The sequence below is a fragment of the Pseudomonas sp. 300 genome (assembly GCF_055803035.1).
Genome location: NZ_JAVLRV010000002.1, coordinates 306,083 through 418,347, shown reverse-complemented (window position 1 = coordinate 418,347; position 112,265 = coordinate 306,083). Strand labels below are relative to the sequence as shown.

Genomic DNA, 112,265 nt, shown 5'->3' with positions numbered 1-112,265 from the left:
AATTCGCATTCGTCGCAGCCGCTGCCGCGGTCATGCTCACATCTTCTCTTGCGACCCATGCGGATGAAACGCCTCGGTACACCCGCTACGTCGCCCAAGGTGGCGACTGGGGAGCCCCGATCACCAGCGCAATGGCGCGCCATGTACTGGCTAACAAACAGCGCCGCTTCAGCAGGACGGCTGTATTGGGAAAACATGGGACGCAGCCCTCTTTCCTCAGCCGCACAGAAGACCAGCGAAATTTCCCTGCCAGTGGCGGTGACGGTGTTTCCTGATGATGCTTACTGCCCCCCGCAAACCTGGGCCCGACGCGCCTACAGCGACCTGATCTACTTCCATCAAGCTGAAAAAGGCGGTCACTTTGCAGCCTGGGAACAGCCGCAACTCTTTATTGAAGAACTCCGCACAGCGTTCAAGCCTTTGCGTTAACGGTGTCGGTCAATCGTGAGAGGATGCGTGCGGCCTGGAGCGGACTGGTGTCCCTCTGCCCAATGATCCAGTTTGTTTACCAAGGAGGGAGCGTACTTATGAAACCCGTCAGGATTCGAACCCTGGAAAGCGCTGATGCTGAGGCATTGCTGACATTTGAACTGGACAATCGCGAGTGGTTTGAGCGCCACATCGACGCGCGCGATGCTGCTTTTTACTCGGTACGAGGCGTCACCGAGCACATCACGGCTTATTTGTCTGGTTATGCCGCCGGAAACTGGCATCCCTTTGTCATCGAAGATTCAGGCGGAAAAATAGTCGGGCGAGCGAACCTGAAAGACATCGACACGTCCCAGCGGTCGGCAGAAGTCGGCTATCGGATTGCACAAAGTGCTTGCGGACAAGGACTAGCCACACAGGCGGTGAGGCACCTGGTCCAGGAGGCGCGCTTGCGTTGGAACCTTAAACAACTGGTTGCCAACGTGTACGCTGAAAATATCGGCTCGGCAAAAGTACTCAAACGCTGTGGCTTCTTGATTGAGCATCCATCCGGGCAAGAAGGGACAGGCAAGGAATATCGATTTGGCCTGTCGATTTAGACGAGGGGAAAAACAGCTATCGTTCATTCGCGGACAAAAAAAGCCCCGCCACCGAATGCGGTGCGGGGCAAAAAATTGGTTGGTTGCGGCCAACCAAAGGAGCTCTGTAGAAAATGTTTACGACCGGGGTCAGATGCAATCCTGCGCGGCGCGTTCAAAACTCGAAGGCAACACGTTCGAAGCCAGCAAGTGCCGCTCGTAGATGAACACCTTGCCGCCATTACCGGCCTTGTAGGCTTCCAGCACGTTGTCCGCCGAAACTTTGCTCGGCACCACGATGCGGTAGCTGCGCTGGGTTTGCGAGACAGTCGGGCTCAACGCTTGGCTCTGCAATTTCGGTACGACGCATTCAGCGTACTGAGCCGGGGTCTTGCGGGTCTGCAAGGTCAGGGTCGGGTCGTTCGGCGCGGAGGCACATCCGGCGAGCAACAAAGCGCCAATCGCCATGGCAGGCACAAATAAAAGACGCATCGGTCTCATCCTGAAAGGTTCGTTCATCACGTCACGCAGATTTCGTGAATGGTGTGTCGTTGGAAGTGATTTTCCGGGTATTGCCATCAAAGTAGAACTTGTGTTTCTTGATGGTCACTATTACCTCTAGCAATAGTTGCGCGCCGCGCAAACGGATACACACTCAATCACCACTGAAAAAGATGGATGAGGATCTCTCCTTGAGAACTTTTGACTTGATCCGCGACGCTGTTTTGCCCGATTTCCGTGACCGGGTCGCCGAGTACCTGATCCAGTACGAAACCGTACTGCTGGGCGAAAACGCGTTCGATCCGGAGTTGGCGCAGGCCACCGCCAATCAACTGCGCGGTTACTTGCGCGGGTTGAATACCACACGGGTGTTGGGCATGGCGGACTGGGAGGAGCTGGATCGGCGGGTGGTGAATACCTGGCTTTCAGCGACCGAGAATGACAACTAAGGTCTTGCGATCGGCAAAGCAGCCCACAAAGCAAAAAAGCAGTTTGCGTCATGACCGAGGATTCAAAAATAAACGGGCCAGCAGGGATTATGAGAGAAATCCCTCGCCGACGAACGAATGGCTGTTACCGGCCCAGGCTGTGTAAAAACGATTTTCAATCGGTACGGCTGTGCTTGGGCACGGGATGCCGTTAACCCGGCACGTTGCAGATTTCGGCGGCTTTGGGAGATGGCCAGCGCGGTTGCAGCGACCCAATGGCAGCCATGCTTCTTTGCTTACTCTATTCGGTGAGAAACCAGTGCCCCGTGGTCGAATGCTCTGCTGACTCATTGAGCAAACTCAACACTTCCAGGGGATCGCCGGCGATGTCACCGTAGATGCGGTTGAGCATTGGGCCAGGCGATGCGTTCACTTGAAAGCACGGAAAGTCTGCGTTGAAAAAAACACGTGCGCCATAAGGGTTTCCGCTTACCCCTGCCAGGTTCTCAACGCGCGAACGTAAATACTCGCTTTCTGCGGCCTCAATCTTATGAGCCAGTTCAACATCCATGTTCGTCGTCCTTTTTGAAGACTTCCAAGTGAGGCAAAGCCTCACCGGGTCGAATCCGGTCGCTTAAGACTTTGGTATCTGGTTAGTCAGGTGCAATGCAAATAATCAAGCTTGCAGCATGTCGGGATAGACGGTGGTGCTGGAGCCAAAGCAGATCGACCCCCAGCACCTACGGCCCGGCTCGCCCGGAAGGGCCGCTCAGGATTACTTCAGTTTCGCCAGCATGGCCACGGCGACTGCCTTGGCCGACTGTGGGTTCTGCCCGGAAATGACTTCGCGGTCTTCGATCACATTCTCGCTCCATGGCTTGGCTTCGGAGAAGTTAGCACCGGCGGCCGTCAGGCCATCCTGCGGGAACAGTTTCATATGGCCGCCGCCGAGGAAACCTTTGGCCTGCTCCTCTTCCGCGTCGGTGAAGGCGGTGACTTTGTAGCCCTTGTAAATCCAATTGGCTGGCGCTGCCGGCTGTTTGCCCGATTCCAGCGCGGAGACAAAACCGTGCGCGTCCGGGATCGCCGACAACATGGCTATGGTGCCATGGCAAGTGAAGCCGGTGATCTTGCCTTTTTCATGGAAGTTGGTCAGCAGTTGGCCCAGTTGCTTGTCCTTCAGCAGATCTTGCATCGGGATATGGCCGCCAGGCACGAATACGGCATCGAACTTGTCGTAGCCGATTTTCTGAACCTGCGCGAAGCTGATTGCCGGCGAGTCGCTCTTCGAGGTCAGCTTCAGCGTGGCCAGCAGCGCGAGACTTTCCTGACGGGCCTTTTCATCGCCGCCCCAAAAGCTCACATCATTGGATTTCTGGTCCGCGGTTGGCGCCTTGCCGCTAGGGGTGGCAAATACGACGGTTTGACCCGCCGCGACGAAGGTCTGCACCGGTTGCATTAATTCGTTCAGGAAGAAACCTGTCTGCATAACCTTGCCGTCTTTCAGGTCCAGTTGAGCCTGATCCGACAGTACGACCAATACCGTGCCGGCGTTGGCATAGTTAGCGGCAGCGGCTAACAGGGCGGCAATAATGGTTTTTTTCATGCGATTCTCCAGTAGGGATGGTTTGACGGAGCCATCTTATTACTAGAGAAGACAGCGATAGAGCCCCTGAATTGAATTTCACTTATTACATTGAGTAATCAATAGTTGGGGCTTACCGAGCGCGTATCGACGCTCGTGAGAGGGCCGTTTTTTCTATCAGCGCCGCGATGTCCTTCGCACCAAAACAGCGAAATTTAACGCTGCCGGCGTCGGTGTCCAGACGGACGATCTTCGTGACAAACCCACCTTCAACGCTGACTTTCCGGACCAACTCCAGTGGCAGTTCAATATCCAGGGTCCCCTCCTGAACGACGCGATTCAGAGCATTGGCGCTCAAGCGAACCACGGCGTGGGTCACTTCCACCTTCCCGCCAACCCAAAGTCCTCCGTATGCGTGCCTGAAGGCCTCAAGCACATCGGCCACCGCGTCCACATCACCATTCTCGGCTTCGGCGTATAGATCGCTCACGGTGTCGTAATTCACACTGGCGTCGGTGACCAGAAAATTGGCCAGCTTGGACTTCAAAATCTCTTCGACCATCTCGGTGTCTCCCTGATATGAGTAGCAGTCCTGTTAATCAGACACCTGCTGTGCACTGGCGCTGAGTGCATGAGGCAATAATGTTACGCGCCGAATGGAGAATCCCACAAAAGCAAAATTGCCATGTGTTTCGCTCGTTAGTTCATACGTCGCAGTTCTCACTGCCCGTTCTTGTCTGTCTGGAGTTTTCTCGATGCCCTCGCCCAAATCCCTGCCCGCTGCGTTGTTGGGGCTGGCATTTGCCTGTCCGGCCATGGCCGAGGCCGAAGGCCTGGAGCTGGGACAAGTGCTGATCCAGGCTGAGGAGCGCAGCGGCGAAAACCCATCGGTCGAGGACGCCAAGTCCCGGCTTGCCCAGGTGCCCGGCGGCACCAATGTGGTCGACCTGCGCCGTCCCCTGCAGGGCCGCGTGGCCAGCAACCAGGATGTGCTGGCTTATCAACCGGGGGTCTATGCCCAGTCTGCGGGCAATGAAGGGGTGAAAATTTCGATCCGTGGCTCGGGAATCAACCGTGCACCGGGCGCCCACGCCTCGGGGCTGTACGCTATGCTCGACGGTCTGCCGCTGAGCGGTCCGGGCGGCACACCCTACGAACTGCTGGAACCGCTGTGGCTCGACCATGTGGAAGTGCTGCGCGGCGCCAACGGTTTCGACAGGGGCGCACTGGCCTTGGGCGGCGCCATCAATTACATCAGCCACACCGGCTACGACGCACCGCTGTTGCAGGTGCGCTACGCCATGGGCAGCCACGGCTATCAGCAGCGCCAGGTCAGCTCCGGGCAAGTGCTGGGCGACTTCGATTATTACGTGTCCACGACCGATGCCCGCGCAGACGGCTACCAGGACCACACGGCCAGCGAAAGCCAGGGCGTGATCGCCAACTTCGGCTATCGCTTCAACCCGAACCTGGAAACACGCTTCTACCTGCGCTATCGCCAGACCGACAACGACCTCGCCGGGCGGGTGACCAAGCACGCCATCGAGCACGACCCACGGGCGGCCAACCCCGCCTACGTGACGCGGGACGACCGCCGGGAGCAGCCGGGAAGTACCTTTTTCGGCAACAAGACCACCTACTACATCGATGACGATTCGAGTATCCAGACGGGCCTTGTCTACCACGACTATCCGATGGACTTGCGCGAAGGCCCCAACCGCTTGAAGGTGGCGTACACGGATGTCAGCGGCACCTTCGACTACAAGCGTCGCGAAACCCTCTGGGGTCTGGAAAGCCACAGCACGCTGGGCCTGCGCGTGACCAAGCACTTGCCCAATGCCGGCGCCAGCGAATCGGTGCGCATCCCCACCGGCAACACCGCCGGCTATGCGCCGGGTACGCCCATTCGCAACTTCACCTACCAGGGTTCCGACACCGTTTTGCATGTGGGCAATGATCTGGAGATCGCCGACGACCTGTGGCTGACCACCGGCCTCGCGGCCATCTACACCCGCCGCGAAAGCGCCGTGACCTTCCCGCAAGGTGGCGGCAAAACCAGCCTCAACGACTGGGACTACGCACCACGCGTGGGCCTGCGCTACCAGCTGACGCCGGACTTGCAGCTGTTCGGCAATCTCAGCCGTTCGGTCGAAGCGCCGCACCCCTGGTCGCTGATCTACAGCTCCAACATTCGCTTCCCGGCAGGCAACGGTGCCGCAGAAGGCGCCCAGCGCGATCCGGTCGAGCTGCAAAACCAGACCGCGACCACCCTCGAAATCGGTGGCCGCGGCGACAGCGCGATGGGGCAATGGAGCCTGGCCTGGTACTACGCGCAGGTGCAGCACGAATTGCTCTCGGTGTTGCCGGATGCCAATGCCGTCACGCCTTACGAACTCAACGCCAGCCCGACCGTGCATCAGGGTGTGGAGGCCAGCTTGCAGAGCACTCTGTGGTCACCCGATGATGGCGGTCAACTGAGCTTGCGCCAGAGCTACACCTTCAGCGACTTCCACTACCGCGACGACGATCGCTTCGGCGACAACCGCCTGCCAGGCCTGCCGATGCACTACTACCAGGGCGAACTGCGCTACGACTGGCCCCAAGGTTTCTTCGCCGCGCTCAATACGCAGTGGGTGTCCAAAGTTGCGGTGGATTACGCCAACAGCTACTACGCCGATCCTTATGCAATTTTCGGCGCGACCGTGGGCTACAACGCGCCCAAGGACGACTGGCAAACCTGGCTGGACCTGCGCAACCTGACCGGCAAGCGTTACGCCGCCACCGTGACACCGGGCTACGACGACAAAGGTCTGGACGCGGCACGGTCCACGCCGGGTGAGGGTCTGGCGGCGTATGTCGGGGTGTCGTGGAGTTGGCGCTAGCCCTCAGGGTTGCTCAGTATTTCCACTACCGGCCTCGAGTCACTCGTTTATGAGGCCTCCAATCCCATGCCAAACTGATTAACCCCTGAGCGCCGCTTCAATCGCCGCCACATCAATCTTGCCCATCTGCATCATTGCGTCGAATGCGCGCTTGGCCACCGCGCGATCCGGATGGGTGATCGCTGTCGTCAGCACCCGCGGGGTGATCTGCCACGACACGCCCCACTTGTCCTGGCACCAGCCGCAGACGTTCTCCCGGCCGCCGTTTCCGACAATCGCGTTCCACAACCGGTCCGTTTCGGCCTGGTCGTCGGTCGCTACCTGGAACGAGAACGCCTCGTTGTGCTTGATCCCCGGCCCGCCATTCAGACCGAGACACGGGAGGCCCATCACCGTGAACTCGACCGTCAGGACGTCGCCCTGCTTGCCCGCCGGATAGTCGCCGGGGGCGTGGTGGACAGCGTTCACCGCGCTGTCCGGGAATGTTTCGGCGTAGAACGTCGCGGCATCCAGTGCGGTACCGTCATACCAAAGGCATATCGTGTTTTTGCTGACCATTTCGGTTCTCCAGAAGTGGGGCTGACCTTTCATTCTCGCTGCGCAGTCAGCCGGGACGAATGTGGCAGTTTTTTCTGCTCGACATCTTCGAACGTGCCTGTGCGCACATCACCGCTGCGCACGTAGCGGGTGATCAGGCGCATTTCCTAACGTTAGTCGAACGAGACGCCGGAAAATCGACAGGGCGATGTCCGGATGACGGGCGCTGCGTGAGCCGTTTCACCAGGCCGCCTCGCAGACTTTTGCCACGCCTGAACCGGTCACCCTGAGCATCGGCGCCAACCTGTTCGACGAGCCGCAGCGTGCACGTTAATGCGCAATGGGTTGGCTTTGCTGAACCAGGTAAATGCCAAGGACCGGACGGGCGCGGTCGGTTGTCCTTAGTCTTCTAAACGTCCCGCGCCCTCACGGTCGCGTTCGTATCGTCTACTGAGCGCAAATGCTGGCAGCCAGGACTCGCGACGGACAATCCAGCTTTCGTAGGTGGGCGTCAGTTGGTCCGGGGTATCCAGCGAGCCAAGGTTCACTTCGACTTCGTCGTCGGTGCGGGCGAAAACCGACGAGCCGCAGCGCGGACAGAAGAACCGCCCGGCGTAGTCGCGTGTTTCGCCGGTGATCGTCACCGCGCTCTCGGGGAATATCGCGCAGGCGTTAAACAGCGCGCCATGATGTTTGCGACAGTCGAGACAATGACAGAGGCCGACCCGGTATGGCCGCCCTGATGCCTCGATTCGCACGTTGCCGCACAGGCAACCGCCGGTGAAAGGGTCCATGGTGCGCCTCCTCTGAAATCGTGCGATGGGAAGGCTTATCACGATAGCAGCCACCACCGGTCGCGACGAACTTGCTCCACAGACGCTTTTTATTTAATTTCTTATCTACAGATTCAAATTGAGGTATTGAACATGGCCGTTGCTCTCCAGCAACAAGCCTTTACCAAAAGCCAGTGCGTAACCGGACTGCGCGCTGCTGTCGGCATCCTCGATAAATGGCGTGCCTCCAGCGATCAGGCCTGCCGAATCCTGCGCATTTCCCGCAGCACCTATACCCGAGCCCGCCAACGCGATCCCGACTGGGCCGTGACGCTGGATGCGGATCAGATGCAGCGCATCAGTTTTGTGCTCAACATCCACGCGGCGCTGCGCCTGGTGTTCGATAACCCGGAAAACGTCTACGGCTTCCCGTCGATGGCCAACGACAACGATTTCTTCAACGGCCGCTCCCCGCTCGAGATCATGGCTCAGGGCGATATGATTTCCTTGTATGAGACCTTCCGGCGCATCGACGTGCTGCGAGGCGCGCAATGGTGAAGCTGAGCGAGCTGGCAGCACTTGCCGGCGAGCCATTGCAGGCCTATCGACTGGTCAACTCCAAGTTCCCACCGGTCGCGTTGTTTGATGACGTGGCGGACGCGGACGAGTTTGAAGTGCTGTATCAGATCCAGGAACTCACCAACCCGAGGCTGAAAAATGAAGTGGGTCGCCTTGAGCTGATTCGCCGCAGTGAAATCCCGTTCGGCATTCCCGGCTGCTCTTATGCGACGGCGCCGTTCACCCACGTCAACCCGGCAGGTTCGCGGTTCAGCGATGGCAGCTTCGGGGTGTTGTATCTGGCAGACACCCTGGAAACGGCGCTGGCTGAAGTGAAGCATCATCAGAGCCTGTATTGGTCGAACGTCCCGAGCCTCAACTACGAGCGGTTTGTTTTCCGCGGGTTGTCCTGCTCTTTTGTAGAGGCCGGGATGAAAGATGCGACGTCCATTTCGATGACGGATCCTGTTTATGATCCCGACGATTACACCGACTCCCGTCGTTTGGGGAAATGGGTCAAAGAGGCTGGCTGTCCCGGGCTTCGTTATAACTCGGTGCGGATGCACGGCCGTTATTGCTGGGCATTGATGACGCCGAAACCGGTTTTATCGGTGATTCAGGCGGCGCATTACGAGATGGTCTGGAATGGGCAGCTGACGAGCGTCAGTCAGATTCGTGAGGCTTGATTGCGTTGTACCGAAGGTGCGTCCCAAAGGTTCAAACTCTGCTTGTGCGCGCTCTCCCATCCATCCATTGCTGACGTCGATAGTCACCATCAATTCAATGAAGTTCTCTTAAAAACTCCGGGGCGTAACATCGCCTCCATACCCAACAACGACACCCCGGAGCACACCCTCATGAAACGCCAACTCTTGCTCAGCATCGCTTTCTCGGTTTTTGCAGTTAACGCTTTTGCCGCTTCTTCTGCTCACCCGGTTGTCGCTGAAGGCGGCTCGGATCGTCTGATTGAAAGTCGTGTGGCTGAGGGTGGCTCGGATCGTCTGATCGAGAACCGCGTTGCCGAAGGTGGTTCCGACCGTCTGATCGAAAACCGCGTTGCCGAAGGTGGCTCCGACCGTCTGATCGAAAACCGCGTTGCCGAAGGTGGTTCCGACCGTCTGATCGAAAACCGCGTTGCCGAAGGTGGTTCCGACCGTCTGATCGAAAGCCGCGCGGTATGAATGAATAGCTTTATCGCGGTACTCAACGAGAAGCCCGGCCTGATCAGCCGGGCTTTTTTCTGCGTCACGTAAATGAGTCAGTCGAGCTATTTAAAGGTTGCCCTCTACCCCGCCAAAGAGGGCAACCACCTGGCTTATGTGTGATGAATTTCCCGATCCTTGGTTTCCGGCAGGAAGAACGTACCGAGTATGGCCGTCATTACCGCGATGACGATCGGATACCACAGCCCGTAGTAGATATCCCCCGTGGCCGCGACCATGGCAAATGCCACGGTCGGCAGGAAGCCGCCGAACCAGCCGTTGCCGATGTGGTACGGCAGCGACATCGAGGTGTAGCGGATACGCGCCGGGAACAGTTCCACCAGCCAGGCGGCGATGGGGCCGTAGACCATGGTCACGTAGATCACCAGGATGGTCAGAAGCAGCAGCACCATCGGGTAATTGGTCTTGGCCGGGTCAGCCTTCTCAGGGTAGCCGGCGTCCTTGAGCGCGGTGCCAAGGGTGGCGGTGAAGGCGTCGTTGCGGGTCTTGAAGTCGGCGGCCGGCATGCCGGTGCCCTCGAAGCTCGAGATCACCTTGTCGCCGATGCGCACTTGCGCGACGGTACCCGGTTCGGCTTTCTCGTTCTTGTAGGGGATTGCCCGTTTCGCCAGCACCGTCTTGGCGAGGTCGCAGGAACTGGTGAATTTGGCTTTGCCCACCGGGTCGAACTGGAACGAGCACTGGTCAGGATCAGCCACCACCGTGACCGGATTTTTCGCCTGGGCCGTGAACACGTCGGGGTTACCGTACTGGGTCAATGCATGGAAGATCGGGAAGTAGGTCACCGCCGCCAGAATACAACCGGCCATGATGATGCCCTTGCGGCCGATGCGGTCGGACAGGCTGCCGAATATCACGAAAAACGGCGTGCCGATCAGCAGCGAGCCGGCGATCAGCAGGTTGGCAGTCTGCGGATCGATCTTGAGCATTTGCAGGAGGAAGAACAGCGCGTAGAACTGCCCGGTGTACCAGACAACAGCTTGGCCGGCAGTACCCCCCAGCAGCGCCATGATCACGATTTTCAGGTTGTCCCAACGGGCGAAGGATTCGGTCAGCGGAGCTTTGGACGCCTTGCCTTCGGCCTTCATTTTCAGGAACACCGGCGACTCGCTGAGTTGCAGGCGGATGTATACCGAGACGATCAGCAACAGGATCGACAGCAGAAACGGAATCCGCCAGCCCCAGGCCTCGAAGGCTTCAGTACCAAGAATCGTGCGGCAGGCAAGGATCACCAGCAGCGACATGAACAGACCGAGGGTCGCGGTGGTTTGAATCCACGAGGTGAAATAACCACGCCGGCCCTTCGGCGCGTGCTCCGCGACGTAGGTCGCTGCCCCGCCGTACTCACCGCCCAGCGCCAGGCCTTGCAATAGGCGCAGTGTGATCAGAATGATCGGCGCCGCCACACCGATGGTCGCGTAGCCGGGCAGAAAACCGACGATGGCGGTGGAGATACCCATGATGACAATGGTGATCAGGAAGGTGTGCTTGCGCCCGATCATGTCGCCCAGTCGGCCGAACACAATCGCGCCGAAAGGCCGCACGGCAAACCCCGCCGCGAACGCGAGCAGCGCGAAGATGAAGGCGGTTGTCTCGTTGACGCCGGCAAAAAAATGCTTGGCGATGATCGCGGCGAGGGAGCCATAAAGGTAGAAGTCGTACCATTCGAACACGGTGCCCAAGGACGAAGCGAAGATGACCTTGCGCTCCTCCCTGGTGATTCCGTGGTTGGGCGCGTTGCCCGTGGTGGTGTTATCGATTACGGCCATCAGTCTTCTCCGTCTTGCTCTTGTTTTAGGCCGGAGCACCTCACTACCATCGTCGCACCCAGGCCCTGGGGCTGAAGTTATCGGACTACGGATTGGGCAAAGCCTGGCAACAGGCTGACCGCCTCACATCACTGCAAGGATCCCTGAAGCATAATCACCTTCGCGCAGATATCCACTCGCCATGATGTTTCGGATCGTCTGATCGAGAATCGCGTCGCCGAAGGCGGTTCCGACCGCCTGATCGAAAGCCGCGCCGCATGAATGAATAGCCCTACCGCGGCACTCGACAAAAAGCCCGGCCTCACCCGCCGGGCTTTTTCGTGCACAAATAAATCAGCGCCCCTTAATGCCACTGGCACACCTGTGATACATAACACCTGATTGCGAGTCCGTATCCAATGAGGTTTGCCCATGTTTTGCTCCCCACGTCTGCTGCTGACCTGCGCCCTGTCCGGTTTGCTCGCTTGCGGCGCGCAAGCCGGCATGCCCTCCCCGGCGCCGGCCAGTTTGCAACCGCTGCTGATGGCGATGAACGAACGCCTGAGCATGGGTGATCTGGTTGCGCTGACCAAATGGGACAGCGGCAAACCGATCCTCGACAGTGCGCGGGAAGCGCAAGTCATTGCCAACGCCAGGAAGATGGCCGTGGATCGAAAATTGAACCCGGACGAAATCGCCGAGTTGATCGCCGCGCAGGTTGAGGCCAACAAGCTGGTGCAATATGGACTGCTCGCTCAATGGCAAGCGGCGGGCAAGGCGCCTGACACGCCACGGCCAGACCTCGCCAAACAGATCCGGCCACGGCTGGATGAGTTGCAAAATCGCCTGTTGCAGCACTACGCCGATTTCGCGCCCTATCGCAAAGACCCGAACTGCGCTCAGTGGCTGGCCAAAGCGCGGTCCGCGCTGATCAAGGATCAGTTGCATGGTCAGGCACTGATTCGTGCCACCGGGGATTTGTGCATAACGGAGTGATGGGCTACCGAGGCTGAAACGTCTGCAAGTACGCCAACACATCCTCGATCTTCTCCGGATCGCTGAGCCCCCAGAAAATCATCCGGGTGCCGGGCACCACTTTCTTCGGCGCTTCGAGGTAAGCCGTCAGCGTCTCGCGGGTCCAGACAATACCGGCGGATTTCATCGCGTCGGAGTACTGATAGTCCGCCACGCTACCCGAAGTACGGCCGAAAATGCCGTTGAGTTGCGGGCCGAAGCCACCCCGCGCCGATTCCCCGACTTGATGACAGCCACCGCAGATCCGCGTGAACAGTTTCGCCCCGGCGTCAACATCGCCAGCCGCAACGGCGGGCGCGCAGAAGAACACTGCGTTGAACACCACGGCGACTGCAAGGGCTACGGTTTTCATCATGTTCGGTTCCGGATCAGTGGGTGATGACGCGAACGCAGACTAACTGAAAGGACCGGTTTTGATCACCAAAACTTGCGCCATCCAACAGTAGGCTAAGCTTGGATCAGCTCATTGCTCACGATGCTCGATTCTGCAGGGTTTTTGGTTGTTCTGGAGAGCGTCTGCAACAGCTATCTCAGACAGGCCCAACCCTTTCACGCAGGATTGACGTGATGACCGAGCCCCTCCTCAGTTTTGACGCGCTCAAGCGCGCTGCCGCCGCTGGTGAAATCGATACCGTATTGGTCTGCATGGTCGACATGCAGGGACGCCTGGTCGGCAAGCGGTTTCAGGTCGAGTTTTTCATCGACAGTGGCCACGAAGAAACCCACTGCTGCAATTACCTGCTGGCCGACGACATCGACATGGAACCGGTGCCAGGTTACGCCGCGGCCAGTTGGAGCAAAGGCTATGGCGACTTCGTCCTCAAGCCTGACATGTCCACGCTGCGCCGCGTGCCCTGGCTGGAATGCACGGCACTGGTGCTCTGCGATGTGCTCGATCATCACCATCGAAAGGATTTGCCGCACAGCCCGCGGGCGATTCTGAAAAGGCAGGTCGAGCGCCTGCGCGAACGCGGCTACACCGGCATGTTCGCCTCGGAACTCGAGTTCTATCTGTTTGATGAGAGCTACGAGGCGATCCACAAGCGCAATTATCAAAAACCGAAAACCGCCGGCCATTACATCGAGGATTACAACATCCTGCAGACCACCCGCGAGGAGCCGGTGCTGCGGGCGATTCGCAAGCATCTGCAAGCGTCCGGCATTCCCGTGGAAAACTCCAAGGGTGAATGGGGCCCCGGCCAGGAAGAAATCAACATTCGTTATGCCGATGCCATGACCATGGCCGACCATCACGTCATCATCAAACACGCCTGCAAAGAGATCGCGCAGTTGCAAGGCAAGGCGATCACGTTCATGGCCAAGTGGCGCTATGACACCGCCGGTTCCAGCAGCCATATCCATAATTCGCTGTGGGACAAGAACGCCAAAAAGCCACTGTTCTTCGACGCGAAAGCCGAGTTCGGCATGTCGAAACTGATGCGCGCCTGGGTCGCCGGGCAGCTCAAGTACGCCAACGACATCACCTGTTTTCTTGCGCCCTACATCAATTCATACAAGCGCTTCCAGGCCGGCACCTTCGCACCGACGCGGGCAGTGTGGAGCCGGGACAATCGTACCGCCGGCTTTCGTTTGTGCGCCGAAGGCAGTAAATCCATCCGCATCGAATGCCGCATCGGCGGCGCCGACCTCAACCCTTATCTGGCCTTCGCCGCGCTGATCGCGGCGGGCCTGGCCGGTGTCGACGAGAAGCTCGAGCTCGCGGCGCCGTTCGAGGGCGACGCCTACCTCGACGAACAGTTGCCGGAAGTCTCGAAAACCCTGCGCGATGCCTGCACAGCACTCAAAGGGTCGAGCATGTTGCGCGAGGCGTTCGGGGATGAAGTGGTCGAGCACTACGTGCACACCGCCGAGTGGGAGCAGAAAGAGTACGACCGGCGAATCACCGACTGGGAACTGCAGCGCGGCTTCGAGCGCTATTGAGCACACCATGACTGCGAAGATTCAGCTTACTTCTCCGGTCGATGGCCGGGTGTACGTCGAGCGCCAACAAACAGATACGGTCCGGCTCCTTCAGGCGCTTGAGGCGGCTGCAACTGCCCAGGCACAATGGAAGCGCCGACCACTGAGCGAGCGCGCAACTTTTTGCAGTGCCGCCGTGGACGCGATGCTCGCCATGAAAGATGAAATCGTGCCGGAGCTGGCCTGGCAAATGGGTCGACCGGTGCGTTTTGGCGCTGGCGAACTGCGCGGTTTCGAAGAGCGAGCCCGGCACATGATCGCTATTGCGCCTGAAGCGCTTGCAGCCGTTGAGCCCGCACCGGTCGCGGGTTTTCGGCGTTACATCACTCGCGAGCCGCTCGGTACGGTGCTCGTGATCGCCCCGTGGAATTACCCCTATCTGACCGCCGTCAACACGATTATTCCCGCGTTGATGGCGGGCAACAGCGTCATCCTCAAGCATGCATCGCAAACCCTGCTGGTCGGCGAGCGTTTCGCTGAAGCTTTTCGCCGAGCCAATCTGCCTGAAGGGTTGTTCCAGAACCTGCTGCTCAGTCATGCCAGTACCGCAGTAGCCATCGTCACCGGAGACATACAACAGGTGAACTTCACTGGCTCGGTGGACGCTGGCCTGCAAGTCCAACAAGCAGCCAGCACAGATTTCATCGGCATGGGCCTGGAGCTCGGCGGCAAAGACCCGGCCTACGTTCGCGCCGACGCCAACCTCGAACACGCCGTGGAAAACCTGGTGGACGGCAGCTTCTTCAACTCAGGGCAAAGCTGCTGCGCGGTCGAGCGCATCTATGTGGACGAGAAAATCTATCCCGCCTTCGTCGAGCGCTTCGCCGATTTGACTCGCCAGTACGTGTTGGGCAACCCGCTGGACGAAGCCACCACGCTGGGTCCGATGGTCTCGCCGGCCGCCGCTGATTTTGTTCGCGGACAGATTGCCGACGCGCTGGCCGAGGGCGCCAGAGCGTTGATCGATCCGAAAACTTTTCCCGCCGATGCACCGGGCAGCGCTTACCTGGCGCCTCAAGTGCTGGTGGATGTGAACCATCGCATGTCAGTGATGCGCGACGAAAGCTTTGGCCCGGTGGTCGGCATCATGCCCGTGACTGGCGACGACGAAGCCATCGCCTTGATGAACGACAGTGAGTTCGGACTCAGCGCCTCCCTGTGGACCCAAGATCTCGCCGCCGCCGAACGTCTCGGCAACGAGATCGCCACGGGCACCGTATTCATGAACCGCTGCGATTACCTCGACCCGGCGCTGGCCTGGACCGGGGTCAAGCACAGCGGACGCGGCGTCACGCTGTCGCGTCTGGGTTACGAGCACCTGACCCGCGCCAAATCCTTTCATCTGCGCCACGAGGTGTAGGCCATGAAACTGACTGGAAACTGGAACTACCCCACCAGCATTCGCTTCGGTGTCGGGCGTATTGCCGAGCTGGCCGAGGTCTGCCGCAGTCAGGGCATCCAGCGCCCGTTGCTGGTCACCGACAGCGGCCTGGGGCGCGCGCCGATCACCACGGCGGCGATAGATGCCTTGCGCGCCGCGGGCCTTGGCGTCGCGCTGTTCTGTGACCTCAAGCCCAATCCGGTCGAAGCCAACCTGGCCGGTGGGCTCGAAGCCTGGCGCGCCGGCCAGCACGATGGCGTGGTTGCCTTCGGCGGTGGCAGCGGCCTGGACATGGGCAAACTCATCGCGTTCATGAGCGGGCAGACCCGACCCGTTTGGGATTTCGAAGACATCGGCGACTACTGGACCCGCGCCGACGACAGCCGCATCGCCCCGGTCATTGCGGTGCCGACCACGGCGGGAACCGGTTCCGAGGTCGGCCGCGCGGCGGTGATCATCGATGAACGCACGCACACCAAACGCATCATCTTCCACCCGAAAATGATGCCGCGGGTGGTCATCAGCGACCCGGTACTTACCGTCGGTATGCCAGCAAAAGTGACTGCCGGCACCGGCATGGATGCGTTTGCCCATTGCCTGGAGGCGTATTGCGCCCCCGGTTTTCACCCGCTGGCCGACGGCATTGCGGTGGAAGGCATGCGCCTGGTGGCCAATGCCCTGGTGCGCGCCGTGCACACCCCTTCGGACCTTGAGGCGCGGGCGCAAATGCTCGCCGCTGCAGCGATGGGTGCCACTGCATTTCAGAAAGGCCTGGGCGGCATGCACGCACTCTCGCATCCGGTGGGCGCGCTGTACGACACCCATCACGGCATGACCAACGCCACGTTCATGCCGTATGTGTTGCAGTTCAATCGCCCGGCCATCGAGGAACGCATCATTCGTCTCGCGGCTTATCTGCGGCTGCCCTCCCCCGGCTTCGACAGTTTTCTGGCCTTCGTTCTCAAGCTGCGCAAAGACATCGGCGTGCCGCATACGCTGGTTGAGTTGGGCGTGGATGACCAGCAGGCCGACCTGATTGCGGACATGGCGATTGTCGATCCCTCGGCCAGCGGCAATCCCCTGCCATTGACCAGGATTGGGGTGGCGAGCATTTTCGACGCGGCTTATCACGGCCGCGTTTAGATGGGTAAAAGGAGCAGTACGACAAGGTGTTGAAGACCAGCCCATTGCGCAAACGCCAATGGATTGAATCAAAACCTGATGGGGTACACAGCATGAACCCAGCAAGCCAGCCCGGCACCGACGCGCACGACGATGACGTCAAGGTGCTGCACAGCATGGGCTATGCCCAGCAATTGTCGCGACGAATGGGGGTTTTCTCCAACTTCGCGATTTCCTTTTCGATCATCTGCATCCTCTCCGGCGGTATCAATTCACTGGCCCAGGGCACCTCGGGCGCTGGGGGTGCGGCGATCGGCATCGGCTGGCCCATCGGCTGCCTGATCTCCGGGGTGTTCGCCCTGGCCATGGCGCAGATTGCCTCGGCCTACCCCACCGCTGGCGGTCTCTATCACTGGGGTTCGATTCTCGGTAACCGCTTCACCGGCTGGCTGACGGCCTGGTTCAATCTGCTGGGACTGGTCACGGTGCTCGGCGCGATCAATGTCGGCACCTATTACTTCTTTTTCGGTGCCTTCGGACCGGCGCTGGGCATGGAAGACACCACCACGGTGAGGGTGATTTTCCTGGCGATCCTGACCGGCATCCAGGCCTTGTGTAACCATCTGGGCATCGGCCTGACCGCGAAACTCACCGACTTCTCGGGCTACCTGATTTTCGCCACGGCGCTCGCGCTGACGGTTGTCTGCCTGATCTCGGCCCCGAGTTATGAGTTCGCCCGTTTGTGGACCTTCGGCAACTATTCCGGTGAAGCCGGTGGCAGTGTCTGGCCACAGGTGTCGAACAGTTGGGTATTCATGCTCGGCCTGCTGTTGCCGATCTACACCATCACCGGTTATGACGCTTCGGCGCACACCTCCGAAGAAACCCGCAATGCGGCCATGTCGGTGCCGCGCGGCATGGTCATGTCGGTGATCTGGTCGTTGCTGTTCGGTTGGGTGATGCTGAGTTCGTTCGTGCTGATGCTGCCGAGCATGGACGAAGCGGCGAAACAAGGCTGGAACGTATTCTTCTGGGCCATGAATGCCCAGGTGAACCCCACCCTGAAACTGGCTCTATACGTGGCGATTTTCATCTCGCAGTTTCTCTGCGGCCTGGCGACCGTCACCTCCGTGTCGCGCATGATCTTCGCGTTTTCCCGTGACGGCGGCCTGCCCTGCTCGAAAGCGCTGGCCTCGGTCTCGTCGAAATATCGCAGCCCGGTGGCCGCCATCTGGACCGGCGCGACCTTGGCCGTGTTGTTCGACTGGGGCTCGTCGGTCATCTCGATCGGGGCAACGCCGGTCTACACCATCGTGGTCTCGTGCACGGTGATTTTCCTGTTCTTCTCTTTCATCATTCCCATCGTGCTGGGCCTGTTCACTTATGGAACTGCGAAGTGGCCGACCATGGGGCCGTGGAACATGGGGCGCGGGTTGTTCTCCTTATTCGCTGTGCTCTCGGTGCTCTCGATGGTGGTGATCTTCGTCATCGGCATTCAGCCACCGAATGATTGGGCGCTGTACATCACCATCGGCTTCCTGGTGCTGACGGCCATCGTCTGGTTCGGTTTCGAAGCGCGGCGTTTTCAGGGGCCGCCGACGGGCGACTTGATCATCAGGCGCCAGGCGGAAATCGCTGCGACTGAGGCGGCGTTGAACAAACAGGGGTGAAGCCTTTTCCTGTGGGAACAAGCTCGCTCCAGGAGGTTTCTGGTGCTCGATTTGTATCGGCGTGTATTTTTGCGCGGTGATCTTACACCGCGTTACACAAGCGCCGGATCAGGACACATCCGCGCTACATGGAAGTGAAAAAGTGGGCCACATCGGACGCTAAGACACGCTCCGATGACACCGACGTAGAAGAGCCCACCCCTCTCAGCAGGAACCGCCATGATCAATCAAATCGACACCGTGCTTTACACCGGCAAGACCCACACAACCGGGGGCCGTAATGGCGAGTCGCGAAGTGACGACGGCCGTCTGGACATCAAGCTTTCAGCCCCCGGCTCTTCCGGCAGTGGCACCAACCCCGAACAACTGCTGGCTGCTGGCTGGTCGGCCTGCTTCATCGGCGCCATGGGCAAGGCAGCCATCGCGTTGAAAGTGACCTTGCCGACTGACGTGTCGGTCGATACCGAAGTGGACCTGGGCAAGACCGAAAACGCCTTTTTCCTGCAGGCGCGCCTCAACGTCAGCCTTCCCGGCCTGGACCCTGCTGTCGCACGGTCAGTGGTGGATGCCGCGCACCAGACCTGCCCGTACTCGAAAGCGACCCGTGACAACATCGACGTCGTGATCAACCTGGTTTAACCGGAGCGACATCTGCCCAGGATTGTGGGCTCATCCAAAAATCTGTAATAGCCCGGCTTGCCGGCGATGGCGGTTTTACCGATGCCATCGCCAGCAAGCCGGCGCCTACCGATCGTGGGCTGTCCGGGATTGTGGGTTCAGGATTCATGTGAAATCCGTCAACAGTGTTTGTCCAGTCAACCAATACATGTGGCTTTTCTCGGCAAAGCCGCTCATTGCGCGCTATCCGGCCAACGCGACGTTGCCTGGGGGCTTCAGTCGCCGACATTCGCTAACGCCTCGGTCTGGGTTCTGCCCAACCCGAGTGGCCGCAATCGCGCTTTCACCCTGGATCAACTGGTTGGCGCGTATCGACAACTCTATCGGGCCCAACTTGGTGTTAAATAGCAGGCTGTCGCGTAATGCAGTGCAACGAGAACGGATATGAGAACCCCTTTTGAGAAAAGTGATGCCCCTGAGCCAACGCCCCGGTGTGATGGAAACATTCACTCCGTCACCCCTCAGCAGCCGGTGGTAAGCGCATGATCGAAGTCACTGAAGTGTCCATTGCCGAACTGCGCGCGGCGCTCGAATCCGGCCAGACCACCGCGGTCGAACTGGTCCAGGCTTACCTGGCCCGGATCGATGCCTACGACGGATCAGACACCTCCACCGCGCTCAACGCAGTGGTGGTGCACAATCCCGAGGCACTGAATGAAGCGCGGGCGTCCGATGCCCGTCGAGCCAAAGGTGAAACGCTGGGGCCGCTCGATGGCATTCCCTACACCGCGAAAGACAGTTATCTGGTCAAAGGGCTGACCGCCGCCTCTGGCAGTCCCGCGTTCGCCCACCTGATTGCCTATCGCGATGCGTTCACCATCGAACGGCTTCGCGCCACGGGTGCGATCTGCCTGGGCAAAACCAACATGCCGCCGATGGCGAACGGCGGCATGCAGCGCGGGGTCTATGGCCGTGCCGAAAGCCCGTACAACGCTGACTACCTCACCGCCCCTTTCGCCTCGGGTTCGTCGAACGGCGCCGGGACGGCGACCGCCGCCAGTTTCGCGGCCTTCGGCCTCGCGGAAGAAACCTGGTCGAGCGGTCGCGGGCCGGCCTCGAACAACGGCTTGTGCGCGTACACGCCGTCGCGCGGGGTGATTTCGGTGCGCGGCAACTGGCCGCTGACGCCGACCATGGATGTCGTCGTGCCCTTCGCCAGAACCATGGCCGACCTGCTCGAAGTGCTTGACGTGGTGGTGGCGGAAGATCCCGACACCCGTGGCGATCTGTGGCGTCTGCAACCCTGGGTGCCGATCCCGAGCGTCGCCTCGGTGCGCCCTGCCTCCTACGCCGAACTTGCCGCGAACGCCGAAGCACTCGCCGGAAAACGCCTCGGCGTGCCGCGCATGTACATCAACGCCGATCCCGACGCAGGCACGAGCGACGCACCGGGAATCGGTGGGCCGACGGGGCAGCGCATCCACACGCGTCCATCGGTGATCGGCCTCTGGGAAGAAGCCCGCAAGGCACTTGAAGCAGCGGGTGCCGAAGTGATTGAAGTCGACTTCCCGCTGGTCACAAATTGCGAAGGTGATCGTCCGGGTGCGCCGACGGTGTTTACCCGGGGCCTGGTGTCGAAAGAGTTCCTGCATCATGAGTTGTGGGACCTGACGGCCTGGGCATTCAATGATTTCCTGCAGGCCAACGGCGACCCGACATTGAACCGTCTGGTCGATGTCGATGGGCCGCTGATATTCCCCCACGACCCTGGAACCCTGCCCAACCGCGAAGGCGACCTGGTCGCGGGCATGGACGAATACGTGCGGATGGCCGAGCGCGGCATCACGCCGTGGGACCAGATCACCACACTGCCTGATGGCTTGCGCGGACTGGAAAAAACCCGTCGCATCGACCTCGAAGACTGGATGGATCGGCTCGGGCTCGACGCGGTGCTGTTCCCGACAGTGGCCGACGTTGCGCCGGCGAATGCCGATGTCGACCCGGCCGCTGCGGACATCGCCTGGAGCAACGGCATCTGGGTGGCCAACGGCAACCTCGCCATCCGGCATTTGGGGGTGCCTACAGTCACTGTGCCGATGGGCGTGATGCCGGACATCGGCATGCCCGTCGGGCTGACGTTTGCCGGCCGCGCCTACGACGACTCGACGCTGCTTCGCTTCGCGTCGGCGTTTGAGTCGACGGGGAGCAAGCGCATAATCCCGCCTCGAACCCCAGCGTTGTCGGCTGCTAAAAAGTAGCTAAAAAGTAGAACGGACGGGATTGGGGCTTACGCTCCAATCCCGCTCTGCTCATCAAGTCGCAGGCGCCACCGACCCGTGGTAATCCTCCCCGGCGACCGCACGCAAGTAAGCCTCGTCGCCCTGCTTGCGCAACGCCCGCCACTCCTGCCAATCAATGATTCCCTGGCGATCCATCTCATCAGCCTGTCGCAGCAGTTCCTCATGATAAGCATCCGGACACTCCCGGCGCAGCGAGCTGTTTTCGAACGCACGGTGCCAGGCATCCAGGGCGCACAGTTTGCGCGCCTGGGCCGTCGTCAGCAGGTTTCTGAATGAATTCATGGCGGCGTCATCCGAAGTCATTTCTGAATGGGGCCGCGGTAAACAGCGCCGGTTCAGCACGCCCGACCGAAGGCAACGGGCGGCGGCTCAGCGTCAGTAGACCGGACCTGACCATTGAGCGTTTGCGGGCGAAAAATCTCGAACTCGCCGGTACCCGTCGCATCCAATGTGTAGGCCAACAGAGGGACACGACATGAACAATGATGACCGTGATAACGCACTCGACTCGCAGGCACCGTCAAACGCTCCTCCGACTGATTCGTCGGGCAAACCGGTGAATGTGGTCGAACGGGATTTACAGGACAGAGACCGTGAAGCCGAAACGGTCGATGAAACCCTTACTCCGTCCTCTACCCGGACCAAAGAGCAGGACGCCGAAACGCTCAAGCAAAAAACAGACGCGATAGAACGCAAGGTCGCCGACGGCAACTAGCCACGGCACCTCACTCGGACTTCTGCGGTTTCACAGGGCAAGGCGTTGGTCGAAATTTTCTTCCTTGAGAATATCGAACAACGCCTGCGCCGCCGCCGACAACTCCACCCCAGGTTTGGTCAACACCCCGATCGCCCGCTCCACCACCGGGTCGCGCAAGGTCATACACCGCGCGCCCAACTCGCGCATCTGCCCGACACACAGCGCCGGCACCGCGCTCACCCCCAGGCCGCTGGCGACCATTCTCCCGACTGTCGCCAACTGATGGCTTTCAAACTCCACCGGCAACTTCATCCCTCGCGCCTGCAAATGCTCTTCCAGCATCACCCGCACCGTCGACGGTCGCTGCAAGGTAATGAAAGGCTCTTCAAGCAACGTCTGCCAATCAATGTCTTGGCGTTCTGCAAAAGGCGAATCTAACGGCACGACCGCCACAAACCGGTCCCGGTACAACGGCGTGAATTGCAGCGATGAGCTTTGTGTCGGTTCAAACGCTACGCCCAACTCGACCTGCCGATCCCGCACCATTTCCAGCACCTGCTCATTGATCACGTCATTCACCGTGACGTTAACCTTGGGATAGCGCGCGCGAAAAGTTTTCAGGATCGACGGCAACAGGTTGCCGGCAAACGACGGCATCGCCGCGAGCGTCACGCGCCCGCGCTGCAGCGTGAAACGCTGGCGCAGTTCGTCTTCGGTGTTATCCCAGTCCGCGATCAGGCGCCGGGCCAACGGCACAAGGGATTCACCCTCGGCGGTCAACGCCACGTTTCGTGTATTGCGGGTGAACAGGCGTCCGCCAAGGCCTTCTTCCAGGGCCTTGATGGTCAGGCTCAGCGCCGATTGCGACAGGTGCAACCGTTCACAGGCCACGGCAAAGCTCAAACTCTGGGCCACGGCCAGAAAGGCGCGGATCTGCTTGACTGTCATGACCGGTGTCTCCAACGTAGTACGAGCACTTGATTGGTGAGTTTTATCTATCAATCAACCTTAAAAATCAACTTAACAAATCAATCACCCGGCGAGACACTTCATCCCATACGGCTAGCCAGCCGCCCACAAAGAATAAAAGAGGTGCATATGGCAGGTTTCGACAAGCGCGTGAGTTCCTACGAGGAAGCTCTGGCAGGTCTTGAAGACGGCATGACCGTGATCGCCGGCGGCTTCGGCCTGTGCGGCATTCCGGAAAACCTGATCGCCGAGATCAAACGCAAAGGCACCCGCGACCTCACCGTGGTTTCCAACAACTGCGGCGTCGACGGTTTCGGCCTCGGCGTGCTGCTGGAAGACCGGCAGATCAAAAAAGTAGTGGCCTCCTACGTTGGCGAGAACAAACTGTTCGAAGACCAACTGCTGAAAGGCGAAATCGAAGTCGTCCTGACCCCGCAAGGCACCCTCGCTGAAAAAATGCGTGCGGGCGGCGCCGGCATCCCGGCCTTCTTCACCGCCACCGGCGTTGGCACCCCGGTCGCCGAAGGCAAGGAAGTGCGCGAATTTCACGGTCGCAAGTACCTGATGGAAGAATCCATCACCGGTGACTTCGCCATCGTCAAAGGCTGGAAAGCCGACCACTTCGGCAACGTCATCTACCGCCACACCGCCCAGAACTTCAACCCGCTGGCGGCCACCGCCGGCAAGATCACCGTGGTCGAAGTCGAAGAAATCGTCGAACCCGGCGAGCTGGACCCGGCGCAGATCCACACCCCTGGCATCTACGTCGACCGGGTCATTTGCGGCACGTTCGAGAAGCGCATCGAACAGCGCACCGTGCGTAAGTGATCCCCTGCCCCCGGACCGAATGAAGGAATAACAACAATGGCACTTTCTCGCGAACAAATGGCTCAACGCGTCGCCCGCGAAATGCAGGACGGCTTTTACGTAAACCTGGGCATCGGCATTCCGACCCTGGTCGCCAACTACATTCCCGAAGGCATGGAAGTCATGCTGCAGTCGGAAAACGGCCTGCTCGGCATGGGACCTTTTCCTACTGAAGAAACCATCGATGCCGACATGATCAACGCCGGCAAACAAACCGTGACCGCGCGTACCGGCGCGTCGATCTTTTCCTCGGCCGAGTCCTTCGCGATGATTCGCGGTGGTCATGTCGACCTGACCGTCCTTGGCGCCTTTGAAGTCGACGTGCAAGGCAACATCGCCTCGTGGATGATCCCCGGCAAGCTGGTCAAAGGCATGGGCGGCGCCATGGACCTGGTGGCCGGCGCAGACAACATCATCGTCATCATGACCCACGCATCCAAGGACGGTGAGTCCAAACTCCTGTCCCAATGCAGCCTGCCGCTGACCGGCGCCGGTTGCATCAAGCGAGTGTTGACGGACCTGGCTTATCTTGAAATCGAAAACGGCGCGTTCATTCTCAAGGAACGTGCACCCGGCGTCAGTGTTGAAGAAATCGTCGCCAAGACCGCCGGCAAACTGATCGTGCCTGATCACGTGCCGGAAATGCAGTTCGCTGCCCAGTGAGGAATCATTCCATGCAAGAAGTCGTCATTGTCGCCGCCACCCGTACTGCCATCGGCAGCTTCCAGGGCTCGTTGGCCAATGTGTCCGCCGTAGACCTCGGCGCTGCGGTGATCCGTCAGTTGCTGGCGCAAACCGGCCTGAACCCGGCTGAAGTCGATGAAGTGATCATGGGCCAGGTATTGACCGCCGGCGCCGGGCAAAACCCTGCGCGTCAGTCCGCGATCAAGGCTGGCTTGCCGTTCACCGTGCCGGCCATGACCCTGAACAAGGTCTGCGGTTCGGGCCTCAAGGCCTTGCACCTGGCGACCCAGGCGATTCGTTGCGGCGATGCCGACGTGATCATTGCCGGCGGCCAGGAAAACATGAGCCTGTCCAACTACGTCATGCCCGGTGCACGCACCGGTCTGCGCATGGGTCACGCACAAATCGTCGACACCATGATCAGCGACGGCCTGTGGGATGCGTTCAACGATTACCACATGGGCATCACCGCCGAGAACCTGGCTGAGAAGTACAGCCTGACCCGCGAGCAACAAGACGCCTTCGCGGCGGCCTCACAACAGAAAGCCACGGCCGCCATCGAAGCCGGGCGTTTTGTCGATGAAATCACTCCGATCCTGATTCCGCAGCGCAAGGGCGACCCGCTGTCCTTCGCCACCGACGAGCAGCCACGCGCCGGCACCACCGCCGAATCGTTGGGCAAACTGAAACCGGCTTTCAAGAAAGACGGTTCGGTGACCGCCGGTAACGCCTCTTCGCTGAACGACGGCGCCGCCGCCGTGATCCTGATGAGCGCGGAAAAAGCCAAGGCTTTGGGCCTGCCGGTACTGGCTACAATCGCTGCCTACGCCAACGCGGGCGTCGACCCGGCGATCATGGGCATCGGCCCGGTCTCGGCCACGCGCCGTTGCCTGAGCAAGGCCGGTTGGTCCATCGACCAACTGGACCTGATCGAAGCCAACGAAGCCTTTGCCGCGCAATCCCTGGCGGTGGCCAAGGACCTGGAATGGGACTTGGACAAGGTCAACGTCAACGGTGGCGCCATCGCCCTCGGTCACCCGATCGGTGCGTCGGGCTGCCGTGTGCTGGTGACTCTGCTGCACGAAATGATCAAGCGTGACGCCAAAAAAGGCCTCGCCACCCTGTGCATCGGTGGTGGTCAGGGCGTGGCACTGGCGATCGCACGAGCTTAAAGCGTTCAACAGACGGCGCGGGGACCCACGAAGATCCGCGCAGTCTGGCAACACCCCCCGCTTTAGCGAGGGAGCATGTCTGTAGGAGCCAGCAAGACGGCTCCTACAGATTTGCGTTCATCGCCACAAACCGGTTTTGTGCCCGGCTTTCAACCGAACTTCACCAGGTTCAATACCGGCAAAGGTCCACCCGGAAACTGCGCCAGTCGTGCGCCGACGCTCAATTCCCCAAGGTCGATCCCGAAGAAGCCCAATCGCTCAATCAACGCGCCTACCTGAGCTTTCGCCTCGGCATCATCGCCCGACACAAACAGCACCCGCTGACCACCCTCCGCCGTCGGATCACTCTCCAACAAGCGCGCCGCCAAGTGATTGAACGCCTTGACGACCCGCGCCCCTGGTACCCATTCGGCGAACACTTCGCTGGACGTACGACCCTGCAAATCCACAGCCTTGAACGATGGTGCCTCGATCGAGTTGTTGGCGTCGATCACGATCCGCCCGGCAAAATCCGGTAAACCGGCCAATGCTGTCGGCAACCTGGACCAGTTGACCGCGACCAGAACGATCGGCTGGGCCGCCGCTTCTTCACGGGTGCCGGCACGCGCCGTCGGGCCGAGTTCCGCTACCAGGGCGGCCAGGGTCTGCGGGCCTCGACTGTTGGCGATGACGACTTCGATGCCCTGTCGGGACAAGGCTCTGGCAAACGCTGAGCCAATGGCGCCAGCGCCGATGATACCGATAGTACTCATGGTGATTCACTCCAAGGGGTTGTCGTTGGCGTGAATACTGCGCTTGCCATTAGCCCTTGATTAGCTGGTAATGACTTGAATGATTTTCAAGTATTCATAGCAGGTGCCAGCCGTGGAAACCCTCGCCAACCTCGAATCTTTTGTACGCAGCGCTGAAACAGGCAGTTTTTCCGCCGCCGCACGGTTGCTGGCGCTGACACCCGCTGCGGTCAGCCGCAACGTGGCGATGCTTGAACGCAATATCGGTGTGCGGTTGTTTCAGCGTTCGACCCGCAAGCTGTCGCTCACTGAAGCCGGTGAGGGTTTTCTGGCCAGCATCGGCGGCAATCTGGAGGCGCTGCAAGAGGCGATCAGTGCCGTAAGCAGTGACCGCGGGGAACCGGCGGGTGTGCTCAAGGTCAGCCTGGCGCCGACGTTTGGCATCGGTCATGTGTTGCCGTTGTTGCCGCAGTTCCTGGCCCGTTATCCGTTGATCCGGCCGGAGTGGCACTTCGAAAACCGCCAGGTGGACTTGATTGCCGAAGGCTATGACGCGGCCATCGGCGGCGGCTTTGAATTGACCCCGCGGGTCATCTCGCGGACGCTGGCGGCGGCGGATATCGTCGCGGTGGCCTCACCGGCCTACCTGGAGGGACGTACGCTGCCGCGCACGCCGGCCGACCTGACCGGACACACCGGCATTGTGATGCGCGGCATTCGCACCGGGCGGATTCGTCAGTGGGTGATGCATGATCGAGCGGGCCATGAAGAGCGCGCCGTTCTGAACGAAAACATGGTGCTCAACGATCCGGCTGCCATGCGTGAAGCCGCAATCCTCGGCCTGGGTGTGACGCTGCTGGTGTTGCCCGATGTCGTCACGCACATCCAGCGCGGTGAACTGGTGCGTCTGTTACCGGACTGGCAGGCCGATGCCGGGCCGATCTCGCTGTATTACCCAAGCCGGACACTGATGCCGGCCAAGACCCGGGTGTTCATTGATTTTGTGGTTGAGGCGTTTCAGCGCTAGACCGCGTTATCGTTCATCGCGGGCTTGCCCGCGATGAGGCCAGACCAGTCACCCGAAAAACTGAAAGATCAACCAGCTATTCGCCCCACTGATTACCGTAAACAACCCCCAAGCCAACACCCGAGTCGGCAACCGATTCACAAACGGCCCCATCAATTTCTGGTCATTGGTCATCCGGATCAGCGGATACAGCGCAAACGGCAACTGCAAACTCAACACCACCTGACTCAACACCAGCAGCTTGCCAATCGCATCGTCACCCATCAGCCACACGCCGACAAACGCCGGGATCAGCGCCAGCCCTCGCGTAATCAACCGCCGCTGCCAGCAGGGAATCCGCAGATTGAGATAACCCTCCATGATCACTTGCCCGGCGATGGTGCCGGTAAACGTCGAGCTCTGACCGGACGCCAGCAACGCGACACCGAACAGCACACTGGCCAACGCACCGCCCACCAGTGGATCAAGCAAGTGATAGGCGTCCTGGATGTCCACCACGTCGGTGTGCCCGGTCTTGTGGAACGCCGCCGCTGCAAGGATCAGGATCGCCGCGTTGACCAGCAGCGCCAGCGCCAGGGAACCGATGGTGTCGATGCGCGCCAGCTTCACCGCGTCCTGCTTGCTGGCCAGGTCCTTGCCGATCATCCGGGTCTGCACGATCGAGGTGTGCAGGTACAAGTTATGCGGCATCACCGTAGCCCCGAGAATCCCGATAGCCAGGTACAGCGGCGCCGCATCGCCGATGGCCGACAGTGACGGCGTGAATCCCCGTGCGACGTCCGGCCAATAGGGCTTGATCAACAACAACTCAACGAAAAAACACACACCGATGGTGCTCACCAGCACCAGCATGATCGCTTCCAGTCGGCGGAAGCCACGGTTCTGCAGGGCCAGCACCAGCAGCGTGTCGAATGCCGTGAGGGCAATGCCGACGCTGAGCGAACAGCCCAGCAGCAGATGGAACGCCAGCGCGCAGCCGAGCACTTCGGCGAGGTCGGTGGCGATGATCGAGATTTCCGCCAGCACCCATTGGGTGCGCGCGGTCCGCGTGCTGTAGCGCTCGCGGGACAACTGCGCCAGATCGCGCCCGGTGGCGATGCCCAGACGCGAGCACAAACACTGCACCACCATCCCCGCCAGACTCGCCAGCAACACCACAAATAACAGGCTGTAACCAAACCGCGAACCGGCCTCGATGGCGGTGGCCCAGTTGCCCGGGTCCATGTAGCCGATGGACACCAACAAGCCCGGGCCGGCGAAACGCAGGACCCGTTTGAAAAATGACGCGCGAGGGTCAACGGCAACGCTGCCCGCCACTTCCGGCGGACAAAAAGGCGCAGTGGCGACTTTGGGCAAACTGAATTTCACGCAAACATTCCAAAAACCGGACGGGAGGGGCAGCTTAGACGTTTCGCGCTTTTGGGTGTACAGACAAACGCAAAAGACCGCCGCCCTTGCTGTTGCTGTTGCCGTTGCTTTTGTGGTCTTCAGGGTTGTGCAGTACCCAGCAACTGCTGCCGCAACTCGGGATTGCTGGTGCGCGGGTCGAGCCAGATATCAAAAAACGCCCGGGCGAACGCCGGGTCTTTTATCTCGTACCGCAACTGCTGGCCGACAAAAAAGCGAGCGCCCTGCCCCGGCAAGTAAACCCCGGTGATTCGGGTGCCGGCCTGGACATCGACAAACGCCTGCTGCATCTGCGCCTCCCATCCCGCGAGTTGCCCGGTACTGACCGACGTGCCCGACAATCGTTTGATTTCATCGACGCTGGCCTGCACCAGATCGTCCCGGGAAATCCTGCGCTGATAGATCAGCTCCAGGGCAAACGGCTGGTCGCTCGCCAACGGCTGCGTGGCGCTCCAGAGTCGGGCGTTGTAGACATCGAAACCGAACATCCGGAACTCGCCGGTGCCAATGATCTGGGCACCGGGTAGCGAGTCCTGCCAATTGGCCAACGCTTGGCTGCCCAGTAATGCCAACAGCCACAGGCTATGACGCAGGGGTGATCGTGCTCGGGTCATGATCGGCTCCATTGCGCGCGAATGATTGATGAAACTTATACGCAAAATGTGTGACTGTACAAGTCTTGAGCTTTGTATACAAAAACCAACAATCCCTAGAGCAATCCATCTTCGGCAATGCTAACGTTGCCGCCTCACACAGGTCGGAGGCGCCTTCGTGCTGCTGCTCAAACTGCTGGTCATTCCCGGGTTTCTTTTACTGATCTCCCTCGCGGGCAAACGCTGGGGCCCGAGCGTTGCCGGTTGGCTGTCGGGGTTGCCAGTGGTGGTCGGACCGATTCTGTTCTTCCTCGCTATCGAACAAGGTGAAGTGTTTGCCGCGCAATCGGCGACCGCCGCGTTATCCGCGATGTTCGCGATGATTGCCTTTTGCGTGACCTACGCCCAGGTTGCCCAACGGGCGGGATGGCCGTGGGCGCTGACGGTTTCGCTGCTGGTCTGGGCGACGGCGGCGGTTGCACTGTCGGTGATCCCGCCCTCCCTGGTGTTCTCGGTAATCGCCGCCGCGACCGCGTTGCTGGCGGCGCCGTACCTGTTCCCCCATGTGCAGCCGATCATCTCGGGGCCGGCGCCGAAGTCCGACAAATTGTTGCTGCGCATGATTGCCGGCGCCCTGCTGACCCTGGCGGTCACTTGGCTGGCCAGCACCGTCGGTGAACGCTGGAGCGGCTTGCTCGCGGTGTTCCCGGTGCTGGGCAGCGTGATGGCTGTGTTTTCCCAGCAAACCCGCGGTCCAGCGTTTACCGCAGCGTTGTTGCGGGCCACGGCGACCGGGATGTATTCGTTTAGCGCGTTTTGCCTGGTCCTGGCGCTGACTTTGCCGAGCATGGGTCTCAAGGCCTTTGGCCTGGGCGTCGCGGTGTCCGTAGCCATGCTCGGCATCACCAAACGCCTGTTGGCCAAACCTGTAGCAACGCCCACAACACGTTCAACTTTATCGAACAAGTAGAACAACAACCCTGTACGTCAATCGAACAGGTTTCGCCCACCATTAGCCTCAGTTCCAGACCCACCACTGACTGAGGCCTCCACCATGAAATTCTTTTTCCACCCTTCGCCCAACCCGATGAAAGTCGCCCTGCTGCTTGAAGAACTGCAAACGCCGTACGAATTGATCGGCGTCGACACCTTCAAGGGCGAGCAACACCAGCCAGCCTTTCTGGCGATCAACCCGAACGCCAAAGTGCCGACGCTGATCGATGGCGACGCCACTGTGTTTGACTCCCAGGCGATCCTGCTGCACCTCGCACAAAAACATCAGCGCTTCCTGCCGACCTCCATTGCCGGCCAGGCCGAACTGCTGTCGTGGCTGATGTTCATCGCCACCGGCCTGTCGCCATTCTCTGGTCAGGCGGTGCACTTCCTGCATCACGCCCCGGAAGACCTGCCCTACGCGAAAAACCGTTACCTCAAGGAAGTCGAGCGTCATTACCGCGTGCTCGATCAGCGCCTGTCCGACCATCAATACCTGGCCGGCGACACTTACAGCATCGCCGACATGGCGCTGTGGGGCTGGGCCAATTACGCGCCGTACATCCTCGGCGAGAACGGTTTGGCGGCGTACCCGAACGTCAAGCGCCTGTTCGATGAAGTCAGCGCCCGCCCGGCCGCCCAGCGTGCCCGGGGTCTTAAAGAGAAACTGGAGCTGAAAGCCGAATTCGACGAAGAAACCCGGCGCAATCTGTTTCCGCAAAACCAGGCGCAGTAAGCCACTGCGACCTGCAGCCCCCTGTGGTGAGGGCTCGCCTCGCCACAGGGACGCAGACGTGACCTGAACGGTACTCCCCCGCCCGACCGTCCGTTAGCCCACGCTGGAATGCATCACGACCTCCATGGGATGATCGCCCCCCCACCGCGAGACCACCCTGGAGATTTTGAATGTCACTGTTGAGTAAAAAAGCCGTTGTCCTGCTGCTGGCAATGGCTGCCAGCCTGGGGGCTTTGAATGCACAGGCGGCCAAAGAGACAGCGCCAGCACAGAGCGTCTCGATGCTGGACGGAAAATTCAAATTCACCCTGCCGAAGGGCTTTGTTGCCAATCCGCTTCCGGCGGACGCGACCGGTGCGAGTGGCACCCTGTACACCAACGAAACCACGAAAACCGTGGTGATCGCCGCTGAAAACACCATCCCCGGCGGCGTCAACGCCAAGGACAACGACGGTGAGTTCCTCGACGCCACGGCGTCCGACTTCGCCACCCACCAAGCCAAGGCATTGCCGGATTTCACCAAGCTCAGCGAAAAAAGCATCACGCAGAAAGGCACCGGGCTGGGACTGCGACAGATCGACAGCATCGCCACCCAGGGCGGCGGCAAAACCCTCGACACCACGCTGATGGCCGCCTCGGGCAAGCGTATGGCGCTGATTCAGGTGATTTCCCGCCTCAGCGACAATGCCGGCCACGAAGCGCTGGTCAAGCAGATCGTTTCCGGCAAATAAGGCTCAGGGGTTGAGACGCTGCAACCAGGCGCTCAAGTCCTGCATCTCTGTGCCGCTGATGCTGTGACCGACGCCTGGGTAGGCGTGAAAGTCAGGCTTGAGTGACAGACGCTGCAACAGGCTGTCCGCCTCGGTGCCGTCGTTGAACGGAAGGCGTTTGTCCGCCGTGCCATGCCCGATGAAAATCGGCAGTTTCTGACGTTGTTCATCGGGTTTGAGCTCGGACTTGAGCACGGGCAGAATCCGCCCGCTCAACGCGGCAATTCCACCCACGGCCTCGGGATGACGTAGCGCGACCTCGTAAGACATGATCGCGCCCTGGCTGAAGCCCACCAGGAAAACCTTGTTCGGTTCTGTGTGATATTTCTTCGCAGCCTGTGCGACGAAATCCAGCAACACCTGGCCGCTGGCCTTCAGATCATCCGTCTCGCCGTTGTAGGCGCCTTCACCTTTCTTGCGAAACCACTGATAGCTGCCCTCCTCCATGACCATCGGCGCGCGCACCGACAGGTAGTTGTAGCGGGCCGGCAGCTCATCCTTGATGTCGAACAGGTCGTGTTCGTTACTGCCGTAGCCGTGGAGGAAAATCACCAGAGGCTGATTGACGGATTCGGGGTTGGCCTGCTCCAGGTATTTGAGCGGCAGATCGGTGTGTAGCGGGGTTTGAGCGTGGACGGCGGTGGACGCCAGGAGTGTCAGCAGAGCGAGAAACTTCAACATAAACCTTCCTTCACAGAGCGCAGGATTCGGGGCAGAGCCTAACACTGTGAAGCCAGCCGGGGGATTTTCGGTGCTGCTGATGCCGTCATCGCGGGCAAGCCCGCTCCCACATTTGAAACGCATTCTCCTGTGGGAGCGGGCTTGCCCGCGATGAGGCCTTATGAAGCGCCAAATATATCTCGGTTAGTCGTTGATCAGTTTGCCAACCCGGATCGGCTCGCGCCCCGCGACTTTCGCCTGCCACGTCCCAGGTTGCGTATAGCGTCCACGATCAATGGCAAACAACACGCCGCTGGTGCCAGCGCGCACGGTGGTCACCCGGTCGTTCAACGGGTCGACCACTTCAAACAGCGCATCACCCTTCTCGACCCATTCACCGGCTTCGCGCAGAAAACTGACCACGCCGTGATGGGGCGCGAACAGGTATTCCGTGCCTTCGAAAGGCATGCCTTCACAACATTCACTCGGTGCTGCCGGCCAGGTGCCTTTGATGAAACCCTGCTCGGCGAGGAACCCGAGAATGGCTTCGCAGTTGGCCTGGGCCTGATCGACCCGGGTATCGCCCATGCTGCCCAGCTCCAGCGTTGTCGCCAGGTTGGCCGGTGGAATCGCCGCCCCGGGGAACGCCCTCGCCAGGCGCAACCACGGTGAGGAACAGGATTCATCAAAAGAACTGCCGCCGGAATCTTCACACAACAACGCGACGCCCGCCTTCAGCCGAGCCGCCAGGGACTTCCATTGCGACCAGTGTTGCGGCAATGCATAAATATGAATAGCCGCTTCGAAATCGCAATGCAGATCGAGGGTGATGTCGGCATCGCAAGCGTGGCGCAGCAGCAAGCGGTGCATGGCTTCCAGTTGCGACTTGGGTGCAGGCAAACCGTCGAGAACCTGAGCCATGGTCTGACGAATCAACGCAATGTTGGCTTGGGCATCGGCGCCCAACTGATCGCCGATCAGCTCACCCACCGGCGCGCTGAGTTCGACGAACGAGCGATTGAAATTTTTGCCGCTGCCCAGTTCGAAACGGCCCATATGGCTGCCTTGCAGGTGCTGATCCAGACCGATGGGATTGGCCACCGGCACCAGTTCGATCACGCCTTGCAACTGGCCTTGAGCTTCGAGTTCGGCCAGGCGTTTTTTCAGCTCCCACGCCGTGCGCATGCCCGGCAGTTCGTCCGCGTGCAGGCTGGCCTGAATGTAAACCTTGCGTGTGCCCGCGCCATAACGAAACACGCTGAGGGTGCGCTCGGTGCCCAGGTGGCTCCAGGGCAATGGGTGGTCGATGCGTTGCATAGAAACTCCTGTCGAAACCGACGCTCAGGATCACGAAACCTGCAGGCGCTGGCAAGCCAGCGCCCGCAATGGAAATGTGTTGGCCGGGTAAATCACGGCACAAAAAAAAGTGGCAACCGCATTCACGGTTGCCACTTTCTTGTACGGTTGAATTACTCGCCGTAAACATCAAAAGCGAAGTACTTGTCCTGTACTTGCTTGTACTTGCCGTTGGCGCGAATTTCAGTGATGGCGGTGTTGAATTTGTCCGCCAGCTCTTTATCACCCTTGCGCACAGCGATACCGGCACCGCCGCCGAAGTACTTGGCGTCTTCGTAAGTCGGGCCGACAAAAGCAAAACCTTTGCCCGCGTCGGTTTTCAGGAAACCGTCGTCGAGGTTGACCGAGTCGGCCAGCATCGCGTCGAGGCGGCCGGAGACCATGTCCAGGTTGGCTTCCTGCTGGGAGCCGTAACGCACCAGGATAATGCCGGCCGGTTGCAGCACTTCAGTGGCGAAGCGGTCGTGGGTACTGGCGCGAAGTACACCGACTTTCTTGCCCTTGAGCTCGGTCAGCGGGTCTTTCACGTCGGTGCCTTCCTTCATCACGAAGCGCGCCGGGGTGTGGTAGTACTTGATGGTGAAATCGACGTTTTTCTTGCGGTCATCGGTGATGGTCATGGACGACAGGATTGCATCGATCTTCTTGACCTTCAGCGCCGGGATCAGGCCGTCGAACTCTTGCTCGACCCAGGTACATTTCACTTTCATCTGCTCGCACAGCGCGTCGCCGATATCGACGTCGAAACCGGTGAGTTTGCCGTCGGGGGTTTTCATCGAGAATGGCGGGTAACCGGCTTCGATACCGATGCGGATCGGCTTGGCGTCTTCGGCCACAGCGGTCAGGGACAACATCGACAGTGCCAGGGCACCGAACATCACTAGCTTCTTCATTTATAACTCCTGTGGGCGGAGGCTTTTATTGGCAGCGTTCGATTGGTAGCTTTCGGTCAGAGCTTTTTTATTGGAAAAGACCGAAGTGGCGGGCAGTCTAGAGCGGCTTCAGGCCTGTAAATTGTGCATAGGCGACAAATATTTATAAGAAAGGCGAGCTAAATGAACGATGAGATTCGCACGTTGAACCTGATCCAGCACCACCCCGCCGAAGGTCCTGGCGCGATTGCCGATTGGGCTGCCTCCCGAGGATTGACGCTGAACGTCTTGCGCGCCGACCTTGGTCAACTGCCGCCAGTGAGCGCGGAACCGGTGATTTTATTGGGAGGTCCTTATGAGTCCAACGCCGGCCCCACGTGGCTGGAGGCCGAACGCCAGTGGCTGGCGCGCAGCCTGGACCAGGGCGCGGCGGTGTTTGCGATTTGTCTGGGGGCGCAGTTGTTGGCGCTGAGTCTGGGTGGGAATGTGCGGCGAATGGACCGGACAGAAACCGGCTGGATACCCGTGCGCTTTGTCGATGGTCAGGTTTTGAAGGTGCTGGAATGGCATGAAGACGCCATCGACCTGCCGCCCGGCGCGCAGCTGCTGGCCAGCAGCGATCAATGCCAGCAGCAGATGTATCGCGCAGGGCCTGCGCGGGTGGGTTTGCAGTTTCACCCCGAATGGAATGCCGAGTCGGTGGCGACGCTCAATGCGCACTTTGCCGAGGAATCGCCGCTGCCACGGGGAGAACCGGACAGCGCCGCCCACGCCGCCGTTTTTGGCTGGTTGCAGGCGACGCTGGATGACTGGTGGGCGGTATCCGGCAATTGACCAAAGATCTGTAGGAGCCGGCCGCAGCAAGCCGGCTCCTACCGTCAGCATTCGCAGCCGATGGCGGCTGGCCGTTGCACCTCAGTGCTCAACTCAAACCCTTCATCCAGCCACCCGGTCACCCCGCCGATCATTTCCTTGACCGGGTAGCCCAGCGCCGCCAGCTTCACTGCGGCCTTGTTGGCACCGTTGCAATGCGGCCCGGCGCAATAGACCACGAACAGCGTGGACTTCGCCCACGTGGCCAACCCTTCAGCGGTCAGCAGTCGTCCCGGAAGATTGATCGCGCCCGGCACATGACCGCGCTCGAACGCCTGCGGACCGCGCACGTCCACCAGCACAAAATCCACGTCACCGGCCTGCTGGCTCGCGTTGACGTCGGAACAATCGGTTTCAAAGGTCAGACGGTTGCTGAAATGCATCAGGGCAATGGCCGATGGGGCGGCGGGAATCTTGCGGACCAGGCTGGTCATGAGCGGTACTCCAACGGTGTGGTTGTGGTGGGCGTGAGAAGACTTTATCCGCCACGCGCTTGCGGCTAAAGTGGCGCAGAAGACACTCACCGGGAACTTTCCGCCAAATGCAGCCCAACCCAGGATTAGTCGCGATTCTGGCCTACGACGGCCTCTGCACCTTCGAATTCGGCATCGCCGTGGAGATCTTCGGCCTGGCGCGCCCGGAGTTCGATTTCCCGTGGTACGAACACCGGATCGTCGCCGTGGATCAGGGCCCGATGCGCGCCACGGGTGGCATTCAGGTGCTGGCCGATGGCGGCATGGAACTGCTCGGCGACGCCCGAACCATCATCATTCCCGGTTGGCGCGATCGCAACGCTGCGGTGCCCGAAGCGTTGATCACCGCCCTGCGCCAGGCCCATGCGCGGGGCGCGCGGTTGCTGTCGATCTGCTCGGGCGTGTTCGTCCTGGCGGCGACCGGTTTGCTCGACGGTCACGGTGCCACCACGCATTGGCGCTACACCTCGGAACTGGCCGCGCGTTTCCCGAACATACGGGTAAACCCCGACGTGCTCTACGTCGACTCGGGCCAACTGATCACGTCGGCGGGCAGCGCCGCAGGTATCGATGCGTGCCTGCATCTGGTGGCACGGGATTTCGGCACCCAAGTGGCCAACTCGGTGGCGCGGCGGCTGGTGATGTCGCCGCAACGCACCGGCGGCCAGGCGCAGTTCATTCCGACACCGGTCAGTCCTGCGCCGCGCAGCGATCTTTCCCGCGTGATGCAATGGGTTCGGGAGCGTTTGCATGAGCCGCTGGAGGTCCGTGACCTGGCCAGCGAGGCGGCGATGAGTGAACGGACGTTCTTGCGTCGGTTCACTGAAGCCACGGGCATGCCGCCCAAAGCGTGGTTGCAGCATGAACGCCTGGCGAGGGCCCGTGAATTGCTGGAAAGCACGAGCAGAAATACCGACCAGATTGCCGAGCAGTGTGGCTATCGCTCGGTGGAAAGTTTCCGGGTGGCGTTTCGCAACGTGGTTGGCGTGCCGCCGTCGGTGTATCGGGAGCGGTTTGGGCGGGAGGTCGAAGCGAAGATTTGAAGTGGGTTTGAGGCTCTCATCGCGAGACAAGCTCGCTCCCACAATAGATCTCTGATCGTCACGGATCCCTGTGGGAGCGAGACCGGCTTGCCGGCGATGGCGTCGGGGCAAACACTTGATCTCTCAAGGCTTGCGCAAAAGATACGTATCCATAATCCACCCATTGGCCAGCCGCGCCGCCTTGCGCACCCGTTCTATCTCGTCCGCCACGTCCTTGAGCTTGCCACTGATGAGGATTTCATCCGGCGTCCCCAAGTAAGCCCCCCAGTAAATCTCCGTCTCCTGATCCGCCACTTGATGGTAGGAATCTTCCGCGTCGAGCATCACCACCAGGCTGTCGGCATCGCTCACCTGTCCTGCCGCCAGGCGCCGGCCCGTGGTGATTTCGAAGGAGCGTCCGATCCGGTTCAGCGGCACTTTATGCTGGGCCGCCAACGCCTGGACGCTGGTGATACCGGGGATCACGTCGAACTCGAAGACGCAGCGACCGGACGCCAGAATTGCCTGCAAGATCCGAAGGGTGCTGTCGTACAACGCCGGATCACCCCACACCAGGAATCCGCCACACTGGCCGTCGGATATCTCCTCATTGATCAGCCGCTCGAAGGTCAACTGCTTGGCAAGGTTCAGGTCTTCCACACTCGCCTTGTAGTCCACGTCTGCGCGCTCGCGCTCCGGGCTGAGGGCTTCGACGAAGCGGTAGGCGTGATCAGTGATGTAGCGCTGGCAAATCTCGCGACGCAGGTCGATCAGTTTGTCTTTGCTTTGGCCCTTGTCCATGAGGAAAAACACATCGACGAGGTTCAGTGCCTTCACGGCCTGCATCGTGATGTAGTCGGGGTTGCCGGCACCGATGCCGATGACCATCAGTTTTTTCATCAGCAGGCTCCCTCGAGGTCTGTGCCCGACACGCGCAAGCGCCAACGACCATTGAACCGCAATTCAATGGCGGACAGCGGTTCGACATCGATCAGATTGAACGCGGAACTTTGCAGCACATGGGTCAGCGCCGCGCGAATGACAAATGGATGGGTGATGGCAACGCAGTGTCCCGGTGTTGCCTCCAGCGATTTCAGCCAGGTGGCCACCCGCTCGCCGAGTTGCGTTACCGACTCGCCACCGTGAGGGGCCGAACACGGATCATCGAGCCAGGACTGCAACGCTTCGGGTTCCGATTGCTGCAAGTCGTCAATCCGCGCGCCCTTCCAGCGTCCGAAATCACACTCCCTCAGCGCCTCGACAATCTGCGCGTCACCGGCGAACAACCCGGCGGTTTGCCGGGCCCGCAATTCCGGACCGCAGAACAGGCGCGGCGCCTTCTTGAACCGGGAACCCAACGAACCTCTAGCCGATTGCCAATCCATCTCCACCGGCTCGTCCGTAGGAAAGCGCGCCAATTTCTGTGCGACGGTTCGAGCGTGGCACATCAGGGTCAAACGGGTCGCCTGCACGAAGGATCACTCGATAAAGGGAAAGGAAAACGGCGTCACGCCGCCAACAATCAGGCAATTGTGCCGCAAGAAACACGATTGGGGGCGTTTCGTTTCACACCTTGCCAACGCTTGTCGCCCTTGAAAAACAGCGGTCTGCGCCCCCCCTGTCAGCGAGGACCTACAAGGTTGATCGACATTGGTGTAGCCCTCTACATACGGGCATTTCGCCCCATTTTGGGGCCGGAAATAAGCGCACAAAAATTCACTAGACATGGAGCGCGCGTTCCATAAATACTCCTGCAACGGATTATGAAATCTAAACGCCACCCTCATCCAGCAGGAGCCCGGATGCCCTCTCCCAGCAACATGTACCACCGCCTCCGCTCCCACCCGACCGACAGCATCGCGCTGCCTTCGGCAAGCAGCGACTGACTGAAAAGAAAAAGAGCGGCGCCTGGCAACTGCAGCAAGCGACCGCCGATTCAATGCGTGGAAACCGACAGTGATAGTCAGGTTCGTGCCAACCGCCGAACCCTTTGATACAGGAGTGCATCCATGCTGGTCTTACGCCCAGTGGAGTTAACCGACCTGCCCCAATTGCAGCGACTTGCGCAAGAAAGCCTGGTCGGTGTCACGTCCCTGCCGGACGACACCGAACGCTTGCGCGAGCGGATTCTTGACTCCTGCGCCTCGTTCGATAAAGACGTGCGGCGCAATGGCCCGGAAAACTATTTCTTCGTGCTGGAGGATCTGACTACCCGGCGCCTGGCGGGCTGTTCGGAAATCCTCGCCACTGCCGGTTTCGGCGAGCCGTTCTATAGCCTGCGCAACCGACACTTCACCAGCGCCTCGCGGGAGCTCAACATCGAGCACGGGGTGCCGGCGCTGTCGTTGTGCCACGACCTCAGTGGCCACACCTTGCTGCGGGGGTTTCACATCGATGCGGCACTGGTACGCACACCGTCCTCCGAACTGTTGTCACGGGCGCGACTGATGTTCATCGCCGCGCACCTGCAGCGCTTCGCCGAAGCGGTAATCACCGAAATCGTCGGCTACAGCGACGAAGAAGGACAGTCGCCATTCTGGGATGCGCTGGGCAAACACTTCTTCGACCTGCCCTACTCCGAGGCCGAGCGGCTTTGCGGGTTGGAGAGCCGGACATTTCTTGCCGAACTGATGCCGCACTATCCGATCTACGTACCGATGCTGCCTCAGGCCGCACAGGACTGCATCGGCCGTATTCATCCCGACGGCCAGGAGGCCTTCGATATCCTTGAGCGCGAGGGGTTCGAGACTAACAGCTACATCGACCTGTTCGATGGCGGCCCGACCCTGTATGCACGTCTCGCCAGCATCCGCTCGATCGCGCAAAGCCAGAATGGCACCGCCAAACAGGGCTCGACCATCGATGCTCGCGGACGCTACCTGGTGAGCAACGACTCACTGCGAAACTATCGCGCCATCGTCGCCGATCTGGACTACACCGCCGGGCAACCCGTGGTCCTTGGCGCCGAGATGTGCGCGGCACTGAATGTCACCGAAGGCAGCCCTATCCGGGTGATCGCACTGTGAGCCACTTCACACCCAGTGCCCAACGACAGTGCTCGAACAAGCGTGTAGAAGGAGCTGCATCATGATTGTCCGTCCGGTCCACGTCACCGACCTGCCCGCCCTGTTGGCGCTGGTTCGACACGCCGGTCCCGGGTTTACCACCCTGCCCGCCTGCGAGGACCGCCTGGCGCACCGGGTGCGTTGGGCGCAACGGACTTTCGCGGAACAGGTTGAACGGGCCGATGCCGACTACCTGTTCGTGCTTGAAGACGACGATCAGCAAGTAGTGGGGGTCAGCGCACTGACGGGAGCCGTTGGACTGCGTGAGCCCTGGTACAACTATCGGGTCGGGCTGACGGTCAGTGCGTCACCGGACCTGGGCATCCAGCGGCAGATCCCGACGCTGTTTCTGAACAACGAAATGACCGGGCAATCGGAGATTTGCTCCCTGTTCCTGCGTCAGGATCAACGCCACGGCAGCAATGGCCGGTTGCTGTCGTTGGGGCGTTTGCTGTTTGTTGCCGAATTTGCGCACCTGTTCGGCGAGAAGCTTATCGCCGAACTGCGTGGCAGTGCCGACGAGCAAGGCTGCTCGCCATTCTGGGACAGTCTGGGCCGGCACTTCTTCAAGATGGACTTCAACCATGCCGATCACTTGTCGGGGCTGGGCAGCAAATCGTTCATCGCCGAACTGATGCCGCGCCAACCGCTGTATACCTGCCTGCTCACCGAACAGGCCCAGGCCGTCATCGGCAAAGCTCACCCGAATACCGAACCGGCATTGAAAATCCTCACCGCCGAAGGTTTCACGCACAAGGGCTACATCGATATCTTCGACGCCGGCCCGGTCATCGAAGCACCGCTTTCGAAAATCCGCACGGTGCGCGACAGCCAGGCGCTGACGCTGGCCATCGGCACGCCGGACGACCAGGCGCCGGTCTGGCTGATCCACAACCGCCGACTGGAAAACTGTCGCATCACCGCCGCTCCCGCCAGACGGGTAGGCAACAGCCTGATCGTCGACCGGCTCACCGCCAAACGCCTGCAACTGCAACCCGGCAGCTCGGTACGCGCGGTGCCGCTGCTCAACCGACAGCAGCAGGCTGCGGCGGCTTGAAGAGCAACCTCACTCGTCGCCATGAGTGGTTTCGATCAGGCCCGCGCTGCAAATTCGTCATCATTCTTCCCCCCTTTGCGTGATAGCCTTTTGTTTTTCGGCGTTGACACTTTTGCTCAAGCCCTTCCATTCCATTGGTGGAACTCATATGTCCAGGCTTTCACATCAAGATTTGCGCCGTAACTTCCGTGAGCTGTTCGCTTCCAATACCTGCTATCACACCGCGTCGGTTTTCGACCCGATGTCGGCGCGCATTGCCGCGGACCTGGGTTTTGAAGTAGGGATTCTGGGGGGGTCTGTCGCCTCGCTACAGGTGCTGGGCGCTCCCGACTTCGCCCTTATCACCCTCAGTGAGTTCGCTGAGCAAGCCACTCGCATCGGCCGTGTCGCCCAATTGCCGGTGATCGCCGACGCCGACCACGGCTACGGCAACGCCCTCAACGTGATGCGCACCATCGTCGAACTCGAACGTGCCGGCATCGCCGCCCTGACCATCGAAGACACCCTGCTGCCGGCGCAATTCGGCCGCAAGTCCACCGACCTGATCGGCGTCGCCGAAGGTGTCGGCAAGATCCGCGCAGCGCTGGAAGCCCGGGTCGACTCGGAAATGGCCATTATCGCTCGCACCCACGCGGGAATCCTGCCGGTGCAGGAAATCATCAGCCGCACCCAGCAGTACCAGAAGGCCGGTGCGGACGGGATTTGCATGGTGGGCGTGCGGGACTTCGACCACCTGGAACAGATCGCCGAACACCTGAGCGTGCCACTGATGCTGGTCACCTACGGCAACCCGCTGCTGCGCGACGACAAACGTCTGGCGGAGCTGGGTGTGCGGGTCACCATCGACGGTCATGGCGCTTACTTTGCGGCGATCAAGGCGACTTACGACAGCCTGCGCGAGCAGCGGCAGTACTTCACTCAGGCCTCGGATCTGAGCGCTACGGAATTGACGCATACGTACACGCAGCCTGAGGAGTACATCCGTTGGGCCGAAGAGTTTATGAGCGTTAAAGAGTAATTGCGGTGTGAGCCGTTCTGACGCCTTCGCCAGGCCGGCTTCTGCAGGGTTTTGCGTCATCCTTGCAGGAGCTGGCTTGCCAGCGATAGCGTCCGAACAGGCGACCTATTTCTTGGCCAACTCCATAATCATCCGCGACAACAGGTAAATCCGCGGTGCCACGCTTTCTACCTCCGCGTATTCCTGCGGCGTATGAATATTGCCGCCGACAATCCCGAACCCATCCAGCGTCGGTGTACCGACAGCCGCCGACAGGCTCGCGTCCGCCGCGCCGCCACTGCCCTCTTCCGTCAACTTACGCCCGATTTCGCCGTAGATCCCTTGAGCGATTGCCATCAGCCGATCCGATTCAGCCGTTTGCGGCATCGGTGGCAAACCGCGCTGAAGGGTGGTGGTAACTTCGGTTTCGGGTATCAGCTTGTCCTTGGAAACCCGCGCCAGATCCTTTTCGATCCGGTCGAATTCTTCCGGCACTGCCGCGCGCACATCCGCCCTGGCCGTGGCCTGATCGGGAATCACGTTGGTGCGGTCCCCCGCCTTGAGCACGGTGAAGTTGATGGTGGTTTTCTTTTCCTCATCCCCCAGTTTGCCCAGTTGCAGAATCTGATGTGCCACCTCCATCGCGGCGTTGCGACCCAGTTCCGGCGCGACACCGGCGTGGGCAGCCTTGCCTTTGACTTCGACGACGGCGGTGGCGCTGCCCTTGCGCCACACCACCAGACCATCCGCCGGGCGACCGGGTTCGAGGTTGAGGGTTACATCGTGGGCCTTGGCGGTTTTCTTGATCAGATCGGTGGCGACGTCCGAGCCGGTTTCTTCGCTGGCGTCGAGCAGGAAAGTGATTTGCGCATAGTCCTTGAAGCCGAGATTCTTCAGGACTTTCAACGCGTAGATGCCAGCAACGATGCCGCCCTTGTCATCCATAACGCCCGGCCCGTAGGCGCGGCCGTCCTTGATGTGGAACGGACGCTCGGCGGCAGAGCCTTCCTTGAAGACAGTGTCCATGTGCGCCATCAACAGGATTTTCGCCTTGCCGGTGCCTTTCAGGGTCGCGATCACGTGGCTGCTTTTATCGGGTGTGTTCGGCACGAGTTCGATGGTGGCACCGAGCTTTTTCAGTTCATCGATGGCGATGTCGCTGACCTGGGTCAGGCCCGGTTCATAGCCGGAACCGGAATCGATATTGACCAGCCGCTCCAGCAGTTTCAGGGCTTCACCTTTGTACTGCTCGGAATCGGCGAGAATCTGTTTGTGCGGTTCGACAAAGGCTGCAGGGGCAAAAGCTCCGAACGCGAGCGTGAGGCCGAGGCTCGTGGCCAGCAGGGAGCGAGGGAGTTTGAACGTCATGAATCGATCCTTGTTTCGTGTCGGGAGCCCAGACCCTACCTGACTGAGTCACACGGCTCTATACCGAGTCGAGCAATTCGTGATGGGGTTCGCCATCGCCGCTACAGATGACGCGATTACGGCCGGTGGCCTTGGCTTGGTAGAGCGCCTGATCGGCATCGTTGAGCCAAAGCGTCGCGTCGGTGTGCGCAGGGGTGAAAGCGGCCAGGCCGATGCTCAGGCTTACCTTCAGCGCCGGGTTCTGTTCGTAACCGAGGGTGGCGAAGCGATCACGCAAGGCATCCATGGCCGCAGCGGCGCTGTTGAGCGCGAGGTCCGGAAGAATCACACAGAACTCGTCACCGCCGTAGCGGCCGGCCACGTCAGTGGCGCGAAGGTTCTGTTTGAGCACCTTGCTCAACTGACGCAAGACGATATCCCCGGCGACATGGCCGTAAGTGTCGTTGATGGCTTTGAAGTGATCGATGTCGATCAAAGCGATCGCCCCGCCCCGGTTCTGGCGTTTACAGCGCTGGAACTCGACTTCCAACTGGTCCTTCCAGGCACCGTGATTGAGCAGGCCGGTGAGACTGTCGGTACGGCTCAGGGCGAGCAATTCGCGCTTTTGCCGGCCAAGCGTGGTGGCCTGGCGAAAGCAGATCCAGCCCAGCGCCAGCGGGTACAAACACAGCAAGGGCAAACAGGCGTATAGCTGCAGTTGACTGGTTTCAGGGATGAAGGCCGGAGTAAACAGAAAAAATCCGACGATAACGCCGAGAATTTGCGCAACCGTGCCCACCAGCAGGAATCGCAAACCGCCAATGGCCACATTGTTCATCGCCATCATGGCAATGGTGGCTGCGCTGGGCAGCGGATTGAATTGCATGGCGGCGACCCAAAAGCCGCCGAGAAAGGCGTCGATCAGCAGGTTACGGTGTTCGGCGTGGTAGGGGACTGTCGCCCGACGCGACCATAGGTAGGCCAGGTGTGGCCAGAAGATACCGTTGAAGAGCATGATCGCCCAGACCCACGGGGCCGGATCGAGCGGGTACATCGCGGCGGCCACACACACCAGTCCTGCAGCTAGCCCCAGGCTTCGCGATGCATAGAGCCTCCTGGCCAGTGAAAGTCCTTTTCCTCCCGTTTTTCCCATAGGGCCTCTGTGCCACTGAACGGAACCTGATCACACCGGGTTTGCGGGTGTGCTGGAAGTCTAACAGGGCAACGTCAAATAGCCATCACCGGCCGGCAATCTGAATACCGCGCTATAGACAGGAAGCGCGCCTCCAATGATTGGCTATACCTGAAAGGATAAACAACGATAAACAAGGAGGCCTATGCAGTCTTTTCAAGTGTTGATCATCGGCAGCGGTTTCGGCGGCCAGTGCGCGGCGATCAATTTGCTCAAGGCCGGTATCGACGATTTTCGTCTGTTGGAACGCCGGGACTTTTTCGGCGGCACCTGGTGCCAGAACACTTACCCCGGCGCCGCTGTCGATGTGCCCTCGCCGCTGTATTCGCTGTCCTTTGCGCCCTACCGCTGGACGCAAATGTTCGCCGAACAAGCAGAATTGCACCGATACACGCAGCACGTGGTCGAGCATTTCGGCCTGCGCGACAGGGTGGAGCTGGAGGCGAACGTCGAACGCATCGAGTGGGACGACAACGCCAAGCGCTGGGCGGTGCACACCGCCAGCAAGGGCACGTTCTACGCGCAGTTCCTGATCAACGCCACAGGGCCGCTGAGCCAGCCTGTCGTCCCACGCTTCGAGGGCCAGGAGCGCTTTCAGGGCAAGACTTTTCACACCAACCATTGGGATCATGCCTACGACTATCGGCATAAACGTGTCGCCATCGTTGGCAGTGGCGCCAGTGCGGCCCAGGTCATTCCGGCGATTGCCCCGGACGTTGCACATTTGCATGTGTTCCAGCGCACGCCGCATTGGGTGCTGCCACGGGGCGATCGCACCTTTGGGCCATTCCAGCGCTGGCTGCTGGGCCTCAAACCCGCCTACAAACTGCTGCGCTGGATGATCTACTGGCAATTCGAAACCCGGGTGATTGCCTTCAAATATTCGAAACCGGCGATCCGCATGGTCCAGCAACACGCCCTGCGCTTCCTCAAACGACAAGTGCCCGACCCCGAACTCAGACGCAAACTGACCCCTGACTACACCATCGGCTGCAAGCGGGTCATCGTCTCGAGCACCCTGTACCCGGCGCTCGGCCGCAACAACGTAACCTTGCACAGCCGCGAACAGGGCATTGCCGCCCTCGACGAAACCGGCATCGTCATGCAGGACGGGCAGCATATCGACGTGGACCTGATCGTCTGGTCCACCGGCTATGACGCCACTGACGGGGTCATTTCCTACCCGGTCAGCGGAAAAAACGGCAAGCAACTCAGGGATTTCTGGGAGACCTACCCGCGCGCCTATCTCGGCACCAGCCTGCCGGACTTCCCCAACCTGTTTATCGTCACCGGTCCCAACACCGGCATCGGCCACACGTCGGCGCTGTTCATCATCGAATCGCAGATGAATTACATCCTCGACTGCATTCGCACGTTAAAAGAACAGGGTTTGCGCAGTATCGAAGTACGCCCCGAGGCAGAACGTACCTACACTGAAATGATCCACCGGGAGATGGAACGCACTGTCTGGAAGTCTGGAGGCTGCCACAGTTGGTATCAAAGCAAGAGCGGTCATGTGATCGCCATGTTCCCGGGGTTCAGTTTCAGCTACCACCGGTTGACCCGGACACTGAAACCCGCCGATCACATGTTGTCCTGATCAGAGAGAAGGGAGACACCTGATGCTTGTGCTGGTTGTCGCTATCGCGGTTTTCGCCGCCTGGAGCTGGTTGAGCTACCCGGCCATCGGCTATTGGCTCTATGACTTGAACATGGCAGCCGAAGCCAAGCTGTATCGGCTGCACAAAATCGTCGTGCCCATCGCCGAAATGACCGTCTCGACCTGGCAAGGCGGGCCTTATGAAGCGTCCAGCAGCGTGCTGATGCTCCACGGCTACAGCGCCGACAAGAATATCTGGCTGCGTTTTGCCCGGCACTTTGTCGGCAGCTACCGGGTGATCATTCCCGACATCGCGGGGCACGGCGAAACCGGCTTCAAGGCCGGCGGCGGTTATGACATTCCCTTGCAAGCCAAACGGATGATCCAGTTGCTCGACGTCTGCGGCGTCGAGAAGGTCCATGTGATCGGCAATTCGATGGGCGGTTACATGGCGGCCTGGCTCGCGGCCACCTACCCGGAGCGCATCGCGTCGGTCGCCCTGATCGACCCGGCCGGTGTCACCGCCCCCGAAGTCAGTGACCTGGAGCGCCACCTGGCCAAGGGTCACAACCCGTTCCTGATTCATTCCCGGGAAGAATTCCGCAGCTTCTACGCCATGACCATGGCCGAACCACCGTGGGTGCCCGGTGTGGTGCTGGACGCCATCGCCCAGCGTTATGAACAGTCCCGCGATGAATTGGCAGAAATCTTCAGCGACTTCCGCGCCAGCCCGCCGATGGAGCCAAAACTGCCCGACATCAAGTGCCCGGCGCTGCTGTTGTGGGGGCGCAAGGACCGCTTGATCGATGTCAGCAGCGTGGCGATCTGGAGCAAAGGCATCGAAGATCTGCGGGTGGAAGTCTGGGACGGCATCGGCCATATGCCGATGGTCGAAGAGCCGGGGAGCACGGCGCGGTTATATCGGGAGTTTTTGGCATCCCAGCGCTCGGAAAGCCCTCAAGACCAGAGGATGCATTGAACAATCAGTCCTTGGCAGAATGAAGTCCGTAAGATTCTTCGTTTGTCGGCGGCGCTGAAGGCTGCGATCTTTTCCACATCCTTTACGTCACCGCGCCAGGAATTTTTTCATGAGCCACCCGAGCTTTGTCAGCCCTGACCTGATCCGCCAACGCTTCTCCAAAGCGATGTCCGACATGTACCGCGAAGAAGTGCCGCTGTACGGCGCGCTGATGGAACTGGTGGAACAGACCAACCGCCATGTACTGGACAGCGACCCGCAGATCGCCCGGCAGTTGAACAGCACCGGCGAAATCCAGCGTCTGGACCTGGAGCGCCATGGCGCGATCCGTGTCGGCACCGCCGCTGAGCTGGCGACTCTCGCCCGGCTGTTTGCGGTGATGGGCATGCAACCGGTCGGCTATTACGACCTGACCCCGGCCGGCGTGCCGGTGCATTCCACGGCGTTTCGCGCGGTGCATGAAGCCGCCCTGCAAGTCAGCCCGTTTCGGGTGTTTACCTCGCTGCTGCGCCTGGAATTGATCGAAGACCTCGAACTGCGCGCCTTTGCCCAATCGGTGCTGGATAAACGCTCGATCTTCACGCCAAAAGCATTGAGCCTCATTGATCGTGCTGAAACCGAAGGTGGCCTCACCGAATCCGAGGCACAGGTCTTCGTCGAGCAAGCGCTGGAAACCTTCCGCTGGCACCACAGCGCCACGGTCACCGCCGAGCAATACCAGAAACTCTGCGCCCAGCATCGCCTGATCGCCGATGTGGTGGCGTTCAAGGGCCCGCACATCAACCACCTGACGCCGCGCACGCTGGACATCGACATCGTGCAAGCACAAATGCCGGCCCACGGCATCACCCCCAAAGCGGTGATCGAAGGCCCGCCCCGCCGGCAGTGCCCGATCCTGCTGCGCCAGACCAGTTTCAAGGCGCTGGACGAGCCTGTCGCCTTCACCGATCAAACCGAAAATCGCGGCAGCCACAGCGCCCGCTTCGGTGAGATCGAGCAGCGCGGCGCGGCGCTCACGCCCAAAGGTCGGGCGCTCTATGACCGTTTGCTCAACGCCGCCCGCGACGCACTCAAGGACTTCCCCAACGAAGGCAACGCCGCACGCTACAACGCGCTGATGACACAGCACTTCAGCGAATTCCCTGACACCGTCGAGGGCATGCGCCAACAGGAACTGGCGTACTTTCGCTATTTCGTCACGGACAAAGGCGTGGGCGCGGAGGCACTTAAATCCTCGTCGCTGGAAGATCTGCTCAGCGATGGCTATTTGCGGGTTGAACCGCTGGTATACGAAGACTTTCTGCCGGTCAGCGCGGCGGGGATTTTTCAGTCGAACCTGGGCGATGCCGCGCAAACCCACTACGGCGAGCACTCGAACCGACAAGCGTTCGAGAACGCCCTGGGACGATCAACCATCGATGAGCTGGGGCTGTATGCCGAGACGCAACGGCGCTCGATCGAGGAATGTTTCGCAACGCTCCGTTAATCACCACTCAAACCTGTAGGAGCCGGCTTGCCGGCGATGGGGCCCTTGGATTTGTATTGCTCTCAAGGGCCTTATCGCCGGCAAGCCGGCTCCCACAGGTTTTGTGGCGATCTTTTGTATCTATTTCAGCTTCGCCAGCAGCGCTTCAGCCGCCGCCTCGGACGATGCCGGGTTTTGCCCGGTCAGCAGCAATCCATCCGTCACCACATAACTCGCCCAGTCATCACCCTTGGAGTAAATCCCGCCCTTCTCCTGGAGCATGTCCTCCACCAGAAACGGCACGACGTTGGTCAGTTGCACCGCCTCCTCCTCGGAGTTGGTGAAGCCGGTCACTCGCTTGCCTTTAACCAGCGGCTGGCCCTCCGCGCCCTTGACGTGACGCAACACTCCCGGCGCATGGCAGACCAAAGCGAGCGGCTTGCCCGCCTTGTAAAACGCCTCGATCAATGCGATCGAAACCTTGTCTTCAGCCAGATCCCACAACGGGCCATGCCCGCCCGGATAGAAAACCGCATCGTAATCTTCGGCTCGCACGCTGCTGAGCAACGCAGTGGACGCCAATGCTGACTGGGCAGCGGAATCCTTGCGAAAGCGCTCGGTCGCAGCGGTCTGCGCATCGGGCTCATCGCTCTTGGGGTCCAGCGGCGGCTGGCCACCCTTGGGCGAAACCAGCGTCAACTGAGCGCCAGCGTCTTTGAAAGCAAAATACGGTGCCGCGAATTCTTCCAGCCAGAAGCCGGTTTTCTTTCCGGTGTCGCCCAATTGATCGTGGGACGTCAAAACCATCAGGACTTTCATGTCGCACTCCTTGAATGAGGGAAATGTTCGGTCAATCTCAGCGCAGTTTTGACCACCCGGCGGCGCTGTTCGTTGCACTTGTTACACAGGCACTCTCAATGATGGCTGACAGCCTGGATGCGCAAGAAGTTGCGCAACCGAACGACTGAATCATCCTGGTTCAACGCTAAACACCCGGCCTGTCAGGGTCTCCAGCCGAGTACGCAAGAAGTTGCGCAGTGCTGCGCAAGTTCTTGCGCACATTAGGAGAAGACCGTTGCCCAGACGCTCCACAACGATAAAAAAAATACGATAAGTCTTTGTTTTATATACTTTTTATTGTTTACGGCACGAACCTTGATAACAGCTTCTCACCCACCGGGCGATACCGCCTCCCGGGCACCTTATTTGTTCAGCAAGGAGAGCATCCATGGCAACACCAGCGTACATGTCCATCACTGGCGAAAAACAAGATCTGATCACTGCCGGCGCATTCACCGCGAACTCCATTGGCAACAACTACCAGGAAGGCCACGAAGACCAGGTCATGATTCAGGCTTTCAGCCACGACGTGATCATCCCGTGTGACCCGCAATCCGGCCAACCGACCGGTCAGCGCATACACAAGCCCGTCGTGATCACCAAGGTCTTCGACAAGGCTTCGCCACTGCTGCAGGCGGCTCTGAGCGCCGGCGAGCGCATGACCAAAATCGTCATCGAGTGGTACCGCACCTCGGCTCAAGGCACTCAAGAGCACTACTACACCACCACACTGGAAGACGCGATCATCGTCGCCATCAACAACAAAATGCACAACTGCCAGGATCCAGGCAACTCGCACTTCACCCACCTGGAAGAAGTGCAGTTCAGCTACCGCAAAATCACCTGGACCCACGAAGTATCCGGTACTTCGGGTTCCGATGACTGGCGTAATCCAGTCGCGTCATGACAGCTGATCGTTTCAAACATCGGCCCGCTCTGCTGGTCGATGTTATTTACGTTTCTCCAGCGTTTCGCATGCGTTGAACCGCTGTGCGGTTATCGACGAACCCGATGCAAAAAAACAAGTAAAGAAAAACGGGCGATCCAATGATCGCCCGTTTTTTTATGCATGCTCGCCCCCTCCTCAACCTCATACCGCGCTCTCGAGTCGGTCGGCCGACCAGGCGGCAGAAGGAAAAGTATTCGCCTGGGCCAATTTCAGGTTCACAACTGTGTTGTGTTGCAGCTGCACATCGGAGTCACCGAGTTTGCGGATCAGTTTGGAGGTGTGCTTGAGGTATCGATACGGCAAACGCTCAAAGGCGTCTTTCGGGCGAGCGTAACGTTTGCGGGAGAAGCGCCACGCCAGTTGGCGGAACAGTCTTTTTTGCCACACGCGCAGCCAGTAGAGGGCCGGGCGATAAAGGGAGAGAGGTTTCATCCGTGTCAGAACGGCGGCTGCCGTTTTTATCCTTGATATGAAATGCTGAGCATCATATCGAACTAATGCTGCGTTTATTGCACTTGAAGAAGGTGTTCGCCCAGTGTAGTGGCCTCGGCAATCCATGCACTGGTAAAGAGCCTGACACTGGGCGAACGAGTAGGATTTTAATAGAAGTTGGCGGATATGTCCGTGTGCATAAACATGAAATTTATGTACACAATGTTTAACAAAATGTCGATTGCAATATTACACCCACAACTTTCCAAACCCGCCAGCTCGATCATTAAAACCGATCATTCCTATACAAGAAACTGTACAACAATGATCAGACTGTAGAGTTAATACTCAACTTCCCTGTTGACTGGTGACTTTCAATCTATCGGTATAAGTCACGACGACTTGCTGCCCTACTTTCAGTTTTTTCTGAACTTCAGGTTTTCAATGTTGACGATTCTGGACTGACCGGCGGGGTTCGGGTGGCCCAGACCCTTGGCATAAGCGCTGTTCAAGGCGTGTTCGCAGTTTCCTGCGCGGTGGATTCGCCACTGTCGGTGCCTTTGCCGCTGTCCTTGCGGCGAGTCGGATCGGTGGGCCGCAAGGCATCGTTGTCGCGCTCGACTTCTCCGGGTGGACGCGGCTCGTCGGGGTGTTCCGAGGTGTCAGGTGATTGCGGTTTCATGGTCGTTCTCCTCAGGCTTCGGGATCGTCAACTTCATGGGCGACGTTCACGCCAGGCGAGTATTGGTGGGATTGATCGGCCTTGGCCTTCAGGGCCTGCCACTGATCGAGGTCGATGGCGCCCTGCCCGAACAATTCGTCGGCGATTCGCAGTAGTTCGCTGTAATGGGCGTCGGGGGATTGCTGCCAATAGGCCGTGTCGTCAAACAGGCGCTGCCACGCGGCAAGGTCGGGCGGTGTGAGATCGTCGCTCATGGCGGGCTCCTGAGAACGGGGCATTCATAACGTAGGAGGACGCCGCTCTGTCGAGAGTTCCGACTCAATACCCGGTCATTTCCAGATAACCCTGCCCCGTGTGACTGCCGCTCAGGCGCACCGGGCCTTCCCAGTACGGAATGCGCAAATCCATCCAGGCCTTGCGGTTGAGGGCATCAAGGGTGATATCGAGGTGTTTGGCGGGGATTTTGATCGACCAGCGCACGGGCATCGACCGACCGGCGACTGTCGCGGTGTCTTGCGGTGTGAGGCGGATGTCGTTGGCGTGCAACACCTGCGTCTGGCCCTGCGCGTCGATCCAGGTGCCGGTGAGATACGGCTCGCCATTCTTCTGCCGCATGCGATAGAGCATGACCTGTACGCCGCTGTCCAGGTGCAGGGAGAACCAGTCCCACCCCGTCTGATTGGCGGTCAGTGGCTGGCTGCTCCATTCGCGATCAAGCCAGGCCGGCCCGCTGACCTGATAAACCTTGCCATCGATGTTCAACGTGCCGCTGGCCTGGAAAAACGGCTGGCTGTAGTAGTACGACGCCTGGCCCTGTTCGGATTTCTGACTGAACCCCTTGTCGCCCTGGAGCACCAGCGCACGCGTGGACGTCAACCGCAATTGGTAGTTGAACGCCTTGTCGCCGGCGCTGAGTTGTAGCTCCGCCAGCGGATCGGCGCCCTGACTGCTGAACCGCCAATCGTCGATCCACGCATTGAACGGCTCAAGACTCACACCCGCCTGACCAACGCCGCCCCGGGCATAACGCTCGGCAGCATGATGCACCGTCGCAGACGTTACCGCCGCATGCCCCAACCAGATCACCTGATTGCCCCACCCCGCCACCTCGGGCACCGCTTTCAACGCACTGCGAAACAACGTCCATTGCACGCCGAACTCGCGGCCCTGATCATCCTTGAGGTTCGCCGTGACGTACCACCACTCGATACGAAAGCCATCGTGGGGACCGTGATCCGCCGGGAAGTTGAACACCCGGCCGGGCACCACCGGTGTGAACACGGCGGCTTCACCACCGAGCCCGGCGAAGCCTTTTTCAACCGGCGCCGAGTCATCGCAGCCGCTCAAAAAAAGTACCAGCAACCACGCGCCGAGCTTAATCCTCATGAGCAAACGTCCTCAGCAGGTCCGCCGGTTGTGAGCGATACAGCGCATAGAGCGGCCACGCCGACGCCAGCAAGGTCGCGAGCAATGCCAGCCCCATCAACTGCAACAGCTGCAATGGAAAGACCCGCAACGGCAAGCGCCAGCCGAACGCCTGAACGTTGATCACCGTGTCCAGGCACCACGCCAGCGCAATGCCCAACGGCACCGCCAATACCAGCGTCAGCACTGCCAGCAGCCAGGTCTGCCCGAGGTTGAGCAGCATCAATTGTCGGCGCGTCACGCCCAGCGCCCACAGCGGTGCGAGTTGGCCGAGGCGGCTCTGGCTCTGGGTCAGCAGGCTGATGAACAGCGCCACGCCCGCGACGGCGAGGGTCAAGCTGTTCAGCGCGGCGGTGGCGGCGAAGGTGCGTTCAAACACTTGCGTGGACCAGGCCTTGAGCCGGGCCTGATCGACGATGCGACTGTCATCGAGGGCGAAGCGTGCTTGCAGCGTTTTCAGGAACGGCGCAATCAACGGCGGCTCGATGCGCAGGTTGAAACGGTTCGGCGTCAGTTGCGGCCAGCCGCGCAGCAGGTGGTTGACGTTGACCAGCAGGTGGCCCTTGGGGTTGCCGTAGTCGGCGTAGATCCCGACGATCCGCGGCGACCAGGGTCCCGCCGGTGTGGGAAGGGTCAGGTGATCGCCCAGACGCACCTTCAACCGTCGCGCCAGTTGTTCGCTGAGCATCAGCGCGTCGTCCTTGGCCAGTCGGTCCCACGGGTTGTCGCCCAGGGCTTCCAACAGCGGCCAGTGTTGGCGGTACGTCGGGTGATCGATCACGCCGAACACCTCCGCCGGCCAGCCTTGCAACTGGATCGACACCTGCCAGTTGGGCAGCACCGCCGTGAGTGAAGGCTGCTGTTTGAGCCAACTCTGCAGCTCTCTGGCCTGGGCCGGATTTTGCGGATTCACGTACAGCTCGGCAGTCAGTCGTTGTTCCAGCCAGTCGCTGAACGTCTGGCGAAAACCGGCGGTCATGCTGCCGGCGCCGATGTTCGCCGCCAAGGCCAACAGCAGCGCCATCAGCGCCAGGCTCAGGGCCGGCAGTTGCTGACGGCAATCGGCGAGAAACCATTGGCCTAGCACCGAACGGCTGCGATGCAGCGTCAGGTTCAGCACGCTATTGAGCACCACCGGCAGCGCCAGCGCCGCGCCGATCAACAACGCCGCCATCAGCACAAATCCACTGGCGAGGCTGTCGCCCCAGATCAGCGCCAGCAACGCGATCACCCCGGCAATCGCCGCGACCCAAGCCTGGCGGCGCAACCAGCGTGCATGGGCCTGATGCCAGGCTTGCGGATCGGCCAGCGCCAGCAACGGCAGACGCGCCGCCCGCAACAAACTGTTGGCACCGGCCAGCAACGCGCCGAACAGACTCAGGCCAACACCGCTGAGCCACCACCACGGGCTCAGGCTCAACTGGCCCGCCACTTCGGCACCGTACAAGCCGCGCAAACTGGCAGCGACATCCGGCAACAGCACGCTGGCCAGCAGGTAGCCGCTGACAACGCCGGCAAGGCCGCCGATCAGTGCCAGAACGGCCAGCTCAACGGCAAGGCAAGCGATCAACATCCGTGCGCTGACGCCACAGGCGCGCAGGGTTCGCAGCAGTCCTCGGCGTTGCTCCAGCGCCAGCCCGATGGCCGCGTGAACGATGAACAGACCGACCACAAAAGACAGAAAACCCAAGGCATCGAGGTTCAGGTGAAAGCTTTCGGTCAGGCGCGAGAGGTTGTTTTCTTCGCCGCTGGTCTTGAACTGGAGCTGGCCTTTGAACGAGTCCGGCAAGGTCGCGCTGAAATCCTTGGGCAACAGCAGACGCGACAGTTGCTGCGGCAACCCCAGAATCTGCTGGGCGAAGCCGATATCCACCAGCAACACGCCGGGGGCCATGTCGGTTTGAACCTGCAGCGGCGGTAATGCCGCACCGTTCAACGTCAGTGGCTGCTCGCCTTCGCGCATGCCCAATGCCTGCAACGTCTGCAGCGAGATCCAGGTGCTGCCTGGCGGACTGAAAAACCTGACGATCTGCTCGATGTCCAATGCCCGCCCGGCCACCGCCGAACCGGCCGGCAGCGACACCGGCTCAATGCCCATCAACTGCAAGCGCTGATCTTCATGGCCCTTGAGCACCACCCGCCCTTGCAGCACCGGCGACACCGGCCAACCGGCACGGCGCAGTTCGACAAACCAGGCCTGAGGAAACGTCCCACCACTTGGCGCGCTGAGGCTGGCCTGTGGCTCCCCGCCGATCAACTGACTGGCCCTCGCGTAACTTTCCCGCGCCTGACTGTTCAGCGCCTGCACACCGGTCAACAGGCTGGTGGCCAGCCACAGCCCGGTCAGCACACTGAAAAACTGCACCGGGTGCTGCCGCCAATGGCTAAGCAGTGCCCGCAACGCCTCGCGAAAAACCCGCACTTCAGCGCTCGTCCGCGCCAGCCAGCCGGCCACGGTGCAGCACCACTTTTTCCGCCAGTCGCGCAGCCACTCTGGGGCTGTGAGTGACCATCAACAACGTCGTGGGGCTGTCGTCGAGCAACTCCAGCAACAAGTTCAGCACTTCATCGCTGCTGGCTTCATCGAGGCTGCCAGTAGGCTCGTCGGCCAGCAGCAATTTGGGTTGCGACGCCAACGCCCGTCCCAGCGCGACTCGCTGCTGCTGGCCGCCGGACAACTGCTCCGGATAACGCCGCAACACATCACCCAACCCCAGACGCTTGACCAGATACGCCTGCCAACGCGCATCATGGCGCCCGGCCAGCCGCGCCTGGAACGCCAGATTGTCCTCAACGCGCAAACTGCCGATCAGGTTGAACTGCTGGAACACCAGGCCGATTTCGGTGCGTCGCCAGTTCGCCAGTTGCCCTTCACTCATCCGTTCAAGCTGATGTTCACCACTGCGGATGCTGCCGCTATCCACCTTGTCCAGCCCGGCGATCAGGTGCAGCAAGGTACTTTTACCGCTGCCCGACTCGCCCATCAGCGCCAGGCTGCTGCCGGGTTTCAGCGTCAGGTCGACACCTTGCAGCACCGGCAGCGGACCTTGCGGTGTGGCGTAGCTTTTGAAAACGCCTTGGACCGAAAGCATGGGTAAACCTGTTTGAGGGGCGTGGGGCAAGGATAGCGGCCCGGCGCGGGTTTTGTCCGTTGGGGATGCGACGCGACCGACGATGCACCGTGGACACCACGGCGAGCATCAATGACGGTTAAACGTCCCACAAACCTCAAGGAAAAAATACATCAGGGCAAGGAACTGCCTGACTGCCAACCTGTATCCAAACGGATACATTCGAGCAATGAAATATCTCATCCAACAAACCACAAACTTCGCGCAATGGCATGCTTTGATTCGTGACTTGCGAGCGAAGGTGGCTATCGCTCGTCGCATTGATCGGGCATCTGCGGGTAATCTTGGGGATATCAAGCCCGTAGGTGATGGTGTTTCCGAAATGCGCGTGGACGTCGGTGCCGGCTATCGGGTCTACTTCACCTTGCGAAGGAACGTTGTCATTGTTCTGCTTGCCGGTGGTGACAAATCCTCGCAAACCGCTGACATCAAGCGGGCAAAAAAATTGGCTAAGGAGGTTTAACCATGAGCCAAACTTTGACTACATTCGATATGGCAGCATTGCTGGACAGTGACGAAGCCATCAGTGAGTACCTTTCCCAAGTGCTGGCAGACGGTGACAACGAGGAATTTCTTCGGGCTATCGGCTACGTTGTAAAAGCGCGTGGAATGACACAGATCGCCAAAGATTCCGGTATGGGTCGCGAAAGCTTGTACAAGGCCTTCGCTCCCGGTGCAAAACCACGTTTTGACACGGTTTTAAAAGTTATTCATGCGCTTGGAATTGATCTCTGCGCACAGCCCGGTCACCCGGTCGATCACTCGGTTCTCTGAGAGACTCTTCTGACCCGGTCTCAGCGCTTCACCCCCACCCACGTAAAACACAACGGCAACTGCGCCTCTCGCTGCTGATACTGATCGTAAATCTCCTCGCGATTGGAATGCGGATACTCCTTGAAGTGGCTGATCTGCAACCCGGCCTCGATGGCGCCGGTGAATATCTCGCCCAATGTGTGGACGAACCAGTAAGACGTCGCGGCCTGCTGTTCGACCTTGCCTTCGTAGACGATTGGCTGATCCTGCACGAAAGGCTCGCGGCGAAAGTACGAAGTGACCGGACGGAAAGGGTCGGCGACCTCGGGGTCGAACATTTCCAGGAACGGGTGGGTTTCGTACACCACCAACGCCCCGCCGGGTTTGAGGGTGTGTGCGACGTGGCGGAAGAATTCGCCGATGTCCGGCATCCAGTTCAGTACGCCGATGGTGATCAGGGCCACATCGAACCGCTGGTGAAGTTCACTCGGCAGATGATGAATGTCGGCCTCGATGAATTCAGGTGCGTGCGGCGAATGCGACGCCAGCTCCCGCGCCTGATCGAGAAAAGCCGCGGACTGGTCAACGCCCACCACGCTGCGCGCACCCAGCGCAAACAGTGAAATACTTTCGCGGCCGTTGTTGCAGCCCAGTTGCACCACGTCTTTAGCCTCGACACCGACCTGCTCCAGCACACCGCGCAAGGTGTCGTCGATGCAGCAAAAATCGCGCTGAGTGACGGCCTCCAACAGGACCTGCCAATCAGGATTGTCTTTGTGGTGTCGGGCAGAGTCATTCCACGCATCGCGGTTGCCGGCGATGGCTTTTTCTTTGCTCAGCATTTCCATTGCACGCTCCAGAACTCGGGTTTCATCAGACCGGCCCAAGTCTAGATCAGCGTTTTCGCAATTCCCATGCAGCGTTTGTTGCAATCTTGTAAGCCCGGCAACCCCCACGGACGGCAGCTATAGTTAATGGCCTTGGGGAAATGCGCGAAAACCGATTTCGCAGGTGCAGCCATGAAACACACTGATCTGACGCTGTTGCTCATCCTCTGCCTGAGTGCCACCACGGGCGTTCACGCCGACGACAACCTGACGCCGCCGTCCGAGTACAGCAGCGACTTCAACTACTACGGCGAAAACCAGCCCTTCGCCCATCCCGTTCCACCGACCCTGAGCACCGTGCCACCGCGCTCGTACATTCCCACCGCGCCGCAGGATTTCATCCCGATTTCCAGCGAACACGTGTTTTCCGACTCACGATTGCCGACGGTCGCGGATGCCACCGTCCGGGTGTTTATCCGCTCCTATGACCCGGAGCGCGGCGTGTACGTCAACGAAGAAGTCGTCGACCCCACCTGCCTGCTGGCCTGCCTCAGTCGACAGGGCCAGGCGACGCCGGTCTACCACTGACGCTTGTCCGGGCGGGCGAGGCCGAGTTTTTCGATCCGGTAACGCAGCATGTCGCGGCTCAGGCCCAGCAGACGTGCGGACTTGGTGACGTTCCAGTCGGTCTTGTCGAGCATCTTGCGCACCATGTCGCGTTCCACTTCCGGCAGGTTCATCGACTCGCTGCCGTTGTAGACCGGACGTGATTCGCTGTGCTGTTGCACCTCCAACATCGCCAGTGGTTCATCCACCAGGCTCAGGCAGACATTCAACTGGTGCGCAGCGATGGCGTCGGCCTGGGCCAGCAACACGGTTTGCTCAAGCATATTTCGCAGTTCGCGCACATTGCCCGGCCAGCTGTAGTTCAACAGCAATTCTTCGGCCTGATCGCTGAAATGCAGGTTCGGCTTGCCATAGCGTTTGCCGTGGATTGCCAGGAAGTGCCGGGCCAGCAGCAGGATGTCTTCGCCACGGGCATACAGGCGCGGGACCTTGATCGAGATGATGCGCAAACGGAAGAACAGGTCGCGGCGGAACTTGCCCTGCTGGACCATCTGTTCAAGGTTGCAATTGGTGGCGCTGATCACCCGCAAATCGACTTTGCGCTCCTTCACCGAACCGACCCGGCGAATGGTCCGGTCTTCCAGAAGCTTCAGCAGTTTGGCTTGCAGGAGCAGGTCCATTTCACCGACTTCATCGAGAAACAACGTGCCGCCATCGGCGGCTTCCACCAGCCCGACACGACGGTCCTTGGCGTCGGTGAACGCACCCTTCTCGTGACCGAACAGTTCCGACTCCACCAGATTGGACGGGATCGATGCGCAGTTGAATTCAATGAACGGGCCCTTGGCGCGCGGGCCGTCGAAGTGCAGTGCGCGGGCCACCAGCTCCTTGCCGGTGCCGGTCTCGCCTTCGACCAGCACGGGCGGCAAATCGGTGTTGGCCATCCGGCGTTCGGCATCGAGCAACTGGCCGATGGTGTTTTTCAGATAAAGCATGGGCGCCGATTCGCCGATCAACGCCTGCACCCCCGACTTCTGCGCTTCGCGCTCCTGATAGAACGACAACGTGCGCTCCATCCGGTCGGTGGCCAAGGCCTTGTCCAGCAACAGCTTGAGCTCGGGCAACGCCACCGGTTTGGTGACGTAATGGAACGCGCCCTCTTTCATCGCCACCACGGCGTCTTCGACATTGCCGTAGCCGGTCATCATGATCACTTTCAGGTCCGGCGCGCTGATGCGCAGCTTCTGGATCAGATCGTGACCACTCATGCCCGGCAACGAGTTGTCGGTCAGCACCACATCAGGGGCGAACGTGCCCAATTGCTCCAGCGCATCTTCAGCCGAGTGGCAGACCGTCACCTCGAAGTCTTTGCGTTCCAGGTAAGTCTGAATATTCTCGGCGAGGATTTCGTCATCCTCGACCAGCAGAATGCTGTACCCCATATTCCCCTCCCGTTGCCACTTTGAAATTCAGACAAACGCGGGTTCCTTCCTGCTCCTGGCTGGTCAGTTCGACCGAACCTTGAAAACGCTCCATTATTCTTTTGACCAGGGCCAGGCCAACGCCCAACCCGCCTTGTTTGGTGGTGAAAAACGGTTTGAAGACCATTTGCTGTTGCTGTTTGGTCATGCCCTTGCCGCTATCACTCAAGGTCATGCGCAAGTGGCCGGGCTGCGGCGACTCGATGTTGATGCTCAGCACGCCGCCCTTGGGCATGGCTTCAAGGGCATTGGCAAACAGGCTATTGAGAATTTGCGTGAGCAGCACCTGTTGGCTGACAACCGGCGGGCAGGTCTGCGGCGTAAAGCGGACTTCGACGTTGGAACGTTTGATCAGCGCGTCGAAGGCACTCAAGGTGTCGTCGATGGCCAGCACCAGATCCACGGTTTCGTAATCGTCACTCATCGGCCGCAACGACACCAGCAACTCGCGAACCCAGCGCGACATGCGATCGACCTGATTGATGATGTCGCCGATGTTCTTCTGCGCGCTCTGACTGGCAATGTCCTGGGCCAGTTCGGCGCTGGAGCGAATGTTCGCCAGCGGGTTGCGCAAGCTGTGGGCCACGGCCGACGACATTTCCCCCAGTGCCACAAAGGTTTCGTTGGCGATCAGCTGATTCTGCTGGCTCTCCAGCAACTTGGCCGCGCGCCGCACAATCCAGAACAACGCGAGGTAGATGGCCGCACCACCCAGCACGGTCGCCACCCAGATCGACTTGAAGCCACGCTGGATACGTTCCACCAGGTCCGCCGGCTCCTTGTAGACCTCGACCATGGCGATCACTTTGCTCTTGTCGGCGTTGAACATCGGGATGTAGTTCTCGATGAACAAATACGTGGGCTCGCGCAGCAACATCTGTTCGGGCCGCTCGTCGTCGATCTGGTGATAACTGGTGGACACCGGCTCCTTCATTTCAAAGGATTCGTCCAGCTCCTCATCCCCTTCGACACGCATGCCGATCATTTGCGGGTTGGTCGACCAGACCACGGTGCGATCCAGTGCGTACACCACCGCCAACAGGGAGTCCGGCAGGTGTTCGACATGATCGAGAAACTCAATGCGGGCCGCCGCACGGGACTTCGGATCGACGTCGGGATAGCTATTGTCATGGCGTGGGTCAAGCATTTCACCCATGGTTCTTGCCGGGGTGATGCCCGCGTGACGAATTTCAGCGTCGCCAATGGCCTGAATAAACTGTGCGGTCAGCATGGAGTCGCGCTCGATGCTCTCCTCGACCACGAAACGCGTGGAAATGTAGCCCAAACCCAGCGCGACAGCGGCGATGATGAAAAAGCTGCCGAAGGAAAACCAGCGCAGCAGGTTGAACCGTCCACGCCAGCCTGGGCTTTCTGCGGCCGGCGTATTCGGCGGCGCAGGTACTTTTTGTTGTTCCAGTATCGGCATGGCGGGGTCCTGGATGCTGAAGCCTTTGCGGTGATGTTTCGGTTCAGTGTAGGTGGCATTGATCGAGGCTGACGGCTCAATGATGGTAATTAGCCGCTATTGCACCTGCGCCGCCTGCAACGGTTGCTGACGATCGGTTTCTTCCTGCAAAAAACCCACAATGGACTGCGCCGCGTTCTCATCCAGGCGCAGGTTCGGCATCGAAATCTTGTCAAAACGTTCAAACAATTCCACCGCGATCGGGTCCTTTTCGGCCAGCATGCGGTCCGGCTCGCGGATCCAGCGATTGAGCCAGGCGGGGTCGCGCAGGCGGGTTACGCCGATCAGATCCGGCCCGATGTTGCGCATGCCGATACCCTGCCCGTCTTGCGGCCCGAGGCTATGGCACGAGGCACAACGGGTGCGAAACAACTCTTCGCCATTGCTCGGCGGGCGGATCTCGGGCGCATTGGCGTAGCTTTCTTCAACGCTGGGCTGTTTCCAGTTTTGCAAGGTGTTGGCCAATTGATCGGCGAGGATCCACGGGTTTTCGAAGGGTGAGGCTTTCATCCAGCGCCCCGTGCCCTGGTTGCCCACGATCAGGCTCAGGTTGTGATCTTTGTTGCGGCCGTTGTCGACGCCTTCGATGAACAGCCCGAGTTTCTTGCGCAGGTCAGTGACGGCTTCGAATTCCCCGGTGAGAAACTTCCAGCCCGGGCCGACCTTGAAACGTTGGGAATAGGCTTTGAGCACTTCGGGTGTATCGCTCAAGGGATCAATGCTGATCGAGTAGAAGAAGATGTCCTGGCCGACCCTGTCGCCCAACAACTTTTGCACCTGACGCAGGCGCGCAGTTTCCAGCGGACAGGAGTCGCTGCAGGACGTGAAGATGAAATTGATCACCACCACTTTGCCCTTGATCAGGTCATCAAAAAAATGCACCTGCCGACCGTCCTGGTCGGTCAGCAGGGTGTTGGGGAAATAGTCGCCGCCCCAGGGTGTCGCCGACTCCTTTGGCGACAGCACACCTTCGTGAGCGAGCAGCACCTGACTGGCCAGCAGACAAGTCACCAGTACCAGAATCAGGTGCATGCCCAGGGCGCGGGAGCGCGGCGTGTGAAGTGACCTGTCGGCGCCCCTGCGGTTCATGGTTTGACCACCACTTTAGGACCGAAGCCATCGCCATTACGGAAGGTTGGCAGCGCGGCGGAGTTGACGTAACGCACGCCATCCCAGCTCGGCAGCGGTGTCGGCATCAACTGGAATTGCCCGGGTTTTTCGATGTCCCAGCGCAGCAGCATCGAGTTGTCCTCATGCTGAGTGTTGTGACAGTGCTCCATGTAGGTCCCGGCAAATTCACGGAAGTTGATCGCCATCTCGACGCTGTCCAGGCCGTCGTTTTCCGAGCCGATGCGGTACACGTCCTTGCGTGCCCATTTTTCCCATTCCGGTGGCGCCTTGCCGCCGCGACTGAGGATGATCCCTTCCTCGAAGTGCACGTGCACCGGGTGGCTCCAGCCCTTGCCGCCGGCCTTGATGTTCCAGACTTCCAGGGTGCCGAAGCCGCTGACCCCCGCATCGGTCGGGCCGGTTTTCAACTGGGTGGCCGTGTTCAAGCGCCGAGGGTCCATGTGGAAGCCGAAGCCGCCATCGGTCTTGACCGTCCACGGAGCTTCATCGGTGCCGTCGGAACGGCCGAACGTGAAGGTGCGGTGACGGGCCTGGGACAGCAGGACCTTGTCGGCCGCATTGTCGCGATGAATCTTCAGCGGGATCATCACCAGGCCTTCCGCCTTGCCCGGTTTGGCCGGTTCATAGGCGGCAGGGTTCATTGCCAGGTCCTGACCGGTATAGGCTTTGACGTTGAGTTGCAACACCTTGCCCACCGCCGGATCACCCTTGTCCCACTGCGGCCCTTTGCTGCTTTGCTTGATCACCGCCAGGTATTTCTCCGACAGCACGTCTGCCAGTGACACCGGTTCTTTCGGGCCTTTGCCGTCGTCATGCACCAGCAGGTTGATGAAGAACAGTTTGTCGCCGGGCTTGATCCCGTTTTTCGAGAAATTGACGATGATGTCGAAGCGCTCGGCGATGCCCTGAGTCGGCAGGATCGCGTTGTGATTCTGTTTATCGCCGTCGGCGTCTAGGTCCATGCTGCCGTCGAATGGCACGCTGTGTTCCATGATGTTGCCGTCGTTGGCGATCATGTGGAATGGCACGCGGCTATAGGAAACGCCGGAGTTTTTCGACCCGGGAAACTCGCCGCTGTTGCCCTTGACCTCGCGCACCAGCGCCAGTTTGAAATAGCGCGACACCGAGCCGTTGAGGATGCGGAACCGATAGCTGCGGGCGCGCACATCCAGAGTGGGTTTCCACTGCCAGTTGACCAGCACCTGGTCACCGAGGAAGCCGTCGGTGTTGAACGGGTTGAACCACAACTGTCCGGTCTGATCCCACGCCTTGTCGGCTAACACCAGGTTGACGTCGTAGTCGCGGTTGCCCCACGGCAAGGCGCTGCCGCTGGGCAAACGCAGGTTGACGCCGTCGTTCACCGATTCGTTGCCACGGTCCAGGGCGCTGTAGTAGTTCATCATCGCCGCGTTGCCCTTGTAGACGTTCTGCGCGGTGAAATCGAGCATGTGGTCGTGGAACCAGTGGGTGCTCATGGTTTCGCGCCAGTCGCCACGGATCTTGATCGTGCCGTTTTCGCAGGTCTTGCGGCTCGGGGTGACGTCGTTGGTCCACAGGGTTTCGCCCGGCGCGCAAGGGAACGCCGCGCGAGGGTCGTGGGCGTCGGTGTTGATGCTGTCGTAACCGGCCAATTGGATCGGCCAGCGATAATCGTAGTACTGCCCCGGAAAGAAAAACGCGTTGGCGTAGCCGTCACTTTCCGCTGGCGCGTGGCCGTTGTGTTCATGGGTGCTGATGGTGTGCAGACCAAACCCCATGTTCGCCGACGGGTCGATGGGCAAGCCGTTGTAGTGACGCATCAGCACCGGTTGGCCATAACGCACCATGAGCAATTTGGGGGGCAAGGTGCCGTCGAAGGTCCACACCGAATTGTGGTTTTGCACCGGCATGTTCGGGTGGAAACGCGCATCGACGCCCTTGGCTGTGCCATCGGTTGCCGGCACGCCGGCGACATTGTGATAGAGGCCACCGGGGCCAAACTCGCCCAGCGCATAACCGTGCATCTGCCGAGCGTCACGCAGGCCGCCATTGACGCGTGCACCGGTCTGCACGGTTTTGTAGGCCAGTTGTGGGTAGAACTCGTTCCAGCGCTGATGCGACCAGCCCTTTCCTGGCGGACGGCCTTCCGCCGACGAACCGATGTGGCGGTTAAGGAAGTACTCGATCTGCGCCTGCCAGGGATTGCGATCAACCACGTTGGAGAACTGACTGGGGAACGGCGTCAGCCCCGGTTGGCGCAGGAACGCATCGAGTGCCGCACTGGGTGGCGCGCTGCGGGCCGCGCTGGTGGGATCTTGCTGCGGCAACGGCCCAATCGCGGCCGGTGGAAACGGCAACGGGGCTGCCGGCGTGGTGGGGTCGAGTTTTTCCGGACCGAACTCTTCGAACAGCACCAGTTGCTGCGTGAACGGCTGAGCGCCGAACAGCGGGCTGGGTTTGCCATTGGTGGGGTAATTGAAACTGGTCTGCATGGCCGGCGGCAGGATGTTTTCCTGGCGCGGGGTGTTGCGACTGCCTTTGACGCCATCGGGCAAATCGAAGGAATCTTCGTTGGCCTCGGGCATGGTCAGGATGGCGTTCAGGGCACCCGCTTTGTCTGCCGGTTCGTCGTAATACGCCGAAGGGTCGGACGGCTCGGGCTGTCGCTCATCGTCGATCGGGCTGGCACGCAGGCTCGCTGTGCCCAGCGTCATTGTCAGCAGGACGCTCAGGGGCGTCAGGAGTCGAAACCATTTGCAGGGGTGCCGCGCTATTCTGTCCATCGCCAGCCGCCTCGAAGTCGTGAAGGGGGTGATGGAGGTTTTGCAAGGAGCCAGCCATATTTGTAACAAGTTTATACAAAGGCATTAATCTTCGACGAAACAATGACTTATCAACATCAATGTGCCACGACCGACAACAGCACTGGGGAATCGCACCCGCTTGCGGGGAATGTTCCCACCCATTTCAGGGAACCCGTTTAAACGCCAGACGCACGCTCGTGCCCTCACCTTCGCGACTGTCCAGGCTCACCGAACCGCCGCAACGCTCCATGATCCGCTTGACCAGTACTAACCCGACGCCCAGCCCGCCTTGCTTGGTGGTAAAAAATGGGCGGAAGGCCAGGTTGCGCTGTTCCTCGGTCATGCCTTTACCGGTGTCGCTCACCACCACGCTGACGCCCCTTGCATCCGTCGACTCCAGGGTGATGGCCAGCGTGCCACCCTTGTCCATGGCTTCCAGTGCATTGGCCAGCAGACTGTTGAGGATCTGCGACAACTGCACCTGTTGGCTAAGAACCATGGGTGTTTCCTTGGGCTCGAACACTACGTGGACCCTGGCCCTGGCGATCTGCTGTTCGAAAGCCATGAGGCTGTCGTGCAACGCCGCCACCAGATTCACCGGTTCGGGCTCGTCATGCAGCGGGCGCAAGGATTGCAGCAGTTCCCTGACCCACTTCGACATGCGATCGACCTGACCGATGATGTCGTTGATGTTTTTGTGCGCCGCGCCGCTGTCGAACTCCAGCGCCAGTTCCGCACTGGAGCGAATGGTCGCCAACGGGTTTCGCAAACTGTGGGCCACCGCCGACGACATCTCGCCCAGTGCGACGAAGGTTTCGTTGGTGATCAGTTGCTTTTGTTGCGCCGCCAGCAGAGTTGCCGCCCTCCGCACGATCCAGTACAGCCCCAGATAAATCAGCCCGCCGCCCAGCGCGGTGGCCAGCCAGATCAGCACCAGGCCCCGCTCCATGCGGTCGAGCAAATCCTTCGGTTCCTTGTAGATCTCCACCATCGCCGTGACATTCTTGCCGTCGGCATCGAACAGCGGGATGTAGTTTTCGATGAAGATAAAGTCCGGCGGCGTGACAAACTTCTGTTCCATGCGGGTCTTGTCGACGTTGTGATAGCTGGCCGACACCGGCGTCCTGGAGGAAAACGCCTGATCGAGGTCTTCGTCGGCATGGATCGTCTTGCCCATCAACGCCGGGTTAGTCGACCAGATAACCATGCGATCGGGGGCATAGATGTTGGCCAGAATCACGTCCGGCAAATGCTGGACATGGTCGAGGAACTCGCCCCGTGCATTGGCTCGGGCCATCGGATCGACGTCGGGAAAATCCCTGTCCTTGCGCGGGTCGAGCAACTCGCCCATGGTCCGCACGTTGGGAATCGACACATGGCGTACCTCGGCCGAGGCAATCGCCTGAATGAACTGCGACGTCAGCAACGCATCGCGCTGCACACTCTCGGTAATCACGAACCGCGTGGACACCGCGCCCAGCGCCACCGCCACCGTGCCGATCACCGCCATGCTGATGAGCGAAAACCAGCGCAGCAGATTGAACGACTGCTTGCGCGAGCTCAGACGGATATCGCCGTCGTCGGTCTGGAGTGTTTGCGTAGGCATGTTCATGGGCTACTTCTCGGCGATTCCCCCCATTGGTTATAGCCCACTCAAAACTGTTTGCCCGATCTTGGGTCCCCACTTCCCCCAACCTCCCCGCTATCCCCACCTGCCCCCAATGCTGGGGACAGTGGCCCGTTCACGCGGCCCTCGATTGGCCCCCGCCTGAACGCGGCACACCGTAGAACCGGGCCTCTGACGGCCCTTTTTTACGATTGGTATGGAAGTTGCCGAAGCTCCCTCAACTGACCCATCCCTACGGGACAGGTACTCTGATAGAGGGAATACTCATGCACCCTTTACTGTCCAAAACCGCGATCGCCCTGGTCGTTTCCGCTCTGGCCCAAGGCGTCGCCCAGGCAGCGCTGTTTGCTGTCGATCCGGGCCCCTACGTTCCCGCCAACGGCAATTTCGCTTCCTGGTATCAGGACTCCCACGGTCGAACCCTCGACTTGTGCCTGTCCAAGGCTGTCAGCTCCAGGGTTCCAAGCGCGCCCGGTGCGCCGTCCTACATGTGCCTCTTGAATCCGAACCCCGGCATTTTCGACGACACACAGCCCATCGTTTTCCCGACCAACTTTCCCGATGAAGCGTTCTGGTTCACCGGTGACGGATCCATTGTCGACGCAGCAAGGGGCATCGACCTGACCTACGTCAGCGCCGTCGAAGCAGCCTTCGCCGCTGGAGATCCGGTCGAAGGCGACCAGGTCAGTTTTGGCCGTATCCGTATTCGGGTCGACGTGCCCACCGCTGGCACCTATGTGATCACCCATCCCTACGGCGTCGATGTATTCAATGTCGATACCCCCGGGCGTCGCGCGATCAACATGACCCGGGACATCGGCATCGGCTCGCCGAAAACCTATGACGGCGCGCTCAAAAGTGACCTCGGCCCTTTCCTGCGCAGCGTCAACGGCCCCTACACCGAGACCAACCCGGTCACGGGTTCCGCCGACAGATTCGTCGGTGATCCAAACCTGGAAGAAGCGTTTACCGGCAGCCCTTTCAACACCAACTACATCCGCATTGAGGGACCTGGCGGGCTGGACTTGCGTACAACGGTAATGGCCATCTCCGGCAAGCTTTCGACGGTGGTTCGACCCACCCCGATTATTGCCGAACGCAGCACTTACTCGCGCAAGGCCGGCAGCAGCGCCCCCGTGGCCCAGCAGGATGTCTTCGTCCTGGCTCCGCCACCACCGGCCACTGTGACCCTGGACAGCAACAGCCCGGTGCTGAACCTGACCGAGGCCAACACCACCGGCCACTGGTACGCCCAGTCAGCCACTAACCCGACATTGCCGAGCAACTTGCTGGTGACGGCCGACAACCATCTGGCCATCCCCAGCAGCACGCCGACTTCCTTGACCATGCCGCTGACCGACTTGGTGGTGATTTCACGGGCCGAGTACAGCCTGAGCAGCGGGCAAATCACGGTCGTGGCTTCGACCAGCGACGAAACCTCGCCACCGGTACTCACCGTCACCTCCGGGACCGGTGTCGCCATCGGCGCCCTCAGTGGCAACGGCGCAGAGAAAACCCTGTCGACCGGCATCTCGCCGATTCCACCGGCCAAGGTTCGGGTGACGTCATCCAATGGCGGCACCGATACCGAAGAAGTGGTCATCGTGCAATGAACGCTCTCATGCCCAGATCCGCATCAGGAGGCATCATGAACAAGTGGCCACGCTTCGCGCTCAACGCGCTCGGGCTGACGCTCTCGCTGTCCGGCAGTGCGTTCGCGCAACTCAATGCCGTCGATACCGGCCCCTACACCTTTGCCACGGGGAAATTCCCCATGTGGTATCAGGACAGCAATTTGCTGTCGCTGGAACTGTGCCAGTCACGGGCGACCAGCTCGCGCTCACCCGGCGCTCCTGGCGCACCCTCCTACATGTGCATCCTGAACCCGGAACCTGGAATCTTCGACGACACCCAGCCCATGGTGTTCCCGGATAACTGGCCACCGGAAGCGTTCTGGTTCCTCGCCGAGACCAGCATCAACGACGTCGGAGGTTATGGCGTGGATGCCTACGTGGCCGGGATCGAAGCGGCATTCGCGGCGGAAAACCCGGTCGATGGCGATCAGGCAAGCTTCGCGCGGATTCGCCTGCGGGTGAACATACCGGTCGCGGGGACTTACACCATCACCCACCCGTATGGCGTGGAAACGGTCAACGTCACCACGCCGGGCCGTCGGGCGATCAACATCACCCGCGACATCGGCATCGGCGCACCGGGCAACTTCGCGGGGGCTCTCAACGGAGAGGTCGGGCCATTCCTGCGCAGCGTCAACGGTCCGTATACCGAAGTGAATCCGGACACCGGGTCCGTCGAAACTTATGTTGGCGATCCGAACCTCACCGAAGCGGTCACCGGCAGTCCGTTCAACAACAACTTCCTGCGTGTCCAGGGGCCGGCCGGCACCATCCAGACCAACCTCTTCACCGTGTCCGGCAAAGTCCTCGACAGCCGTGCGCAAACCCCTGTGGAAATCGGCCGCGCCACTTACCGCCGCACGTCTACAGGTCCGGGAACGAGCAGTACCCGGGTAGAAGTCTTTGGCAAATCTTCCAACAGTTCGAGCCTGTGCTTCCGCGAAACCGTGGCTCTGGTTCCAGGACCACCGCAGACGCCATGCCTGGTCAACATGCTCGGCGACAACACCGGTGAGTTCTTCGCTCATCGCCTGACGGGGACCACCGTTCCTTCGGTGGTGGTGGTCACCGCTACCGACCCGAGTGGCACCAGTCGGCCAACGGCGGTGTCGAGCAAAGTCACCGACGTGGTGAAAATCCAGACCGCACGCTACAGTTGGAGCAATCACAGCCTGTTGATCGAAGCCACTTCGTCTGACGAAGTCGTGGTGCCAGACATGGTCGCGCAGGGTTACGGACGGCTGTCGAAAACCGGCACCTTGCAGCGCCTGACCGTTGCCGACCTGACTCAGCCACCGGCCAGTGTCACCATCAAATCCGCCGCCGGCGGCAACGACACCGAGCCGGTTGTCGTGGTCGGGACGGCCCCCGACAGCGGCGAGAACCAGGCCCCTCTGGCCGTTGCCGACACCGGCAGCACCAGCTTCGGGGTGCCGATCACCCTCAGCCTGCTGGCCAACGACAGCGACCCGGACGGCAATACGCCGCTGAGCATCACCGCGCTGACCCAACCAGCCGCGGGGCAAGGCACCGTGGCATTGAGCGGCACCACAGCGGTGGTCTACACACCGCCCGCCGTGGTCAATGCACCGCTGACCACAACCTTCACCTACAAGGCTCAAGACATCAAAGGCCTGGTCTCGACCGCGGCGGCGACCGTGACCATTACCGTGGCGCCTAACCAGCCTCCGGTGGCCGTCGCCGACAGCATCGCAACCCTGGGTGTGGCGGTGCCGATCAACGTGCTGGCCAACGACACCGATCCGGAAGGCAACGTACCACTGGCGGTCGCCAGCTTCACGCAACCAGCGGCAGGTCGCGGCACCGTCAGCAGCAACGGCACGGTGATCACCTACACCCCACCGACCACCGTCACCACGGCGTTCACCACGACCTTCACCTACATCGCCCGGGACAGCTTCGGCGCTTTGTCGGTGACACCGGCGACGGTGACGGTGCAAGTCTCGCCACGGCCACCGGCAGAAGCCTTCACGGTGACCACGGCAACGGTGTCGGCGCGCTCCAACAACCGCTTCACCTGGGACTTTGCGGGCACCTCATCGGTGATCACCGGCAACACCATCACCGTCCGGGTCAGCACCCCAACCGGGCTGCAAACCCTGGGTACCACCACGGTGCCGGTGACCGGTCGCTGGCGGTTGACGGTGAACAACACCACCACGGTGATTCCGTCGGCGAACCCGACCGCCACCATCACCTCGTCCCAAGGCACCGTGCGCTCGGTGTCGGTGATCTCGAACTGAGCCCTTGCCCCATCGGTCACGTGGCCGATGGGGCAGGCCTCTTGCTAAAGGACAGCCTCATGAAAACGTCGACCGCCGCCCTGCTCTGCCTGCTTCTGCTCTGCAGCAGCGCGGGCGTGCGCGCCGACGATCTGATGGAGAACGACGACCTGGGCCCCGGCACCGACCTCGGCGAGTTGCCACCGCCGATCGGCCAGCACGCGCTGATCGACCAGAACGGCCAGGCCAACGTGGCGCTGCTGCAACAGAACGGCCAGTCACTGCTCGGCACCATCGTCCAGTCGGGGAGCAATCAGGAAGCGTACATCCTGCAACAAGGCAGCGACCTGATGGCAATGATCACTCAGCAAGGTTCCGGCAACTCAGCCTCGATCACGCAGAACGGCAGCCAGAACCGCGCGCAGATTTCCCAGAACGGCAATAACAACGACGCCAGCATCGACCAGGCCGGCACGGGGCTTTCCAGCGCCGTGACCCAGTCCGGAAACGGCATGAGCGTTTCGGTCAAACAATACCGCTAAAGCACTGCACCACCCTGGAGGTTTCATCATGTTCAAACTGACGCCCCTCACCGCCGCCATCCTGGTCATTGTCAGTGCCCAGGCGTTGGCCGACGACAGCATTTCCAGCCAGGACCAGGTCGGCACCGCCAACGTCGCCGACGTGAAACAGACCCTGGCCCCCTTCAGCACCGCCACCCAGCAGCAACTTGGCCAGGGCAACGATGCGGCCGCCGTGCAAGACTCGGCCACCAGCACCATCGACCAGAACCAGGTCGGAGAATACAACGCCGGTTACGCCGAGCAATTGTTCGAGAACAACAGCACCATCACCCAGCAGCAGACCGGCAGCTTCAACACCAGCCACGCCAGCCAGTCGATCGGTGTGGGCGGTGGCGAAGTGCTGCAACAACAGCAAGGCACCGGCAACTTTTCGTTTGTCTATCAGGACAGCCAGGAGGGCACTACCGGTCAAACCTTCCAGTTCGGCGACAGCAACGAAGCCTACATCGAACAGATCCAGCTCGGCATCGCCAATACGGCGGTGATCATCCAGTACGGCAGCACCAACTACGCCACCGCCGAGCAGATCAACCACATGGGCGGCCAGATCGACATCAACCAGACCGGCACCAACAACTATGCCTACGGCGACCAGCGCAACGGTGACGGCGGCAACCTGTCGATCAACCAGCTCGGCGACGGCAACGGCACCGAAGTCTGGCAGGACGGACAAACCGGCAGCATGGCCACCGTCGACCAGATTGGCCTGACCAACGAAACCGTGGTTGACCAAAGCTTCGGCGAAAACAACACCGCCCAGGTCTTCCAGGTCGGCGACCTCAACGCGATCTACGCCGACCAGTTCGAATCCACCGGCTCGACCATTGCGCTGTACCAGACAGGCACGGGTAACACGCACTTCACCTACCAGACCGGCGAAGGCCACTCGCTCACCGCGACTTCGGTGGGCAACGACAACAAGGTCTACGCCAGCAACTGGAAAGGCCCGCAAAAAGGTGGCCAGTTCGGCAGCAACCAACGGGCAACCATCAACCAGACCGGCAGCGCCAACATCGCCAACTTCACCCAGGATGGCGTCGGCCACATCATGACGACCAACCAGACCGGCACCGGCAACAAAACCACGGTCAGCCAGGCCGACAGCTACAACGAGCTGTACTTCGACCAGAACGGCAGCGACAACATCCTCATCGCCGATCAACGCGGCACCGCCAACCGGGCCGAAGGCAGCAGCAACGGTACGGGCAACAGCACCGCGTTCGACCAGTCCGGCACCGGTAACCAGGCGTACACCAATCAGTGGGGCAGCGATAACCAGATCACCCTGAAACAGGCTGACACCATGAACGTGGCGTATGTAACCCAGGGCGGCACCGGGAACATTGCCAATGTCGATCAGAGTGGCGTGACGCAGATGGCGACCATTCAACAGCTGGGTACGGATAACCGGGCGACGGTGTTGCAGCAGTAATTGCGGAGGTATAAAAAACCGCGGCCCTTGATGGAGGTCGCGGTTTTTTTATGGCTAACCCTTTTCTGTAAGCGCTGGCTTGCCAGCGATGAACGATAACGCGGTCGACCTGCCGCTACTCCTGCGGATCAAGGTTATCCAGCGCCCGATTCACCGCCAGATCCGCCAGCATGATCACCTGCTGGATGCCCAACAACAGACTGCGCTGCGGCCCGTCCAGAAACACCGCGAAATCACTGGCCATGACACTCGCCGACGCCAGTGACTCACAGGCGTGGGCCAACAGGCTTTCGGTGTCGATATCCGGGGCGATGAAAAACATGTTGCTGGGATTGTGGGGAGCGCAGGATTTTAGGAGGGTGGGTTTCAGGTGGAGGTTGGAAGCAGGGTTGGTGGGGTTGCTTTTGGTGTCTGATTCGGGGGGATTTGGGGTTGGTTTTGGCATGGTGAAGCTCCTTGATCAATGGAGCCGCCACACGTTGCTGCTAAACAAAGGGGTGGCGACTGTACGCGGGTTAGCAGACCAGGGATCAAGGAACCCGGCGCACCGAAGTGCCCCACGCACAGCCACCATAACGTAGACCTGCCTACGCAATATTTGCGAGGAAGGATCAGAAGGTGACACTGGCGTGCCTTGATATTGAACGAGCTGCTAAACCCGATCGCTGAATTGGCAGCGACGCGGCAACGATAGAGATCAGGACCAAAGCACACAAGCCGGCGGATTCTGGCGTAGTTGTAGGCAACGGCGCAAGACGATGTAGCCGGCGACTCACACTTTGTAGGAGCTGGCTTGCCAGCGATGGGACCATAAGATTTGCATCGTCAATGAGGCCGCCATCGCTGGCAAGCCAGCTCCTACAGAGAATCGTGTACCGCAGAAGCTCGCGTGAGCTTTTGATCTTGATCTGCCCGCCCCTTCGGGAGGCCGAGTGGAGGTTCTGCGCAGTGGTAACCCGGCAAGGATGCCGGGTTAGCCGCGCACGGCCAGGGATGGCCGATCGCGGCGGGCCCACGGAGCAGGACCGGAGCGAGGGGCCGGACGCTTGGGGCGAGACTTTTTGGTTACTTTTGTCTGGGCCGGCATTCCGGGCGTTTGTCAAAAGTGACTCGCCGTAAGGGCGAAACCATAAGTGGCCGTTACTGCAGGAATGGATATGTACTTGGTCAACAAAACATAGGTCGGCTATCAGGCCGCCTTCGCGGGCAGGCTCGCTCCCACAGTTTTGAATCGGGTACATCTGCAAGAACCAGGTCGGCCCGAAGGCCGCCTCGGTTTACTCGTCCTCACCCTCAGGCACAACCTTGTTCTGAGTCAGGTAACGGTCAAGCGTCTCACTGCTCTGCGGCGAATTATCCCCCGCCACCTGCCACAAATGCCGCTCGATCCCCTGCGCCAACAGATGCCCCACCGCCGCTTCGATCGCCGACAACACACACAACTGCGCGGGCTCGTTGGTGGTGTAGCCGACCTCCGCCTCAAGCAGCTTCTTGAACTCGATAAACTTGAACACCCCGGCACTACGTCCCACGGAGTAGATGGTCTTGCTGGTCATCACATTGGCCAGCACCTGCCCGCTGCGCACATCCACCGCCCGCAGGTTCACCGTGACCTGATCCACCCGATACTCCCGCGATATATCGATACCCAGGTAGCGCGCCCCTTCCCCGCCGCTTTTCACGTTGGTGTCGTAGGCAATGATCCCGCCCTCAAGCATCATGTTCGCTGCTTGCAGCGGCGGCAGTTCACCCTGAATATTCACCGGTGTGTTCGGTTTTTTCTGCGAGGCGCGGATGATCTTGCGCTCGGTCAGCAAGTTCTGCAGCCCTTCGCGTTCCAGCACCACAAACCAGCCGCTGGCTTGCAATGCATCCATCAGCATGCTCGCCGCGCCCTGGGTGACGCTGGTGGAAAACGAACTGGCCGGCGTCGGTTTGTACTGACCGGTCTGGTCGCGAAAACCGTACACCACCGCCATCAACCGGCCCTTGGGTCGCGGCATGTTGATCAAGTCGTAGTAGGTCGAAGCCCTCGGGGTCAGCGTCGGGGTTTCGGTGTCCTGCTCAGCCCCGATCGGGTCGCGCAGACTGCACCCTTGTAACGCCGCCAACATCAGCCCTAGCACTATTATTTTTTTCATGTCCTTCACTCCCCATCAACCCGAATCCCGTCAAGGGGCCAGGCCGCTTACCTGAATTTCGGAGACTTCACCGGTCGCTCGGTCGGTCACGACGATGGTCAATTGCCCGGAGTCGTCGACCACGTTGACGATAAAAGCGTCGGTGGTCAGGCTCCCGGTGTTGCCCGCGGAGATGTTGTCCAGCAACTGACCGAGCAGCCGTGATTGCAACTGACTGGTGAACCGCTCCAGCGCCGACGTCCCGGCCGCAGCGGTGCGTTTTTTCAAGTCAGGATCGTCGTAGTCGTTTTGCGCCTGAGCGTTGTTGAGCAGCCAGGTCCCGTTCAACGGGTTACCGCCAAACGACGGATTGATGGGCGTATAGACCAACTCGGTGGCCTGGACCAGGCCACAACTGCCGAGCCCGAGTAACCAGATGCCTGCCCTGGAAAACAGGCGGCGCTGCGAGAACGTTGTTGTTTTCATAATTCGTCCCTCTCAAGGTCCGTTGTGTCCTGCAACATGGCTTCCAGCTTGCGCTGGACGATCTGCCCGCGAACCCAGTCGGCGGCGTCATAGGCCTCGTCCTTGAGCTCCACGGTGTTCGGCGGAAGAAAACGCCGGTAAACCAGACGCTGCTGATATTCCACGGTGACCAGGGCGCCCCAGCGCGCCGAAGGTCGTTCGCGCACCACCAGGTTGAAATCCATCGGGCTGGTGGCGCGCAGGCGTTCGCTGAACGAGTAGTAAAAGTCGTGACCGATATGCGAGATCGTGTCATCGACGATGAAACCCATCATTTCGTCTTCTTCGCCGGCCGGGGCGGCAGCCGACATCAGCATCAGGAGCGCCGCCACACAGAATCTGTTCATGGCTGCAACGCCTGAGGCAATTTCGACTGGCCCTTGGCAGGTCCCGATGTGCCATCGAGAAAGGCTTTCTCGGCGACGAACTGCCAGTCCTTGTAACTCGCCATGCCGGTGAAGTCCGACCACTGCGTCGGGAAGTCCGCCTGCTTGAGCGGCTTGTCCGTGGAGGCGCTGCTGAGGCCGGTGATGCGCCCGTCGAAACCGCGCATCAGGCTCCATTCGCCGCCGCCAATCGGGTCCGGATACAGCTGCCGGATATGGTGTTTGGGGCTGGGAAAACGCTCGTCCTGCAACAGGTCTTCCAGCGCTTTCGGGTATTGGGCCAAACCTGGCGAACTGCGGTAGTAGCTGCGCAAGGCCTGGGCGTATTGCGTACCGACCCAGAGCAACTGACGCTCACGATCGCGGCGCGAAGCGGTCGACCACAACTCGCCGGCACTGGCCAGGCCCATGCCCATCAGCATGATCAGGAACAGCACGCCCAGGTACGTGAAACCGCCCTCGTTCGAAGGCTTACCACTCGGAATAAAGGCTGCCATCACGCGCCCTCCCTGTGGCACCGCTTTTGATATCGGCGACCCCACCCGGTACGCCATCCGGCGGCGCGACCATGACCCAGAGGTCCTTGCGTTCGGCAACCGGGTCCATCGGCGGGTTGCGCAGGTAACGTTGTTCCACCAGTTGTTCGATGGAGTCGGGATAGCGCCCGGTGTCGCCGTAGTAGTGATCCAGGGCTTCGCGCATCGCCGACAGGCTCTGGCGCAGCGTGGTCTCTTTCGAGGCTTCAAGGCTGTTGAAATAGCGTGGCAAGGCGATGGTCATCAGGGTCGCGATGATTGCCATGACCACCATCAGTTCCAGCAGGGTAAAACCCTTTTCCCGACGCATAAACTCACCACTCCCGGTAGGCGATGCCGTTAAGCCCCTTGCCGCGCGCCTGGGAGTAAACGTCAAAGACGTCTTCGCCCTCGCGCGGGTTTTGAGCCGTGCTGTCATAGGAGCGCAAGCCCCAGCCGCCGTCGTCGTCACGCTTGACCGGCTTCAGCGGGTCATGAGGCACGCGGCGCAGAAAATAGAACTTGGCGCCCTTGGCGCTGCGCACATCGCGCACGCCGTCCACCAACACTTTCAGGTTCGGCGGATAGCCGCTGCTGTTCAGTGACTTCTCGATGTAACCGGCATCGAATGCACGCTTGTAGGCGTCGATGGCATCGCGGATCTGGTACAGCGCGGTGCGCAACTCCTGCTCTTTTCCCCGGCGCACCACGGTCTCGGTCAGCGGCGCGGCCATGCCGGCCAGCAAGCCGATCAGGGCCAGCGTCACCACGACTTCGATCAAGGTAAAACCGCGTTGCGAGGCGTTCATGATCAAGGCTTCCCGACGCTGACTTGCACATTGGTAGCAGCCACCGGCCGGTCGACGGGCTGATCCTGAACCGCTGATTCCATCCGCCGGTCCGGTGCCTGAATGTGCATGCTGGTTTCAGTGCCGGTCGGGAACTCCATGTCCGACGGGCTCTGGTACGGCAGGTTGCGCACGATCCGTGGCGTGATCGACAGCACCAGTTCCGATTTGCTGACGTTGTCCTTGTTGCTGCCGAACAACCGGCCCAGGCCAGGAATGTCGCCAAGGCCCGGAATCTTGTTGCCGGTAGCGCCATGGTCGTTGCGCATCAGGCCGGCGAGTATCTGGGTTTCGCCGTCATGCAGGCGCAGCGTGGTCTGGGCGTTGCGGGTATCGACCTGCACCGGAATCGTGCCCTGACGGGTCGGTTCCAGCGGCGTCGCGTTACTCACTTCCAGCGCGATCTTGATCGCCACCTCGTTGTTCAGGTGCACGGTCGGCTGCACTTCCAGCTTCAGACCGACGTCCAGGTAAGTGACGCTTTCGGTGATCACCGGGCCTTGGGTCGACGGCACCGACGTGGCACTGATGATCGGAACACGCTGACCGATGTGGATGCGCGCCTGCTCGCGGTTGCTGACACGAATCACCGGGCTGGCCAGGGTGTTGATGTCGTTGTCCTGGGCGTTGATCTTGAGTTGTGGCGATGGCGAGATGGTGATCCGGCTGGAGTCGATGCCTTTCAATTGATTGAGGATCGTCACCGCCGAACCGTCGCCGTTGATCACGCCGAAGGTATTCGGCCATTGCAGGCCGAGGTCGAGAATCCGTTGGGTCGCGACCTCCATCACCTCCACTTCCAGCACCACTTCAGGGTTGGACTGGTCTTGCGATTGCAAGAGTTTTTCCGCCATGCGGATCGCGTCTTCGGTGTCGCGCATGGTCAGGGTGTTGAGGCGTTCATCGACAAACACGTCGCGTGTCTTGAGCATGGTTTTGATCATGTTCAGCGCGGTGTTGGCATCGATGCTGGTCAGGTAAAAGGTGCGCATGACCAGTTCCTGGTAATCCTTGAGCTTTTGCGGCGAGTCCGGGTAGATCAGCAAGGTGTTTTCGTTCACCACTTTCTGGTGCAGCTGGTTCTGTTGCAGCAGCAGTTCCACGGCGTCTTCAATGCGTACGTCGCGCACGAAAATCGTGGCTTTCATGTCCGGGCGCAGGTCTTTGTCGAAGATGAAATTCAACCCGGCGACCTGCGACAGCACCTCGAAAATGGTTTTCAGGTTGGCGTCGCGAAACTCCAGGGTCACCGGCCGCTCCAGGCGAGTGCGCAGTTGTGGATACGGGATCACATTGCGGCTCTGCACCAGGCGGATGTTGCTTTGCAGTTCAAGTGCGCCGTCGTTTTTCGGGTCGAGTTCGAGGATCTGTTTGACCTGACGGTCGGCCCCGTAGATATCGCCGCGACGCAGGTCGCCACGGGCCAGTTCCAGCTTCTCATCCAGGCTGCGCATGTAGTCGAGCTGACGCATCGCATCCTGGGCGCGCCGGTTGTTCGGCTCGATGGTCAGCACCCGGCTGTAGTTGACGCGCGCGGCGGCAAAATCCCGGCGCGAACGGTCGGTTTCGGCCTCGGTCAGCAACGCGGTAATCGCCTTGGCGTGGGCGGTGTTCAGGGCCAGGTGCAGTTCGGTATCGCGCGGGTTTTTCCGCAGCCCTTCTTCGATCCGCGCCAGGCCGGCCTCGTATTGCCCCTGCTCGATCAGCTCGGACGCTTCCTTGTTGGCGACCTGCGCGGAACTGCACGCGGCCAACCCTGCACACACACAGAAAAGGCTCATCAGCGTGCCTATCGTATTTCGGCATGATCTGTTCATTGCGCGCTCCCCACAGACAAGGTCTGGGACAAATGCAAGGGCAGGTAGACGAAGCTCAGTTCCACGTCGGAAATGCCCTCGATCCGCCAGGTTTCGTCGATCACATCCCCTTTGCGTACGACGTATATTTTTTCTCCGCTCTGCAAAAACACTTGCAGGTCCGAGCGATCATCCAATGCGCCCGACAAACTGAAAAGGCATCGGCGGTGCGCTGGGGACGGTCACCACCGGGGTCAGGTTGACGGGTTGTTCGGTGACGCTGGCGAGCGTCGGTGCTGCCTTCCAGCTGCGGGCGGCGAACAGGTCGCCCGCCGGGCTCAAGTCCTTGACCGCCACGGTTTTGCCGGCGGCTGGCGCGGCAGGCAGCGCACCACGGGTTTTGCTGCTGGCCGCCGTGGCGACGACGGCGACGGACGCCTCGCCGTCGTCCGCCGGCATCCAGTAATCGGGCAACCAGGCCAGCGCCGCCGCTATACCGAAGAACCCCGCCCACCCCGCTACGCGCTTGGTATTCATCATGACCTCGACAGATAAAGGGTCAGGCGGATCCGCCCGGTCAGGTCGGTGTCGGCGATCTTTTTGCGCTGAAACTCCACGTCCTCCACCACCACCGCCGGCAACTGGCCGAGCAAGGCATGCAGGAAGCGCCGCAGTTGCGGGTAGCTGCCGCGCACCGGCAGCAGAATCTGATAACGCGCCAGATGGGTCTTGGGGTCGATGCCCAGGGCATATTCACCGCGTGCCAGGGTGATGTGTTCCTGGGCCGCCAACGCGTAGATCTTGTCGATGGCCACCGTGGCTTGCGGCTGCGAAGGCAGCTTGCTGCGGAAGTCGTCGAGCTGACGTTGCGGCACCACCGGGGCGGCGACGCTGCCGTCTTCAACCCTGGCCAGGTATTCACCGGCTTCGCGGGTCTGCTGGCTGAGCTGTTGCAGCGACTGCCAGTCCGGCATCAGGCCCGCCAGGCCATAAACCAACGCCAGCGCCAGCAGCGCCAACCCTGCCAGACCGGGAATGCCCAGGCCTTGCAGATATTCGTGGACGATCAATCTAGGGATTTGCATCGCCAATCTCCCAGGTAGCCGACAGGTTGAACTGCACCGGGTGTTCCGGCACGTTGGCCACGATTTCGTGGCTCAGCAGCGACACATCGGACAGCTCATCGCTGGCCTCGAGGTTGCGGTGGAAGTCGAGCATGGCGTCGAGGTCTTTCGCTTCGGCGCTGATCCGCACCTGGCCTTTGCGCGCATCAGGGGTCAGGGTCAGCAAGGCGATGTCGCCCCGGGGCATGGCTTCGAGCATGGCGAACAGGCTTTCCCACGGCCGGCGCAGTTGCTGCGAGACCTTGCGCATCTCGGCGAGGTTCTGCGCCTGTTCGCGGATTTGCGCCGGGGTCAGGCTGACCTTGCCGCCGGTGTCGCCGGTGAGGACGCGCTGGGCGGTTTGCAGATGGCCCTGTTGTTGCGCCGTCTGATCACTGAGGTGCTGCTGAACCAACACGCCACTCAGGGCCGCCACCACGCCCACGGCCAGCAGGCTCCAGCCCAGGGGACCCGAGCGCCGGCGCGGCTGAAAGTCGAGCATCAGGGGGCGCATGTCAGGCCACCGCCCGGGACATGACGTACAAGCCATCGCGTACGGTGGTCCGGGCTTCTTCAAGGGTGCGCAAGTGCACACCGGGGATGTCGGGCTGCACGTCCATACGCGCTGGCGCATGCAAGTAAACGTTCAGTGGCCGCTCGCTGGTGGAGGCCTGCAATTGGCTTTCACGACCGATCAATGCGGTCAGTGCGGCGTCGCTGTCGCTGCTGCCCACCGAACGCACCGAAGTCCAGCGGCCTTCCCGCGCCAGCAGCAACACGCTGCGCACCGGCTCGGCGACCACGAACAGGAAATCACCGGCATCGAGGCTTTTATCGAAGTGGTTGAACGCCGCCATCAGGTACGGCTGCACCGAACGCAGGCGCAGGCCACGGGCGCTGACCAGGGTGCGCAGACGCGTCAGCAAATCCTCTGGCAATGCGCTGGCGATCCGGTCGTAGCCCGCCGGTTCCGCCGAGAGCACCATTCGCCAGGGTTGCGTTGGCACGCCGTAAAGGTCTTCGAAGCAGAGCCGGGCAAACCCGAGCAACTCGTCAGGGCTGCTGATCTGTTCGCTCCAGGGCACCAGGCAGAAGCGGCTGAAGTGCCCGGAAATTACCACGCTCAGTTCGGCACCGGCACGGGTGTGATCGGCCAGCAGGTGGTCGAGGGTGTCCAGCGCCACCGCCCAGGCATGGAAACCTTCGTCGATAAAACCGACGCTGCCCAGCCACAGAGTGTCGCTGCCACGGCGCTGACCGAGGCCGACACCACTGGCGCCGAGCACGGCGACAAAACGATCACGAGACAAAAGTGACACGATTGATCTCCTCGAGCGTGGTCCGCCCTTCCTGAACCAGTTCCAGTGCCGACTCGCGCAGCAAGCGCAAACCACGTTTGCACGCATGGGCCTTGATTTTCGAAATCGGTTGGCGCTCGACGATCATCTGCCGCAACTCGTCGTCCAGGTGCAGCAGCTCGGCGATCGCTGTGCGTCCGCGATAACCGGTGCCCCGGCAATGCCCGCAGCCCTTGCCGTGCACGAAGTGGAAGTGATCGACGTTGTGTGGGTCGAGACCCGAAGCGCGCAGTTCGTCATCAGTCGGGTTGCTCGGCGCGCTGCAATGGGTGCAGACCAGACGGATCAAGCGCTGCGCCAGCACGGCATTGAGCGCCGAGACGAGGCTGTAGGGGTCGATTTCCATCTGGGTGAACCGGCCGATCACGTCGAATACGTTGTTGGCGTGGATCGTGGTGAACACCAGGTGCCCGGTGAGCGCCGATTGCACGGCGATCTGCGCGGTGTCGGGGTCACGGATTTCACCGACCATGATCTTGTCCGGGTCATGACGCAGGATCGAGCGCAGGCCGCGAGCGAAGGTCAGGCCTTTTTTCTCGTTGACCGGAATTTGCAGCACACCCGGCAACTGGTATTCCACCGGGTCTTCAATGGTGATGATCTTGTCCACGCCGTGGTTGATCTCGGTGATCATCGCGTACAGCGTGGTGGTCTTGCCGCTGCCGGTGGGGCCGGTCACCAGTACCATGCCGTAGGGTTCGGCGGCCAGCCGGCGCAGTTGGCGCAGGGTTTCATCTTCAAAACCCAGGGCCTGCAACTGCACGCCGCAGACCTTGTCCGCGAGGTCTTGTTTGTCGAGCACCCGCAGCACCGCGTCTTCACCGAAAATGCTCGGCATGATCGAGACCCGGAAGTCGATCTGCCGGCCACTGATGCCGATCTTGAAGCGGCCGTCCTGTGGCACGCGTTTCTCACCGATGTCCAGCTCGGCCATGACCTTGACTCGGGAAATCACCTGCTCGGCGAACTCGCTGCCCTGGATCTTGCTGATGTTGTTGAGCACGCCGTCGATGCGGTACTTGATCACCAGACCGCTGCCGGTGGTACCCAGATGGATGTCGCTGGCGTGCATTTTCAAAGCGTCGTACAGGGTCGAGTTGACCAGTTTGACGACGACGCTGGCGTCTTCGCTGATGCTGGTCAGAGACAGGCTTTGCAGGGTGTCGATTTCGATATTGGCGTCGGCCTGGGCGTTGAGCGATTCCACCGCGTGGAAGCTCTCTTCGTGACGTGCCAGATAGGCTTTCAGGTCGTCGGCATGCACCAGGTACAGCGGCGCGCCGTGCAGGCAGTCATCGATCCAGGCCAGCCGCGCCGTATCGAACGGATCGGCAAACACGCCAATGACCGCATCGTCGTGACGCAGCAGGATAAATTCGCGCTTGAGGCATTGGGCCAGGGTGACCCGGTCGAACACCGGGGTGGCCTTGAACAGGCTGTCGGTGTCGAGCACCGGGTAATGCAAGGTGGCGCCGAGGCACTGGATGAAGGGCATGGGGGCCAGTTCGCACAACACCCCGAGGGCTTCGAGCATCCGTTCGCCGGAACTGGCGGCCAGTGATCGGGCCTGGGCCAGTTGTTCACTGGAAAAACGAGACGGTACACATTCCAACTGCGCCGGTTCGACGGCAAGGGATAGACGGTCCATGGCTTGCTCTCCAACGCCGGGGGCTTTGAGCCCTGTCGACGCGGCGAGCGATTACGGCGGTTACCGGAACGGCTTGTCGCGCCACTACTCCCCGGTGAGCAATTGTTCGTCGTCTGGTGCCCTGGAGGTCGATGAACTTCGTCGACGATCCGCCAGCACCCAACTGCCGTCGTACAACTGCAGCGGGAAACTCTCGGTCCTGCTCTGGCGTCGTTCGACAAAACCTTCGGATGTGCTCACGCCTGCTTTGGGTTCGCGCTGCATTCCCAGAAGGTCACAGACTGCACGGGCCAGTTCCGCCAATGGAAACGGTTTGAACAGGATATGGCTGACTCCCAGTTGCCGGGCCCGCTCACAAACTTCAGCGGTGGGGTGCCCGGTAATCAGCACAAAATGACACTTCCTGTTCTGGCGGACGGCATCGAGCACCTCAAAGCCTTCCATGTCGGGCAAGCGGTAATCGAACACCATCACATCGGGTGCAAACTGTTCGGCTTCACCGATACCCGTCGCACCGTCATGTGCAATCCGGACGTCCAGCGCTTGCGCCTGCAGATAATCCTGGAGGTTTTGTGCCAGCAGCTGTTCGTCTTCGACAACCAGTACTTTGTTTAACAAGGTGGACTCCTTGAAACCGCAGGTCCGATTTCCGAACCTGGCAGAGTGCGCGCCTTACTGAGGCTAACGCACACTTCATGCCAGGCTGAGCGCCGGGTGTTTTACCACTGCATGCCATTGATATTCATGGAAAAGCCTTTTCGAGCAAGTACCCCGCCCCCCAAAGGCGGGGACGCACACGGATCTGCCCTGAAGCTTTTCCCCACTATTGGGGGGGAATCTTCAATCGTCGTCAATTCGTTCGATTCGATTGCGCGATCGCAGTTGCGCCAGAACCTGCAGGCGAACTTCAGCCTGTTGCTGTCGGGCAAGGTACGCCCTGACCATCTCAAGCCCCTGCACTTCTGTGACATCGGTCGCCTCCAAGTGGTTCTGCACCTGAATCAAGTGCCAGCCCAGCGGTGTCCGCACCGGCTCGCTGAGCGCTCCCGGTGCCTGGGCAAAGGCTGCCGCTTCGAATTCAGGCAGCATGCGCCCACGTGGAAAGTAGCCCAGATTTCCGCCGTCGCTAGCGGAAGCATCTTCGGAACCGGTCCTGGCCACGCTGGCAAAGTCCGCGCCCTGGCTGATTTTCACTTGCATCTCAACTAAGCGTAGCCGTGCTGCCTCGACTGTGGCGGCATCAGCAGCCTGAGGCACCTTGATCAGAATGTGCCGCGCTTGCACTTCCTCGGGCCGGCGCATCTCGCTGCGATGTTCTTCGTAGAACGCGCGGACCTGTTTGTCGTCTGGCTCGGCGACCTTGGTCAGTTCGGCAAACACCTGCTGCGCCGCCAGTTCCCGGCGGGTGTACTCGGCAAAAGCGGCCTCGTCGAAACCGGCGTCTTCCAGGCGTCGGGCGAATTTCTCGGCACCGCCGATGGCTTGCCGGGTCTGCTCAACCTGGCTTTGCACGGTGGCGTCACTGATCACGACCCCGCGCTTGAGCGCTTCCTGCCACAGCAACTCGCGATCGATCAACGCGTCCAGCGCCTTCTGGCGCAGTTGCTTATACGCCTTGGGGTTGCGAATGCTGCCCACCGCCCGGCCCTGATCCTCCAGGTACTCGGCAAAATAGCGTTCGAGGCGGAACTCGGTAATGTCCTCGCCATTGACCCGCGCGGCGACCGGGCCGTTACTGCCGAAGGCCACGGGCAACCACATCATCAGCAGGATCAGCAGAGTCTTGAGCTTCATGATCGAGACCTCCAGTCAGGGCATCGCGGCAATGGGTTTGTAGGGGGCGACCAGGTAGAAACGCTGGTCGGGCAGGTCCACGGTGACGATGTGCGCGCCGCTCAATCCGTGACGCCGGCCGGGACCGAAGCTGATCAGCGGGGTCAATCCGGTCTCGAAGTCATGCAGGCCTTCCAGCGCAGTGATCAGTTTTTCGCGGCTGGCATCGCGCCCGGCCTGTTTCATGCCTTCGCTGAGCAGCAGCATCGAACTGAAGGCGCCGACTTGCAGCACCGCATGCTCTGCGCCGAGCCCCTGCTGCTCACGCAGTTGTGTCAGGGCCAGGCGCCCGCCCAGCGTCCAGTCACTGGGCACGAACGGATAGGACAGGAACACCCGCCGGGAAAAACCGCTGGGCACCTGCAACAAGTCACCGGCGACCTGATTTGACGTGGCGAACAGGTAAGGCACCTGCCCCGCCGCCTGCAAACGTTCCGCGAGCCGGCTGAAACCGCCACCGCTGCCCAGGTAAAACACCGACCGCGAGCCCAGCGGCAGTTCGTCCTGCGCCGGGTCGTAAGCTTTCAGCGTGACCTTTTGCCAGGCGTGATCTTGCAGGTACTGGCTGAGGTTCTGCGCCGCCCGTTGCTGGCCGGGCTCGTCCGGGTAGGTGATCAGCGTCGGCCCCGGGAGCACGCGCAAACTGTCGGTGGCGTAATCGGCGAGCGCAATCAGTTGTTCGTGCAACCCCGGCATCGGTTCAAATATCTGCCGACTGCTCTGGGACGAGCCTTGCAATGAGAGTGGCCCGATCAACGGAATGCCCGCCCGCTCCAATCGCGTGACCAATTGTGTGTTGAGTGCCGGTGCCAGCGGCGCGATCAAGGCGAACACGTGTTCCTGCTCGATCAACCGGTCCAGGGCCTGCTCGGCGCTGGTGCGGTTCGGCCCCGGATCGATTATCGTCAGGCGCAGTTGCCGGCCATGAATACCGCCCGCCTCGTTGATCCGCGCCACGCTGCCATTGAGCACCGCCGCCACCGTGGCGCCCTCCTCGGCCAGCGGTCCCTGACTCGGCAATAAGGTGCCCAGGTGCAGGCTGTCCGGCGTCAGGCCGGGATCGCGGTCATCGGCCAGACGTTTGAGGTAGGCCGTGAGGTTGCGCTGATCATTCATCGACAGCACGAACCGCGGCATCGCGGGGTCGAGGCGATTGTTACCAGGATCGCGACCTTCCTGAATCGCCCGCGCGAGCGTGCCTTCGGTGTAGGCCGGGTAATTGCGGCCATTGATTTGCTGCTGCCCGTAAGTGCTGGAGAGCCTCGACCACGTCAGATCCGGCGGTCGCACCCCGCCCTCGGGCCGCCCGAGACCATCGGCACCGTGGCAGTTGGCGCACGGCAGGCTGGTGGCCGGCAGCATCATATCCGCTGCCCCGACCCGCGCCATGAGCGGCTCACCGCTGTCCGAAACACCTTCGCGGTACAAGCGTTTTCCGGCCGTTTCGCTGGGGTTCAGGGGCAGCGCATCGGCGACGCAATGAATGCCGCCGATCACTAGCAAGCCGAGGATGAGGGTCAGTTTCATGGCGCGGCTCAGCGACCGGCCACAGGCATTGTCAGCAACTGCAAGCGCTGGGCAATGGCGGCAGCCGGGGCATCCGGACGGATTTTGCTCCAGCGCTTGTTGGCTACGTCACCGACAATCAGCTGCGTTGAATGTTGCTCGGGGGTCGGCACAATCTGGCCGATGCGCCCCAGCACCAGGTCCATTTGTGCCTTGTCGCCGGTGAGAAAAAGCCAGTGGGGCCCATCGACGCCCTGCTTCAAGGTGTAAGCCTTGAGTACCGCCGGGGTGTCCCGTAGCGGATCACTGGTAAGGGAGATGAATGTGATGCCATCCGCCTTGTCACCCAGCAACTCACGCACTTCCTTGAGTTTGCGGGTGATCAGCGGGCAGGCATCGTTGCAACTGGTGAAAATCACGTTCAGCAGCACCACGCGGTTTTGTAGTGCGTCGCTGTAGAAGCGCAGGGTTTCGCCGTTCTGGTCCTGCAACGGCGTGTCGGTGAACCAGGTTTTCGCATCGCGCGTGCCGCTCGCCGGTGGTGCAGCCACCTGCGCCGGAGCGGGTTCTTCGTGCCCTTCATGAGCGAAGGCCATCGAGCTGAAAATCCAGAAGCACAGACTCAGGGCAATCCAGTCGACAGCTCTCATGGCTGCTGCTCCATGGCGATGGCAGTGTGTTTGGCGTGGGCATTGCGTTGGCCGCTGAGTTTTTCCACTTCACGGGTCAGCACGGCCGGATCGGTGAAGCCGTAATAGCGCGTCCAGTGGCGACTGTTGCCGTCGCCGACGAGGATCAGCGGCTGATGATTTTTGAAGTCACCGCTAAACGAGCCGAGGCCTTTGAGGGTGGCATTGATTGACTGCGAACTGCCAGTCAGCCAGCTCCAGCCCGGACCGTTCTGGAAGCTGCGCGCGTAGTCGTTCAGGCGCTGGGCGTCATCGCGCTGCGGGTCGATGCTGATCGATACCAACTGCACCTCGGTGCCCACCCGGGCGCCCAGCTGTTTCTGCACTTTGCCCATGATCGACGACACCACCGGGCACACCGTGGTGCAACTGGTGTAGATGAAGCTCATGACCACGATTTTGTTGGCCACCAGGTCCTGTTCCAGACGCACCGGTTTGCCGTTCTGGTCCACCAGCGCGACGTCGGCGAACTTGACCTGGGCGCTTTCCGAACGGGCGCTTTTGGCCGGCATGTCGTGCCCGGCGTGTTCATCCGCCGAGTGCGCCAGGGCTTGCCCAATGCCGACGGCCAACAGGCAGAACGTCAGCAGTCCACGGTGTGCGAATCGGTTCATGTCGATTTCCTCTTCAACGGGCATCGCCGGGCAGGACCCGAACGCTGGCAAAGGTCTTGTCATCGAAATTCGCGCCAAGGGACGCCGCACGCACGTGCAGGTACCAGGCGCCGTTCTGGTCGAGCGTCACTGGGGCTTCGTAGATTCCGTTACCGACCTCAAGGGCCGCGACTGTTTGCGCCCGCGACGTCGGCGCGCGGAAGTAGCGCACCTGAACGTCCTTGACGCCGCTGCGCTGAGCTTTGTGCTGGCCCTGAACGATGCGAAAGCGCACGGTGTAAGGACTGCCGAGGGCGGCGGTGGCTTTGTCGAGCATGAACTCGACTGTCGGCACGCCGGGGTGCTGGGCGAGGCGGCCATCGGGCTCAACCAGCGTCGTGAAGCAATGGATGATGTTCGGTTGATTGAGCAGGAACGCCACGTCGAAACGCCCCGCCGGCGGCAGTTTTATCCGCGCGCTGTATAGCCCCGGCTCGACTTCGCGCAGGCTGCGGTCGATGACCATCGCCGCCCGCGCCACTTGCCCGCGATTGGGGTAACCGGACATCGGCGCGTTCATGCCTTCGGCATAGAAATAAGTGGTGTTGTCCACCGGGTTGACCACGAACACCGCGTTGTCGTCCCGCGACACCGCGAGGCTCGACGCCAGCGGCAAATCACCCGCCAGCCGTGGTGCCTGCGGCCCGGCTTCAAAGCCCTGGCTGATCGGCGTGCGGCCTTCACCGAGGGACGACAGGTTGATCATCGTGACTTTGGCCGAAGCCAGTCCGCGCACGTAGGCGTAGGCCTTGGTGAACACCACTTGATAAGGCTCGGCGGACACGTCCAGTTCATGAACCAGCGAGTCGGTGGCGGCGTCGATCACGGCCACCTGGTTTTCCAGGGTGTTGAGGACGATGCCGAATCGTCCGTCGGCGCTGAAACCCATCGGGCCCAGGCCCTGTTTGATTTTGATCACACGGCGCACGTCGAGGCTGGCGGTATCGACCACGGTCACGGTGCCGTCCTTGCCGTCGGCGACATACACCGCCTGGGACAGTGGCGAGTACGCCACCGACAAAGGGCGCGTGCCGGTCTTGAGTTGTTTGCTGAGGGTCAGGCTGGCGATGTCGATGATGCTCAGCGTGCCGTCGTCGCGGTTAGTCACGAAGGCAAACCGGCTGTCCTTGCTGAAGGCGATTTCGTGATGGCCGGCGCCGGTGGCCAGGTTTTTGAGCGGCTTCAGGCTTTGGCTGTCGATCACCGTGACCCCGGATGCTTCGGCCTTCGGCGCATTGTTGCCGACCCACAGCAGGCGCTCGTCCGGTTGCAACGCTACGCGCACCGGATGGCTACCGGCCGCCACCGAGTCGATCAACTTGAATTGCTCGCTGTCGATCACCGCCACTTCGCCAGCGGTGGGCATGGAGACGAACACGCGTTTGTTGTCCTTCGGGGTGACCCAATCCATCGGCGGCTGCTTGAGGTCGATGCGCGCCATGGTGCTGGTGATGCCGCCTACCGAGACCGATGGGTCGACCACCGAAACGCTGGCATCACGGTTCATCACCAGCAGGAAATAGCTGTTGAGGTCCAGTAACGGTCGCGCACCAATGCTCGATTTGAGGAATACGCCAACCCGTGATTTGCAGCTGCGTTCGCGGCCCTGGGCCTGGTCGGCCGCGACCGCTTCGGGGTCCAGCCAGGCACCGGGATTGACCCCGGAAAGGGGTTGGCCCGACGTGCTGTCACTGACCCGGAAAAGCACGTCGGCAAACTCGCCTTCACGCAACACGCCATCCTCGGCCAATGGCCGCACTTGCAACGCTACGGACACGCCGTCTCGCTCCAGCGTCTGACCGCTCCAGGTGTCCGGCAGCGCCACCTCGCTGAGCATGTCCGGCGGTATCGTGCGCCAGACGCCCAGCCAGATCAGCGCCACCCCGACAACCAGTGCACAACCGACGATTCCAATGGTCCTGTTCATCTCACCTCTCCCCTTACAGATCTGCGCCTGTCTTGCGGCCGCCATCGCTGGCAAGCCAGCTCCCACCATTTGCACCCTGCAAACCCGACCCCTTGTAGGAGCCAGCTTGCTGGCGATGAGGCCCTCACGCCGTGCATCAATCTCGAGACCGCCATCGCCGGCAAGCCAGCGCCTACAGGGCGCGTTCACTCCATAACGGTTGCTACGGTGCCAGGGCCGGTTCGGGTTCGTTGGTCACGCGCAACAGCCCCCACAACCCGGCGGTGTTGCCGTACGCGGCGTAATCGCGGAACAGGTAGTCGCCCGGTATCGCGTTGCTGCCCCCGGCGCTCGGGTGCATGAAGCTGAAGTGCGCCGCCGGCAGGATGCTTTCGTGGGCACCGATGTACATCGACATCGGGTTGTAGCCGAACCGCACCGAACCCACGCCTGGCGTCATCATCGGATAGCCACCGGTATCGCTCTTCTCCGACTGGAACGGGTTGACCGACCAGACATGCCCGTCGAGCTGAAAGGTCGTGCCACGGCTGCCGCCGGTGGGCATCAGGATGTGTGTGCGGAACGGTTGCCCCGGTTTTACATACAGCACCGGCGTCTGCGGATCGCCGCCCACCAGCGCATTGCTGTACGCCATGTGCGCGTTGACCACGTCACCATAACCATGGCCGTCGGCGTGACCGAACGGCGCATCCGGTGGCAGGCCGAAGCGGAACCACATCGGCTCGGTCTTGTAGTTGATGGCCATGCTGGAATTGTCCTGCGGATCGGTCGGCACCCCGGCCTCCGAGGCAATGCCTTCCACCGGACGCCCATTGGCCCAGCGCATATTCAACGCCTTCTGCCAGACCATCGCAAAGTCGCGGTAGCTGGTCTGTGCGGGCGCAGTGACGGTCGCGTTTACCTTGCGCGCATCCTCAACCCAGGTGGCGCCGATCGGCAGGACGCTCATTGCACCGCCCAGGCCTTTTTGCGGCTGCTTGATCACATCTGCCGGGGTGAAATTCAACCCGCCAAATTCCACTGCCGTAGCGTTGATGTTGTCGACACTGCGGCCCAGTTGCGTGATCGGCTTGCCTTCACGTTCCAGGTGCCCGGCGTAGTACTGATAGGTACGCGTCGGGTACGCACCAACGGTGCCGACGCGGGGTGGCACGGTCTGGATCGGGTTGGTGCCGACGTTGGTGCCGTCGGATTTGGTGATGTCGTACGCCAACAGTTGCGCGTGCAGACCGACATGGCTGGACGGCCGCATCAGGTTGTTGCTGAAGGTGGTAGAGCCTTCGCCATTGTTGCGGTCACGCTTGACCATGCCCATCACCGACGCCGTCTGGGTCAGGTCCGGCATGACCAGGGGCAGACGGTTTTCCAGGGTGATGTTGATGCAGTCCCCTGCCGTCGCGCGCAGCACCAGCGGTTCGACCGGCACACCGGGTTTGAGCTTTCCGGTGATCGGGTCAAGGTCGCCCTTGCGCACATAGAGGATTGCCGTCGGGTCATGCAACGGCCCGCTTTGCCCGCCGATGGTGAAGGTCGTTCCGTCTTCGGGGTCGTTCACTGTCACCTGAGGAATGCTCACTGGGCGTGAGTTGAACACCAGGGTGCCGCCTGCCGGGTTCAACGCCCCGCCGACATGTTGAGCGAGCCCGGCTGGATCTCCGATGGTCAGGCCCAGCGGGTTGCCGAGAATATCGTTCGCCAGCGCCGCGACCACTTCATAGTTGCGTTGCACGGTTGGCCGGGTGCCGATGCCGTTGGGGTTGGCGCTGTACCGTGGGCAGGAACCGTCGAACGCCACGGTGTTGCGCATACCCGCCGGTTTCGGGTTGTTGGGCAGCGCGAACAGGTCGCTGCGTTGCGCGGTGTAGTTACGCATCACGCCCCAGATTCCGCTCCAGTAGCCTTCGATCGACGCGTCCATCGAGTACAGGTAGTCACCCGTCGTCGCCGCCGAACTCGACAGCATCGAGACCGGCGCAATGAAGCCCATCTGCTCGGAGATCCCGATCATCTGCGACGCACGCCAGCCGGAGTTGGAGCTGTTGCCGAATCCCGAGCCGCTTTGCAGCCACTTCACGCCGTGCAGGGTCACGTTGTGCTCTTCTTCGTGACCGCCGGCATGCACCCGCAGCCGTACGTTGTCACCGGTGTAGGTGCGCAGCATCGGCGTGAACGGGTCGCCCGGTTCGGCGCCGCCGCGGTTGATGTGCGGTGGGAACTGAGTGGTGCCGCCGGTCGGGCCGGTGGCAGCGGTAATGAGGTTCGGTGCCAGGTTCATCGCCGGGATCGCACGGTCGGTGCGGCTTTGCATGGCATACGCCAGATCGCCGCCGAGGCCATCGGCCTGCATGCCGCGCTTGCCGTCGGGGCCGACCTTGTTCGGGTCATACACTCGCAGGGCCAGTGGTTCGTTGCGGTAATTGACCACGAACATGCCTGGGTCATCGACCGAGATGGCTTGTGGGCAAGGCCGGCTTGGACAGCCCGGCATCAAGCCACCACGGGCCTCGACTACCTGCTCAAGCAGCGTCTCGGCTTCTTTGCGCACCGGCGGGTTGATGGCGTAGCGGAAGCTGTCGGCAGTGGCCGGAAAGGCTTGCGCGTCAGGTATACCGTCAGGACCGGCGCCCACGTACACACCCGCTTCATAGGCGTGCTGGAAGTCGCTGTATTCGAGGAAGAACTCGCGGAAGCTGTCGTTCTTGCCGTCGCCGTCCAGGTCGCCGGTGGACACCACCGCTTGCCATGAGGTCGGCCCGCCATCCTGCCGCGCGCCGCTGTACAACGGCTCGCCGGTTTCGGCGTGGAACCAGGTGGAACCGGCCGGCTCAGCCAGTACAGTGGCGTACAGACCAATCTGTTGGTGAGTCGATGGGCCGAGGTGGTCGTGGGTGAAAATGGTCCCCAGGCCACGGTCGACACCTTTGGAGTTCACCACCGGATCGACAAACCAGCGCTGCATCGCCGTCCGCGCGCCGACCCAGTCGGCCCGGCCGAACTGCCCGAAGTACGGGTGATTTTTAGCCTTCGGACAAGCAGGTGTGCCCTCACGCGGGTCGCTGCCCGTGCATTGGTTGAACTCGCGAATGGCGTGGATGCGCTCCTGCACCGCACCGGGGGAAAGTACGCCGTCTTCGTAGTTCCAGCCGTTGGCCGAACCGTCCGCCGCCGTCAGGTCCCACTTCGGCAAGTGAATGTGCTGGCCGATCACGTCGGTCGGCGTGCGCACTTGATAGTCGTCCATCTCATAGATGGCCGGCACCAGGTTGGTTTGCTGGTATTGCACGCAGTCGAAAGTGTTCATGCGCATCACCAAAGGCTCTGGCGGACGCTGCTTGGTGATCACCGGCCAGGCGTCTTCCCACAGCGCCAGGATGCGTGCTTGCGGGAAGTGGTAGCCGACCTTGTTGTACACCGCGTCGAACTGGATGTTCGCCGCTTTGTAGACCCGTGGCCGGTCAGCCGTGAAGGTCGAAGACCCGCTGAACGACATGCCGTCGAGCCGTTCGCCACTGGCAAACTCGCCAATGCCGGCGCTGCTGGTCAGGCGCTTTTGCCGATCATCCATGCACGGTTCGTAATAAGGCGCACCGGCGGTTGGCAACGCGCCGTTGGTGCGGAAGTTGCGCGCAACGATTTGATTGCCAGGCAAAACGGCAAAGCTTGGGTGGTCCTTTTGGGCGTGGAACTTCATGGCCGCCTGTTCGACTTCGGTACCTTCTTCGGGCATGTAAATCGGCTTGGCGCGGGTCACTTCCTTGGAGAAATCCAGGGACGTGGTCACGGTGCGCGCCACGCCACCGGCCGAGAATCCATCGAGGGAGTGACGCCCCAAACCGCCGTCCCAACCACCGGACTGCGCCGGGTCAAGATTCGCCCACAAGGCATTGCCACTGGTCTTCAAGGCCTGGGCCTTGGCGGCGTCGAGCATGTCCAGCGGTGGGGTCGGTGGACGTTGGCCAACCGAACTTTCCATGCCGCCGATCCAGAACGGATAACCCGGGTTTTTCAGGCTGCCGTCGGCATTGCGATTGGCTTCGCTGCGATCCACCAGCGCCAGGGAACCGATGGCTTGCGGGCCAGCGTTGCCGCCCTGGTGCTCACCGTCATCGTCATCATTGCCGGCCACCAGGGTCTCGCCGATTTTCGGCACCACTGCGACCTTGCCCGGCATCGGCGCCATGGCTTTGCCCGGTAGCGGCACCACCGCGGGTATCGGCGTACCGGCAATGATCTCGCCATCGGGCAAGGCCCGGGCACCCGCGGCCGGTTTGCCGCTGCGCAGTGCGTAAGGCTCGCTGTGATAACCGTCGGCGCCTTGCTGGGAAACTTCCAGTTTGGTGCCTTCTTCAAATACATCGTGCACCCGCCACATGCTCCACATGCCCTGGGCGAAGTGCGGATAGAAGTGGCAGTGATAGATCGCATCGCCTGCTACACGGTTACGGTTGCCCGAACCGCCGTTGGCAATTTCATAGGTGTAGCCGGCACCCGGACCGATGCCTTGGGCGTCCACATAGTCGGAGTTGTCGTCGTTGGGATTGAACAACCACTGGTGCCCGTGCAGGTGGAAGATATGCTGCTCGTGGCCGTTGTGGGTGTTGCGGAATTTGACGAAGTCACCGATGTAGCTGTGGTTGACGTTGGACGGCTCGGACGGATACAGCGCCATGGTCGCCTTGACCCCGACCTGATCGGCGCGCGGTGTTTCACCCGGACGAATGTTTTCCAGACCGGCGTTGGCCGGCACATCCACCAGCATCGCCACGTCGCCGACGGTGTGCGAGCTGAGGAAGAATTCTTCATAGGCGCAGGACAGGCAATCGTGCATCGGCCCGACACCCAATCGGTTGGCCACCACCTCGGCGCCCATGCCGCCGGAGCCGTAGTTGATCATGAACGAGTCGCGAGCCGGCTCCAGCACATGGGCCATGACCGGGTCTGCCCAATAGGCAGGGAATGCCTGGGTTGCGGCGGTTTCATCCTGGAATTGCGAGGCGAAATCGCGGAACGGTTCCAGCCGGTTGGGCAGCGCCGGGTTGCGTTTGCCGATGGCTTCCAGCGGATAGGTCGACGGCGGGAAGCTGCCGTCGGCGTTGCTGCCCATGACGATCGCATCGCTCTCGCTGGAGATGATTTCGTTGCCGTCGACCATGTTGATGATCGGCGTGCCGGCCTTGCCTTCACGAATCCACGGTTCACGCTGCGGGTAGCGCGCCTGGTAATCGACAATCGGCTGACCGGTCGGCGTACGGCCGCTGCTGGCAAGGCGCATTTCTTCTTCGGTCACGGTGTTGCGATAGGCGCGGCCACCCTTGGGCACCACCACCACTTCGCCGAACAGACCGTTGGCGACGTTGCCCGCATCGCCTTCACCACCGAACGTTGCACCGCGGCTGCTGGCGGCGAAGGCCCCTTCGCGCTCGGCGTACAAGGTGTAGGAACGGGTTGCGCCCGGCGGGATCAAGGTGTTGGCGTTGCGCCCGGTAAAGGACGCGATGTCATCGATGCTGTTGACTGCCTGCATCCCGTTGACCTGAAAGCCGACGTGGCGGTCGGTGACCTGCTCATCGACTTTGAAGTCCTCTGCAGCGCCGATTTCTACCTCGCCCTCAATCTCGCCCTCTTCCTCCCCCCCGTTGTCATGACTGCCGGGGTTGGCCTGGTAGGCCAGCAGGTTCTGCAGATTGATGGTCAGGCAATCACCAGCCGCAACCCTCAGCACCAACGGACGCGGACGCTTGTCGGGCCGCAGCGAAACCTTGCCCGGAACCGCCGCGCCACCGTGGGCCAGGGACATGTCATGGTCATCGACCACGTCACGCCGCAGGGCGAACATCATGCCGTTGGCGTTCTGTGCGCCGAGGCGGTTGAACATCAGCGGCTGATCCAGCGCCACGACGTTCGCTACCAGATTGCGCTCGCAGCGCAAGGCGGCTTCGGCCATCTCGACGCCCAGCATCGACGCCGTCAGCAGCAGCATTTTTAACAAGGACGGAACGTGGTGCATGCCGGTCATGATCGCGGGCCTCGCTGTGGGTGCTCACAGGGAATAATTCTCGACAAATCCTCTTGAGCAATCCGCATGCCATAAATATTGTTGTTGTTTTTCAGCTAGTTACATAAACGACTTGATAAGTCGGGGGATATTCCCCACCCATTCCCCACTTTTCGGTCGGGGCCACCATGCCCCACTGTTGGGGCAAGGTTCCCCACGTTCGCCCATCACAACGGCGCATCCACGGCCAAGCCTTGCAAGCGGCGGTATTGGCGCAACACGCTCGGTACATAACGCTGGGTTTCGGCGAACGGCGGGATCACCCCGCCACGGCTCAGCACCGCTTGCGGCCCGGCGTTGTAAGCCGCCACGGCGAGGGCGATGTCGTTGTCGAACAGGGTCATCAGGCGCTTGAGGTATTTGGCTCCGCCTTGAATGTTGGCCTTGGGGTCGTAGACGTTGGTCACGCCCATTTCGCGGGCGGTGTCGGGCATCAATTGCATCAGCCCTCCCGCCCCTTTGGCCGACCGCGCGCGGGCGTCGTAGGCGGACTCGGCCTGGATCACTGCATGCAACAGCGCCGCCGGTAATTCATTGGCCGTGGCGGCCGCCGACACCAGCTCGGCATAGGGCTGCCGGGCAATCATCTGCGGCTGTTGATCGAGGCTGACCAGTGACGATTCGGGCTCGCGAATCACCCGTTCATAGGTGCGACCTGGACGGTGGACATTGGACAAAACGTAGCTGCCCTTGCTGTCCACGGAAACGAACACATCGGCCTGAGCTGTACCTGCCAGCAGCACACAGCCGAGCAGTCCAGTGGTGAGTGTTTTCATTTTTCTGTCTCCCCTGACCGACCCCGAAAAATGGGGCTAATGCCCCAATGGCCGGTAGTGAATCAGCCGTACGCAAGCACTGTGCCGGAAGCGCAGAGGCCCGTGATTCAGGGGTTTCGCAAGGAAGTCAGGTGGTGAGCATGGCAATTGCATAAGCCTTCAGGCGACCCTTCTGCCGACTGTGTGAGGTCATCATGAATCAGCGTCTGTGTAGTGCCCCGCGTCACGGCTCACCGCGAGCTCAGCGCGGGTTCACGTTGCTTGAACTGTTGGTGGTGCTGGTGGTGCTGGGGCTGTTGGCCGGCATTGTCGCGCCGAAATATTTCGCCCAGCTCGGCCGCTCCGAAGTGAAGGTGGCCAAGGCGCAAATCGAAGGTCTGGGCAAAGCACTGGATTTGTACCGTCTGGAGGTCGGCCACTACCCGTCGACCGAACAGGGTTTGCAGGCGCTGGTCACCGCGCCCAGCGACGAAACCCGCTGGACCGGCCCGTACTTGCAGAAAAAATTGCCGCAGGACCCGTGGGGCCGCAATTACACCTACCGCTACCCTGGTGAAAACGGCGAATACGACCTGCTGTCCATGGGCAAGGACGGTCAACCCGGCGGCGAAGGCGAAAACGCCGAAGTCACCAGTTGGCAGTGACGGGAGGCGAGCATGCGTTTTCATCTCAAGGCCGTCGGCAAGACCGGCGTGGTCTCGATGACCGTCGAGGCCCAAGGGGACAGCGAAGCCCGACGCATCGTCGAAGAAAAGGGCCTGCGGGTGGTCAGCCTGCAAGTCGAAAGGCATTGGCGGGCATTGCGATTGCAAAAGCGCGAGACGTTCAACCTGGTGCTGTTCAGCCAGGAACTGACCACCCTGCTCAACGCCGGCCTGCCATTGATCGATGCGCTGGAAAGCCTGGCGGAAAAAGAAACCGCGCCACAGGCCCGCAAAACCTTGAGTGAACTGGTGCGCCTGCTTTATGAGGGCAAATCGTTTTCCCAGGCACTGGCTCAGTTGTCGGCAGTGTTCCCGCCGCTCTACGTGGCACTGGTGCAGTCCAGCGAGAAGACCGGCGCAGTGGGCGATGCCCTGGGTCGCTATGTCAGCTATCGCCAACGCATGGACGAGGTTCGACAAAAGATCGTCAGCGCTTCGATCTACCCCATGCTGTTGCTGGTGGTGGGCGGTGGCGTGGTGTTGTTTTTGATGGGTTACGTGGTGCCGCGCTTCAGCCTGGTGTTCGAAGGGCTGGGTAACAACCTGCCGTGGTTGTCGCAAGTACTGATGAGCAGCGGGATGTTCCTGCATGCTCATCAGGGCGAATTCTTCGGCGCCCTGGTGACGATCGTCCTCGCCCTCGCCTTCCTCCAGCGCCAACCGGCCTTTCGCCGGGGCGTGGACCGGGTGATCGAAAAACTTCCGGCAGTCCACCAGCGCATCTTCATGTACGAACTGGCGCGCTTCTATCGTTCGCTGGGGATCCTGCTGCAAGGCGGCATCCCCCTCGTCACCGCCATGGGCATGGTCCGTGGCCTGCTCACCGTCGCCTCGCGTGTGCGCCTGGACCAGGCCTGCGAGCGGGTGCGCGAGGGGCAATCGCTGTCGGCGGCACTGGAACTCAATCATCTCGTCACCCCGGTGTCCCTGCGCTTGCTGCGTGCCGGCGAGCAGTCCGGCAACCTCGGGCAGATGATGGAACGCAGCGCCGACTTCTATGACGAAGAAATCAGCCGCTGGATCGAATGGTTCGTGCGGTTGTTTGAACCCTTGCTCATGACCTTCATCGGCCTGTTGATCGGGGTCATCGTGATCCTGATGTACATCCCGATATTCGAACTGGCCTCGAGCATTCACTGACCCCTGAAACAGGGTCGAATTGCCCCGTTCATCGCTCATCGAGGTGGCAACTGAATAAATCAGGACGTAGCGGTGTTCACCGACTGAATCGAGCAGCACGTTGCAGTGTTTATCAACGTTCAAATCTGAATAAGAAGACGGAGAACGGCATGCACATCAACAAGCTTTTACTGGCAGTAGCGATTGGCGCAGTGTTGTCGGCGTCGACCGTATTGATTCCGGACAGCCTGTCCGGTGTATCGAGCGCTCAAGCCAAGGATGGAGGGAGTGGAGGCGGTGGTGGTAGCGGTGGAGGCGGCGGTGGTCACGGTGGCGGTGGTGGCGGAGGCAGTGGCGGTAATGGTGGTGGTCACGGTGGCAGCGGCAGTGGTCATGGCGGCGATGGCGGCGATGGCGGTGGTCACGGTAGCAGCGGCAGCGGCCACGGCGGTAATGGCAGCGATCACAGTGGCAACGACCATGGCTCGGGGCGTTCCGGGCATTCAGCCGACTCAGGGCGACACAGCAATCACGCAGAACCGGGGGACGATCATGGGGTTCATCGTTCCGGTGAAATGGGCGATGACCACGGCGTTCATCGCTCCGGTGAAGTTGGCGATGACCACGGCGTGCACGTCGGTGGCGAACCGGGCGATGACAAAAGGACCTGATCACCATTGAACAAAGGTTCGCCACACATCCCCTGTGGGAGCCGGGCTTGCCCGGCTCCCACAGGGGATGTGTGCAATCAGTGATTTACAACCCATCCTCGGCCTGATCCAGCCGCTCGCGCAAAAACTCGATCAGCGCCTGCACCGGACGCGAGCTCTGGCGATGCTGCGGGTACACCGCCGACAACGTCAGCGGCTGCGGGCGAAACTCATCCAGCACCGGCACCAGCCGTCCATCCTTCAACGCGGCCCCGACAATGAATGTCGGCAGGTAAGTAATCCCCATCCCGGCCACCGCCGCATCCCTGAGCAACTCACCGTTATTGACCCGCATGCGCCCGGTCACGTTGACCGCCAGTGGTTTGCCCTGCCCTTCAAAACGCCATTGCACCTGACGACCATGGCCGTAAGGCAGGCAGTCGTGCGCGTGCAGGTCCTCAGGTTTACGCGGTATTCCGCGCTCGGCCAGGTAAGCCGGGCTGGCGCAGTACACCCGCTGGATCGAAGCGATGCGGCGGGCGATCAGCGTCGAGTCTTCCAGTACGCCGATGCGCAACGCCAGGTCGTAACCCTCGCTGAGCAGATCCACCGGGCGGTCGCTCAAATCCACTTCCACCGTGACCTCGCGATAACGCTGCAAGAACACCGGCAGCAGGCAACCGAGATGCGCCAGCGCAAACGATAACGGCGCGCTCACGCGAATGGTGCCGCGCGGCTCGGTGGTCTGGCCGGCGATGCCCTGCTCCACCTGCTCGACTTCGCTGAGCAGCCGCAACGCCGACTCGTAATAACTCTGGCCCAGTGGCGTGACGTCCAGGCGCCGCGTGGAGCGGTTGAGCAAACGCACGCCCAAACGTTCTTCAAGTTGCATCAGGCGACGGCTGACGAACTGCTTGGACAGGCCCAGTTGATCGGCGGCCGAGGTGAAGCTGCCGGAGTCCATGACCTGGCAAAAAATACGCATGTCTTCGAACGGGTTCATTGTCGCTTTCCGGTTGACAGTTAAACGCTTTATAGCCGCTTTTTCCTTGTCTGGCACCCTATTAATCTGTGTCCACGGTGTTGCTGAGGCCTGAACCCCAGCGCAGCAGCAACCTGCCCCTCAGGTAATCAACAACTCATTAACTAAAAAGGATTTCCCCATGAACATCGTCAAGAAAACCCTGGCCGCTTCCCTCCTCACCCTCGCCGTCGGCAACGCATTTGCTGCTGGCAGCCCAGGCGTTGAACACAACACTCAGGCCTTCCTCGAAGCCCTCGCCGCCGGTGGTGGCAAGCCGCTTGAGCAACTGAGCCCGAAAGACGCCCGTGCGGTGCTGACCGGTGCGCAAAACTCGGTGAAGGTTGATCTGTCGGGTGTGGACGTCAGCGATCGTGCAATCAAGGTCGATGGTCAAACCATCAACCTGAAAATCGTACGACCGGCCAAGGTCAAAGGTGAGTTGCCGGTGTTCATGTTCTTCCACGGTGGCGGCTGGGTGCTGGGCGATTACCCGACTCACCAACGCTTGATTCATGACCTGGTGGTCGGCTCCGGTGCCGTCGCGGTGTATGTCGATTACACGCCGTCACCTGAAGCGCACTACCCGACCGCGATCAACCAGGCCTACGCCGCGACCCGTTGGGTGGCCGAACATGGCAAAGACATCGGCGTCGATGGCAAGCGCCTCGCCGTGGCCGGCAACAGCGTCGGCGGCAACATGGCGGCGGTCGTCGCGTTGATGGCCAAGGAACAGAAAACCCCGGCGCTGCGCTTCCAGCTGTTGATGTGGCCGGTGACCAACGCACAGTTCGATACCGGCTCGTACCAGCAATTTGCCGAAGGCCACTTCCTCACCAAAGGCATGATGAACTGGTTCTGGGACAACTACACCACCGACCAGGCTGAGCGTGCGCAGATCCACGCTTCACCGTTGCAGGCCAGCGCCGAACAGCTCAAAGGCTTGCCGGCAGCGCTGGTGCAGACCGCCGAGTTCGACGTGTTGCGTGACGAAGGCGAAGCCTATGCCCGCCACCTCGATGCCGCCGGGGTACCGGTCACGGCGGTACGCTACAACGGGATGATTCACGACTTCGGTTTGCTCAATCCCCTGAGCCAGATTCCGGAAGTGAAAGCGGCGGTGCGTCAGGCAGCACTGGAACTCAAGACTCATCTGAACTGAGCCCCTTCGCCCCTCCCACGGTCATCGTGCGAGGGGCTTTTTCTGTAGGAGCCAGGCTTGCTGCGGGCGCCTGCAAAAACATTCTTCCGGAGCTCCCCCACATGTCCCTCATCTACGCTCATCTGCTGTCCTGGAGTGCCCTGCTGCTGGTGATCGACGCCGTGCTCTGGCACCTCGCGCCGTTCAAGCATCGCGTCACGCGGGTCGGTGTGCGCCTGGCGTTGTTCCTGATGTTCAGCGCGCTCATCATCAACGCCGGCGTCAGCCCGTTGCAGGCGCCGCTGTTCGCCGAGGACCGCGTGGCACAGCTGGGTGCCACGGCGCTGGGGATTCTCTGGTGGTTGTACGCGGCGCGAGTGCTCACCGAAGTCATCGGTCTGGTACTGATGCGGCGCATCGGGCACAGCGGTCGGTTGCTGCAGGACGTCATCGGCGCGCTGGTGTTTCTGATCGCCATCGTTGCGGCTGCCGGTTATGTGCTGGAACTGCCGGTGAAAGGGTTGCTGGCAACGTCCGGGGTGGTGGCAATCGTTGTCGGCCTGGCGTTGCAGAGCACCTTGAGCGATGTGTTTTCCGGGATCGTGCTCAACACCACCAAGCCGTATCAGGTGGATGACTGGATCATGATCGACGGCGTCGAGGGCAAGGTGATCGACATCGACTGGCGTGCGACGCACCTGTTGACCAGCGCGGGCAGTACCGCGGTGGTGCCGAACTCGGTGGCGGCCAAAGCGAAGATCGTCAACCTGAGCCGGCCGACCAACATGCATGGCGTGTCGATCAGCATCCAGGTGCCCAACCACATTCGCCCGCGTCGGGTGCTGGACGCACTGGACCGCACGCTGCAGGGCAGCAGCAGTTTGCTGCTCAACCCGGCGCCGAAAGCGGTGCTGAAAGAGGCTGGCGAAAGCATGTCCGAATACGTGGCCAGCGGGTTTATCGCTGAGCTGGGCAAGAAAAGTGAAGTGCGCAATCAGCTGTTCGACCTGGCCCACAGGCACCTCGAAGCCGCCGGCATTTCCCGTCAGCTCGACGGCGTGATTGAGCCGACAACCCGTGCAAGGGCGTTGCTGGATGAGGTGAAAATTTTCCGTTCCTTGAGTGAAGAGGAACGCGATCAGATGGCCCAATCGATGGTTGCGCAACAGTACGCGGCCGGTCAGGTGGTGCTGGAACTGGGTGAAGTACCGGACAGCCTGATGGTCATCGCCACGGGTGTGGTCAGCGCGACAGTGCCGGACGGCGCCGGGCAAACCGAAGCCGGACGCATGGGGCCGAGCGAAGTCATGGGTGAACAGAGCATCCTCACCGACACGCCGTCGCAGGCGACATTCACTGCGTTGACCTCGTGCATCATCTACCGGATCGACAAATCCCTGACCCGCAGCTGCATGGAACAGCGGGTTGAAGTGAGTCGGGCGCTGAACAAGTTGCAGGCGGTGCGGCAGCAGAACAGTCGGTTGGCGTTGCTGGCCAAACCGGTGCCGGTCAAGAAAGGTGGTTTTTTGGGGTGGTTGCAGAAGCGGTGAGTAAACCCTGTGGGAGCGAGCGTGCTCGCGACGGCGGTAGCAGATCCAACAGAGATGTTGGCTGATCCGCCGCTATCGCGAGCAAGCTTGCTCCCACAGGGAAAGCGTTGAGACCGAATGGAGTTACTTCGAGGTCAGCACCGAGTAGCTGTTCATCAGGTTGCGGTAGTTGGGAATGCGCGGCGACAGCAGGTTCGCCAGGCCTTCCATGTCGTTGCGCCAGTCGCCCTGCAGCTCGCACGCCACCGAGAACCAATTGACCAATTGAGCACCGGCCGCCGCCATGCGCGCCCACGCGGCTTGTTGCACGGTTTCGTTGAAGGTGCCCGAAGCGTCGGTCACCACAAACACTTCAAACCCTTCGGCCAGCGCTGACAGCGTCGGGAAAGTCACGCACACGTCAGTCACCACACCGGCGATGATCAGTTGCTTGCGGCCAGTAGCCTTGACGGCCTTGACGAAATCTTCGTTGTCCCAGGCGTTGATCTGGCCTGGACGCGGGATGTACGGCGCGTCCGGGAACTGCTCTTTCAATTCCGGAACCATCGGGCCGTTCGGGCCGTTTTCGAAGCTGGTGGTGAGGATGGTCGGCAGTTTGAAGAACTTGGCCACGTCGCCCAGGGCCAGCACGTTGTTCTTGAATTCGTTCGGCGAGAAGTCCTGAACCAGCGAGATCAGACCGGTCTGATGGTCGACCAACAGGACAACCGCATCGTCTTTATTCAGGCGTTTGTACGGAACGTTGCTCATGTGAATCTCCTCGATGGATGGGTGTTACATAGGGCGCCGACGCTGTGCATCGGCGCTTTTTGAGATCGTCAGAACGCGAAGCACGAGCAGCCAAAGGCGCCCCAGAAACCGGCGAAATCGCTGACCGGCGCGTTCGACAAACGCGCCTTTTCATGACTGTGGGAATGCACGCCGCACGGTCCGCTGCAATGGTGAACCTGTGCCTGCATCGGCGAGGTCGGACGCCAGTGCCCCGGCACCTTCACCACCGGCGACCAGTCCGGCAGCACCGGCACGCTGGCAGGGCCGAGCTTTTCAAAATCACCGGCGGCGTACACCACCTTGCCGCCGACCACGGTCAACACCGATTCGATCCACTTGATCGCTTCTTCGTCGACGCTGAAAAAGTCCGCGCTCAGGGCCGCGACGTCTGCCAGTTGGCCGACCTTGATCATGCCTTTCTTACCCTGTTCAGAAGAGAACCAGGCGCTGCCGTGGGTGAACAGTTCCAGCGCGGTCTGCCGGGACAGGCCCTCGGCGTGCAGCTCCAGGCACCCGACGGTGCGGCCGCTGACCATCCAGTACAACGAGGTCCATGGGTTGTAGCTGGACACCCGCGTCGCGTCGGTGCCGGCACCGACCGGTACGCCTTCGGCCAACATGCGCTTGATCGGCGGCGTCGCTTCGGCCGCCTTGGCGCCGTAACGCTCGACGAAATACTCACCCTGGAACGCCATGCGGTCCTGGATCGCGATACCACCGCCCAGCGCCCTCACCCGCTCAATGTTCTGCGGGGTGATGGTTTCGGCGTGATCGAAAAACCACGGCAAGCCGTTGAATGGGATGTCGCGGTTGACCTTCTCGAAGACGTCGAGCATGCGGCTGATGGATTCGTTGTACGTGGCGTGCAAACGGAACGGCCAACGCTGCTCGACCAGGTGGCGGACCACCGGCTCCAACTCGTCTTCCATGGTTTGCGGCAGGTCCGGACGCGGCTCGAGGAAGTCCTCGAAATCCGCCGCCGAGAACACCAGCATTTCCCCTGCGCCGTTGTGTCGCAGGAAATCGTCGCCCTGATGCAGGGTCACGCTGCTGGTCCAGTTCTTGAAATCGGTCAGCTCTTCTTTCGGCTTCTGCGTGAAGAGGTTATAGGCAATGCGGATGGTCAGTTGCTGGTCCTTGGCCAACTGCTCGATCACCTGGTAATCGTCCGGATAATTCTGGAAACCGCCGCCGGCATCGATGGCACTGGTGAGGCCGAGACGGTTGAGTTCGCGCATGAATTGGCGAGTCGAGTTGACCTGGTATTCCAGCGGCAACTTCGGCCCCTTGGCCAGCGTCGAGTACAGAATCATTGCGTTAGGACGCGCCACCAGCATGCCGGTCGGCTCGCCGTTGCTGTCGCGCACGATCTCGCCTCCCGGCGGGTTCGGCGTGTTACGGGTGTAACCGGCCACGCGTAACGCAGCACGGTTGAGCAAGGCACGGTCGTACAAGTGCAACACGAACACCGGGGTATCGGGCGCGGCCTGGTTGAGCTCTTCAAGGGTCGGCATGCGCTTTTCGGCGAACTGGAATTCGTTCCAGCCACCGACCACCCGCACCCATTGTGGCGTCGGCGTGCGGTCGGCCTGATCCTTGAGCATGCGCAAGGCATCGACCACTGACGGCACACCTTCCCAACGCAGTTCGAGGTTGTAGTTCAAGCCGCCACGAATCAGGTGCAAGTGCGAGTCGTTGAGGCCGGGGATGACGCAGCGGCCCTTGAGGTCGATGACCTGTGTGCCTGAGCCGCGCAGGGCCATGGCTTGGGCATCGGTGCCGACCGCAACAAAGCGACCATCGCTGATTGCTACGGCGCTGGCGCGCGGGTTTTCACGGTCAACGGTATGAAATTGGCCATTGAACAAAATCAGATCGGCGTTCATCGCGTTTCCTTGGGCTGAGTGGAGGGGGACAGCCAAGGCGCGAACAAGCGCGTCGCCATCGGCATGAACAGGTACACCACCGAAACGACGATGGTCAGCGTGATCAGGAACGTGGCGACCACGTAATTGGACAGAAATGCGTTGAGCCGCAGCAGCGGACCCCAGATCAGCGGTACCAGCAGGGTGTGCGGCAGAATCACCAGCAACGTGACCACGGCCTGCTTCCAGCGAGGCGGCGGAGAACCGGTTTCAGCCTGGGGCGCGAACCAGAATTCATTGACCGGGTTGACCTCGGTCTGGTCGCCATCGGCGAGCATTGGCGTGGCTTCGTTGACCAGTTCCAGCCGTTGCGGCGAATCGAGCCAGTGCTGCATCGCCTCGGTGGAGCAAAAGCGCAGCACGCAGGTGTACAGGTCGAGGCCGGCGTTCTTGCCGCGAATCACGTCGACGCCCAAGTGCCCTTCCTGCTGCCCGGCAATGCTGACGATGTTGCGCAACCAGGCTTCATAGGGCACTTCAAAACCAGCCTTGACCCGGTGCTTGATGACCAGGGTCACGACTTCTTCGAAACGATTGGATTCAGGCATAACGCAAAGCTCCGGAGAATCGGACATTGAGCGCCAGCCGTCCCGGCCCGGCGATTAGAAGGCTGGTGAACAGGATCAACAACAGCCAGCCGAACTGCCCTTCCTCGAGGCTCCATTGCGGATGCACCACCAGCAGTGCGATCCACAGAACAGACAAAATCGGCAGGCACGCCAGACGCACCAACACCCCGGCAATGATCAGCAGCGGGCACAGCACCTCGGCGAAAATCGCCAGCATCAGCGTGACGTTCGCGCCCAAGTGGAAAGGGTCTTCGATGACCAGCAGTTGAGCGCTGTAGTTAAGCAGCTTCGGCAAACCGTGAACCCACAGCAGAAACAAACCGCCGCAGACCCGCAAAAAAAACAGCCCGAAGTCCTGGGCTCGTTCATCCCGTTGCGAAGCGTTCATGGGCTACCTGCAAAAATGAAAAACCACCGGCGTCAAAGCGCCAGGACCTCATTCGATAATGCCGGTATGGGGGTGGGGAAAATTGAATGTACGTGCTCTTTTTATCAGCCGCCCCGGATCGTCAAACCCTCGGTGGTCTTTCCTGTGCAACTTGAACGACTGCCAAGTCACAGGCCTTGTGCGGCCTTACTCGGAAATGGCGATCTGATTGCGGCCACGTGCCTTGGCTCGATACAGGGCTTTATCGGCGTTATTCATCAAGCTGTGCAAATCAAGGTCAGCGGCGTCCATCGACGCGACACCGAGGCTGGCCGTTATGCAGTGCACCGGGCCAGTCATCAATCCGGCAATGGAGCGGATGAGTTGCTCGGCAATGTTCAGGGTTTCTTCAATCGAAGTGTCCGGGAGCAGGATGGCGAACTCCTCTCCCCCCAGCCTGCCGTAGACATCCGTTTCACGGAACGACGTGCTGATGACCAGGCCCATCTGACTCAGCACCTGATCCCCGACCTGATGACCGTAGGTGTCATTGATGTGTTTGAAGTGATCCATATCCAGCATCACCGCACACAGCGGCAACTGGTTGTGTTTGCAGTAACTGTGTAGCTGCTGGGCGTGCTCGAAAAAAGCCCGGCGATTCCTCAGGCCTGTGAGTTCATCGGTCTGCGCGGCAAGAGTGGAAATGCGGTGCGCCTGCTCCATTTCACGGGTCAATCGAAAGGCGGTTTCCAATGCATCGGAGAGTTTGCGGGTAGCGCTGGCCACAAAGGAGGCAAACACCAGCACCGCCAGCGCCATGCCGACTTGCATCGCTGACGGCTGGAACAACAGCCACATCGTGCACGGCAACAACACCAGGCCAATGGACACCAACGTCATGTAACGGTAGGCCGAGTAGCAGGACACCGCGCTGACCGACATCCCGACAGTAAAAAGCATGACCAGTGCCTGGGACAAAATATCGTCTGCGGGCATCAGCGCCAGCGCACCTGCGCCCCAGATACCGGCAGATAACACCAGCGTGCTCCAGTATTTCCATTCCCAGAGCTGAGGGGTTCGCGCACCTTTGTCGCTGCGAAAATAGGCAACAAACATCAACACGCGTAATGAAGTCGACGCCGCCAGGATGCCCATCCACCAAAAAATGACGCGATGATCGAAGCGTTCCCAACACAACAGACACAACATGATTGCAGCCAGGACACTGCCCGGAATCGCCGTCACCGACTGATGAAACAACTGATGCAGACGATCAGTGCGTACCTGCGCTGCTATCAAAGCATCCGGGTTGTACCGGGGTCCAAGTCCGTCCATTTGATCCGCCTGATCATGATGCTGCGACAAAGGAGCATTGTGGCACCCGGCCAGTAGCGCAAACAACCGCGCCCTTGAAATGTTTCCGGGCGCCAGATTGAAAGAGTACGTCTATCACGCCCCAACACTCGCCCTATTAGCTGACTTCCCGGCTCGGGTCTAACCTTAGTCTGCGCTGGCGCCATAAGCCGGCCGGATTAGCGCTGAAAAGGAGACAGGAATGAGCCCGAAGCTTGACTAGGCCACCCGTGGGCCACCGCGCAGGCAACCTGATTGCCGCTGTCCAGAAATCCCGTGTGGTCACCACAATCAGTTGATCCAACTGCTGGCCCTGCAGCCTATGTCCTTGATTCCGCTCGTCGCTATTTAATGCCCGCCCCGGGCCCGATAGCCGGATGAACACGACCAAAGGTAGCTCGCACATGGCAAACGAATCGAAATGCCCGTTCAATCACGCCGCTGGCGGTGGCACGACGAACCGCGACTGGTGGCCTGACCAACTGAATTTGAAGATCCTGCACCAGCACTCGTCCCTGTCAGACCCCATGGACGAAGGCTTCAATTACGCCGAAGCGTTCAAAAAGCTCGACTTTGCCGCGGTCAAGCGTGACCTGACCGCGCTGATGACCGATTCGCAAGACTGGTGGCCCGCAGACTTCGGTCACTATGGGCCGCTGTTCATCCGCATGGCCTGGCACGCCGCAGGCACCTACCGCACCGGTGATGGTCGTGGCGGTGCCGGTTCCGGCCAGCAGCGCTTCGCCCCGCTCAACAGTTGGCCGGACAACGTCAGCCTCGACAAGGCGCGCCGGTTGCTGTGGCCGATCAAGCAAAAGTATGGCAACAACATATCCTGGGCCGACCTGATCGTCCTTACCGGCAACGTCGCGCTGGAGTCGATGGGCTTCAAGACCTTTGGTTTTTCCGGTGGTCGCGCGGATGTCTGGGAACCCGATGAAGACGTTTATTGGGGCTCGGAAAACAAGTGGCTGGGCGGCGATACTCGCTACGGTAAAGACAACGCGCCCGTGCAAGCACCCGGCGATGTTCCACTCGTGGCCGAACCCGGTAGAAATGAGGACAGCCGTACTGAAGAGGGGCGCAATCTGGAAAACCCTCTGGCCGCCGTGCAAATGGGCCTGATCTATGTGAACCCGGAAGGTCCGGAGGGCAATCCCGATCCGGTCGCTTCCGCCCTGGATATTCGCGAAACCTTCGGCCGCATGGCCATGAACGACGAAGAAACCGTGGCACTGATCGCGGGCGGCCACGCCTTCGGCAAAACCCACGGTGCCGGCCCTGCCGACAACGTCGGTGCCGAGCCGGAAGCCGCCGGTCTTGAAGCCCAGGGCTTTGGCTGGAAAAACAGCTTCGGCACCGGCAAAGGCCCGGACACGATCACCAGCGGGCTGGAAGTGACCTGGACCACCACGCCCACCCGGTGGAGCAACAACTACCTCGAAAACCTCTTCGGCTTCGAGTGGGAGTTGAGCAAAAGCCCGGCCGGTGCGAACCAGTGGGTAGCGAAAAACGGTGCCGGTGCCGGCACCATTCCGGATGCGCACGACCCGTCCAAGCGGCGTAACCCGACCATGCTCACCTCGGACCTGGCGCTGCGCTTCGACCCCATCTATGAACCGATTTCCCGGCGTTTCCTGGCCAATCCCGATCAGTTGGCCGACGCCTTCGCCCGCGCCTGGTTCAAGCTGATTCACCGCGACATGGGCCCGCTCTCACGCTACCTCGGCCCGGAAATGCCCGGCGAAGAGCTGTTGTGGCAAGACCCGATTCCGCAAGTCGACCATGCCTTGGTCAACGACAGCGACGTCGCCGCACTCAAGAGCAAAATCCTCGCCTCTGGCCTGAGCGTCTCGCAGCTGGTATCAACAGCCTGGGCAGCGGCGTCGACCTTCCGTGGCTCCGACAAACGTGGCGGTGCCAACGGTGGACGCCTGCGACTGGCGCCACAGAAATCCTGGCCAGCCAACCAGCCTGAACAACTGGCGAATGTACTGGCGAAACTGGAAGGCATTCAGCGTGAGTTCAACAACAGCGGCAAGAAAATCTCGCTGGCGGACCTGATCGTGCTGGCGGGCAGCGCCGGTGTCGAACAAGCCGCAAAAAATGCCGGTCACAGCGTGACGGTGCCATTCACACCGGGACGGACGGACGCCTCGCAAGAACAGACGGATGTCGAATCCTTCGGCTTCCTCGAACCCATCGCCGATGGTTTCCGCAACTACCTGAAAACCCGCTACCGCGTGTCGGCCGAACACCTGTTGATCGACAAGGCGCAACAACTGACCCTCAGTGCACCGGAAATGACCGTGCTCGTGGGCGGCTTGCGGGTGTTGAACACCAACGTCGGCCAGACCCGACACGGCGTGTTCACTCAGCAGCCGGAGGCGTTGACCAACGACTTCTTCAAAAACCTGCTGGACATGGGGGTGGAGTGGAAACCGGTGTCGGACGCCAATCAGGAGTTCGAAGGGCGCGATCGCAAAACCGGCGAAGTGAAATGGACCGGGACGCGGGTCGATCTGGTGTTTGGCTCGAATGCGCAGTTGCGCGCACTGGCTGAGCTGTATGCCAGCAGTGATGCGAAGGAGAAGTTTGTGAAGGACTTCGTTGCGGCCTGGACGAAAGTGATGAACCTGGATCGTTTCGATCTGTAGGCGCCGGCTTGCTGGCGAATCGATGGTGGTCGTGATGACGCCATCGCTGGCAAGCCAGGTTTTACACGTTCCGGGTTATGCCGACAGTTTTTTGCATAAACGGTATCGCTGAAACAACAACGCCTCCCGGTATGGAGGCGTTGTGCTTTTTGCGCATTGAGGAAAGGAACTAGGTCGGCGAGATCGTGGCCAAGGCACCGATCAAAAGGGTTAGCAGCAGAAATCCACCCAGAAAAATGGCCATCTTGGGCATGGGGCCTCCTACATCATGAGTTTGCGGTTCAGTGGCTACCGCGACTGCGGACCGTGCGGTCATTGTGGGGCGCAAGCCGGGTACATTACAGATGCAGATAGCGCAGAAAAATGCGGATCAGAGCAAATTCTGTCGGATCGCCGCCGCGCAGCGATAGCGTCTGCTCAGGTACACCGCGTCACCTCAGTCATCACGACCGCGTTGCCGACCATGGCCAGCGCATTCGGCATTACGCCGGTCGACATGAACATCGGCATCACCGCCTGCATTCTGGCGGTGGCGATCTTCATCCCGCTGTCCAGCTGGATCGCCGACCGCTTTGGTGCGCGAAGGGTGTTTGCCGGCGCAATCATCGTCTTCACCCTCGCCATGAGCTGCAGGCGCAGGTGGCTGATTGTCGAGTGGCCTTTGTGGGCGTGGCGGTGTTGGGGTTGTTGGCGTTGGTTGATGTGATCAGGTTGCCCAAGAATGCGGGCGACAGTGTGCTGGAGCGGTCTTGAGTCGGCTTCAAAGCGGCGGAACAGAGACGGCTCATTCGAACCGCCTCTGAGCTTGATCAGCCGCGTTTTGGCAATGTCCAGTTGGGGCGGATGAAGTGGCAGGTATAACCGTCGGGAAGTCGTTCCAGGTAATCCTGGTGTTCCGGCTCCGCTTCCCAGAACGGCCCGGCCGGGGTGATTTCGGTCACCACCTTGCCGGGCCAAAGGCCGGAAGCTTCGACGTCAGCCACGGTGTCTTCGGCAACCCGTTTCTGCTCCTCGCTGAGGTAGAACAGCGCAGATCGGTAGCTGGCGCCGATATCGTTGCCCTGGCGATTCTGAGTCGTCGGGTCATGAATCTGGAAAAAGAACTCGAGAATCTGCCGATAGCTGATTTGTTGCGGATCGAACACGATCTCGATCGCTTCCGCGTGATTGCCGTGGTTGCGATAAGTCGCATTCGGCACATCGCCGCCCGAGTAACCCACTCGCGTGGACAGCACGCCGGGGTAACGTCGCAGCAAATCCTGCATACCCCAGAAGCAGCCACCGGCCAGGATGGCGGTTTCGGTTTGCGTCGTCATGAACAGTAATTCTCCCCAATGAAAGTGGCGCGTTATTGATTGCCGATCGGACTGTTGAACTGGTCGGAGTAACTGCCGTCCATCAGCGAGGATGCCACTCGATCAGAACCAATGCCATTACGGGAGTACGCAAGACGCGCCGCGCCGATATGGTCCGCGCCGTCCGCTGCGACCGCGCCAGCGCCGACGTGATCTGCACCGTCAGCTGCGACCGCAGCAGCGCCAACGTGATCTGCGCCATCCGCTGCTACTGCGCCCGCGCCGACGTGATCTGCGCCGTCCGCTGCGACTGCACCCGCTCCGACATGGTCGGCACCGTCAGCTGCGACCGCGCCAGCGCCGACATGATCTGCACCATCCGCTGCGACTGCACCCGCGCCGACATGATCTGCGCCGTCAGCTGCGACCGCGCCCGCTCCGACATGATCTGCGCCGTCAGCTGCGAC

The 112,265-nt window shown here is 60.7% G+C and carries 105 protein-coding genes and 6 pseudogenes; 49 read left to right on the top strand and 62 right to left on the bottom strand.

Translation table 11 applies throughout. The annotated features are described in order from the left end of the window. Positions 1–141: 141 nt before the first annotated feature. Together Q7W83_RS08050 and Q7W83_RS08045 are read left to right on the top strand one after the other, a co-directional pair. A pseudogene (locus Q7W83_RS08050) lies at positions 142–429 on the top strand (alpha/beta fold hydrolase); the annotation flags it as partial. 98 nt (positions 430–527) lie between these two features. After that, entirely contained in the window at positions 528–1,028 is a 501-nt protein-coding gene (locus tag Q7W83_RS08045) for a GNAT family N-acetyltransferase (protein ID WP_150631535.1), read from the top strand. Between the two features lie 129 nt (positions 1,029–1,157). Here Q7W83_RS08045 and Q7W83_RS08040 read toward each other — a convergent pair whose 3' ends face one another. Next, positions 1,158–1,499, bottom strand: a complete 342-nt coding sequence (locus Q7W83_RS08040) for a YajG family lipoprotein (RefSeq protein ID WP_150631534.1) — start codon at positions 1,497–1,499, stop codon at positions 1,158–1,160. Positions 1,500–1,699: 200 nt separating this feature from the next. Here Q7W83_RS08040 and Q7W83_RS08035 point away from each other — a divergent pair, with 200 nt between their 5' ends. Beyond that, on the top strand, positions 1,700–1,957 hold the full coding sequence (locus Q7W83_RS08035) for a hypothetical protein (protein WP_150631533.1): 258 nt from the start codon (positions 1,700–1,702) through the stop codon (positions 1,955–1,957). Between the two features lie 280 nt (positions 1,958–2,237). Here the strand turns inward: Q7W83_RS08035 and Q7W83_RS08030 are convergent, their stop codons facing one another. The 3 genes from Q7W83_RS08030 to Q7W83_RS08020 all read right to left on the bottom strand — a co-directional run bounded on the left by Q7W83_RS08030 (position 2,238) and on the right by Q7W83_RS08020 (position 4,083). After that, positions 2,238–2,507 (bottom strand): hypothetical protein, encoded by a 270-nt coding sequence (locus tag Q7W83_RS08030; RefSeq protein WP_318181804.1) that lies wholly within the window; start codon positions 2,505–2,507, stop codon positions 2,238–2,240. Between the two features lie 204 nt (positions 2,508–2,711). Further along, on the bottom strand, positions 2,712–3,542 hold the full coding sequence (locus tag Q7W83_RS08025; protein WP_150631532.1) for a type 1 glutamine amidotransferase domain-containing protein: 831 nt from the start codon (positions 3,540–3,542) through the stop codon (positions 2,712–2,714). 112 nt (positions 3,543–3,654) lie between these two features. Next, positions 3,655–4,083, bottom strand: coding sequence for a hypothetical protein (locus Q7W83_RS08020; protein WP_150631531.1), 429 nt, complete (start codon positions 4,081–4,083; stop codon positions 3,655–3,657). Between the two features lie 193 nt (positions 4,084–4,276). Here Q7W83_RS08020 and Q7W83_RS08015 point away from each other — a divergent pair, with 193 nt between their 5' ends. Beyond that, a complete protein-coding gene (locus tag Q7W83_RS08015; RefSeq protein WP_458377565.1) occupies positions 4,277–6,403 on the top strand; it encodes a TonB-dependent receptor family protein in 2,127 nt (708 codons plus the stop codon). Positions 6,404–6,481: 78 nt separating this feature from the next. Here the strand turns inward: Q7W83_RS08015 and Q7W83_RS08010 are convergent, their stop codons facing one another. Continuing rightward, entirely contained in the window at positions 6,482–6,961 is a 480-nt protein-coding gene (locus Q7W83_RS08010; protein ID WP_458377566.1) for a VOC family protein, read from the bottom strand. Positions 6,962–7,341: 380 nt separating this feature from the next. After that, on the bottom strand, positions 7,342–7,734 hold the full coding sequence (locus Q7W83_RS08005) for a GFA family protein (RefSeq protein ID WP_150631528.1): 393 nt from the start codon (positions 7,732–7,734) through the stop codon (positions 7,342–7,344). A gap of 132 nt (positions 7,735–7,866) precedes the next feature. Here Q7W83_RS08005 and Q7W83_RS08000 point away from each other — a divergent pair, with 132 nt between their 5' ends. From Q7W83_RS08000 to Q7W83_RS07990, 3 genes are all read left to right on the top strand, one after another. Continuing rightward, entirely contained in the window at positions 7,867–8,271 is a 405-nt protein-coding gene (locus tag Q7W83_RS08000) for an antitoxin Xre-like helix-turn-helix domain-containing protein (protein WP_150631527.1), read from the top strand. Further along, positions 8,265–8,957 carry an RES family NAD+ phosphorylase gene (locus tag Q7W83_RS07995; protein WP_150631526.1) on the top strand — a complete coding sequence of 231 codons (693 nt, stop codon included), beginning with the start codon at positions 8,265–8,267 and terminating at the stop codon, positions 8,955–8,957. Before Q7W83_RS08000 ends, Q7W83_RS07995 begins: the two co-directional genes overlap by 7 nt. Positions 8,958–9,128: 171 nt before the next feature. Then, entirely contained in the window at positions 9,129–9,452 is a 324-nt protein-coding gene (locus tag Q7W83_RS07990) for a hypothetical protein (RefSeq protein ID WP_150631525.1), read from the top strand. Positions 9,453–9,586: 134 nt separating this feature from the next. Here Q7W83_RS07990 and Q7W83_RS07985 read toward each other — a convergent pair whose 3' ends face one another. Beyond that, entirely contained in the window at positions 9,587–11,263 is a 1,677-nt protein-coding gene (locus Q7W83_RS07985; RefSeq protein ID WP_150639339.1) for an MFS transporter, read from the bottom strand. Positions 11,264–11,452: 189 nt separating this feature from the next. Here Q7W83_RS07985 and Q7W83_RS07980 point away from each other — a divergent pair. Further along, a pseudogene (locus Q7W83_RS07980) lies at positions 11,453–11,524 on the top strand (phage infection protein); the annotation flags it as partial. Between the two features lie 150 nt (positions 11,525–11,674). After that, positions 11,675–12,238, top strand: a complete 564-nt coding sequence (locus Q7W83_RS07975) for a chorismate mutase (protein WP_150631523.1) — start codon at positions 11,675–11,677, stop codon at positions 12,236–12,238. 4 nt (positions 12,239–12,242) lie between these two features. Here Q7W83_RS07975 and Q7W83_RS07970 read toward each other — a convergent pair whose 3' ends face one another. Continuing rightward, a complete protein-coding gene (locus Q7W83_RS07970) occupies positions 12,243–12,632 on the bottom strand; it encodes a c-type cytochrome (RefSeq protein WP_473655882.1) in 390 nt (129 codons plus the stop codon). A gap of 212 nt (positions 12,633–12,844) precedes the next feature. Here Q7W83_RS07970 and Q7W83_RS07965 point away from each other — a divergent pair, with 212 nt between their 5' ends. The 7 genes and pseudogenes from Q7W83_RS07965 to Q7W83_RS07935 all read left to right on the top strand — a co-directional run bounded on the left by Q7W83_RS07965 (position 12,845) and on the right by Q7W83_RS07935 (position 21,306). Then, positions 12,845–14,218, top strand: coding sequence for a glutamine synthetase family protein (locus Q7W83_RS07965; RefSeq protein WP_150639338.1), 1,374 nt, complete (start codon positions 12,845–12,847; stop codon positions 14,216–14,218). A 7-nt stretch (positions 14,219–14,225) separates the two neighbouring features. Continuing rightward, on the top strand, positions 14,226–15,617 hold the full coding sequence (locus tag Q7W83_RS07960; RefSeq protein ID WP_150639337.1) for an aldehyde dehydrogenase family protein: 1,392 nt from the start codon (positions 14,226–14,228) through the stop codon (positions 15,615–15,617). Between the two features lie 3 nt (positions 15,618–15,620). Continuing rightward, a complete protein-coding gene (locus tag Q7W83_RS07955) occupies positions 15,621–16,781 on the top strand; it encodes an iron-containing alcohol dehydrogenase (protein WP_150631520.1) in 1,161 nt (386 codons plus the stop codon). 92 nt (positions 16,782–16,873) lie between these two features. Then, positions 16,874–18,430, top strand: a complete 1,557-nt coding sequence (locus Q7W83_RS07950) for an amino acid permease (protein WP_150639335.1) — start codon at positions 16,874–16,876, stop codon at positions 18,428–18,430. A 219-nt stretch (positions 18,431–18,649) separates the two neighbouring features. After that, entirely contained in the window at positions 18,650–19,069 is a 420-nt protein-coding gene (locus Q7W83_RS07945; RefSeq protein ID WP_150653200.1) for an organic hydroperoxide resistance protein, read from the top strand. A gap of 180 nt (positions 19,070–19,249) precedes the next feature. Then, a pseudogene (locus tag Q7W83_RS07940) lies at positions 19,250–19,456 on the top strand (uracil-DNA glycosylase family protein); the annotation flags it as partial. 134 nt (positions 19,457–19,590) lie between these two features. Continuing rightward, positions 19,591–21,306: an amidase gene (locus tag Q7W83_RS07935; protein ID WP_473655881.1), complete on the top strand. Its 1,716-nt coding sequence runs from the start codon at positions 19,591–19,593 to the stop codon at positions 21,304–21,306. 54 nt (positions 21,307–21,360) lie between these two features. Here Q7W83_RS07935 and Q7W83_RS07930 read toward each other — a convergent pair whose 3' ends face one another. Next, complete coding sequence (locus Q7W83_RS07930) at positions 21,361–21,630, bottom strand: hypothetical protein (protein WP_473655880.1); 270 nt, start codon at positions 21,628–21,630, stop codon at positions 21,361–21,363. 193 nt (positions 21,631–21,823) lie between these two features. Here Q7W83_RS07930 and Q7W83_RS07925 point away from each other — a divergent pair, with 193 nt between their 5' ends. After that, on the top strand, positions 21,824–22,063 hold the full coding sequence (locus Q7W83_RS07925; protein WP_150653198.1) for a hypothetical protein: 240 nt from the start codon (positions 21,824–21,826) through the stop codon (positions 22,061–22,063). 30 nt (positions 22,064–22,093) lie between these two features. Here Q7W83_RS07925 and Q7W83_RS07920 read toward each other — a convergent pair whose 3' ends face one another. Then, on the bottom strand, positions 22,094–22,993 hold the full coding sequence (locus Q7W83_RS07920; RefSeq protein WP_150631514.1) for a LysR family transcriptional regulator: 900 nt from the start codon (positions 22,991–22,993) through the stop codon (positions 22,094–22,096). A gap of 150 nt (positions 22,994–23,143) precedes the next feature. Here Q7W83_RS07920 and Q7W83_RS07915 point away from each other — a divergent pair, with 150 nt between their 5' ends. The 3 genes from Q7W83_RS07915 to Q7W83_RS07905 are packed head-to-tail and all read left to right on the top strand — an operon-like array spanning position 23,144 to position 25,737. Further along, positions 23,144–23,842, top strand: coding sequence for a CoA transferase subunit A (locus tag Q7W83_RS07915; protein WP_008026716.1), 699 nt, complete (start codon positions 23,144–23,146; stop codon positions 23,840–23,842). 36 nt (positions 23,843–23,878) lie between these two features. After that, complete coding sequence (locus Q7W83_RS07910) at positions 23,879–24,544, top strand: CoA transferase subunit B (protein ID WP_008026717.1); 666 nt, start codon at positions 23,879–23,881, stop codon at positions 24,542–24,544. A gap of 11 nt (positions 24,545–24,555) precedes the next feature. Continuing rightward, entirely contained in the window at positions 24,556–25,737 is a 1,182-nt protein-coding gene (locus Q7W83_RS07905; protein WP_150631513.1) for an acetyl-CoA C-acetyltransferase, read from the top strand. A 149-nt stretch (positions 25,738–25,886) separates the two neighbouring features. Here Q7W83_RS07905 and Q7W83_RS07900 read toward each other — a convergent pair whose 3' ends face one another. Further along, complete coding sequence (locus Q7W83_RS07900) at positions 25,887–26,489, bottom strand: NADPH-dependent F420 reductase (protein WP_150653197.1); 603 nt, start codon at positions 26,487–26,489, stop codon at positions 25,887–25,889. Positions 26,490–26,601: 112 nt separating this feature from the next. Between Q7W83_RS07900 and Q7W83_RS07895 the strand changes: the two genes are divergently transcribed. Further along, on the top strand, positions 26,602–27,495 hold the full coding sequence (locus tag Q7W83_RS07895) for a LysR family transcriptional regulator (RefSeq protein WP_473655879.1): 894 nt from the start codon (positions 26,602–26,604) through the stop codon (positions 27,493–27,495). Positions 27,496–27,543: 48 nt separating this feature from the next. On the opposite strand, the gene Q7W83_RS07890 is transcribed toward Q7W83_RS07895, so the two are convergent. Further along, positions 27,544–28,863 carry an Nramp family divalent metal transporter gene (locus tag Q7W83_RS07890; RefSeq protein ID WP_150631510.1) on the bottom strand — a complete coding sequence of 440 codons (1,320 nt, stop codon included), beginning with the start codon at positions 28,861–28,863 and terminating at the stop codon, positions 27,544–27,546. A gap of 119 nt (positions 28,864–28,982) precedes the next feature. After that, entirely contained in the window at positions 28,983–29,516 is a 534-nt protein-coding gene (locus Q7W83_RS07885; RefSeq protein ID WP_150639330.1) for a chalcone isomerase family protein, read from the bottom strand. Between the two features lie 157 nt (positions 29,517–29,673). On the opposite strand from Q7W83_RS07885, the gene Q7W83_RS07880 reads away from it, so the two are divergent. The 3 genes from Q7W83_RS07880 to Q7W83_RS07870 all read left to right on the top strand — a co-directional run bounded on the left by Q7W83_RS07880 (position 29,674) and on the right by Q7W83_RS07870 (position 31,955). After that, positions 29,674–30,465 carry a hypothetical protein gene (locus Q7W83_RS07880; RefSeq protein ID WP_150631508.1) on the top strand — a complete coding sequence of 264 codons (792 nt, stop codon included), beginning with the start codon at positions 29,674–29,676 and terminating at the stop codon, positions 30,463–30,465. Between the two features lie 84 nt (positions 30,466–30,549). Beyond that, positions 30,550–31,224 (top strand): glutathione S-transferase family protein, encoded by a 675-nt coding sequence (locus tag Q7W83_RS07875; protein ID WP_150631507.1) that lies wholly within the window; start codon positions 30,550–30,552, stop codon positions 31,222–31,224. Between the two features lie 170 nt (positions 31,225–31,394). Beyond that, entirely contained in the window at positions 31,395–31,955 is a 561-nt protein-coding gene (locus Q7W83_RS07870) for a DcrB/PsbP domain-containing protein (RefSeq protein ID WP_150631506.1), read from the top strand. Between the two features lie 3 nt (positions 31,956–31,958). On the opposite strand, the gene Q7W83_RS07865 is transcribed toward Q7W83_RS07870, so the two are convergent. The 3 genes from Q7W83_RS07865 to Q7W83_RS07855 all read right to left on the bottom strand — a co-directional run bounded on the left by Q7W83_RS07865 (position 31,959) and on the right by Q7W83_RS07855 (position 34,903). Further along, the gene (locus Q7W83_RS07865) at positions 31,959–32,675 is read right to left on the bottom strand and encodes an alpha/beta hydrolase (RefSeq protein ID WP_150639329.1); all 717 of its coding nucleotides are present in this window, start codon (positions 32,673–32,675) and stop codon (positions 31,959–31,961) included. 183 nt (positions 32,676–32,858) lie between these two features. Next, complete coding sequence (locus Q7W83_RS07860) at positions 32,859–33,971, bottom strand: M14 family metallopeptidase (protein WP_150639328.1); 1,113 nt, start codon at positions 33,969–33,971, stop codon at positions 32,859–32,861. A gap of 152 nt (positions 33,972–34,123) precedes the next feature. Further along, the gene (locus tag Q7W83_RS07855) at positions 34,124–34,903 is read right to left on the bottom strand and encodes an ABC transporter substrate-binding protein (protein WP_150631503.1); all 780 of its coding nucleotides are present in this window, start codon (positions 34,901–34,903) and stop codon (positions 34,124–34,126) included. 162 nt (positions 34,904–35,065) lie between these two features. On the opposite strand from Q7W83_RS07855, the gene Q7W83_RS07850 reads away from it, so the two are divergent. After that, positions 35,066–35,716 carry a type 1 glutamine amidotransferase gene (locus tag Q7W83_RS07850; protein WP_412071774.1) on the top strand — a complete coding sequence of 217 codons (651 nt, stop codon included), beginning with the start codon at positions 35,066–35,068 and terminating at the stop codon, positions 35,714–35,716. 44 nt (positions 35,717–35,760) lie between these two features. Here the strand turns inward: Q7W83_RS07850 and Q7W83_RS07845 are convergent, their stop codons facing one another. Further along, a complete protein-coding gene (locus Q7W83_RS07845) occupies positions 35,761–36,189 on the bottom strand; it encodes a rhodanese-like domain-containing protein (RefSeq protein ID WP_150653190.1) in 429 nt (142 codons plus the stop codon). Positions 36,190–36,296: 107 nt separating this feature from the next. Here Q7W83_RS07845 and ftrA point away from each other — a divergent pair, with 107 nt between their 5' ends. Further along, a complete protein-coding gene (gene ftrA / locus Q7W83_RS07840; RefSeq protein ID WP_150639326.1) occupies positions 36,297–37,271 on the top strand; it encodes a transcriptional regulator FtrA in 975 nt (324 codons plus the stop codon). A gap of 123 nt (positions 37,272–37,394) precedes the next feature. Here the strand turns inward: ftrA and cobF are convergent, their stop codons facing one another. Continuing rightward, positions 37,395–38,150 (bottom strand): precorrin-6A synthase (deacetylating), encoded by a 756-nt coding sequence (gene cobF, locus Q7W83_RS07835; RefSeq protein ID WP_150631500.1) that lies wholly within the window; start codon positions 38,148–38,150, stop codon positions 37,395–37,397. Further along, complete coding sequence (locus Q7W83_RS07830; protein ID WP_150631499.1) at positions 38,150–38,722, bottom strand: histidine phosphatase family protein; 573 nt, start codon at positions 38,720–38,722, stop codon at positions 38,150–38,152. The genes cobF and Q7W83_RS07830 overlap by 1 nt, the downstream gene beginning before the upstream one ends. A 537-nt stretch (positions 38,723–39,259) precedes the next feature. Here Q7W83_RS07830 and Q7W83_RS07825 point away from each other — a divergent pair. The 3 genes from Q7W83_RS07825 (at position 39,260) to Q7W83_RS07815 (ending at position 42,390) form a co-directional block, all read left to right on the top strand. Then, positions 39,260–40,276 (top strand): arginine N-succinyltransferase, encoded by a 1,017-nt coding sequence (locus tag Q7W83_RS07825; protein WP_150631498.1) that lies wholly within the window; start codon positions 39,260–39,262, stop codon positions 40,274–40,276. A gap of 61 nt (positions 40,277–40,337) precedes the next feature. Then, on the top strand, positions 40,338–41,372 hold the full coding sequence (astA, locus tag Q7W83_RS07820; protein WP_150639325.1) for an arginine N-succinyltransferase: 1,035 nt from the start codon (positions 40,338–40,340) through the stop codon (positions 41,370–41,372). A gap of 148 nt (positions 41,373–41,520) precedes the next feature. Beyond that, positions 41,521–42,390 carry an isocitrate lyase/PEP mutase family protein gene (locus Q7W83_RS07815; RefSeq protein WP_150631496.1) on the top strand — a complete coding sequence of 290 codons (870 nt, stop codon included), beginning with the start codon at positions 41,521–41,523 and terminating at the stop codon, positions 42,388–42,390. Between the two features lie 105 nt (positions 42,391–42,495). On the opposite strand, the gene Q7W83_RS07810 is transcribed toward Q7W83_RS07815, so the two are convergent. Together Q7W83_RS07810 and Q7W83_RS07805 are read right to left on the bottom strand one after the other, a co-directional pair. After that, complete coding sequence (locus Q7W83_RS07810; protein ID WP_150639324.1) at positions 42,496–43,737, bottom strand: M20/M25/M40 family metallo-hydrolase; 1,242 nt, start codon at positions 43,735–43,737, stop codon at positions 42,496–42,498. Between the two features lie 58 nt (positions 43,738–43,795). Then, a complete protein-coding gene (locus tag Q7W83_RS07805) occupies positions 43,796–44,869 on the bottom strand; it encodes a diguanylate cyclase (protein WP_150631494.1) in 1,074 nt (357 codons plus the stop codon). 184 nt (positions 44,870–45,053) lie between these two features. Between Q7W83_RS07805 and Q7W83_RS07800 the strand changes: the two genes are divergently transcribed. From Q7W83_RS07800 to hglS, 3 genes are all read left to right on the top strand, one after another. Next, positions 45,054–46,508, top strand: a complete 1,455-nt coding sequence (locus Q7W83_RS07800) for a flavin-containing monooxygenase (RefSeq protein ID WP_150639323.1) — start codon at positions 45,054–45,056, stop codon at positions 46,506–46,508. A 22-nt stretch (positions 46,509–46,530) separates the two neighbouring features. After that, positions 46,531–47,487 carry an alpha/beta fold hydrolase gene (locus tag Q7W83_RS07795; RefSeq protein ID WP_150639322.1) on the top strand — a complete coding sequence of 319 codons (957 nt, stop codon included), beginning with the start codon at positions 46,531–46,533 and terminating at the stop codon, positions 47,485–47,487. A gap of 109 nt (positions 47,488–47,596) precedes the next feature. After that, entirely contained in the window at positions 47,597–48,973 is a 1,377-nt protein-coding gene (hglS, locus tag Q7W83_RS07790) for a 2-oxoadipate dioxygenase/decarboxylase HglS (protein WP_150639321.1), read from the top strand. A gap of 120 nt (positions 48,974–49,093) precedes the next feature. Here hglS and Q7W83_RS07785 read toward each other — a convergent pair whose 3' ends face one another. Further along, on the bottom strand, positions 49,094–49,771 hold the full coding sequence (locus Q7W83_RS07785; protein ID WP_473655878.1) for a type 1 glutamine amidotransferase domain-containing protein: 678 nt from the start codon (positions 49,769–49,771) through the stop codon (positions 49,094–49,096). Positions 49,772–49,794: 23 nt separating this feature from the next. Between Q7W83_RS07785 and Q7W83_RS07780 the strand changes: the two genes are divergently transcribed. Both Q7W83_RS07780 and Q7W83_RS07775 read left to right on the top strand, forming a co-directional pair. Beyond that, complete coding sequence (locus Q7W83_RS07780) at positions 49,795–49,920, top strand: hypothetical protein (RefSeq protein WP_263596732.1); 126 nt, start codon at positions 49,795–49,797, stop codon at positions 49,918–49,920. A gap of 260 nt (positions 49,921–50,180) precedes the next feature. After that, on the top strand, positions 50,181–50,699 hold the full coding sequence (locus Q7W83_RS07775) for an Hcp family type VI secretion system effector (RefSeq protein ID WP_150631489.1): 519 nt from the start codon (positions 50,181–50,183) through the stop codon (positions 50,697–50,699). Positions 50,700–50,886: 187 nt separating this feature from the next. Here Q7W83_RS07775 and Q7W83_RS07770 read toward each other — a convergent pair. The 6 genes and pseudogenes from Q7W83_RS07770 to Q7W83_RS07745 all read right to left on the bottom strand — a co-directional run. Continuing rightward, positions 50,887–51,173, bottom strand: a pseudogene (locus tag Q7W83_RS07770) (VanW family protein); the annotation flags it as partial. 508 nt (positions 51,174–51,681) lie between these two features. Beyond that, a complete protein-coding gene (locus tag Q7W83_RS07765; RefSeq protein ID WP_191623676.1) occupies positions 51,682–51,855 on the bottom strand; it encodes a hypothetical protein in 174 nt (57 codons plus the stop codon). An 11-nt stretch (positions 51,856–51,866) separates the two neighbouring features. Beyond that, on the bottom strand, positions 51,867–52,109 hold the full coding sequence (locus Q7W83_RS07760; RefSeq protein ID WP_150631488.1) for a hypothetical protein: 243 nt from the start codon (positions 52,107–52,109) through the stop codon (positions 51,867–51,869). A gap of 64 nt (positions 52,110–52,173) precedes the next feature. Then, positions 52,174–53,241 carry a lipocalin-like domain-containing protein gene (locus Q7W83_RS07755; RefSeq protein WP_473655877.1) on the bottom strand — a complete coding sequence of 356 codons (1,068 nt, stop codon included), beginning with the start codon at positions 53,239–53,241 and terminating at the stop codon, positions 52,174–52,176. Continuing rightward, on the bottom strand, positions 53,231–55,702 hold the full coding sequence (locus tag Q7W83_RS07750) for an FtsX-like permease family protein (protein ID WP_473657597.1): 2,472 nt from the start codon (positions 55,700–55,702) through the stop codon (positions 53,231–53,233). The genes Q7W83_RS07755 and Q7W83_RS07750 overlap by 11 nt, the downstream gene beginning before the upstream one ends. A 1-nt stretch (position 55,703) precedes the next feature. Beyond that, a complete protein-coding gene (locus tag Q7W83_RS07745; protein ID WP_473655876.1) occupies positions 55,704–56,372 on the bottom strand; it encodes an ABC transporter ATP-binding protein in 669 nt (222 codons plus the stop codon). A gap of 208 nt (positions 56,373–56,580) precedes the next feature. Between Q7W83_RS07745 and Q7W83_RS07740 the strand changes: the two genes are divergently transcribed. Further along, on the top strand, positions 56,581–56,874 hold the full coding sequence (locus Q7W83_RS07740) for a type II toxin-antitoxin system RelE/ParE family toxin (protein WP_458377585.1): 294 nt from the start codon (positions 56,581–56,583) through the stop codon (positions 56,872–56,874). Positions 56,875–56,876: 2 nt separating this feature from the next. Further along, the gene (locus Q7W83_RS07735; RefSeq protein WP_150639318.1) at positions 56,877–57,185 is read left to right on the top strand and encodes an addiction module antidote protein; all 309 of its coding nucleotides are present in this window, start codon (positions 56,877–56,879) and stop codon (positions 57,183–57,185) included. Between the two features lie 20 nt (positions 57,186–57,205). Here the strand turns inward: Q7W83_RS07735 and Q7W83_RS07730 are convergent, their stop codons facing one another. After that, positions 57,206–58,012 (bottom strand): class I SAM-dependent methyltransferase, encoded by an 807-nt coding sequence (locus Q7W83_RS07730; protein ID WP_150631483.1) that lies wholly within the window; start codon positions 58,010–58,012, stop codon positions 57,206–57,208. Positions 58,013–58,183: 171 nt separating this feature from the next. Between Q7W83_RS07730 and Q7W83_RS07725 the strand changes: the two genes are divergently transcribed. Next, positions 58,184–58,579: a hypothetical protein gene (locus Q7W83_RS07725; RefSeq protein ID WP_150631482.1), complete on the top strand. Its 396-nt coding sequence runs from the start codon at positions 58,184–58,186 to the stop codon at positions 58,577–58,579. On the opposite strand, the gene Q7W83_RS07720 is transcribed toward Q7W83_RS07725, so the two are convergent. From Q7W83_RS07720 to Q7W83_RS07700, 5 genes are all read right to left on the bottom strand, one after another. Further along, complete coding sequence (locus tag Q7W83_RS07720) at positions 58,570–60,000, bottom strand: sigma-54-dependent transcriptional regulator (protein WP_150631481.1); 1,431 nt, start codon at positions 59,998–60,000, stop codon at positions 58,570–58,572. The two genes, Q7W83_RS07725 and Q7W83_RS07720, sit on opposite strands and share 10 nt — an antisense overlap. Then, positions 59,969–61,465, bottom strand: a complete 1,497-nt coding sequence (locus Q7W83_RS07715; protein ID WP_150631480.1) for a sensor histidine kinase — start codon at positions 61,463–61,465, stop codon at positions 59,969–59,971. The genes Q7W83_RS07720 and Q7W83_RS07715 overlap by 32 nt, the downstream gene beginning before the upstream one ends. 96 nt (positions 61,466–61,561) lie before the next feature. Next, positions 61,562–62,593 carry an SCO family protein gene (locus tag Q7W83_RS07710; protein WP_150631479.1) on the bottom strand — a complete coding sequence of 344 codons (1,032 nt, stop codon included), beginning with the start codon at positions 62,591–62,593 and terminating at the stop codon, positions 61,562–61,564. After that, on the bottom strand, positions 62,590–65,397 hold the full coding sequence (locus Q7W83_RS07705; RefSeq protein WP_473655875.1) for a multicopper oxidase domain-containing protein: 2,808 nt from the start codon (positions 65,395–65,397) through the stop codon (positions 62,590–62,592). The genes Q7W83_RS07710 and Q7W83_RS07705 overlap by 4 nt, the downstream gene beginning before the upstream one ends. A 184-nt stretch (positions 65,398–65,581) precedes the next feature. Then, a complete protein-coding gene (locus tag Q7W83_RS07700; protein WP_473655874.1) occupies positions 65,582–67,030 on the bottom strand; it encodes a sensor histidine kinase in 1,449 nt (482 codons plus the stop codon). Positions 67,031–67,311: 281 nt separating this feature from the next. Between Q7W83_RS07700 and Q7W83_RS07695 the strand changes: the two genes are divergently transcribed. From Q7W83_RS07695 to Q7W83_RS07680, 4 genes are read left to right on the top strand one after another with little or no spacing between them, the layout of a single operon-like run. Beyond that, the gene (locus tag Q7W83_RS07695; RefSeq protein WP_150631476.1) at positions 67,312–68,658 is read left to right on the top strand and encodes a hypothetical protein; all 1,347 of its coding nucleotides are present in this window, start codon (positions 67,312–67,314) and stop codon (positions 68,656–68,658) included. Between the two features lie 35 nt (positions 68,659–68,693). Next, entirely contained in the window at positions 68,694–70,943 is a 2,250-nt protein-coding gene (locus Q7W83_RS07690; RefSeq protein WP_150631475.1) for an Ig-like domain-containing protein, read from the top strand. 59 nt (positions 70,944–71,002) lie between these two features. Beyond that, positions 71,003–71,464 (top strand): curlin, encoded by a 462-nt coding sequence (locus Q7W83_RS07685; RefSeq protein ID WP_150631474.1) that lies wholly within the window; start codon positions 71,003–71,005, stop codon positions 71,462–71,464. Positions 71,465–71,492: 28 nt separating this feature from the next. Continuing rightward, positions 71,493–72,938: a curlin gene (locus Q7W83_RS07680; protein ID WP_150631473.1), complete on the top strand. Its 1,446-nt coding sequence runs from the start codon at positions 71,493–71,495 to the stop codon at positions 72,936–72,938. A 115-nt stretch (positions 72,939–73,053) separates the two neighbouring features. On the opposite strand, the gene Q7W83_RS07675 is transcribed toward Q7W83_RS07680, so the two are convergent. The 21 genes and pseudogenes from Q7W83_RS07675 to Q7W83_RS07575 all read right to left on the bottom strand — a co-directional run bounded on the left by Q7W83_RS07675 (position 73,054) and on the right by Q7W83_RS07575 (position 96,676). After that, complete coding sequence (locus tag Q7W83_RS07675; RefSeq protein WP_150653180.1) at positions 73,054–73,383, bottom strand: DUF6124 family protein; 330 nt, start codon at positions 73,381–73,383, stop codon at positions 73,054–73,056. 832 nt (positions 73,384–74,215) lie between these two features. Continuing rightward, complete coding sequence (locus Q7W83_RS07670; RefSeq protein ID WP_150631470.1) at positions 74,216–75,079, bottom strand: CsgG/HfaB family protein; 864 nt, start codon at positions 75,077–75,079, stop codon at positions 74,216–74,218. A gap of 30 nt (positions 75,080–75,109) precedes the next feature. Next, entirely contained in the window at positions 75,110–75,544 is a 435-nt protein-coding gene (locus Q7W83_RS07665; RefSeq protein WP_150631469.1) for a curli assembly protein CsgF, read from the bottom strand. Continuing rightward, entirely contained in the window at positions 75,541–75,930 is a 390-nt protein-coding gene (gene csgE / locus Q7W83_RS07660; RefSeq protein ID WP_150631468.1) for a curli production assembly/transport protein CsgE, read from the bottom strand. The genes Q7W83_RS07665 and csgE overlap by 4 nt, the downstream gene beginning before the upstream one ends. Next, positions 75,927–76,466, bottom strand: coding sequence for a type II secretion system protein (locus Q7W83_RS07655; RefSeq protein WP_150631467.1), 540 nt, complete (start codon positions 76,464–76,466; stop codon positions 75,927–75,929). Before Q7W83_RS07655 ends, csgE begins: the two co-directional genes overlap by 4 nt. Then, on the bottom strand, positions 76,441–76,815 hold the full coding sequence (locus tag Q7W83_RS07650; protein ID WP_150631466.1) for a type II secretion system protein: 375 nt from the start codon (positions 76,813–76,815) through the stop codon (positions 76,441–76,443). Before Q7W83_RS07650 ends, Q7W83_RS07655 begins: the two co-directional genes overlap by 26 nt. 4 nt (positions 76,816–76,819) lie before the next feature. Further along, positions 76,820–77,293, bottom strand: a complete 474-nt coding sequence (locus Q7W83_RS07645) for a type II secretion system protein (protein WP_150631465.1) — start codon at positions 77,291–77,293, stop codon at positions 76,820–76,822. Between the two features lie 2 nt (positions 77,294–77,295). Then, positions 77,296–79,149, bottom strand: a complete 1,854-nt coding sequence (locus tag Q7W83_RS07640) for a secretin N-terminal domain-containing protein (RefSeq protein WP_473655873.1) — start codon at positions 79,147–79,149, stop codon at positions 77,296–77,298. Continuing rightward, positions 79,146–79,665: pseudogene (locus tag Q7W83_RS07635) on the bottom strand (hypothetical protein). Before Q7W83_RS07635 ends, Q7W83_RS07640 begins: the two are co-directional and overlap by 4 nt. Next, entirely contained in the window at positions 79,665–80,213 is a 549-nt protein-coding gene (locus Q7W83_RS07630) for a GspMb/PilO family protein (protein ID WP_150631462.1), read from the bottom strand. Before Q7W83_RS07630 ends, Q7W83_RS07635 begins: the two are co-directional and overlap by 1 nt. Beyond that, positions 80,200–80,745: a PilN domain-containing protein gene (locus tag Q7W83_RS07625; RefSeq protein WP_150631461.1), complete on the bottom strand. Its 546-nt coding sequence runs from the start codon at positions 80,743–80,745 to the stop codon at positions 80,200–80,202. Before Q7W83_RS07625 ends, Q7W83_RS07630 begins: the two co-directional genes overlap by 14 nt. 1 nt (position 80,746) lies before the next feature. Then, on the bottom strand, positions 80,747–81,550 hold the full coding sequence (locus tag Q7W83_RS07620; protein WP_473655872.1) for a hypothetical protein: 804 nt from the start codon (positions 81,548–81,550) through the stop codon (positions 80,747–80,749). Next, complete coding sequence (locus Q7W83_RS07615) at positions 81,531–83,237, bottom strand: GspE/PulE family protein (RefSeq protein ID WP_150631459.1); 1,707 nt, start codon at positions 83,235–83,237, stop codon at positions 81,531–81,533. The genes Q7W83_RS07620 and Q7W83_RS07615 overlap by 20 nt, the downstream gene beginning before the upstream one ends. 84 nt (positions 83,238–83,321) lie before the next feature. Continuing rightward, positions 83,322–83,855 carry a response regulator gene (locus Q7W83_RS07610; protein ID WP_150631458.1) on the bottom strand — a complete coding sequence of 178 codons (534 nt, stop codon included), beginning with the start codon at positions 83,853–83,855 and terminating at the stop codon, positions 83,322–83,324. Positions 83,856–84,077: 222 nt separating this feature from the next. Then, on the bottom strand, positions 84,078–85,031 hold the full coding sequence (locus Q7W83_RS07605; RefSeq protein ID WP_458377591.1) for a peptidylprolyl isomerase: 954 nt from the start codon (positions 85,029–85,031) through the stop codon (positions 84,078–84,080). Between the two features lie 15 nt (positions 85,032–85,046). Further along, a complete protein-coding gene (locus tag Q7W83_RS07600) occupies positions 85,047–86,597 on the bottom strand; it encodes a cytochrome c/ABC transporter substrate-binding protein (protein WP_473655871.1) in 1,551 nt (516 codons plus the stop codon). An 8-nt stretch (positions 86,598–86,605) separates the two neighbouring features. Further along, complete coding sequence (locus Q7W83_RS07595; RefSeq protein ID WP_150639308.1) at positions 86,606–87,226, bottom strand: SCO family protein; 621 nt, start codon at positions 87,224–87,226, stop codon at positions 86,606–86,608. Further along, the gene (locus Q7W83_RS07590) at positions 87,223–87,879 is read right to left on the bottom strand and encodes an SCO family protein (protein WP_150631456.1); all 657 of its coding nucleotides are present in this window, start codon (positions 87,877–87,879) and stop codon (positions 87,223–87,225) included. The genes Q7W83_RS07595 and Q7W83_RS07590 overlap by 4 nt, the downstream gene beginning before the upstream one ends. A 13-nt stretch (positions 87,880–87,892) precedes the next feature. Next, positions 87,893–89,845: a cytochrome D1 domain-containing protein gene (locus Q7W83_RS07585; RefSeq protein ID WP_473655870.1), complete on the bottom strand. Its 1,953-nt coding sequence runs from the start codon at positions 89,843–89,845 to the stop codon at positions 87,893–87,895. Between the two features lie 202 nt (positions 89,846–90,047). Next, the gene (gene mnxG, locus Q7W83_RS07580; RefSeq protein WP_473655869.1) at positions 90,048–95,861 is read right to left on the bottom strand and encodes a manganese-oxidizing multicopper oxidase MnxG; all 5,814 of its coding nucleotides are present in this window, start codon (positions 95,859–95,861) and stop codon (positions 90,048–90,050) included. Between the two features lie 206 nt (positions 95,862–96,067). Next, positions 96,068–96,676 carry a lytic transglycosylase domain-containing protein gene (locus Q7W83_RS07575; protein WP_150631453.1) on the bottom strand — a complete coding sequence of 203 codons (609 nt, stop codon included), beginning with the start codon at positions 96,674–96,676 and terminating at the stop codon, positions 96,068–96,070. A gap of 194 nt (positions 96,677–96,870) precedes the next feature. On the opposite strand from Q7W83_RS07575, the gene gspG reads away from it, so the two are divergent. The 3 genes from gspG (at position 96,871) to Q7W83_RS07560 (ending at position 99,170) form a co-directional block, all read left to right on the top strand. Further along, positions 96,871–97,320, top strand: coding sequence for a type II secretion system major pseudopilin GspG (gspG, locus tag Q7W83_RS07570; RefSeq protein ID WP_150639304.1), 450 nt, complete (start codon positions 96,871–96,873; stop codon positions 97,318–97,320). Positions 97,321–97,332: 12 nt separating this feature from the next. Continuing rightward, the gene (locus tag Q7W83_RS07565) at positions 97,333–98,520 is read left to right on the top strand and encodes a type II secretion system F family protein (RefSeq protein WP_473655868.1); all 1,188 of its coding nucleotides are present in this window, start codon (positions 97,333–97,335) and stop codon (positions 98,518–98,520) included. Between the two features lie 149 nt (positions 98,521–98,669). Beyond that, complete coding sequence (locus tag Q7W83_RS07560; protein WP_473655867.1) at positions 98,670–99,170, top strand: hypothetical protein; 501 nt, start codon at positions 98,670–98,672, stop codon at positions 99,168–99,170. A gap of 85 nt (positions 99,171–99,255) precedes the next feature. Here Q7W83_RS07560 and Q7W83_RS07555 read toward each other — a convergent pair whose 3' ends face one another. Next, the gene (locus Q7W83_RS07555; protein ID WP_473655866.1) at positions 99,256–100,152 is read right to left on the bottom strand and encodes a LysR family transcriptional regulator; all 897 of its coding nucleotides are present in this window, start codon (positions 100,150–100,152) and stop codon (positions 99,256–99,258) included. A 160-nt stretch (positions 100,153–100,312) separates the two neighbouring features. On the opposite strand from Q7W83_RS07555, the gene Q7W83_RS07550 reads away from it, so the two are divergent. Together Q7W83_RS07550 and Q7W83_RS07545 are read left to right on the top strand one after the other, a co-directional pair. Next, positions 100,313–101,332, top strand: coding sequence for an alpha/beta hydrolase (locus Q7W83_RS07550; protein WP_473655865.1), 1,020 nt, complete (start codon positions 100,313–100,315; stop codon positions 101,330–101,332). A 101-nt stretch (positions 101,333–101,433) separates the two neighbouring features. Further along, positions 101,434–102,861 (top strand): mechanosensitive ion channel family protein, encoded by a 1,428-nt coding sequence (locus Q7W83_RS07545; RefSeq protein ID WP_150639299.1) that lies wholly within the window; start codon positions 101,434–101,436, stop codon positions 102,859–102,861. Positions 102,862–102,984: 123 nt separating this feature from the next. On the opposite strand, the gene ycaC is transcribed toward Q7W83_RS07545, so the two are convergent. The 5 genes from ycaC to Q7W83_RS07520 all read right to left on the bottom strand — a co-directional run bounded on the left by ycaC (position 102,985) and on the right by Q7W83_RS07520 (position 107,828). Then, positions 102,985–103,611, bottom strand: a complete 627-nt coding sequence (gene ycaC / locus Q7W83_RS07540; protein ID WP_008032694.1) for an isochorismate family cysteine hydrolase YcaC — start codon at positions 103,609–103,611, stop codon at positions 102,985–102,987. A 68-nt stretch (positions 103,612–103,679) separates the two neighbouring features. Next, entirely contained in the window at positions 103,680–105,518 is a 1,839-nt protein-coding gene (locus Q7W83_RS07535; RefSeq protein ID WP_473655864.1) for an amidohydrolase, read from the bottom strand. Continuing rightward, complete coding sequence (locus Q7W83_RS07530) at positions 105,515–106,105, bottom strand: antibiotic biosynthesis monooxygenase (RefSeq protein ID WP_150631445.1); 591 nt, start codon at positions 106,103–106,105, stop codon at positions 105,515–105,517. Before Q7W83_RS07530 ends, Q7W83_RS07535 begins: the two co-directional genes overlap by 4 nt. Next, positions 106,098–106,514, bottom strand: coding sequence for a DoxX family protein (locus tag Q7W83_RS07525; protein WP_150631444.1), 417 nt, complete (start codon positions 106,512–106,514; stop codon positions 106,098–106,100). The genes Q7W83_RS07530 and Q7W83_RS07525 overlap by 8 nt, the downstream gene beginning before the upstream one ends. 186 nt (positions 106,515–106,700) lie before the next feature. Then, positions 106,701–107,828 carry a GGDEF domain-containing protein gene (locus tag Q7W83_RS07520; RefSeq protein WP_150653167.1) on the bottom strand — a complete coding sequence of 376 codons (1,128 nt, stop codon included), beginning with the start codon at positions 107,826–107,828 and terminating at the stop codon, positions 106,701–106,703. Between the two features lie 422 nt (positions 107,829–108,250). On the opposite strand from Q7W83_RS07520, the gene katG reads away from it, so the two are divergent. Together katG and Q7W83_RS07510 are read left to right on the top strand one after the other, a co-directional pair. Then, on the top strand, positions 108,251–110,503 hold the full coding sequence (gene katG, locus Q7W83_RS07515; RefSeq protein ID WP_458377599.1) for a catalase/peroxidase HPI: 2,253 nt from the start codon (positions 108,251–108,253) through the stop codon (positions 110,501–110,503). Positions 110,504–110,882: 379 nt separating this feature from the next. After that, a pseudogene (locus Q7W83_RS07510) lies at positions 110,883–111,125 on the top strand (MFS transporter); the annotation flags it as partial. A 187-nt stretch (positions 111,126–111,312) separates the two neighbouring features. Here the strand turns inward: Q7W83_RS07510 and msrA are convergent. Then, entirely contained in the window at positions 111,313–111,819 is a 507-nt protein-coding gene (msrA, locus tag Q7W83_RS07505; protein WP_473655863.1) for a peptide-methionine (S)-S-oxide reductase MsrA, read from the bottom strand. A gap of 35 nt (positions 111,820–111,854) precedes the next feature. On the opposite strand from msrA, the gene Q7W83_RS07500 reads away from it, so the two are divergent. Next, positions 111,855–112,265 (top strand): hypothetical protein (locus Q7W83_RS07500; protein ID WP_473655862.1); only part of this gene is annotated, 411 nt, incomplete at its 3' end.

What these genes read in the sequence shown, in the direction of transcription:
- Q7W83_RS07565 (WP_473655868.1), top strand. Translation starts at nt 97,333, where the DNA reads ATGCGTTTTCATCTCAAGGCCGTCGGCAAGACCGGCGTGGTCTCGATG.
- Q7W83_RS07815 (WP_150631496.1), top strand. Translation starts at nt 41,521, where the DNA reads ATGTCCAGGCTTTCACATCAAGATTTGCGCCGTAACTTCCGTGAGCTG.
- Q7W83_RS07585 (WP_473655870.1), bottom strand. Translation starts at nt 89,845, where the DNA reads ATGAACAGGACCATTGGAATCGTCGGTTGTGCACTGGTTGTCGGGGTG.
- Q7W83_RS07670 (WP_150631470.1), bottom strand. Translation starts at nt 75,079, where the DNA reads ATGAAAAAAATAATAGTGCTAGGGCTGATGTTGGCGGCGTTACAAGGG.
- Q7W83_RS08000 (WP_150631527.1), top strand. Translation starts at nt 7,867, where the DNA reads ATGGCCGTTGCTCTCCAGCAACAAGCCTTTACCAAAAGCCAGTGCGTA.
- Q7W83_RS07535 (WP_473655864.1), bottom strand. Translation starts at nt 105,518, where the DNA reads ATGAACGCCGATCTGATTTTGTTCAATGGCCAATTTCATACCGTTGAC.
- Q7W83_RS07975 (WP_150631523.1), top strand. Translation starts at nt 11,675, where the DNA reads ATGTTTTGCTCCCCACGTCTGCTGCTGACCTGCGCCCTGTCCGGTTTG.
- gspG (WP_150639304.1), top strand. Translation starts at nt 96,871, where the DNA reads ATGAATCAGCGTCTGTGTAGTGCCCCGCGTCACGGCTCACCGCGAGCT.
- ycaC (WP_008032694.1), bottom strand. Translation starts at nt 103,611, where the DNA reads ATGAGCAACGTTCCGTACAAACGCCTGAATAAAGACGATGCGGTTGTC.
- Q7W83_RS07755 (WP_473655877.1), bottom strand. Translation starts at nt 53,241, where the DNA reads ATGAGGATTAAGCTCGGCGCGTGGTTGCTGGTACTTTTTTTGAGCGGC.
- msrA (WP_473655863.1), bottom strand. Translation starts at nt 111,819, where the DNA reads ATGACGACGCAAACCGAAACCGCCATCCTGGCCGGTGGCTGCTTCTGG.
- Q7W83_RS07910 (WP_008026717.1), top strand. Translation starts at nt 23,879, where the DNA reads ATGGCACTTTCTCGCGAACAAATGGCTCAACGCGTCGCCCGCGAAATG.
- Q7W83_RS07700 (WP_473655874.1), bottom strand. Translation starts at nt 67,030, where the DNA reads ATGAACATGCCTACGCAAACACTCCAGACCGACGACGGCGATATCCGT.
- Q7W83_RS07945 (WP_150653200.1), top strand. Translation starts at nt 18,650, where the DNA reads ATGATCAATCAAATCGACACCGTGCTTTACACCGGCAAGACCCACACA.
- Q7W83_RS07715 (WP_150631480.1), bottom strand. Translation starts at nt 61,465, where the DNA reads ATGCCGATACTGGAACAACAAAAAGTACCTGCGCCGCCGAATACGCCG.
- Q7W83_RS07530 (WP_150631445.1), bottom strand. Translation starts at nt 106,105, where the DNA reads ATGCCTGAATCCAATCGTTTCGAAGAAGTCGTGACCCTGGTCATCAAG.
- Q7W83_RS07885 (WP_150639330.1), bottom strand. Translation starts at nt 29,516, where the DNA reads ATGACCCGAGCACGATCACCCCTGCGTCATAGCCTGTGGCTGTTGGCA.
- Q7W83_RS07555 (WP_473655866.1), bottom strand. Translation starts at nt 100,152, where the DNA reads ATGAACCCGTTCGAAGACATGCGTATTTTTTGCCAGGTCATGGACTCC.
- Q7W83_RS07600 (WP_473655871.1), bottom strand. Translation starts at nt 86,597, where the DNA reads ATGAAACTGACCCTCATCCTCGGCTTGCTAGTGATCGGCGGCATTCAT.
- Q7W83_RS07920 (WP_150631514.1), bottom strand. Translation starts at nt 22,993, where the DNA reads ATGACAGTCAAGCAGATCCGCGCCTTTCTGGCCGTGGCCCAGAGTTTG.
- Q7W83_RS07760 (WP_150631488.1), bottom strand. Translation starts at nt 52,109, where the DNA reads ATGAGCGACGATCTCACACCGCCCGACCTTGCCGCGTGGCAGCGCCTG.
- Q7W83_RS07680 (WP_150631473.1), top strand. Translation starts at nt 71,493, where the DNA reads ATGTTCAAACTGACGCCCCTCACCGCCGCCATCCTGGTCATTGTCAGT.
- Q7W83_RS07745 (WP_473655876.1), bottom strand. Translation starts at nt 56,372, where the DNA reads ATGCTTTCGGTCCAAGGCGTTTTCAAAAGCTACGCCACACCGCAAGGT.
- Q7W83_RS07710 (WP_150631479.1), bottom strand. Translation starts at nt 62,593, where the DNA reads ATGAACCGCAGGGGCGCCGACAGGTCACTTCACACGCCGCGCTCCCGC.
- Q7W83_RS07875 (WP_150631507.1), top strand. Translation starts at nt 30,550, where the DNA reads ATGAAATTCTTTTTCCACCCTTCGCCCAACCCGATGAAAGTCGCCCTG.
- Q7W83_RS07775 (WP_150631489.1), top strand. Translation starts at nt 50,181, where the DNA reads ATGGCAACACCAGCGTACATGTCCATCACTGGCGAAAAACAAGATCTG.
- Q7W83_RS07955 (WP_150631520.1), top strand. Translation starts at nt 15,621, where the DNA reads ATGAAACTGACTGGAAACTGGAACTACCCCACCAGCATTCGCTTCGGT.
- astA (WP_150639325.1), top strand. Translation starts at nt 40,338, where the DNA reads ATGATTGTCCGTCCGGTCCACGTCACCGACCTGCCCGCCCTGTTGGCG.
- Q7W83_RS07785 (WP_473655878.1), bottom strand. Translation starts at nt 49,771, where the DNA reads ATGAAAGTCCTGATGGTTTTGACGTCCCACGATCAATTGGGCGACACC.
- Q7W83_RS07805 (WP_150631494.1), bottom strand. Translation starts at nt 44,869, where the DNA reads ATGGGAAAAACGGGAGGAAAAGGACTTTCACTGGCCAGGAGGCTCTAT.
- Q7W83_RS07765 (WP_191623676.1), bottom strand. Translation starts at nt 51,855, where the DNA reads ATGAAACCGCAATCACCTGACACCTCGGAACACCCCGACGAGCCGCGT.
- katG (WP_458377599.1), top strand. Translation starts at nt 108,251, where the DNA reads ATGGCAAACGAATCGAAATGCCCGTTCAATCACGCCGCTGGCGGTGGC.
- Q7W83_RS07590 (WP_150631456.1), bottom strand. Translation starts at nt 87,879, where the DNA reads ATGAACCGATTCGCACACCGTGGACTGCTGACGTTCTGCCTGTTGGCC.
- Q7W83_RS07740 (WP_458377585.1), top strand. Translation starts at nt 56,581, where the DNA reads ATGAAATATCTCATCCAACAAACCACAAACTTCGCGCAATGGCATGCT.
- Q7W83_RS07615 (WP_150631459.1), bottom strand. Translation starts at nt 83,237, where the DNA reads ATGGACCGTCTATCCCTTGCCGTCGAACCGGCGCAGTTGGAATGTGTA.
- Q7W83_RS07575 (WP_150631453.1), bottom strand. Translation starts at nt 96,676, where the DNA reads ATGAAAACACTCACCACTGGACTGCTCGGCTGTGTGCTGCTGGCAGGT.
- Q7W83_RS07795 (WP_150639322.1), top strand. Translation starts at nt 46,531, where the DNA reads ATGCTTGTGCTGGTTGTCGCTATCGCGGTTTTCGCCGCCTGGAGCTGG.
- Q7W83_RS07970 (WP_473655882.1), bottom strand. Translation starts at nt 12,632, where the DNA reads ATGATGAAAACCGTAGCCCTTGCAGTCGCCGTGGTGTTCAACGCAGTG.
- Q7W83_RS07990 (WP_150631525.1), top strand. Translation starts at nt 9,129, where the DNA reads ATGAAACGCCAACTCTTGCTCAGCATCGCTTTCTCGGTTTTTGCAGTT.
- Q7W83_RS07695 (WP_150631476.1), top strand. Translation starts at nt 67,312, where the DNA reads ATGCACCCTTTACTGTCCAAAACCGCGATCGCCCTGGTCGTTTCCGCT.
- Q7W83_RS07860 (WP_150639328.1), bottom strand. Translation starts at nt 33,971, where the DNA reads ATGCAACGCATCGACCACCCATTGCCCTGGAGCCACCTGGGCACCGAG.
- Q7W83_RS07605 (WP_458377591.1), bottom strand. Translation starts at nt 85,031, where the DNA reads ATGAAGCTCAAGACTCTGCTGATCCTGCTGATGATGTGGTTGCCCGTG.
- mnxG (WP_473655869.1), bottom strand. Translation starts at nt 95,861, where the DNA reads ATGACCGGCATGCACCACGTTCCGTCCTTGTTAAAAATGCTGCTGCTG.
- Q7W83_RS07725 (WP_150631482.1), top strand. Translation starts at nt 58,184, where the DNA reads ATGAAACACACTGATCTGACGCTGTTGCTCATCCTCTGCCTGAGTGCC.
- Q7W83_RS07645 (WP_150631465.1), bottom strand. Translation starts at nt 77,293, where the DNA reads ATGAACGCCTCGCAACGCGGTTTTACCTTGATCGAAGTCGTGGTGACG.
- Q7W83_RS08025 (WP_150631532.1), bottom strand. Translation starts at nt 3,542, where the DNA reads ATGAAAAAAACCATTATTGCCGCCCTGTTAGCCGCTGCCGCTAACTAT.
- Q7W83_RS07825 (WP_150631498.1), top strand. Translation starts at nt 39,260, where the DNA reads ATGCTGGTCTTACGCCCAGTGGAGTTAACCGACCTGCCCCAATTGCAG.
- Q7W83_RS08015 (WP_458377565.1), top strand. Translation starts at nt 4,277, where the DNA reads ATGCCCTCGCCCAAATCCCTGCCCGCTGCGTTGTTGGGGCTGGCATTT.
- Q7W83_RS07850 (WP_412071774.1), top strand. Translation starts at nt 35,066, where the DNA reads ATGAACGATGAGATTCGCACGTTGAACCTGATCCAGCACCACCCCGCC.
- Q7W83_RS07595 (WP_150639308.1), bottom strand. Translation starts at nt 87,226, where the DNA reads ATGAGAGCTGTCGACTGGATTGCCCTGAGTCTGTGCTTCTGGATTTTC.
- Q7W83_RS07965 (WP_150639338.1), top strand. Translation starts at nt 12,845, where the DNA reads ATGACCGAGCCCCTCCTCAGTTTTGACGCGCTCAAGCGCGCTGCCGCC.
- Q7W83_RS07870 (WP_150631506.1), top strand. Translation starts at nt 31,395, where the DNA reads ATGTCACTGTTGAGTAAAAAAGCCGTTGTCCTGCTGCTGGCAATGGCT.
- Q7W83_RS07915 (WP_008026716.1), top strand. Translation starts at nt 23,144, where the DNA reads ATGGCAGGTTTCGACAAGCGCGTGAGTTCCTACGAGGAAGCTCTGGCA.
- Q7W83_RS07625 (WP_150631461.1), bottom strand. Translation starts at nt 80,745, where the DNA reads ATGCGCCCCCTGATGCTCGACTTTCAGCCGCGCCGGCGCTCGGGTCCC.
- ftrA (WP_150639326.1), top strand. Translation starts at nt 36,297, where the DNA reads ATGCAGCCCAACCCAGGATTAGTCGCGATTCTGGCCTACGACGGCCTC.
- Q7W83_RS07730 (WP_150631483.1), bottom strand. Translation starts at nt 58,012, where the DNA reads ATGGAAATGCTGAGCAAAGAAAAAGCCATCGCCGGCAACCGCGATGCG.
- Q7W83_RS07995 (WP_150631526.1), top strand. Translation starts at nt 8,265, where the DNA reads ATGGTGAAGCTGAGCGAGCTGGCAGCACTTGCCGGCGAGCCATTGCAG.
- Q7W83_RS07845 (WP_150653190.1), bottom strand. Translation starts at nt 36,189, where the DNA reads ATGACCAGCCTGGTCCGCAAGATTCCCGCCGCCCCATCGGCCATTGCC.
- Q7W83_RS07960 (WP_150639337.1), top strand. Translation starts at nt 14,226, where the DNA reads ATGACTGCGAAGATTCAGCTTACTTCTCCGGTCGATGGCCGGGTGTAC.
- cobF (WP_150631500.1), bottom strand. Translation starts at nt 38,150, where the DNA reads ATGAAAAAACTGATGGTCATCGGCATCGGTGCCGGCAACCCCGACTAC.
- Q7W83_RS07705 (WP_473655875.1), bottom strand. Translation starts at nt 65,397, where the DNA reads ATGGACAGAATAGCGCGGCACCCCTGCAAATGGTTTCGACTCCTGACG.
- Q7W83_RS07650 (WP_150631466.1), bottom strand. Translation starts at nt 76,815, where the DNA reads ATGCGTCGGGAAAAGGGTTTTACCCTGCTGGAACTGATGGTGGTCATG.
- Q7W83_RS07655 (WP_150631467.1), bottom strand. Translation starts at nt 76,466, where the DNA reads ATGGCAGCCTTTATTCCGAGTGGTAAGCCTTCGAACGAGGGCGGTTTC.
- Q7W83_RS07935 (WP_473655881.1), top strand. Translation starts at nt 19,591, where the DNA reads ATGATCGAAGTCACTGAAGTGTCCATTGCCGAACTGCGCGCGGCGCTC.
- Q7W83_RS07855 (WP_150631503.1), bottom strand. Translation starts at nt 34,903, where the DNA reads ATGAAGAAGCTAGTGATGTTCGGTGCCCTGGCACTGTCGATGTTGTCC.
- Q7W83_RS08040 (WP_150631534.1), bottom strand. Translation starts at nt 1,499, where the DNA reads ATGCGTCTTTTATTTGTGCCTGCCATGGCGATTGGCGCTTTGTTGCTC.
- Q7W83_RS07800 (WP_150639323.1), top strand. Translation starts at nt 45,054, where the DNA reads ATGCAGTCTTTTCAAGTGTTGATCATCGGCAGCGGTTTCGGCGGCCAG.
- Q7W83_RS07735 (WP_150639318.1), top strand. Translation starts at nt 56,877, where the DNA reads ATGAGCCAAACTTTGACTACATTCGATATGGCAGCATTGCTGGACAGT.
- Q7W83_RS07675 (WP_150653180.1), bottom strand. Translation starts at nt 73,383, where the DNA reads ATGCCAAAACCAACCCCAAATCCCCCCGAATCAGACACCAAAAGCAAC.
- Q7W83_RS07810 (WP_150639324.1), bottom strand. Translation starts at nt 43,737, where the DNA reads ATGACGTTCAAACTCCCTCGCTCCCTGCTGGCCACGAGCCTCGGCCTC.
- csgE (WP_150631468.1), bottom strand. Translation starts at nt 75,930, where the DNA reads ATGAACAGATTCTGTGTGGCGGCGCTCCTGATGCTGATGTCGGCTGCC.
- Q7W83_RS07780 (WP_263596732.1), top strand. Translation starts at nt 49,795, where the DNA reads ATGTTCGGTCAATCTCAGCGCAGTTTTGACCACCCGGCGGCGCTGTTC.
- Q7W83_RS07545 (WP_150639299.1), top strand. Translation starts at nt 101,434, where the DNA reads ATGTCCCTCATCTACGCTCATCTGCTGTCCTGGAGTGCCCTGCTGCTG.
- Q7W83_RS07665 (WP_150631469.1), bottom strand. Translation starts at nt 75,544, where the DNA reads ATGAAAACAACAACGTTCTCGCAGCGCCGCCTGTTTTCCAGGGCAGGC.
- Q7W83_RS08045 (WP_150631535.1), top strand. Translation starts at nt 528, where the DNA reads ATGAAACCCGTCAGGATTCGAACCCTGGAAAGCGCTGATGCTGAGGCA.
- Q7W83_RS07520 (WP_150653167.1), bottom strand. Translation starts at nt 107,828, where the DNA reads ATGGACGGACTTGGACCCCGGTACAACCCGGATGCTTTGATAGCAGCG.
- Q7W83_RS07950 (WP_150639335.1), top strand. Translation starts at nt 16,874, where the DNA reads ATGAACCCAGCAAGCCAGCCCGGCACCGACGCGCACGACGATGACGTC.
- Q7W83_RS07690 (WP_150631475.1), top strand. Translation starts at nt 68,694, where the DNA reads ATGAACAAGTGGCCACGCTTCGCGCTCAACGCGCTCGGGCTGACGCTC.
- hglS (WP_150639321.1), top strand. Translation starts at nt 47,597, where the DNA reads ATGAGCCACCCGAGCTTTGTCAGCCCTGACCTGATCCGCCAACGCTTC.
- Q7W83_RS08010 (WP_458377566.1), bottom strand. Translation starts at nt 6,961, where the DNA reads ATGGTCAGCAAAAACACGATATGCCTTTGGTATGACGGTACCGCACTG.
- Q7W83_RS07900 (WP_150653197.1), bottom strand. Translation starts at nt 26,489, where the DNA reads ATGAGTACTATCGGTATCATCGGCGCTGGCGCCATTGGCTCAGCGTTT.
- Q7W83_RS07985 (WP_150639339.1), bottom strand. Translation starts at nt 11,263, where the DNA reads ATGGCCGTAATCGATAACACCACCACGGGCAACGCGCCCAACCACGGA.
- Q7W83_RS07905 (WP_150631513.1), top strand. Translation starts at nt 24,556, where the DNA reads ATGCAAGAAGTCGTCATTGTCGCCGCCACCCGTACTGCCATCGGCAGC.
- Q7W83_RS07550 (WP_473655865.1), top strand. Translation starts at nt 100,313, where the DNA reads ATGAACATCGTCAAGAAAACCCTGGCCGCTTCCCTCCTCACCCTCGCC.
- Q7W83_RS07525 (WP_150631444.1), bottom strand. Translation starts at nt 106,514, where the DNA reads ATGAACGCTTCGCAACGGGATGAACGAGCCCAGGACTTCGGGCTGTTT.
- Q7W83_RS07685 (WP_150631474.1), top strand. Translation starts at nt 71,003, where the DNA reads ATGAAAACGTCGACCGCCGCCCTGCTCTGCCTGCTTCTGCTCTGCAGC.
- Q7W83_RS08020 (WP_150631531.1), bottom strand. Translation starts at nt 4,083, where the DNA reads ATGGTCGAAGAGATTTTGAAGTCCAAGCTGGCCAATTTTCTGGTCACC.
- Q7W83_RS07930 (WP_473655880.1), bottom strand. Translation starts at nt 21,630, where the DNA reads ATGAATTCATTCAGAAACCTGCTGACGACGGCCCAGGCGCGCAAACTG.
- Q7W83_RS07640 (WP_473655873.1), bottom strand. Translation starts at nt 79,149, where the DNA reads ATGAACAGATCATGCCGAAATACGATAGGCACGCTGATGAGCCTTTTC.
- Q7W83_RS08030 (WP_318181804.1), bottom strand. Translation starts at nt 2,507, where the DNA reads ATGGATGTTGAACTGGCTCATAAGATTGAGGCCGCAGAAAGCGAGTAT.
- Q7W83_RS07560 (WP_473655867.1), top strand. Translation starts at nt 98,670, where the DNA reads ATGCACATCAACAAGCTTTTACTGGCAGTAGCGATTGGCGCAGTGTTG.
- Q7W83_RS08005 (WP_150631528.1), bottom strand. Translation starts at nt 7,734, where the DNA reads ATGGACCCTTTCACCGGCGGTTGCCTGTGCGGCAACGTGCGAATCGAG.
- Q7W83_RS07630 (WP_150631462.1), bottom strand. Translation starts at nt 80,213, where the DNA reads ATGCAAATCCCTAGATTGATCGTCCACGAATATCTGCAAGGCCTGGGC.
- Q7W83_RS07720 (WP_150631481.1), bottom strand. Translation starts at nt 60,000, where the DNA reads ATGGGGTACAGCATTCTGCTGGTCGAGGATGACGAAATCCTCGCCGAG.
- Q7W83_RS07925 (WP_150653198.1), top strand. Translation starts at nt 21,824, where the DNA reads ATGAACAATGATGACCGTGATAACGCACTCGACTCGCAGGCACCGTCA.
- Q7W83_RS07865 (WP_150639329.1), bottom strand. Translation starts at nt 32,675, where the DNA reads ATGTTGAAGTTTCTCGCTCTGCTGACACTCCTGGCGTCCACCGCCGTC.